Origin of the sequence: Saccharopolyspora sp. ID03-671, assembly GCF_045278815.1 — a bacterium.
Lineage (GTDB): Bacteria > Actinomycetota > Actinomycetes > Mycobacteriales > Pseudonocardiaceae > Saccharopolyspora > Saccharopolyspora ipomoeae.
The window spans coordinates 6,815,194-6,928,467 of the sequence record NZ_CP134054.1 but is presented as its reverse complement, the minus strand read 5'-3'; the positions used below and the strand labels follow the sequence as shown (position 1 = coordinate 6,928,467).

Sequence of the window (113,274 nt, the reverse complement as noted above, 5' to 3'; positions counted from 1 at the left end):
GGCTGCCCAAGTCCTGGGCCGAGGCGCTGTTGCCCGCGTCGCCGACGGCGGCGTGCAGCATCCCGTCCGGGCCGAACGCGATCCGCCCGCCGTCGTGGTAGCTCGCCGAGGGCAGCCGGTCCAGGATCGTGCGCTCGGGGCCGAGCCGGAACGAGCCGGGTTGGCCGAGCAGCGGGTAGCGCTGGATGCGGTTGCCGTCCTGGCCGGTGGAGTAGGCGTAGAGGTTCCCGTCGCGCAGCGCCAGCCCGAGCAGGCCGCTCTCCCCCGACGCCACCACGCCGGGGATCACGCCGACCTCGCGGGCGCGCCCGGCCGGGTCGATCTCGACGATCCGGCCGGTGTCGCGCTCGCTGATGATCGGCGTGTCGCCCGCGAACACCACCGACCACGGCGTGGTCAGCCCTTCGACCGCCGCGGGCTCGACGGCGTCCGCCGGGCGCGACTCACCCGCGCAGGCGGTCGTCGTGATCAGCAGCGCGAGAACCGCTGCCGCGAGCCGTGATCGCATCGCCGCTCCCCCGTCCCAATTCTCCTGTTCCTCACGGTAGTGCCTGAGCCGTGAGGTCGGTGTGGGTTCGGGTGTCGCGGAGTTCGGCGAGGCGCTGCCGGTAGCGCTGCACGGAGTCGAGCTTGATCTGCTCGTAGCCGCGGATCATGTCGGGCAGCTCGGCGAGCTCCACCACCCCGGGCAGAGTCGTGCCGGTGAGGCTCGGCAGGCCCTCCTCGACCGCCCGGCGGTATTCGCCGATGAGCTCGCGCTCGACCTTGCGGACGTGGGCGCGGCCGAACGGGTCGAACGGGGTTCCCCGCAACCCGCGCATGCCCCGAAGCACGCGGAACACCGGCCGGAACCACGGGCCGAGCGCGATCTTGCGCCGCATGCCCAGCGCCCGCAGCACCGGCGGGTGCAGCCGGTAGCTGACCCGCGCGCCCGCGCCCCACTGCTCGCGCACCCCGGCCAGCACCTCCGGGTCCAGCGACAGGCGCGCCACCTCGTACTCGTCCTTGTAGGCCATGAGCTTAAACAGGTTCCGGGCCACCGCCTCGGTCAGCTCCTCGGTCCCGGTGGCCGCGTGCTCGCGGTCGCGAACGTGGTGCACGAAGCGGCGGTAGTCCTCGGCGTAGCGGGCGTTCTGGTAGGCGGTGAGCTCGGCGGTGCGGTCCGCGATGAGCTCGTCGAGCCCGCGCGGGACGGTCTCGGTCTCCACCGGTCCCGCCACGGCGTTGCGGCCGTGGGCGAAGGCCGCGAGGTTCTCCTCGACGCGAACGCCGTTGAGGCGGATCGCCCGCTCCACCGCCTCCGCCGACAGCGGCAGCGCCCCGGCCTGGAACGCGGCGCCGACCAGCAGCATGTTGGCGAACTGCTCGTCGCCGAAGAGCTCCAGCGCCAGGCGGTCGGCGTCGACGTGGTGAGCGCGGCGGACGTGCTCGTCGACGGCCGAGCGGATCCGGTCCTGCTCGGGAACGTGACCGACGGGTCGACGACCATGTGCCCGGTGGGGACCTCCGCGGTGGACACCACGGCGATCGTGCGGTCGGGGTCGGTGGCCTTGAGCTGGGTGGGGTCGGTGGCCACCAGCGAGTCGCAGCCCAGGTAGAGGTCGCACTCGCCGTCGGCGAGCTTGGCGGCGCGGGCGATCGGGCCGTCGCTGATCTTGACGTCGGAGACCACCGCACCGCCCTTCTGCGCCAGCCCGGTCTGGTCCAACGCCCGGACGTGCCGGCCGTCCAGGGACGCCGCGGTGGCCAACACCTGCGCCACCGTCACCACCCCGGTACCACCAACCCCGGTAATCCGCACCGTGAAGTCCTTCTCCGAAACCTCCGGCACGGGGCTCGGTGTTGTGGGTAGGTGACAGTTTTCATGAAAACTGTCCTCCCCCGGAGACCGGGAAGTTTTCATGAAAACTTCCCCGCTCGTGGGGACGCGCGACCTCGTGGAGGTGTCTCGTGGAGCTGGAAGGGGACGGTTTTCATGAAAACTGTCATCACCTACGGAACGTCGGTTCCCGGGGAATTGCCCCCCTGAGACCGCGCAGTTCTCATGAAAACCGTCCCGACCCCTGGAGTTGTCCCCCGGGACGACGGTGAGGAACGACGGGCAGTCGCCGTCGAGGCAGGAGTAGTCGAGGTTGCAGGAGGACTGGTGGATCCGGGTCTTGCGGCCGAACTCGGTGTCGACCGGGCGCACCGACAGGCAGTTGGACTTCTTCCCGCAATCGCCGCAGCCCTCGCAGACCCGCTCGTTGATCACGACCTTGGTCTCCGGCGTGGGGAGGGTGCCGCGCTTGCGCTTGCGGCGCTTCTCCGCCGCGCACTCCTGGTCGTGCACCAGCACGGTCACGCCCCGCTCACCGGCGAGCTCGGTCTGGACGGCGACGAGGTCGTCCCGGTCGCGCACGTCGACCCGGATTCCCTCGCGGCGCAACGCCTTCCGGATGCGGCCGGGCTGGTCGCCGGTCACGACCACGCGGGTGACGCCCTCGGCGAGCACCGTGCGCACCAGCTGCGCGAGCCCGCCGCCGCCGACCGCGTCCTGGCCGCCGGTCATCGCGACGGTCGAGTTGAACAGGACCTTGAACGTCATCGACACCCCGGCCGCCACAGCGGCGCGGATGGCGAGGCTGCCGGAGTGGGCGAAGGTGCCGTCGCCGAGGTTCTGCAGGTAGTGGGTGTGGCGGACGAACGGCGCCATGCCGATCCAGTGCGCGCCCTCCCCGCCCATCTGGCTGAGCCCGGTGACCGAGCCGACCTGCTCCTCCGGCATGAGCAGCACCATCGCGTGGCAGCCGATGCCGCCACCGACCAGCGCGCCCTCCGGTGGCGCGGTCGAGGAGTTGTGCGGGCAGCCGGAGCAGAAGTACGGGGTGCGGGCGGCGAGCGGCAGCGCGATCCGCTCCGCCCGCTTGCCGACCTGCTTGAGGCCGTCGAACCCGTTGTCCTGCAACCGCTTCCGGAGACCGGTCGCCACCGCGATCGGATCGAGCTCGCCGACGTCGCTGAACAGCCGCACGCCCTCCGGGTCGCGCTTGCCGGTGACGCGCGGGGCGTCGGGCGTCCCGTAGAGCACGTCCTTGACCGCGACCTCCAGGAACGCGCGTTTGTCCTCGACCACCACGATCTCGTCGAGGCCGCGCGCGAACTCGCGCACCACCCCCGGTTCCACCGGCACGATCGCGCCGAGCTTGAGCAGCCGGATTCCCGCGCTCTCCCAGTCGGATTCGGTCAACCCCAGCGAGTCCAGGGCTTGGCGGACGTCGAGGTAGGTCTTGCCCGCGGCGACGATGCCGACCCGCGCCGCGCCGCGCGCGCCCAGCACGCGGTTGACGCCGCTGCGCCGCAGGTACTCCAGCGCGATCGGCAGCCTGACCTGCTGGAAGCTGCGCTCCAGCCCGGCCAGGTCGGCGCCGAGCAGCCGCGCGTGCGGGACGTGGGAGTAGGCGCGCAGCCCGCCGGGCAAGCCGTCCATCCCGGGCGGCGCCCAGTGCGGGTCGAGAAGGGCGGTGGAGGCGCCGTCAGCGACGTTGGTGGCGATCTTCATGGCCGTCCACAACCCGGAGGCGCGGGAGAGCTCGACGGCGTGCAGGCCGTGCTCCAGGACCTCCTGCGAGTCGGCCGGGTAGAAGGTCGGCAGCTGCAGGTCCGCCAGCGCCGGCTCCGACGAGCAGGGGACGCTGGAGGACTTCGCGCTCGGGTCGTCGCCGACGAGCGCGACCGCGCCGCCGGTCGGTGCGGTACCGGTCATCGCCGCGTGCCGGATCGCGTCGGTGGCCCGGTCCAGCCCGGGCGCCTTGCCGTACCAGAAGCCGGTGACGCCGTCGGTGCTCGGCTCGGCGACCTGCCCGGCCAGCTGCGTCCCGGCGAGCGCGGTGGCGGCGAGCTCCTCGTTGAGGGCGGGCGCGTGCACGATCCCGTGCTCGTCCATGAGCCGGGAGCGGCGCTGGATCTCCAGGTCGTAGCCCGCCAGCGGCGAGCCCTCGTAGCCGCTGACGTACAGCGCGCCGTCGTGTCCGCATCTCCGGTCGTGGCGGCTGCGGTCGAGCAGCACGCGCACCAGCGCCTGCACCCCGGTCAGGTACACCGCGCCGTCCTCGGCCAGGTAGCGGGAGTCGAGCGAGACCGGTTCGCGGGTGGGCGTGCTCATGGCCGGCACTCCTTCGTGCGCGTCGTGGACGAGACGCCGGTCACGTTAAGCAGGGTTTCCCGATTGCTCAACAGTTCGGTGAAAAACTCGGCCAGTGGTGCGGAGTCTCGCCGAATACACCGCCAGCACCTGGGCCATCGGCCACCTCGGATGTACTTCTGGTGCACAACCGGCAGTCGAGCGCTGATCGTCTGGTCATCTGGCACCCGCTGGCCACCTCGAACCGTGATCGACTGAACACCTGGCCCATAATCCGCCGCCGGTATTTACGCACTGGACACCGCCGGTTACGTTTCCGCACCGCAGCGGCCCACCCGAAGCCGTCCCGACAACGACGTCCACTCGCTCAACGCCGAGCGCCACCACGGGATGTACCGCACATGACAGACACGCTGATCCTGCTCAACACCGCGTTCGCGATCCTCGCCGCGGTCCTGATGATCATCCGATTCCGGGTCAATCCCGTGATCGCCCTGCTGCTCAGCGCCTCCTACCTGGGCATGACCTCCGGCCTCGGGGTCGACGGCACGATCGAGGCCATCACCAAGGGCTTCGGCGACCTGATGGCCGAGATCGGCCTGCTCATCGCCTTCGGCGTGCTCGCGGGTTCGCTCCTGCAGCGCTCCGGGGCCATCGAGCGGCTCATCGAGGTGCTGCTGCACCGAATCGGCCCGAAGCGCATGCCCTACGCGCTGTCGGTCAGCCTCGCCACCATCCTGCAGTCGATCTTCCTGGACGTGCTGGTGGTCATCGTCGCGCCGCTGGCGCGCGGACTCGGCGCGCGGATCGGCAAGGCGGGCACGCCCCGGATGATCTCGGCCATGGCCATCGGCATGGAGGTCGGCGTCGTCATGGTGGTACCGGGCATCGCCACCCTGGCCCTGGCCGGGGTGCTCGGCGTGCCGCTGGGCACGATGCTGCTGCTCGGCCTGCTCGTCGCCGTGCCCACCACCGTCATCTCGGTGGCGATCATGCAGTTCGTGTTCCGCCGCGGCTGGTGGGACGAGACCAAGGACGAGCAGCCCGCACCCGTCGACACCGAACCGTCGGAGACCGGTGGCGGCGCCGGGACCGCGACGAAGGTCCGCACCGGCCGGCCCGCGCTGATCCTGCTGTTCGCGCCGGTCCTGGTGGCTCTCGCGCTCATCGCGACCGGCGCGATCCTGGACATCGCCGAGGTGGAGATCGCGCCGCTGTCGTTCGTCTGCGAACCCGTCATCGCCCTGCTGGTGGGCCTGATCGGCACGATCCTGGTGACCCGCCGGGCCGTGGGCAAGACCGCGATGGACGAGGCGCTGCGCACCGGTTTCCGGGAGAGCGGGCAGATCCTCATCCTCAACGGCGTCGGCGGTTCGCTGGCGCTGACCATCAAGAACATCGGCCTCGGCGAGATCCTCGGCCAGCACTTCTCGGCCAGCACCGCATTCCCGCTGCTGATGGTGTGGGTGGTGGCGGCGATCCTGCACGTCGCGGTCGGCTCGGTGTCGATCTCGGCGATCACCGCGGCCGGCATCCTCGCGCCGCTCGCGCCGGTGATCGGGCTGGACACGGTGTGGATCGCGCTGGCGGCAGGCGCGGGATCGCTGTTCGCCATCCACGTCACCAGCAACACGTTCTGGCTGCTGCAGTCGCTGACCGGGCTGACCACGCGCGGCACGCTCAAGACCTTCTCCGGATCGGTGTCGGTGGCCTCGGTCGTGGCGATCGCGGTGATCATCCCGCTGTCGATGGTGCTGGGATGAGCCGTTCAGCGCCCGAGCTCGTCGTGCATCTTGCGGATCAGCGGCGAGATCCGCGGCATGATCCGCCTGCCTGCTGCACCACCTCGGTGGAGATCCGCTCGACGCCGTCCACGGCGATGATCTGCTGCAGGACCTCCTCCAGGCCCGCGTTGTCCTTGGCGACCACCCGGCACAGCAGGTCCGAATCACCGGCCACGGCGTTGGCCTCGATGAGCTCGGGGATGCCGCGCAGCCCGTCGAGGGCGTCGTCGAGCTTGCCCTGCTTGAGGTTGACCCGCACGTAGGCCAGGCCCGAGTAGCCCATCGCGGCCGGGTCGAACTGCGGGCGCCAGCTGATCAGCACGCCGAGCCGCTGCAGCTTGTCCACCCGGGACTGCGCGGTCGCCCGCGCCACGCCGAGGCGGCGGGCGTACTCGCGCACACCGGCGCGGGGTTCCTCAGCGATGAGCCGGAGCACCGCCATGTCCAGCGGCTCGAACAGGGATGCCATGCGCACTCCTCGGGGTCGCGATCGCCATCGTTGTACCAGATGTCCACCCGCGAGGTCGCCCGATGAACCAACAGCACGAGGAGGGGGCCGTGGCCCGCACGCTGGCCGAGAAGGTCTGGGACGCGCACGTGGTGCGCTCCGACGGGGCGCAGGACCTGCTGTACGTGGACCTGCACCTGCTGCACGAGATCAACACGCCGATCGCCTTCGACGGGCTGCGCGCCGCCGGGCGCACCGTCCGCCGCCCGGACCTGACGCTGGGCACCGAGGACCACCTGGTGCCCACGCAGGACCTGTTCAAGCGCATCGAGGAACCCGCGATGCGGCGGCAGGCGGCGCTGCTGGCCGAGAACTGCGCGGAGTTCGGCATCGAGGTCTACCGGCGCGGCGATCCCGAGCGCGGCATCGCCCACGTCATCGGCCCCGAGCTCGGACTGGTGCACCCGGGCATGACCGTCGTGTGCTGCGACTCGCACACGACCACGATGGGCGCGTTCGGCGCGCTGGCGATGGGCATCGGGACCTCGCAGGTCGAGCACGTGCTGGCGACCCAGACGTTGCCGCTGACCAGGCCGAAGACGATGCGCGTCACCGTCACCGGACGTCTGGGCGAGGGAGTCACCGGCAAGGACCTGATCCTCGCGCTCATCGCGAAGATCGGGACCCTGGGAGCCCAGGGGCACGTCGTGGAGTACCAGGGCACGGCGATCGAGGCGCTGTCGATGGAGGCCCGGATGACGGTGTGCAACATGACCGTCGAGGCCGGATCCCGGGCGGGCATGATCGCGCCCGACGACACCACGATCGCCTACCTGCGCGACCGCCCGCACGCCCCCACCGGCCCGGACTGGGACGCCGAGGTGGCCCACTGGCGGTCGCTGCGCTCCGACGACGACGCCGTCTTCGACTCCGAGGTGGCGCTCGACGGGGACGCGATCCGCCCGTTCGTCACCTGGGGCACCAACCCCGCGCAGGGCGTGCCGATCGACGCGACCGTGCCCGACCCGTCATCGTTCGCCGACCCGCAGGAGCGGGCGGCGGCCGAGAAGGCGCTGGCCTACATGGATCTGAGCCCGGGCACTCCGCTGCGCGAGGTCGCCATCGACGCGGCGTTCATCGGCTCGTGCACCAACGGCCGCATCGAGGACCTGCGCGCCGCCGCCCAGGTGCTGCGCGGGCGCACCGTCGCGCCCGGCGTCGAGGTCTACCTCGTGCCGGGCTCGGACAAGGTGCGGCAGCAGGCCGTGGCCGAGGGGCTCGACGAGGTGTTCACCGCCGCCGGGGTGCAGCTGCGGACCTCCGGGTGCTCGCTGTGCGCGGCGGTCAACGAGGACCGGCTGCGGCCCGGGCAGCGGGCCGCCTCCACCAACAACCGCAACTTCGAGGGCCGCCAGGGCAAGGGCGCGCGCACCCACGTCGTCTCCCCCGCCGTGGCCGCGGCCAGCGCCGTCACCGGTCGACTCACCGCACCGACGGATCTGGAGCACTGATGGAGAAGTTCACCGTCCACACCGGACAGGCCGCGCCGCTGCGCGCGGGCGACGTCGACACCGACCAGATCATCCCGGTGCGGTTCCTGACCCGGCTGACCAAGTCCGGTTACGGCCGGGACCTGTTCGCCGACTGGCGCGAGGACCCGGAGTTCGTCCTCAACGTCGAGCCGTACTCGGCGGCCACGATCCTGGTCGCGGGCCCGAACTTCGGCACCGGATCGTCCCGCGAGGGCGCGGTCTACGCGCTCACCGACTACGGCTTCCGCGCCGTCATCGCTCCCCGCTTCGGCGACATCTTCGCCGGCAACGCCCACCAGAACGGCCTGCTGCCGGTGGTCGTCCCGATCCAGGTCGTCGAGCGCCTGTGGCACCTCCTGGAATCCGACCCCGCGGCCCCGATCACGGTCGACCTCGTCGAGCAACGGGTCCGCGCCGAGGGAGTGGACGAACCCTTCCCCGTCGACCCCGACGTCCGCCACCGCCTCCTCGAAGGTCTCGACGACATCGGCCTCACCCTCCAGCACACCGACGACATCGCCACCTACGAAACCACCCGCCGCCCAGCCCTCCCCGCCACCACTCGCCGCTGATCGCCCCTCCAGGGGTTGCGGAGGGTGTCAGCGCTGCGGAGGGGACGGTTTTTCCTCGAATCACCCATGATCAAAGTCCGTTTTGTCCGGTCAATTCGAGGAAAAACTGTCCCCTGGTGACGCCCGCGCTCCTCGCAACGGAGGAACCAGGTGCTGGAGATGGCGATGGGCGCCGCGGAGGCGGCGCCCATCGGGTCGGCGGGGTGGTTGTTCCGGGATTGGCGGGGTTCGGTCAGGGGGTTGTTGTTGCGACGGGGCTGGGGGTTTCGGCAGTGCGGCGGTGGGCTTCTGCGCGTTCGGGCTTGCCCCAGGTCTCGCGGGTGAGGAGGGCTGCCACGAGGCCGAGGAGGGCGTAGGCGCCGAAGAGGAGCGCAGGGCCCATCCAGCCGAGCCAGAGGAACAGCAGCGTCGTGGTGAACGGGGTGAGGCCGGAGATCATGGCCGAGATCTGGTAGGCCAGGGAGGCACCCGACGAGCGGGTCTTGGCCTGGAAGAGCTCCGGGAACCATGCGCCCTGGGAACCCGCCAGGGCGTTCTGGCAGATGACGTACGAGATCACGATCGTGATGATCACCGCGATCAGGGTGCCGGTGTTGACCAGCAGGAACATCGGGATCGCCCACAGCGCGCTGAACAGCGTGACCCAGACGTAGACCGAGCGGCGACCGACGTGGTCGGTGAGCCACCCCCACGCGATGGTGGCCGCGATGCCGATGCCGGACGCGATGCACAGGGCGAGGATCGTCTCACCGCTGGTCGCCAGCTCCTCCTCCTTGAGGTAGGAGATCATGTAGGTGATGGCCACGGCGTAGCCCGCGGTCTCGGCGACGCGAAGACCGATGCCGCGCAGCAGGTTCCGCCAGTCGTTCCGGATGACCTCGACGATCGGCGCCTCGGCGATCTCACCGCGCTCCTTGACGTCCTCGAACACCGGCGACTCCGGCACCTTGGAGCGCACGATCAGGCCGATGATCACCAGCAGCAGGCTCGCCAGGAACGGCACCCGCCACGCCCAGTCGCCCGGCAGCGCCACCGACCCCAGGAACACCAGGTTCGCCAGCAGCAGACCGATCGGGAACCCGGACTGCACGACTCCGGTGAACGCGCCCTTGCGCAGCAGCGGGGCGTGCTCGTAGGTCATGAGGATCGCCCCGCCCCACTCCGCGCCGTAGGCGATGCCCTGGATGATCCGCACCGTCACCAGCAGCGCGGGCGCGAGCAACCCGGCCTGGGCGTAGGTGGGCAGCAAGCCGATGGCGAAGGTCGCCAGCCCCATCACGATGAGCGAGGCCACCAGCACCGGCTTGCGGCCGATCCGGTCACCGAGGTGACCGCCCACGACGCCGCCGAGCGGCCGGGCGATGAACCCGACGCCGAGCGTGGCGAACGCCGACAGGGTCCCGACGATCGGTGAGGCGTTGGGGAAGAACGCGTCGCCGAAGTACAGGGCCGCGGCGGTGCCGAACCCGATGAAGTCGTAGCTCTCGATGACGGCGCCGGCCGTCGATCCCCACGCCACCCGATGTCTGTCCGGGGTGCCGTGCACCGGGTCGCCCGCGCGCTGGGGTTCCGCGCTCATCACTCACCTCTTCGTTGGGGTAGTCGAACGATGGGGACACCGGCCTCCCGGTGTCAACACAACCGGAGATATTCGGCTTGATCGCCCTCATTGTCAACATCCATATGGCAGCGAACTTGCGCCTATAACCGGGGATTATCCGCCCACTTGCCACTTGGGGCTTGCCTGTCGACATCTCGCTGTTAACATCTCCGGCGACCGTCGCTTCGAGGAGGAAGTCGTGACCGACCGGTGGCCGGGATGTTCGTCCATCAGCTTTCGCCACCTCGGCCTGGCCGAGGCCCTGGCCGTCATCGCCGAGTGCGGCTTCACCGAGATCGACCTCGGGGCGCTGCCGGGCGTGTGCGACCACGTGCCCTACGAGCTGACCGAGACCGCCGTGACCGAGGTGGTCGCGACCGTGCGCGCGAGCGGCCTGGCGGTTCGCTCGGTCAACGGCGACGTCGGTGACCTCAACCGGGTCCTCGACGAGCACGAGACCGAGCAGCGCGCCGCGCACCTGGACCGGCTGCTCGACCTCACCGCGGGCTGCGACGCCCGGGCGCTGGTGCTGCCCTGCGGCGCGCAGTCACCCGACCCCGTCACCGACCTGGAGGACGACCTGGACCGGGTCGCCGCCGAACTCGCCCGCGCCGCCGAGCGAGCGCGCGAGCACGACCTGGAGATCTGGGTGGAAGCACCGCACTTCTTCCGGCTGTGCGGTGACGTGGAGCGGGCCGCGCGGCTCGTCGAGCGGCTCGACCCGGCGATCGGGCTCGTGCTCGACACCAGCCACATCGCCGCGTCCGGCTCCTCCCCCGCCGCGTTCGCCCGGCGGTTCGCCGACCGGATCACCCACGTCCACCTCCGCGACGCCACGCCCGGCGGCATCAACCACAGCATCGGCAACGGGATCGTCGACTTCCCCGCGACCTTCGCGGCGCTGCGCGAGATCGGCTACCGCGGCGGGTGCGCCCTCGAACTCGAAACCCGCGACGTCACCGACACCGAGCGGCCCGCCGCCGCCGTCGAGGCCGCGCACTACATCGCCTCCCTCCGCTGACACCCGAGGACCTGGAGAACCCCATGAGCAGCATTCAGCGCACCGCCGTCGTGACCGGAGCCGGAGCTCCGCGCGGCATCGGCAAGGCCACCGCGCTCCGCTACGCCCGGCAGGGCTGGGCGGTGGCGGTGCTCGACCTCGACGAGCAGGCCGCCAAGCAGGCCGCCGAGGACATCGCGTCCCAGACCGGCGCCCCGGTGTTCGCCCACCGCGTGGACGTCGCCGACGAGGAGTCGGTGCGCCTGGCCCACGAGGCCGTGGCCGCCGAGGTCGCCGCGGGCCGGTTGCCGGTGGTCGGGGCGCTGGCCAACATCGCCGGCATCACCTCCCCGGTGCCGTTCCTGGAGACCACGCTGGAGCTGTGGAACAAGGTGATGGCCGTCAACGCCACCGGCACCTACCTGGTGACCAAGGCGTTCCTGCCGGATCTCATCGAGTCCGGCTGGGGCCGCATCGTGAACATGTCCTCGGTGTCGGCCCAGCAGGGCGGCGGCGTGTTCGGCAAGACGCCCTACTGCGCGGCGAAGGCCGCGATCCTCGGCTTCACCAAGTCGCTGGCCAAGGAGCTCGGCGCCGCCGGGATCACGGTCAACGCCGTGGCACCGGGCGCGGTCGAGACCGACATCCGCGCCGAGGCCACCAGCCCCGAGCTCGAAGAGGCCATCACCAGCGGGATCCCGATCGGCAGGCAGGCCACCACCGAGGACGTGGCGGCCGTGATCACCTGGCTGTCCACTGAGGACGCCGGTTACCTGCAGGGCACCACGATCGACATCAACGGCGGCGCGTTCCTCCACTGAGGACGGTTGGGATGACATGACCTACCTGTGGGACGACCCGGCGGACTTCGCCGACGACGCGCTGACCGGCTTCTGCGAGCTGCACGCCGACCTGGTGCGCCAGGTTCCCGGCGGAGCGGTCCGACGCGGCAGGCCCGAGCGGCCGAAGGTCGCGGTGCTGCCCGGCGGCGGATCCGGCCACTACCCCGCCTTCTACGGCGTGATCGGGCCCGGCCTGGCCGACGGCGCGGTCAGCGGCAACCTGTTCACCTCCCCGTCCGCCCAGGACGCGTGCTCGGTGGCCCGGGCCGCGCACTCCGGCGCCGGGGTGGTGTTCAGCTACGGCAACTACGCCGGTGACGTGATGAACTTCGGCCTGGCCGCCGACCGGCTGCGCTCCGAGGGCGTCGAGGTCGAGCACGTCGTGGTCACCGACGACATCGCCAGCGCCCCGGCCGAGGAGTCCGAGCGGCGGCGCGGCATCGCGGGCGACTTCACCGTGTTCAAGCTGATGGGCGCGGCCGCCGAGGAGGGCGCGGAGCTGGCCGAGGTGGTGCGGATCGGGCGGAAGACCAACGACCGCACCCGCACCATCGGCACCGCCTTCGCGGGCTGCTCGTTCCCCGGCGCGGCCGAGCCGCTGTTCCAGGTGCCGGACGGGCACATGGGCCTGGGGCTGGGCATCCACGGCGAACCGGGTTTGCGCGACGTGCCGCTGCCTTCGGCGGCCGAGCTGGCCGAGGACTTCGTGACCCGGGTGCTGGCCGAGAAGCCCGCCGGCGCCGGGGACCGGGTGGCGGTGCTGCTCAACGGTCTCGGCGCGGTCAAGCACGAGGAGCTGCTGGTGCTCTGGCGGCACGTGGCCGGGCGGCTGCGCGACTCGGGGCACGTACCGGTGCTGCCGGAGGTCGGCGAGCTCGTGACCAGCCTCGACATGGCCGGGGTGTCGCTCACCCTGACCTGGCTGGACGACGAGCTCGAACGCCTCTGGACCGCACCGGCCTGGACCCCGGCGTTCCGGCGCGGGCACATCACCGAGGTCCGCGGTGAGGAGACCGTCGACGAACCGGAGGCCGAGACCGTCGGCTACGCACCGGCCGCGGATTCCTCGCGGCGGCTGGCCGAGCACGTCGTGGCCGCGCTGCGCCGGGTCGAGACCGCGGTGCGCGACGCCGAGGACGAGCTGGGCGCGATCGACACCGTCGCGGGCGACGGCGACCACGGCCGGGGCATGGTGCGCGGCGTCTCCGCCGCCGTCGAGGCGGCCGAGCGCGCGCAGCTCGCCGGGGCCGGGGCGGGCGACTGCCTGGCCGCAGCCGGGGACGGCTGGGCCGACCGCGCGGGCGGCACCTCCGGCGTGCTGTGGGGCGCCGGGCTGCGCGCGGCGGGCGAGGTGCTCGGCGAGCACGCCGGGGACGCCGAGATCGCCGCCAAGGCCGTCGACGCGCTGGCCGCCCGGATCCGCGAGCTGGGCGGTGCCGAGGTCGGCGACAAGACCCTCGTCGACGCGCTCGAACCGTTCCGCGCGGCGCTGCTCTCGGCGACCACGTCCTCGCTGGTCGAGGCCTGGGGCGAGGCGGCGACCGCCGCCGACCGGGCCGCTCGGGACAGCGCGCGGCTGGTGCCCCGCAAGGGCCGGGCGCGGCCGCTGGCCGAGCGCAGCGTCGGAACCCCCGACCCGGGGGCGGTGTCCTTCGCGCTGATCACGAAGGTGATCGGCGACTACCTGACTGGAGCGAACACATGACCTACCGGATCGTGGTCGGCTGCGACGACGCCGGACTCGACTACAAGGAGCGCATCGCCGAGGACCTGCGCGCCGACCCCCGGGTCGGCGAGGTCATCGACCTCGGCGTGCACCGGGGCTCCGACGACGTGCACCGCCCCTACCCGGAGATCGGGCTCGCGGCGGGCGAGGCGATCCGCGACGGGCGCGCCGACCGGGCGGTGCTGATCTGCGGCACCGGCATCGGCATGGCGCTGTCGGCCAACAAGGTCGCCGGGGTGCGGGCCACCACCGCCCACGACTCCTACTCCGCGGAGCGCTCGGTGCTGTCCAACAACTGCCAGGTCGTGACGTTCGGCCAGCGCGTCGTCGGTCTCGAACTCGCACGCCGCCTGGTGGCCGAATGGCTCGGTTTCGAGTTCGACCACCAGTCCGCCAGCGCGGCGAAGGTAGAGTTGATTGCCGAGTACGAGCGGTGCTGACACCCGCCGAGGGCGGGCGACCGAGGAGGACGCGCGTGGCGAGCCGTGGTAGCAAGGACGGTCGCAATCTGCGGCAGCAGGCCGTGGACTCGCTGCGCAAGGCCATCACCACCGGCACGTTCCCTCCCGGCACCCACCTCGGCGAGGTCCAGGTGTCCGAGCAGCTCGGCATCAGCCGCGGCACGCTGCGCGAGGCGCTGCGCGAGCTCCAGCAGGAGGGCCTCGTCGAGTACGGCGAGCGGGGGCGCGTCGCGGTCCGCGACATCGACGAGAAGGACATCATCAACACCTTCACCGTCCGCGCCGCGCTCGAAGGCGTCGCGGGCGAGACGCTGGCCGCGAGCCACTACCGCGACCAGCACTGCGCGAGCCTGCGGGCCGCCGTCGACGAGATGGCGGCGGCCGCGCGGGTCTCGCTGGAGGCCCAGATCGAGGCCGACCTGGGCTTCCACGAGATGCTGTGCGAGCTCACCGGCAACGACGCGCTGCTGCGCTCGTGGAAGCTCCTGGAGGGCCCGATGCGGATGTGCATCATGTACCGGGGCCAGGAGCGGGCGGTGTCGAACATGAGCGCCGAACGGCACCTGGAGATCGTCACCGCGATCGAGTCCGGCGACCCGGTCAAGACGCAGACGATCATCCAGGACCACATGGTCGGCGCGGCCCAGGCGCTGCTGTTCGGACCCGTCCGGGCCCGCAAGCCCATCGACATCCTCGAAGGCCGCGATCTCCCCGGTGAGGGCTGATTCTTGCCCATGCGGCGGAGCCGCATTCTCTTCCACCACCTGAGGCACTGGCACCGCCGCGGGTTCTGAGCGCCTTCGTGGCGAGTACGCCGGGACGCCGCGTATCGAATGCTCAAGGAGCGGCGCACGGAGTCCACGAAGGCGCTCAGGTTCCGCTACCCGCACCGCCATGCAAAGTGAGCGGAAACCGTTCTCAACCGCGCATCAGGAGGGTTTCCGCGCGGAGGGCGAGCTCCATGTCCAGGCGGTCGTCGGGGTCGTTGAGGCGGTCTCCGAAGAGCTGCTCCAGCTTGTTCATGCGGTAGCGGACGGTTTGCGGGTGGATGCCGAGGCGTTCGGCGAGTTCCCGGGCGCTGCCGCGGGATTGCAGCCAGACCAGCAGGGTTTCGCTGAGGCGGGCGCGCTGCTTGACGGTGAGCTCGTCGAGCGGAGCGAGGCAGCGGGCGCCGATCTGGGTGACCAGGAACTCGTCGCTGAGCAGCCAGAGCGTGGTGAGGTGGTCGGCGCAGCGGGTCAGCGCGCGGTTCGGGAGCACGCCGCGCTGCACCAGGTCGATCGCGTGCCGCGCCCAGCGCAGCGACCGGGCGGCGTCACCGATCCGGACCTTGGGTGCCATCGCCGCGCGCCGGCCGCCGAGCTCGGCGACCAGGCCCGCCGGGTCGCGCGGCTCGTCGGGGATCAGCAGGCAGGGCCTCGCGCCTTCGAGGTTGACCAGCACGTCGTCGTCCAGGCGCGGGTCGTCGGGGTCGTCGGAGACCGGTTCCAGCGCGACCAGGGTGACCCACTCCGGCACGTCCCACCGGGCGCTGTCGGCGAGGTCGCCGACGGACTGCGGTGAGGCGGGTGGTTCGGCCAGCAGCAGTTCGAGCAGCCGCCGCCTGCGCCGGGCCAGGGTGCCCACGGCGCGTTCCTGGGCGGTGGAGTAGCCCTCGAACGACAGCTTCGAGAGGTCGTCCACGTAGGCGAAGATCGCCTCGGCGCACAGGCACATCAGGTCCACCTGCACGTCGAGCTTCTTGCCGAACTCGGCGAAGTGCCGCCAGGCGACGCGCCCGCCCACCCGATAGGCGGTCTGCAGGCTCTGCAGACCGCGACCGGCGGCGAACTCCAGCTTGCCCATCAGGCGGAAGTACTCCGACCAGTCGTCGGCGCCGTCCTCCTCTTCCCGGATGTTGTTGAGCGGCTGGAGGATCGCCTGCTCGATGCCCCGGGTGAAGTACACGCCGAACGCGGTGTCCAACGGTTGCGCGTACTCCGGGACCACACCCTGGATCTCGCGCACGATCGCCTTGGCCAGCGGGGTGACGTAGGGGCGGAACCCGTCGGCGATCTCCTTGGGCAGCGCGGTGAACAACTGCCTGGCGCAGCCCTTCTCGACCTGGGGAGCGCTCCTCTCGTTGTGCGGGGCGGAGATCCGGCGTCGGGGATCGGTCCGCCGGCCGACTCCGAACCGGGTTCCTTCGCGCGGCCCTCCTTCGCGGACGGATCCGGATCCGACGTCGATCGCCATCTCTCCCCCAGTCGCAGCAATTTCGGGGCGGTGAATCATTCAGCAACACGCGTGCAATCACGAAAACATATGGACGGCAGCGGGAACTGTCAAACGCACCCCACTCCGACTTTGCGGAAGCAACCGGCGCTTTCGGCTATTCGAGTGGTGACTCTTCCGGCGGATGCTAATTTTGCGATTCGCGGTTGTGCCGCGATGACAAAAACCCGTTCCGGCACGCGCCGCTCACCCCTCCGCGCACCCAGTGAACCACCATGACCTGGGAATTGCGAAGAAGCTTCACATCACCATCTTTCCCAGATTTCCCCTCTCGGCGCGAGAAAAACCATTCGACGCGACGAACCCGGACACATCGTCGGTTTTTTCCACGAGGTCGACCCGATTCCCGCTAGGCGCCGGATTTGCCGGGTTCCAACCCGAGCGCTGCCGAAAGGACCGGCCACGCCGCGCGCAGTTCCCGATGCCAGTAGGGCCAATCGTGCGTTCCGCCGGCGTAGAAGTGCGCGGTCACCGCAATTCCCCGCTCCGCGAGCCGGTCGGTGAAGCTCTTCGAACTCGCCAGCGACGCCGGTTCCAACGGGTCCACCGCACCCGGCCGGTCCAGCGGCCCGGTGAGCCCGTTGCCCGCCGAGACGTACAGTCCGACGCCGCGCAGCCGGTCCACGTGGTCGAACGGGTTGTGCGCCGACCAGATCCGGTGGTCGAGCACCTCGTCCCCCCACAGCGCGTACGGGTTGTGCCCCTCGCGCACCAGCAGACCCTTGATCACCGCCGGAGCACCCGGGAACAGCGTGTTCGGGATACCGCTGAACGACGCGGCCGCACCGAACGTCCCCGGGTTCCGGTAGGCGTAGGCCAGGGCGCCGTAGCCGCCCATCGACACGCCCGCCACCGCCCGGGAGCTCCCGGCCCGGTAGCCGCGTTCCAAGATCTGGCGCAGCTCGGTGACGTGGAACCGCTCCCAGTCCGGCGCCCCGCGCGCGCCGAAGTTCCACCACGGCGAGTACATCCCGGCCGGTCCCCCGCTGGGCATCACCACCAGCACGTCCTCGTCGGCGGTGAACTCCTCGACGTCGGTGAACCAGGTCCAGCCCTGGTAGTCGGCCGTCTCGCAGCAGCCGTGCAGCAGGTACAGCACCGGCCAGGTCCGGTCCGGCCGCTCCACCCAGCGGGTGGGCAGCAGCAGCCGGACCACCGCGGTCCCGCCCAGCGCCGGGGAGGCGATCTCCAGGTCCACCTCGCGTTCGTCCACTCTGGACTCCCGGATCACCCGGGCGCCGTCGTCGGCCGCCGGTCCCGGCACCGCCGAGGCCGGAGCGGCCGCCACCGCCAGCAGCAGCGCGATCATCGCCGCGAGGACGCGGACTCCCCCGCTCACAGCGGGATGTTCCCGTGCTTCTTGGCCGGCAGGGTCCTGCGCTTGGTGCGCAGCACCCGCAGCGCCCGCGCGATCTGGTGGCGGGTGCGGGACGGCTGCACGACCATGTCCACGTGGCCGCGCTCGGCCGCCCGGTAGGGGGTGGCGAATGCCTCGGCGTACTCGGCGGTGAGCCGCGCGTGCAAGGCGGCGCGCTGCGGCTCGTCGGTCTCGGACAGGCGCTTGCGGTGCAGGATCGCCGCCGCGCCCGGCGCTCCCATCACCGCGATCTCCGCGGTCGGCCAGGCGATGTTCACGTCCGCCCCGAGGTGCTTGGAGCCCATCACCGCGTAGCCGCCGCCGTAGGCCTTGCGCACCACCACGGTCACCTTCGGCACCGTGGCCTCCGCGTAGGCGTAGATGAGCTTCGCGCCGCGCCGGATGATGCCGCCGCGCTCCTGCGCCACGCTGGGCAGGTACCCCGGCACGTCGGCCAGGGTCAGCAGCGGGACGTTGAAGGCGTCGCAGAACCGCACGAACCGCGCGGCCTTCTCCGAGGCGTCGATGTCGATCACCCCGGCGAGGTGCTGCGGCTGGTTGGCCACCACGCCGACGGTGCGCCCCTCGATCCGGGCGAACGCGCAGATCATGTTGGGCGCGAACCGGTCGTGGACCTCCAGGAACTCGCCCCCGTCCACCAGGCGCTCGATCACCTCGTACATGTCGTAGCCCTGGTTCTCCGAGTCGGGCACGATCTCGTCGAGCTCCTCCTGCCGCGCGAGCGGTTCCTCCGGCTCGTAGACCGGTGGTTGCTCCAGGTTGTTGGCGGGCAGGTAGCCGAGCAGGGCGCGCACCCAGGAGAACGCGTCCTGCTCGTCGGGGGCCACGTAGTGGGCGTTGCCCGACACGGCACCGTTGGTTGCGGGCCCGCCCAGCTCGGCGACGTCCGGCCGCTCGCCGGAGACGGCCTGGACGACGTCGGGCCCGGTGACGAACATGTGCGAGGTGCCCTCCACCATGACGGTGAAGTCGGTGATGGCCGGGGAGTACACCGCTCCTCCCGCGCACGGGCCGGTGATCATGGACAGCTGCGGGATCACGCCCGAGGCGTGGGTGTTGAGCCTGCCCAGCTCGGCGTAGTAGGCCAGCGACTCCACGCCCTCCTGGATGCGGGCACCACCGGAGTCGTTGATGCCCACGACCGGGCAGCCGATGTCCATCGCCAGCTCCATCACCTTGAGCACCTTGCGCCCGAAGGTCTCCCCCATGCTGCCGCCGAACACGGTGAAGTCCTGCGAGAACACGCACACCGGCCGGCCGTCGACGGTGCCGTGCCCGGTGACCACGCCGTCGCCGTAGGGCCGGTGGCGGTCCATCCCGAAGTCGGTGCAGCGGTGCCGGGCGAACTCGTCGAGCTCGACGAACGAGTCGGCGTCGAGCAGCTCCTCGATGCGCTCGCGCGCGGTGAGCTTGCCCTTGGCGTGCTGACGGTCCCGCGCGCGCTTCTCGGCGACCCTGGTGACCTCCTCGTGGCGGGCGTTGAGGTCGCCTAGCCGATCCGCGGTGGTCGTGCGATCGAGCATGCCAGTTCTCCTTCCAGGTGGTCGGCGATCACCGAGACGTGCGGCGGGTCGATCATTGAGACGTGGTCGCCGGGCACCCGCACGATCCGCAGGTCGGAGCAGAACTCGTCCCAGCCCAGCGAGTCGTCGGTGCGCAGGTAGCGGGGGTCCAGCGAGGTCGTCAGCGGGTGCGGTTCGCTGGAGCGGAACAGCAGCACGCGGCCCGGGTAGGGGCGCGGCCGGTACCGCTCGGCGATGCGAGCGTCGACGTAGGAGGTGTACTGGTGGTGCAGCACCGCCTCGCCCATGTCCGGAACCCGGTCGGCGATGCGGTCCATGACGAAGCGGATCTGCTCGTCCTCCGGCAACCCGGCCAGGTCCTCGACGCCGATGCCCAGGCTGGTGCCGTAGGTCTGCTCGACGTAGTCGAGGAACCGGCCGTAGCGGTTCAGCAGCAGGTCCTGCTGCGCGGATTCCGGTGCGGGCAGCGGTAGGATCGAGTCGATCATGGCCACGAGGTCGACCTGCTCGCCGAGCTCGGTGAGCTGCCGGGCGACCTCGTAGGCCAGGCAACCGCCGAACGACCAGCCGGCCAGCCGGTACGGCCCGCTGCCCTGGATCTCGCGCAGCGTGGCGATGTAGCGGGCCGCGCTGTCCTCGACCGACCGCGCGTCGTCGAGCCGCTCGAAGCCGTGGCAGGGCTGGTCGTCGGAGAGCAGCTCCACCAGCGGCCGGTAGACGCCCGTCGAGCCGCCCGCCGGGTGGAACAGGAACAGCGGTGCCCGCTCGCCGGTCTCGCGCAGCGCGAGGACCGGTTCGGCCGCGGCGTCGAACCAGCGTCGGACCAGGTCGGCCATCTCGGCGATGGTGGGCCGGGCGAACAGCCTCGCCCGCTCGGGCGCGTCCGGGAAGCGGTCGACGACCCGGGCCCGCACCCGCTCGGCCAGGGCGTCGTCGCCGCCGAGGGCGAAGAAGTCGTCGTGCACGTCGAGGACTTCGACGTCGAGGACCTCCCGCCACAGCGCGGCGATCCAGCGCTCGACCTGCTCGCGCGGTTCCAGCACCGGCCGTGCGGCGCCGGGCTCGACGGGGTGCAAGCCGAGCTCGGCGGCGACGTGGGCGGCGACCTCCTCCAGACTGGCGCCCCGGAGCAGCATCGGGATCGGCACGGTCATGCCGAAGTCGCGCTCGAAGGCCGTGCGGGCCCGCATCGCCATCAGCGAGTCCAGTCCGAGCCGGGTCAGCGGCGCCGTCACGTCGAGGGCGCCGGGGTCCAGGCCGGCGAGGCCGCTGATGCGGGACACCAGCGCGTCCAGGATCGCCTGGTGGGCCTGCGCGGGTTCCGCCGAGCGCAGCGCCTCGACGTCGGGCCCGCCGACCTCCGGTTCGGTCGGCTCGGTTTCGGCGGCCAGGGCCGCGAACATCGGGCGGCGCGCCAGTTCCGGGAACAGCTCCAGGGTTCCCGTCACGTCCAGGCGGGTCACGCCGGTGGCGGTGCGCCCGGAGGCCAGCACGGCTTCGAGGGCTTCCAGCCCTTCGCCCGGGGTGAGCGGCCGCAGCACCGCGTTGTCGCGGCCGACGGCGCCGCCTAGCTCGTCCCACGGTCCCCACTCGATCGTCGCCGCAGGCAGACCGCCGCTGCGGCGCCACCGCACGAACGCGTCGAGCCAGGCGTTGGCGGTGGCGTAGGCGGTCTGGCCGGGTGAGCCGAACAGCGCGGAGGCCGAGGAGAACACCAGCCACCAGTCCAGGTCGAGCCCGGCGGTGGCCTCGTGCAGCCTGCGGGCGCCGACAACCTTCGGCCGCCACACCCGCGCGACGTCGGCTTCGGTCAGGGTGCTGACCGTGGCGTCGGCGAGGACACCGGCCGCGTGCAGCACACCCCGCACCGGGACGTCGTCGGCGCCCGCCTCGCGGATCAGCTGCTCGGCGGTGCCGTCCTCGGCGATGTCGCCCAGCACGACCCGCACGTCGGCGCCGTGCCCGCGCAGCTCGTCGAGCACCTGCGACGCCGGGCCGGACGGAGCGCTGCGCCCGTACAGCACGATCCGGGTCGCGCCGCGCTCGGCGAGCCACCGCGCGACCAGCAGACCGAGCCCGCCGAGACCGCCGGTGAGGACGTAGGCGCCGTCGCGCACCGCGGGGAGCACCGGGCGTTCGGGGACCTCGACGCGCTCCAGGCGCGCGGCGAACCGGGTGCCGTCGCGCCAGGCGACCTCGTCGTCGGCCGCCGCCCCCGCCAGCTCCGAGACCAGAGCGCCGGGGCTGCGCTCGTCGAGGTCGAGGTGGGTGACCCGCAGCTCGGGGTGCTCGAAGGCCAGCACCCGCACCAGGCCGCGCAGGAACGCGAGACCGGGAGCACCGGGTTCGTCACCGATCGCGACCGAGTCGCGGGTGACCAGCCACAACCGGCCGTCGGTGAGCTCGTTGGCGGCTGCGGCGGCGGTCAGCAGCAGCCGCCGGGCCTCGTCGGGTTCCTCGTAGCGCTCGGGTGCGCCCGCGACGAGGAGAACGCCGTCGCAGCCCGCTTTCCGGCTCCCCAGCCGGTCGATGTCCGATGTGGACAGGGACGCGGACTCGTCGCCGGCTCCGGCGAGGTCGGCGGAGGCCCGGGCGATCTCCGGACCGGTCGGGTCGTCGGCGAGCAGCAACCACCGCCGCCGCGGGCGCTCGACCGGTTCGCGGTCCGCGCGGGCCCAGCGGAGTTCGAAGGTCTTGTCCGCCAGCGGAACCGGCATCGGCGTGCGCAGGCGGCGCAGGTAGACCTCGGCCATCTCGACGAGGACGCGGCCCGAGCCGTCGACGAGCTGCACCGTGCCGACCAGGCCGTCGCCGTGCTCGTCGGCGGGGTCGAGCACCGCGTCGCAGCGGACCCCGTCGCCCGGGTCGCCGAACACCCGCACCGAGCCCAGCGACATCGGCAGGTACAGGCCCGGATCCTCGGCGACCCGGTCGGCCGCGGCGGCCAGGGCGTGCAGGCAGGAGTCGGCGAGCGCCGGGTGCAGCACGTGGTGCCGGCTCTGCGGGGCGGCCGCGGGCAGGGAGATGCCCGCCGAGGCCCGGCCTCGCCCGGCCCGCGCGGTGCGCAGACCGCGGAACGCCGGGCCGTAGTGCTGCCCGAGCTCGGCGAGCTCCCGGTAGACGTCGACGGGGCGTCCGTCCGGGAGCTCGCCCAGCGGCTCGGGTCCGGGTCGGTCGGGGGACTCGACCCGGACCGTCGCCACCGCGTGCCGCACCCAGCGTCCGGTGGCGGAGCGGGCGTGCACGGCGACCTGGGCGGTGTCGGTGCCGGTCGTGCGCAGCGAGGTGTGCACCGTGGTGCCGGTGGTCAGCGGAAGGGGTTGGCGCAGTTCGAGATCCCGCACCCGCACCGGCCGGTCCGGCCCGAACGCGACCGCAGCGGCCGACAGCGCCGCGTCGAGGTAGCCGGTGGCGGGCAGCACCGGCACGTCGTGCACGACGTGGTCGGCCAGCCACGGCTGCGCGTCGGTGCCCACCTCCCCGCGCCAGACGTGCAGGTCGGCGTCCGGGACCTCGACGTGCGTGCCCAGCAGCGGGTGCTCGCCGGAGGCCGTGCGGCGGCGGGGTCGCGTCCAGTGCCGCTGGTGCTCCCAGACCGGGCCGGGCAGGTCGACGACCGGGCCGCGCGGGTAGCGGGTGCGCAGCGCGGTCTCGTGGCCGGCGACGTGCAGCGCGGCCATCGCCCCGAGCAGGCTCCGCTGGTCGTCGGCGTCGCGGACCAGCGTCGGCAGCGCGGCGACCCGCGCTGCTCCGGCGGTGCCCTCGACGGCGAAGCGGGCGATCGGGTGCGGGGAGATCTCCAGGAAGGTGCGGTGGCCGTCGGCCATCGCCGCCGCCAGGGCTTGGGTGAAGCAGACGGGTCGGCGCAGGTTCGCGGCCCAGTAGTGCTCGTCGAACTCCGGAACCCGCGTCGGGTCGTCGAGAACGCTGCTGTAGCAGCGGATCTCGGGCTCGGTCGGCTTCAGCTCGCCGAGGCGGGAGCGGAACTCGTCGAGGATCGGGTCCACCGCCGGGGAGTGCCCCGCCCCGCCCACGTCCAGCGAGCGGGCCATCCGGCCGCGCGCCTCGACCCGGGCCACCAGGGCCTCGACCTGCGCGGCGTCGCCGGTGACGGTGCACTGGGTCGGCGAGGTGTGCACGGCGACGGACACGTCGGGGTGATCGGCGGCGAGCTCGGCGAACTCGGCGGCGGAGAGCTCGACCGCGGCCATCCGCCCGGCACCTCCGGCGTCGAGGTTCGCCAGCAGGCGGGAGCGGGTGACCATCACCCGCAGCCCGTCGGCGAACGGCATCGCACCGGCCACCACGGCGGCCGCGACCTCCCCCATCGAGTGCCCGACGATCGCGTCGGGTTCGACGCCGTGCGCCCGCCACACCGCCGCGAGCGCGACCTGGACGCCGAACAGGACCTGCTGCCGCGCGGCCAGATCCGGCTCGGTCAGGTCGCCGCGCAGCACGTCGCGGAGCGAGAAACCGGTCTCCTGTGCGAACAGCGGTTCCAGATCGTCCACTGCAGACCGGAACGACGGTTCGGTCTCCAGCAGCCGCCGACCCATCCCCTCCCACTGCGACCCGTAGCCGGAGAACACGAAAACCAGTCCGTTTCCGACCGTTTCACCGACGTGAACGCCGTCTCCGGCCAGGCTGCGCAGCTTCTCGGCCAGCTCGTCGCGGTCGGCGGCGACCACGGCGGCGCGGTGCGCGAGGTGGTCGCGGCGGGTGAGCAGCGCGGCGGCCACGTCGCCCAGCGGGGCGCCGTCCAGGCCCTCGGCGAGGTCGGCGGCGCGGCGCCGCAGCGCCGACTCGGTGCGGGCCGACAGCGCGAACGCGTGCGGGACCGCGTCGTCCGGCTCGGGTTCGGGGTCGGGCTCCGGCCACTCCTCCAGGACGACGTGGGCGTTGGTGCCGCCGAAGCCGAACGCGGACACACCCGCGCGGGCGATCCCGGAGTAGCGCGGCCACGCCGCGCCCGTGTCGGCGACCCGCAGGCGGGTGGCGTCGAAGTCGATGTGCCGGCTGGTCTCGGTCGCGTGCAGGCTCGGCGGGATGCGCCCGCGCGTCATCGCCAGGACCACCTTGATCAACCCGACCAGCCCGGCCGCGCCCTCCAGGTGCCCGAGGTTGCTCTTCACCGAGCCCAGCAGCAGCGGTCGCCGCGAGGCGCGCGACGCCCCCAGCACCTCGCCGAGCGCCTCCGCCTCGATCGGATCGCCCAGCGGCGTGCCGGTGCCGTGCGCCTCGACGTAGTCCACCACCGCCGGGTCGAGGTCGGCGGCGGCGTAGGCGTCGCGCAGCAGAGCGCGCTGCGCGTCGGGGTTCGGGGCCACGATGCCGTTGGAGCGCCCGTCGGAGTTGATGGCGGTGCCGCGCACCAGCGACAGCACCCGGTCGCCGTCGCGCCGGGCGTCGGAGAGCCGCTTGAGCAGCACCACGCCGCAGCCCTCGCCGCGCACGATGCCGTCGGCGGAGGCGGCGAAGGGCTTGCAGCGGCCCTCGGCCGAGAGCACGCCCGCCCGGTGGAAGTTCGCGGTGATGCCGGGAGAGAGCATCAGGTTCACCCCGCCGACCACGGCCAGGTCCGACTCGCCGCCGCGCAGGCTCGCGGCCGCCTGGTGCACCGCGACCAGCGACGACGAGCACGCCGAATCGGTGGTGAGGCTCGGGCCGCGCAGGTCCAGCAGGTAGGACAGCCGGTTCGCGGCGATCGCGGCGGCCGCCCCAGTGCCGGTCCAGGCGTCGACGGTGTCGAGCTCGCCCATCGTCAGCGACCCGTACTCGGTGGACGACATCCCGACGAACACGCCGGTGCGGCTGCCGCGCAGCTCCCTCGGCGGGATGCCGGCGTGCTCCAGCGCCTGCCAGGTCACCTCCAGCAGCAGCCGCTGCTGCGGGTCCATCGCGGCGGCCTCCACCGGGGCGATGCCGAAGAACGCGGCGTCGAAACCCGCGACGTCGTCGAGGAATCCGCCGCGCGCGGGCAGATCGCGCCAGTCCTCGGCCGGGGCGAAGTCGGCCCACCTGCCCTCGGGCAGGTCCCGGATCGCCTCGTCGCCGCGGTCGAGCAGCTCCCAGAACCGCTCCGGCGAGTTCACCCCGCCCGGAAGGCGGCAGCCCAGGCCGATGACGGCGATCGGCTCGTCCCCGCGGGCGCGGGGTCGCGGGATGTCGATCTCCTCGCCGCCGGAGAGCCGTGCCGCCAGCGCGGCGATCGTCGGGTTCTGCCAGACCAGCGTCGGCGAGAGCCGCCTGCCCAGCCGCTCCCCCAGCTCGGCTGCCAGTGCCACCGCGTCCCGGGAGGACAGGCCGAACTCGTGCAGCGGCCGCTCGACGTCGACCCGGTCGAGTCCGGTGGTCTCGGCGATCCGCTCGGTCAGCCACCGCCGGATCTCGTTGTCGCCCGAGGTGTTCGGGTCGCCCATCACGCGCTCCCTCGCAGAGTTCCGGTCAGGTAGTGCTGTCGCGCCGCGGAGCGCGAGATCTTGCCGCTGGAGGTGCGGGGCACCTCGCCGGGGCCGAGCACCACCAGCTCGTGCACGGCGAGCCCGTGCCGCCCGGCGACGGCGGCGCGCACCGCCTGGCCGAGCGCGTCGAGGTCCACCTCGTGCTCGGCGAGGCGGCTGGCCCGCTCCACGGCCACCACCGCGGCCTCGCCGTCGTCGGTGGGGACGGCGAACGCGGCCGCCGAGTGCTTGCGCACGGCCGGGTGCGCCTGCTCGACGGTCTCCTCCACGTCCTGCGGGTAGTGGTTGCGGCCGTCGACGATGATCAGGTCCTTGATCCGGCCGGTCACGTACAGCTCGCCGCCGTGGATCACGCCGAGGTCGCCGGTGCGCAGCCAGTGCCCGGCCGCGTCCGGGACGAACGTGCACGCCGACTCCTGGGGCTTGCGCCAGTAGCCGTGCGCCACGTTCTCGCCGCGCACCCAGATCTCGCCGACCTGGTCCGGCGGGAGGTCCTGCTCGGTGTGCTGGTCGACGATGCGCACCAGCTGGTCCACCGGGTGCCCGGCCGAGACCAGCGTGCTCACGTCACCGTCGGCGGGTTCCGCCCGTCCGGCGGCCAGGGCTTCGCGGTCGAGCTCGACGCGGCGCGGCGGCGACCCGGCCGGGCTCGCCGAGACCAGCACCGTCGCCTCGGCCAGGCCGTAGGAGCTGCGGTGCGCCTTGCGGCGCAGGCCGCACCCGGCGAAGGCGTCGTGGAAGCGGTCGATCGCGGCCGGCTGCACGGGTTCGCTGCCGTCGATGAGGGCGCGCACGTGGTCCAGCCGCAACCGCGCCTTGTCCTCCTCGGCGACGCGCGCGGCGCAGAACGCGTAGGCGAAGTTCGGCGCGGCGGTGATCGCGCCCGGGTTCGCCGACAGGGCTTCCAGCCAGCGCACGGGTCGTTCGAGGAAGGCGACGGGGTCGATGAGCACCGACCGGGTCCCGGCGACCAGGGGCGCGGCCAGCGCCAGCATCAGCCCCATGTCGTGGAACAGCGGCAGCCAGCTCACCGTCGGGGTGCGGCCGCCGACCGCCTCGTAGGCCGACATCGCCTGCGCCGCGTTGGCGACCACGTTGCGGTGGCTGATCATCACGCCGGCGGGGGCCTTCGTCGAACCCGAGGTGTACTGCAGGTACGCGACCTCGTCGGGGTCGTGCGCCACCGGATCGCACTCGGCGTCGGGCACCTCGTCGACGGCGAGCACCTCGACGCCGACGATCCCGCGCTCGCGCAGGAAGTCCCGGACGACGCCGAGCTTGTCGGCGACGGTGAGCACGACGCTCGGCGCGCAGTCGGCGAGCACTCCGGCGAGCCGGTCGGCGTGGCCGGGCAGGTCCGGGGCGAACAGCGGCACCGCGACCAGCCCGGCGCGGCAGGCTCCGTGGAACGCCACGAGGTAGTCCGCCCGCTGCGGCACCAGGATCGCCGCCCGGTCCCCGCGCAGGGCGGACCGGCGCAGCGCGCTCGCCACCGAGCTCGCCCTGCGGTCCAGCTCGGACCAGGTCAGCGACGCGGCCAACCCCTCCGGGCTCTCGGTGAAGTCGAGGTGGGTGACCGCCAGTCGGTCCCCGCTGCGCTGCGCGCACCGCGTCAGCAGCGCGGACAGCGATTCCCCTTCGACATCGGGCAGCCACGAACCCGCGGCGTTGGACATGTCGGCGGCAGTCGCTCGCATGGTTCTCCCAACAATCGTGCGGAACGCGATTCCGGGCGCGTTCGGTCCCGGTTCCCATTCAGCGGCGGCGAAATGCGATTCCAGTGGCGGGAATTCCCGCGATTCTCAGTCGGCGGCGGATTCCGGGGTGCGCGATCGGAAGCAGCGGAAGGTCACCGCCGCCGCCAGCAGTTCCACCACCGCGGCGGTGATCAGACCGGCGGTGAACCCGGACGCCAGCGCTTCCGGAGCGGGCGCGCCCCCGGCCAGTTCGGCGTTCTGGCGGACGGTGAGCACGAGCCCGATCAGCGCGACGCCGAGCGCGCTGGACAGCTCGCGGGAGGCGGTGAGCACGCCCGAGGCGATGCCGGCGTCGCGGGTGGCGACGACCTCCAGCGAGAACGACGTGAGCGGCGTGGTGAACGCCGAGCCCGCGCCGATGAGCAGCAGGCCCGGGATGCGGGGCGGCACCTCCGGGACGTGGTTGACGACCGCGATGGCCACCAGCCCCGCGCTGACCAGGAGCAGCCCGACCAGCACGGTGTAGCGGGGTCCCCACCGCTCGACGGCGGGGGCGACCAGCGGGGTCGCGTCGACGATGGCGACGGCGACCAGCACCAGCGGCAGCCCGGCCTCGGTGGGGGTCAGCGCCAGCGACTCCTGGTGCAGCAGCGGCGTGAAGAAGAAGACGCCGCTGACCCCCAGTCCCCAGAGCAGCTGCACCGACACCCCACCGAGGAACGCCCGCTCGGCCACCAGCGCCCGGGGCAGCAGCGGGTGCGCCGAACGGCGTTCCACCAGCACGAATCCGACCAGCGCGAGCACGCCGAGCCCGGCCGGGACGACCCGGCCCGCGAGGTCCGGGGCGTGCTCGCCGGTGCCGACCAGCGCCATCAGGAACAGCAGCATCGAGGCGGTCACCAGCAGCATCCCCCGCACGTCCACCCGTCCCGGGGCGGAGCGCTCGGTGGTGACGGCGGCAGCGGGCGCCAGGGCGGCCGCGGCGACCGCGAAGGGCACGTTGCTGAAGAAGATCCAGCTCCAGTGCAGGTGCTCGCTGAGCAGGCCGCCGGTGGCGGGGCCGACCGCGATCGCCACGGCCAGCGCCGCGGTCCAGATGCCCGCCCCGATCGCCCGTCCCCGGACGTCGAGGTTGGTGCGCAGCAGGCTCAGCGTCGCCGGGACCAGGACGGCGGCGGCGCAGCCCTGCACCACCCGGGCCGCGATGAGCGTGGCCGCGTCGCGGGCGAAACCCCCTGCCAGCGCGGCGGTTCCGAACACGAGCAGGCCCAGCAGCAGCGCGCGGCGCTGTCCCCACCGGTCCACCAGGTTGCCCGCGACCAGCAGCAGTCCGGCGAAGGGCAGGATGTAGCCGAGGCTGATCCACTGCAGCTCGGTGAGCCCCAGCGCCAGCTCGCGGCCGATCGAGGGAACCGCCGCGGCGACGATGTTGTTGTCCAGCGTCGTGACGAACGCGACCAGGGCGATGATCACCAGGGTCGGCAGGGCCGCGCCTCGGGGCTGCGCGACGCCGACCGGGCCGGTGATCCTTCCGGGCAGCACGCTCATCCCCCCTCGTTCTCGTGCTCGGCCAGCGCCGCCTCGTCCTCGGCGCCGAACTGGTCCTCCAGGCGGTCCGGGCTGTAGTCGACGTCGATGGCGGCGAGTTCCGCGCCGCGCGCGGCCTCGATCGAGCTGAGCCTGCGCGCGGCCCGGTCGGTGGCGTAGCCGAACACATCGCCCAGGTCGAAGCCGAACGGGTCGTCGTCGAGCTGGTCCAGCGAGTGCTGGATCTGGGTCATGACGTGCGGCAGCAGCGCGTCCATCTGGTCCTGCACGACCGCCCAGTTCGCGTCGTCTGCGGCCACGTGGCGCCGGCAGGTGAAGGTGCCCCAGGCCATGTGCCTGCGCTCGTCGTCGCCGATGCGGCGGATGAGCTGCTGCATCCCGGGCAGGATCCCGGCGTGCTTGCAGGCCTTGTTCCACACGAAGTAGCCGGTCAGCGCCAGCACCCCTTCGACGATGTGGTTGTAGGTCACCGACGCGCGGATCTGGTTCTCCGGGCTCGGGTCGTCGTGCAGCCGGCACAGGGCGGTGGGCAGCGCGTCGTAGAAGATGGCGCGGTAGCCGGGGTTGTCGGCGACGTGGTGGTGCAGGTCGTCGGTGAGCCCGACCGCGTCCAGCCACAGCCGGAACACCTGGGCGTGCTTGGCCTCCTCGAAGCAGAACTGGGTCAGGTACATCTCGTCGGCGATGCGCCCCTCGGCGCGCATCGCGGCGAGGAACGGCTGGATCTCCTGGGCCACGGCCTCCTCGCCGCCGAGGAACTGGGCGCAGAGCATGGTCCCGGCGAAGCGCTGCTGCTCGTCGAGCGACGCCCAGTCCTCGGCGTCCTGGCTGAAGTCGAGCTCGGCGGGGTTCCAGAACCGCGCGTTGCCCTTGTCGAACAGCCGCAGCGGCAGCGAATCCCAGTTCAGCCCGCCCTCGCGCAGCGAGTGGAAGCCCTCGCGCGGACGAGCGTCGATCACGTGTCCGGTCATCGTGCTGACTCCTCTCCACGTCGTACCGGTACGTCCACGCGGGACGGATCGGCCTCCGGCGAGGTGAGCACCACCTGTCCCCCGCCGGAGTTCCAGTCGATGAACAGCGGGTCCGCGGTGTCGATCACCAGCGCCAGCCTGCCGTCGGCGGGGATGTCGTAGGCCGTCGGCGAGAACCGCAGGTCCACCGGCATCTCCGCGCCGGGGATCGCGTCGGTCCAGCTCAGCGGCAGGTAGTTGATCAGCCGCCCGGTGCCGGTGGAGTCCACGTCGTAGAGGTAGGCGACGATCGTGCCCGTCTCCCCGGGCGGGATCACCGTCAGGTGGAGGTGGACGGAGCCGCGCACCCGGAGCCCGTCCGGGAACTCCGGGCTGGTCCACACCGCGCCGTGCTCCCGGTCGATCCCGGGCAGCCACGCCCTCGGCGGTTCACCCGTGAGAGCTTCGAAGCTGTAGGTCGCCAGCGGAACACCACCGGTGGCGATCGTGTCGCGGCTCGCGTCGATCTCGACCCGCCAGCCGGGCCGGGGCGCGTCGCCGATCACCCCGTCGTCCGGCCCGGGACCCAGGAACAGGTGCTGCGGCTCGCCTTCGGCGGCTCGCCAGTCCGGGTAGGTCTCGGGGTCGTGGGTGCCCGGCCGGGCCCGCAGCACGACCGGGTCCTCGCCGAGGATCGAGGTGTCGGTGCCCGCGACGGTGGCGTCGAACCAGCGCAGCGCGGTGTCCCACGTCTCGCTGGGAAGTCCCAGCAGGCCACCGGATTCGGCCGAGGCGTGCTCGCCGGGGATGAGGTCGATGCGCTTGGGGCCGGTGTAGTCCTCGTAGAGCTCGACCATCTGGTCCGGCGGGAACACCGTCTCGCTCCAGGTGTGCCCGATGAGCAGCGCGGGCCGGTTCTCGTTGAGCCGGTCGAGGTACCGGCTGGGCGAGCGGACCCGCGCCCACTCGTTGATGACCTCCCGGTCCACCGGGTCCGGTGTGGGGTCGAAGTAGGTGCGCAGCATCCAGTCGGTCTCCGGGCTGAGCCTGCCGTGGCCCCACCCGGAGGTGTAGAGCACCAGGGCGACGAGCCCGCGCCGGGTCTGGTTGCCGTACAGCGAGTGCACCAGGTCGAACCAGCCGCTCAGCGACACCACCGAGCGGATCCGGTTGTCGAAAGCGGCTGCGATCACCCCGATCCCGGCCCCGTAGGACACCCCGGCGACGCCGATCCGCTCGGGATCGGTGGCGGTGTTGGCGGTGGTCCAGTCGAGCACCGTCGTCACGTCGGCGACGTCCTTCGGCCCGGCGGTGTCGACCTCACCCCCGGATTCGCCGAAACCCCGTGCGCCGTAGGCGACCACGACGTAGCCGCGGGCCGCGAGGTCGCGCGCCGGCATCACGTTCTGGGTGCACCCGCCGCCCCACGCGCTGATCAGCACGGCGGCCGGGTGCGGGCCCGGGGTCCTCGGCTCCATCACCATCGCCTTGAGCTTCACGCCGTCGGCGGCGGTGATGTCGACGAAGCGCGTGGTGAAGCCCGTTTCCGCGTGCGCGGCGGGTGCGGCCGCCGCCAAGCAGGCCAGCGCCGACATCGAGACAAACGTCCTGCGGCTGTGCATTGCGTCCGCCTTTCGTTGTTCGCCATTCGCGACTCCCGGCGACGGGGCGGAACCATAAGCACGGGATTCCGCGCCGGGCAAGGACTCGAATTTCCTTTCCAGGCACGGTGACAACGCGTCTTCTCGTTTTTGTCATGCGCCCTACAACTAATCGGTCAAGGACACGACGAAGCGGCGAGTTCGGCTAATCTCCGCCCATCGCACCAGGTCTCACAACGGAGGTGGGCTCGTGCCCGAATTCGCACATCGCACCAGATTCGTGGCGCTGGTGGTGGCGGCGCTCGGCGTCACCGCAGCCACGGCGCCCGTCGCCGTCGGCGAGCGCCCTGCCGGCGTGGTCACCGCGCAGCAGCAGCCGGGTCCGTTCGACGATTCCTTCTACGTGCCACCGCGAACGCTGCCCGAGGGCGAGCCGGGCGACGTCATCCGGTGGCGCCCGGCCTTACCCGCGCTCAACGCGGCCAACGCCGACGCGTGGCAGGTCATGTACCTGTCGACGAACGCGCTCGGCGAACGCAGCGCCGTCACCGCAACGGTTCTCGTGCCCAGGGGCGCCGATCCGGCGAAGGCCCCGGTCGTCGGCTACGCGCCCGGCACGCAGGGACCGGCGTTCAAGTGCACGGCGTCGAAGGCGATCGAGCGCGGCACGCTCTACGACCAGCCCGCCGTCAACGACCTGATCAGCCGGGGCTACGCGGTCGCGGTCACCGACTACGAGGGCTACTCGCCCGAGACCACCCCGACCTACATCACCGGGCGCTCGGAGGGACCGGCGCTGATCGACGCGGTCCGCGCGGCGCAGCGCTTCCCGCAGGCGAAGCTCTCGCCGGACGCGAAGGTCGCGTTCCAGGGCTACTCGCAGGGCGGCGGCGCGGCGATGTGGGCCGGTGAGCAGCAACCGGACTACGCGCCCGAGCTCGACCTGGTCGGTGTCGCGGGCGGCGGCGTTCCCGCCGACCTCAACGAGGTCGCCGCAGGGCTCAACGGCTACGTCGGCTTCGGCTTCCTGGCCTTCGCCGCGGTGGGTCTGGACGCGGCCTACCCGGAGCTGGACCTCGACTCCTACCTCAACGACACCGGCAGGCAGGCCATCGCCGAGGCCAAGCAGCAGGACTGCGTCGTCGAGCTGCTGGCGAAGTACCCGGGCAAGAAGATCAGCGACTACACCGACCGCGACCCGCTGCCCACCCCGCAGTGGCAGGCCCGCATCGAGGAGAACGAGCTGGGCACCAGGCCGATCCGGGTCCCGGTGTTCCAGTACCACGGCACCGTGGACGAGATCGTCAACACGCCGCAGGCCGAGGCGCTGCACCGCCGCTACTGCGACCAGGGCGTCCCGGTGACCTGGAAGACCTACCCGGTCGACCACCTCGCCGGCATCTTCGCGGGCAACGCCGACGCGGGCCGGTTCCTCGCCGACCGCTTCGAGGGCAAACCGGCCGAACCGAACTGCTGATCGCGGCCGCGCCGCCCCGGTTCGCCCGGGGCGGCGCGCCTATCCTGAGCGGATGGCCGGGAACGACGACTCCACCTCGATGAGCGCGCGGGCGAGGGAAGCCGTGCGCGAGCGCATCATCGACCGCCGCTACCCGCAGGGAGTTCGGCTCGTCGAGCGCGAGGTGGCCGAGGAGCTGGGCATGTCGCGGGTGCCCGTCCGCGAGGCGCTGCGGTCGCTGGTCGCCGACGGGCTGCTGGAGCTGCTGCCGAACAGCGGCGTGCGGGTCCGCACGATCACCCGCGACGACGTGCACCACCTCTACGAGGTGTGGGAACCGCTGGCCGTGCAGGCGTCCCGGCTGGCAGCGCGCGCCACCGCCGACGACCCCGAGCGGGCGGCGGACCTGGAGCAGGCCCTGGACGACGCCGAGCGCGCGGCCGCGGCCGGTGCGGGCGCCCGCGAGGTGACCGCGCACGCCGCGTTCCACGAGCGCGTCGTGGATCTGGCGGGCAACCCGCTGCTCACCCGCACGATGGAGCAGCTCAACGGGCTGCTGCGGCTGCTGTTCGGGATGCGGGAGGAACCCGCGCACATGCGGGCTCAGCACGCGGAGATGTTCCGGCGGATCGCGGCGGGCGACGAGGAGGCCGCGGCCGCCGCGACCCTCCTGCACGTGCGCGACAGCAGGTCGCTGGCCCTGCGCTCCCTCTTCGGGGACGACTGACGAGCGGTATACCAAGCGGCAGATCCAGCCGGCTCAGCCGCGACCGTTTTGGGATGCCAACGGCATTTTCCGGAGCGGGATTGCAGCGTCGACGTGCTTTGGTATACAAACACGTCGTCCTACCTCCCTGCTTCCGAAGGAGCCCGCATGTGCCTCGACCACGTGCCACCGCCGTCGAACCAGCTGAGCCGCCGAGGCGTGCTCGCGGGTGCGGCGATGCTCGCCGGCGTGGGCGGCGCGGCTCTCGCGACCCCGGCCGCGGCAGCGCAGCGCCCGGGCCCCTCGCGCGGCGGTGACCTGGTCCTCCGAGGCGGCACGCTGCTCGACCCGCAGACCGGGGAGGTCACCGAGAACGCGACCGTCGTCATCACCGGCGGCGCGGTCCGCGCGGCCGGGGCCGACGTCCGGGTTCCCGAGGGCGCGCAGGTGCTCGACGTGCCCGGCAAGTGGGTCCTGCCGGGCCTGGTCGACGCGCACATGCACCTGACCACCCTCGACGAGGCCGGTGCCGCGCTGCGCGCCGGAGTCACGACGGTCCGCAGCGGCTCGACCAGCTTCTACCAGGACATCGCCCTCCGGGAGCTCGCCGAGCAGGCGCCCGAGCTCACCCCGCGCCTGAAGGCGGCGGGCGTGTTCGTCACCCCGGATCTCGCCGAGACCGTCCTGGCCGATCCGGACCTCGCGCCGCTGGCCCGCCTGCACGACGGGGTGCGCTCGCCCGAGGCGCTCCGCAAGGTCGTCGAGGTCAACCTCCGGCGGGGCGCCGACGTGATCAAGACCCGGGTCAACGAGCGCGCGGGCAAGCCCGACCAGGACCCGCTCACCCAGGTCTACTCCCACGAGCAGCTGGCCGAGATCGTCGCCGCAGCCCGGCGCGGCGGCAGGGGCGTGCTCTGCCACAGCTACAGCGAGCAGGGCTGCCACGACGCCGTCACGGCCGGGATCCGCTCGCTGGAGCACGGCGTGTTCGTCGGCGAGCGCACCCTGCACGAGATGCGCAGGCGCGACACGTACTTCACGCCGACGCTGACCGCGATCGCCGGGATGATCGACTCCCCCGACCCCGTGCTCGCCGAGCGAGGCCGCACCTACCTGCCGGTCCTCGAGCAGGCGGTGCTCGCGGCCCACGCGACCGGGGTGCCGCTCGCCGCCGGCACGGACTCCTCGGGCGGGACCGTCGACCCCGTCGGCCGCGAGGTCGAGCTGATGCGCGAAGCCGGGCTGCCCGCGCTCGACGCGATCCGCACCGCCACGACCGCCAAGCCCGCCTGCTCGGCCTGGAGAAGCAGGTCGGCCGCCTCCGCCCCGGCTACGCCGGTGACGCGATCGTCCTCGACGCCGACCCGCTCGCCGACGTGTCCGCGCTGAAGACGCCGTCGCTCGTCGTGCGCACGGGCGTGGCGATCTGACGCCGGAACGGAGGAACCCGATGCACTCCCTCGTCGTCCGCAACGTCCGCCCCTCCGACGCGGACTCGCCCACGGACCTCGCCGTCGTCGACGGCCGGTTCACCGACGGCCCCGTTCCCGCCGATGCCGAGGTCGTCGACGCCGACGGCCGGATCGCGCTCCCGGCGCTGGTCAACGCCCACATCCACCCCGACAAGACCACCTGGGGCGGGCCGTGGGTGTCGCGCAGGCCCGCCGAGGGCATCGCCGACCACTGCGAGCAGGACGCGGAGCTCTTCCGCAGCCAGCCCCGCGCGGTCGCCGAGCGGTCCCTCGGCCTGATGACCCACGCCGTCGCACGAGGCACCCGCGCGATGCGGGCGCACGCCGACGTGGCACCGGCCTACGACCTGGCCTGCCTCGACGGCGTCGCGCAGGCCCGCGACCGGCTGCGGCACGCGCTCGACGTCGAGATCGTGGCGTTCCCCCAGCACGGCGTCCTGCGCGCTCCCGGCACCCGGGAACTGCTGGAGGAAGCCGCGCGCACGGGTGCGATCGACATGGTCGGCGGCATCGACCCGGTCGGCTTCGACCACGCCCTCGACGAGCAGCTGGACCTCGTCTTCGACCTCGCCGATCGGCACGCGGTGGGCGTCGACCTGCACCTGCACGATCGCGGGGAGGCCGGGACGACGACGCTGCGCGCCGTCATCGACCGCACCCGCGCACTGGCGTTGCGGGGCAAGGTCACCGTCAGCCACGTCTTCGGCCTGCCCGGGCTCCCGGACCGCGAGTTCGACGAGATCGCCTCCGCGATGGGCGATCTCGACATCTCGCTGACGACGGTGGCGCCCTCCAAGACGCGGGTGCTGCCGGTCGCCCGGCTGCGCGAGCACGGCGTGCGGGTGGGCCTGGGCACCGACGGGGTCCGCGACGCGTGGAGCCCGTTCGGCGACGCCGACATGCTCCACCGGGTCCACCAGCTGGGCTGGATCACCGGCGCCCGCACCGACGAGGAGCTGGCCGACTGCTACCGCGTGGCGGCCGACGACAGCGCGGACGTCATGAACCTGCCCCGCGTCGACTTCACACCGGGTTCGCCGGCCGATTTCCTGCTGGTGCGCGGCGAATGCCTCCCGCAGATCGTGGTGGACACGCCTCGTCCGGACGTGGTCGTGCACGCCGGCCGCGTCGTGGCCCGCGACGGCGAGGTGCGCTGAATCAGCCCGCGTCGCCGAGGACGTCGTTGATGCCGTCCCCGGATCGCCACTCGCGCAGGAGCCGCTGGAACGCGGCCGGCCCCGCGGCGAAGGTGATCCGGGGGCGAGCCGATCCCTCGTTGTTGTAGTAGCCGGGGGTGCACTCGGCGTCGAACCAGGCTCGATCCGGGGAGGACGCCGTGATCGTCTCCACCCATTCGATCTCGGCGTCAGCGGTGGGTTCCACCGTCTTCACGCCGCGCCTGCGGGCTTCGGCGACGACCTCGGCGACGTGGATCGCCTGCTCGTCGAGGACGTGCGCGTAGTTCACCGACGGCGCGTTCTGCAGCGGCCCCAGGTGGAACAGGTTCGGGAACCCGTTGCTGGTGAACCCGTGCAGCGTGCGGACGCCGCGGTCGCGCCAGACGTCGAGCAGCCGCGTGCCGTCGCGGCCGTGAACCGGCAGCCGGCCGGTCATGACGTCGGACTTGCCGACCTCGAAGCCGGTCGCGAAGATCACGCAGTCCACTTCGTACTCCCGGCCGCCGACGACCAGGCCGGTCTCGGTGAACCGTTCCACGCCACCGGAATCGGCGGTGTCGACGAGGGTGACGGTGTCCCGGTTGAACGCCGTCAGGTACTCGTCGCTGAAGGTGGGCCGCTTGCAGCCGTAGCGGTACCAGGGCTTGAGCAGCTCGGCGGTGGCCGGATCGTCCACGACCTGCTCGACGCGAGCGCGCAGCCGGTTCATCTTGGCGAAGTCCAGCAGCTCCTCGGCCCGCTCCCACTCGTCGGCGTCCCGGTCGGCGCGGGCGTCGGTCGAGATGATCTTGCCGAGCACGGGGGCACTGGCCGTCCACGCGTCGTCGACCAGGTCGTCCTCCACCGGCTGCCCGGTCACCGCGGCCTGGAAGTTCTCCCGCCGCCGCGCGTGCCAGCCGGGCTGCAGCGAGGCGGCCCACTCCGGATCGGTCGGGCGGTTGTCGCGGACGTCCACGGAGGACGGCGTGCGCTGGAACACCAGGAGTTCCCGGGCATCTCGCGCGACGTGCGGCACGACCTGGATCGCCGTGGCCCCGGTGCCGATGATCGCGACCCGCTTGTCGGCCAGCCCGGTCAGACCGCCGTCCGGTCCTCCCCCGGTGTAGCCGTAGTCCCACCGGCCGGTGTGAACGTGTGCCCCCGGAAGGTCTCGATCCCGGGAATCCCGGGCAGTTTCGGGTGGTCCAGGGTGCCGTTGGAGACCACCACGTAGGTCGCCCGCATCGCGTCGCCGCGGTCGGTGCGCACGACCCACTCGCCGTCGTCCCAGCGGAGCTCGGTGACGCCGGTCTGGAAGCAGGCGTCGCGGTAGAGGTCGAAGGTGCGCCCGATCGCCCTCGCGTGCTGCCGGATCTCCTCGCCCGGCGAGTACTTCCACCGCGGCACGTACCCGACCTCCTCCAGCAGCGGGAGGTACACGTAGGACTCGATGTCGCAGTGGATGCCCGGGTAGCGGTTCCAGTACCAGGTACCGCCGAAATCGCCGCCCTTCTCGACGATCCGGATCCGCTCGACTCCGCGCTGGCGCAGCCGCGCCGCCGCGCACAGGCCGCCGAACCCGCCGCCGAGCACGATCGCGTCGACCCGGTCGTCGAGCGGTTCCCGGGTGATCTCCTCCGCGTACGGGTCCTCGGCGTAGTAGCCGAAGCCGCCCTCCGCCCGCCGGTACTGCGCGGCGCCGTCGGGCCGGACGCGGCGCTCGCGCTCCGCGCGGTAGCGCTCGCGCAGCTCGGCGACCTCGGCGTCGGAGAACTCGGGGATCGGAGGAGTCGACATCGCGGCCTTTCTCGCTGCGCGCCCACCCCGGGGCAGCGCGTCGCCTTGGATTTAAGTCATGTGACTTAGTCCAAGTTAGCACGTCGCGCAGCGGCCCCGGCTCCAGACCCGACGAACCGGGCGCGCGTCAGCGGCGTTCGCGCAGGCCGTGGGCGCGCCGGGTCAGCCAGTGGTTCAGCCCCAGCAGGCCGAAAGCGCACACGGCCAGACCGAACTGGCACCACTCCATCATGGGAACCTCCCGTTCTCCTGATCGGGCAGCGGGATTCGCTCTAGGGCGTACTCCCGGGCGATCCGCAGCAGCATCTCCTTCTCCACGCGCAGCAACCGGTTCTCCTTGCGCAACCGGTCGAGTTCACCGCGCTCGGACTCCGACAGCCCGCCCGTCATCGCAGGGGGTTGAAAGGCAGCAGCGCCGAGGGGCGCTCGCCGGTGACGATCTGCTCGGACAGCAACCGCCCGGTGATCGGCCCGAGCGTGAGCCCCCACATGCCGTGACCTCCGGCGACGTGCACGCCCGGCATCGCCGAGGCACCGATCAGCGGCAGCCCGTCGACCGTGACCGGCCGGGGCCCGACCCACTCGTCGCGCCGGTTCTCCCAGTCGACGCCGCGCAGCATCGAGCTCGCCGAGCGCACGATCGCCTCGATCCGCGCGCGGTCCAGCGCGGCGTCCGGGGGGCGGAACTCCATCGTGCCCGCCACCCGCAGCGCCCCCTGGTAGGGAGTGCAGGCCACGCGCGCGGCGGGCAGGTAGATCGGGCACGGCACGGCTTCCTCGGTCGGGACCGTGAACGAGTACCCGCGCCCCGCGCGGACGTCCCGCCGCACGCCGACCGAGGCCGCGAGCTCCGGCAGCCACGCCCCGGTGGCCAGCACGACGACCGACCCCGAGACCTGGTCGCCCCGGTCGGAGCGCACCAGCACCCGGCCGCCGTCGCGGACCACGTCCCGGGCGGTGAACCCGGTGTGGATCTTCCCGCCGCGCTCCTCCACGGCCGCCGCCAGCGCGCGGGTGAACTCGCCGGGGTCGACGTGGCGCTGGTCCTCGATGCGCAGCACCGTGCGCACCCGGGACGACAGCTGCGGCACCTCGCTGCGGTCGGATTCCAGGTACCGGGTCCCCTGGCCGGTGCGTTCGAACTCGTCGCGCAGCCCGCCGGACTGGGCGGGGTCCTCGAACGCCGCCACGACCGGGGCTTCCCGTGTCCGGACGTCCACGCCGCCCCGGGCCAGCTCGTCGAAGGCGTCCAGGCAGTCGGCGTTGAGCCGGACCAGCGCCCGCATCGACCGCTGCCACCGACCGCGCGTGCACCGGCGCGCGAAACCCACCAGGAACCGCCACAGCCCGGGGTCGACGGTCTTGGGCACGAACAGCGGCGCGGCGGGGTCGAACAGCGAGCGCAGGCCGTAGCGCAGCACCTCCGGTTCGGGCAGCGGGACGCAGAACGCCGGGGCCAGGTAGCCCGCGTTGCCCCACGACGCCCCGGCCGCGACCCCGCGCCGGTCCACCACCGTCACCTCGACGCCGCGTTCCTGCAGGAACCAGGCCGTCGACAGCCCGACCACGCCCGCACCCACCACCACGGCCGTGCGCGGCGCGCCCGCTGCAGCACCCATGCTCACTCCTGTTCGTCGCCTCGAAGCATGCGCGACGACGACGCCCGGAGCGCTGTGGATTCGGCACAACCGAGTCGAACACGGTTGTGCCGAACCCACTACGGCTCGGCGGCCAGGGCGATGATCAGCGCGAGCCGGGTGTCCGGTTCGTCGAGGTCCAGCGCACCGACCTCGGCGACCTTGCGCATCCGGTTGCGGACGGTGTTGGGGTGGATCTCCAGGCGCGCGGCGGCGGCGCCGAGGTCTCCCTGCACCTCCAGCCAGGCCCGCAGCGTCGCGACCAGCCTGCTGCCTTGCTCCCGGTCGTGCTCCCGCAGCCGCGCCACCGGACCGCGCTCGGGTGCGCGGCCGCTCGCGGCGACGTGCTGGAGGCGGCGCAGCAGGATCTCGTGCCAGGACTCGTCGTAGACGACCGCCGCCGAGCCGGCCGGTTTCGCGGCGTGCACCGCCAGGCTCTCGTCGGCCTCGCGGCGGCTGTCGACGAGCCCGTCGGGCCCGGCCGGGCCGCCGATCCCGGCGAAGACCTCGACCCCGCCGGGCATCTCGCGCGCCAGCGAGCGCACCCACTCGCGCGCCGCGTCACCGTCGTCGTGCGGCAGGATCGTGTAGACGGTGTTGGCGAACAGGGCGCTGCGTCCCGGCCGCGACCAGCCGAAACCCACCGTGGCCAGTTCGAAGACCAGCAGCGCCGCCGAGTCGTGCTCGCCCCGGTTGTGCGCCTGCACGGCCACCACGCGGAACGTCTCGCCGCGGAAACCGAGGCGGCTCACCGCGGTCGCGACGTCGGGGTGGCCCTCGACCAGGCCGATCACCAGGTCCGATTCGACCTGCCGCTCCAGGTCGGCGCTCGCGCGGGTGCGCAGCAGGTGCGCCGCCGCCGTGCGGGACGCCTGCACCAGCGCGGCCTCCCGCTCGGCGTCCAGCGGCGCGGAGGTGCCCACCCAGATCGACCCGAGCAGCGCCTTGCCCGCCCGCACCGCCACCACGGCCCGGCCCTGGCGGGCGCCGGCGGGCTCGACGAACAGCGGCTCGTCGGAGGCCGCGAGGTGCCGGAACACGCCGCGCTCGACGAGTTCCCGGCGGATGCCCTCCGGCACGCGCCTGCCCAGAATCGTCTCCAGCCGGGCCTGATCGGCGCTCTCCTGGCGCTGCGAGTAGGCGAGCACGCCGGAGCGGTGGTCCTCGATGGTGACCGGGCCGCCCACCGACTCGGCCAGGGCGTCGGCCAGCGCGAACAGGTCCGTGGGCCCGCGCCCGGCCTCGGTCTCGCGCCCCTCCAGCACGAGCCCGTAGATCACCCCGGCGAGCTGGCCCCACGACACGGCGGGGTCGACCAGCAGCACCGCGACCTCCCGCTCCCGGGCGAGCTCCAGGGCCTCGGCGTCGAGCTCGTCGAGCCGGAACACGACGACGACCGCGCGGGTGCGGGCCAGCAGCCCGGCGGCGTCGCGCCGGTCGAGGCCGACCGCGAGCAGCACCTCGTCGCCGCTCGGCACCTGCTCGCCGGGGTCGTGCAGCGCGACCGCGCGCAGCTCGGTCGACCGGCTGCGCGGCGCGCACACCAGCCGCGCCCCGTAGCCGCCGAGGACGTTGATCAGTCGGTCCAGCTTGACCATGCCGACATCGTCGACCAGACCTCCCGAGGGCCGCGCAGCAGGGGCCACGCGAACGGAGTACCGGTCGGTCCCGGCTGGACAACTTGCACAGCTCGATCTCGGACGCGGCAGGCAGAGCGAACAACCTGAGCAGTCGAGAACGGCACTGTTGCACGAGGCAACTCCTGATGCGCACGCTTCCGCTCATGGACGACGCAGAGTTCCGCGAGCTCTTCCGCCTCATGCTGGTGACGCGGCGCCTCGACGAGGAGGCCATCGCGTTGCAACGCCAGGGCGTGCTGCCCGCCTACGCCCCCGTTCGAGGTCAGGAGGCCGCGCAGGTCGGCAGCGCGGCGGCCCTGGACCTCTCCCGCGACTTCGCCTTCCCCACCTACCGCGAGCTGGGCGCGGCGGTGGCGATGGGCGTCGACCCCGTCGCCTACCTGGCGATGCACCTCAACATCTGGCACGGCGGCCTCTACGACGCGAGCACCTCCCGCCTGTCACCGCCGAACGCCGTGGTCGGCGGTCCCGTGCTGCACGCCGTCGGCTGGGCGATGGGCGCGCAGCTGGACGGCACCGGCGGCGCCGCGCTGACCTACTTCGGCGACGGCGCCAGTTCGCAGGGCGACATCCACGAGGCCATGAACTTCGCCGGGGTGTACCGGCTCCCGGTGGTGTTCTTCTGCCAGAACAACGGCTGGGCGATCTCGCTGCCCACCGCCCGGCAGGTCGCGGGCGGCTCGGTGGCGGCCCGCGCCGCCGGGTACGGCTTCGAGGGCGTGCGGGTCGACGGCAACGACGTCACCGCGGTGTTCGAGGCGACCCGGCAGGCGCTCGACCACGCCCGCTCCGGCGGCGGCCCGACGATCGTCGAGGCGATGACCTACCGCCTCGGCCCGCACTCCACATCGGACGATCCCTCCCGCTACCGCAGCGCCGAGGAGGAGCGCGCCCGCGCCGAGCACGACCCGATCACCACCGGGATGGCGGCGCTGACCGCCGAGGACGTCGCCGACGCCGAGGAGCACGCGGCGAGCGTCGTCACCCGCACCACCGAGGGGCTGCGCGCGCTGAAAACCCCTCCGGGGGACGACATGTTCCGCTTCGTCCACCGGGAACCGACCGCCGCTCTGCTCGCCCAGCACCGCGCTTGGAAGGAGTCGCAGGATGCCTGAGCTGTCGCTGCAGCAAGCGCTCAACACCGCGCTGCGCCACGCGTGCGAGGACGACGACCGGGTGCTGATCTTCGGCGAGGACGTGGGAGAGCTCGGCGGCGTGTTCCGGGTGACCGACGGCCTGCAGGACAAGTTCGGCGCGCAGCGGGTCTTCGACACGCCGCTGGCCGAGTCGGCGATCATGGGCCTGTCGGTGGGCCTGGCGATGGCCGGGTGGCGGCCGGTGCCGGAGATCCAGTTCGACGGGTTCAGCTATCCCGCGATCGACCAGATCGTCAACCAGGTCGCCCGGATGCACTACCGCAGTCGCGGTTCGCTGGGGATGCCGATCACGTTGCGGCTGCCCAGCTTCGGCGGCATCCGGGCGCCGGAGCACCACGGCGAGAGCCTGGAGTCGCTGTTCGCGCACGTGCCGGGCCTCAAGGTCGTCGCCCCGTCGGGGCCGTCGGAGGGCTACCACCTGCTGCGGCAGGCGATCGCCGATCCGGACCCGGTGGTGTTCATGGAACCCAAGTCCCGCTACTGGCAGCGGGAGGACTTCGACCCGGCCGAGCCCGTCGAGCCGCCGCCGATCGGCAGCAGCCGCGTCGTGCGGCGGGGCAGGCACGCGACGCTGGTGGCCTGGGGCGCGATGGTGGCGCGCTGCCGGCAGGTCGCCGAGCTGGCCGCCGAGGACGGCGTCGAGCTGGAGGTGCTGGACCTGCGCTGGCTCAAGCCGATCGACGCCGACGGGCTCGCCGAGTCGGTGTCGCGCACCCGCCGCGCCGTCGTCGTCCACGAAGCGCCGCTGACCGCCGGGCTCGGCGGGGAGGTGTCGTCGCTGATCACCGAGCGCTGCTTCGGCGACCTGCGCGCGCCCGTGCAGCGGGTGGCCGGCTTCGACGTGCCCTACCCGTCGGGGGCGCTGGAGGACGAGTACCTGCCCAGCGTCGACCGGATCCTGACCGCAGTGCAGACCGCATTGGAGTACCGACGTGGCTGAGGTGACCTTCCCGCTGCCGGATCTCGGCGAGGGCCTGATCAGCGCCCGGATCCTGGAATGGCTCGTCGCCGAGGGCGACTGGGTGGAGCGCAACGCGCCGCTGGTGGAGCTGGAGACCACCAAGTCGGCGGTGGAGATCCCGTCTCCGCAGACCGGCCGCGTGTCGCGGCTGCACGTCGGCGAGGACGAGGAGCTCGAAGTCGGCGCGCCGCTGGTGACGTTCACCGTCGCCGACCAGGCCGGCATCGTCGGCACGGTCCCCGAGGAGCGCGCGCCGCAGCGCCGCGTCCGCCTGACCCCGCCGGAGGACTGACCGATGGCGTTCACCGAACGCGACGGCGTCAAGCTCTGGTACGACGCCGTCCTCCCGGTGGAAGGCGTCCCCGGCACGAGCCCGGTGCTGCTCCTGCACGGTTTCGCCTCCGACGCGGAGCTCACGTGGGAGCGCACCGGCTGGCTCCGCGCCGTCGCCGACCGGGGTCACGTCGTCACCGACCTCCGGGGCCACGGCCGCAGCGACCGCCCCGACACCGGCTACACCCCGGAGGACCTCGCCCGGGACGTCCTGGCGGTCCTCGACGCGGCCGAGGTGCGGCAGGCCGACGTGGTCGCCTACTCGATGGGCGGCCTCGTGGCCTGGACCCTCGCCGCCCTGGCACCCGACCGAGTCCGCGCGATGGCCCTCGGCGGCCTCGACGGCCGGCCCGTCGACCGCACCACGATGCTGGAAGTCCAACGAGCCCTCACCGCCGAAGACCTCACCCCCTGCATCGACGCCGTGGCAGGCCACCACCTCACCCCACCAACCCCGGCCCCGGTCCTCTTCGCCTCCGGAGACCAGGACGAAATAGCCCCGGAATCCCGGGCTTTCGCCGAATCCCTGGACGCCCCGCACATCTCCCTGGGCCGCCGGAACCACCTCAACGCAGTCTCCAGCCGCACCTTCAAAACCGCCGCGCTCGACTTCTTCAACACCGGAGCCGTCGGCGGGTGACCGTGTCAACGGTCGTTGGCAGGGGACAGTTTTAGCCATAATTGACCGGACAAAACGGATGTTGATCATTGGTGATTATGGCTAAAACTGCCTCAGGTGAGGCGCTCCTCCAGCCAGGTGGTGTGCACGGGCCCCGCCATGAGCTCCGGGTCCTCCGTGAGGCGGCGGTGGAGGCCCGCCGTGCTCGCCACGCCCTCGACGTGGAACTCCGCGAGAGCCTGGCGCGCCCGGGCGTAGGCCTGGTCGCGGTCCTCGCCCCAGCAGACGAGCTTGGCGATCAGCGAGTCGTAGAACGGGCTGATCCGGTCCCCCTGCGTGATGCCGGTGTCGACCCGCACGCCGGGACCGCCCGGCAGCCGCAGCGCCTCGATCCCGCCCGGAGTCGGGGCGAAGTCGCGCTCCGGGTCCTCGGCGTTGATCCGGAACTCGACCGCCGCACCCCGGCGCTCGATCGAGCCCTGATCCACCGAGAGCGGCGCGCCGCCGGCGATGCGCAGCTGCTCGGCGACGACGTCGACGCCGGTGATCATCTCGGTGATCGGGTGCTCGACCTGGACCCGCGCGTTCATCTCGATGAAGTAGAACTCCCCCGAGCCGTCCACCAGGAACTCCACCGTCCCGGCACCCCGGTAGCCGACGTGCTCGGCCAGCCGCACCGCCGCCGTCGTGATCGCCTGCCGGGTCTCCTCCCGCAGCCCGGGCGCCGGGGCCTCCTCGATGAGCTTCTGCCTGCGCCGCTGCACCGAGCAGTCCCGCTCGAAGAGGTGCACCACGCCGCCGTGGTCGTCGGCGAGGACCTGCACCTCCACGTGCCGGGCCCGCGGGACGGCCTTCTCCAGGTAGATCGCGGGGTCGCCGAACGCCGAACGCGCCTCGGCCTGAGCCGCGGGCAGCGCGTCCCGCAGCTCCTCGATCGAGCCGACCGGCCGGATGCCCCGACCGCCCCCGCCCGCGGCGGCCTTGAGCAGCAGCGGGAATCCGATCTCGTCGGCCAGCCGCGCCACGTCCTCGGGCTCGGCGATCGGGTCGGTGCCGGGCACCACCGGCACCCCGGCGGCGACGGCGGCGCTGCGCGCGGCGGCCTTGTCGCCCATCCGCTCCAGCACCGACGGGCGCGGGCCGATGAACACCAGCCCCGCCTCCTCGATCGACCGCGCGAAACCGCCGTTCTCGGACAGGAACCCGTAGCCCGGGTGCACGGCGTCGGCGTCGGTCGTGCGCGCGGCCTTGAGCAGCGCGTCCGGGTCGAGGTAGGACTTCTGCGCCGCCGACCGCCCGATGTGCGCGGCGTCGTCGGCCAGAGCCACCCACCGCGAGTGCTCGTCGGCGTCGGAGTACACCGCCACCGCTTCGAGGCCCGCCGCGTGGCACGCGCGGATGATCCGGACGGCGATCTCGCCCCGGTTGGCGACCAGGACCCTGCGCAGCCCGCTCATGGCTCGTCGACCTCGAACATCGACTGGCCGATGTCGACCTCGTCGCCGTCGTCGAGCAGGATCTTCGCGACGCGGCACGCCTTGTCGGCCTTGATCTCGTTGAAGGTCTTCATGACCTCGATGAGCCCGATCGTCTGGCCGGGCTGCACGACGCTGCCCGGTTCGATGTAGGGATCGGATTCCGGCGACGGGCGCCGGTAGAACACCCCGGGCATCTGAGCATCCACAGTGGACATCGGCTCTCCCCTCTTAGGCGGTCGCGACCGCCGCCCGCACCTTCTCCAGCCGTGCGCGGCGCTCTTGCCTGGCCGCCACGGCGGTCTCGACGTCGACCTGCTCGAAACCCACCTTGCCGCCCGTCCTGGCCTGGGCCATCCGGTCGCGATCCACCGAGATCACGGTCCCGATGGTGGCGTAGCCGCCACCGGTGACCGCGTCGTTGAGCAGCACGATCGGCTCGTCGCCGCCGGGGATCTGCACCGATCCGATCGGGTAGCCGAGGTCGACGACGTTGGCCTGGTCGCTGCCCGCGCCGAACGGCTGCTCGCGCTCGATGAACTCCAGATCGCCGCCGCGCAGCCGGTACCCGATGCGGTCGGCGTCCTTGGTCACCTTCCACTCGGTGCCCAGGAACGACGCCAGTCCCCGGTCGGTGAGCCGGTAGGCGCAGAGCCCGACGACAAGCCGCAGCGTCGTCGTCGCGGGCAGCTCCGGGCGCAGTTCGTCCGGCACCTCGGTTCCCGAGGCGGGCGCGGGCGGCGCCTCGCCCAGCGGGAGCCGGTCGCCGTCGGCGAGCGCGCGGCCCTCGAAACCGCCGATGCCGGTGAGCATGTACGTCGAGCGGGAACCGAGGTAGAGCGGCACGTCGATCCCGCCGCCGACGGCGACGTAGGGCCGGGCGCCGGTGCGCACCGCCTGCACGGCGAGCATGTCCCCGGCCGCCACCGGCACGGCCTGCCAGGTCGGCACGGGTTCGCCGTTGAGCGCCACGGCGGTGTCGGCGCCGGTGACGGCCACGGTGCGGGAGTCGGTGAACTCCAGTTCGGGACCGACGTAGGTCGCCTCCAGCACCGCCGCGCCGTCCGGGTTGCCGACGAGCATGTTCGCCACCAGGGCCGAGTACTGGTCCATGGCCCCGGAGGGCGGCATGCCGATGGCGTAGCGGCCGTCTCGGCCGGAGTCCTGGACGGTCGTCGACAGCCCGCCCTTGCGCACGATCAGGGTGTTCACCGGTACAGCACCTCCAGCAGCCGCGCGTTGACCGCGTCGGGGTCGGCGAGCAGTTCGGCGGGAACGAGTTCCGCTTCCCGGATCCGGTAGCGGAACGTTCCGGCCTCCACCTCGGCGCGAGTCCGGTCGTACTCGTCGCGATCGATCGCCCGGTAGCGCAGCACGTCGCTGGGGCGCGGGAACGCGATGTCGTCGGCGAAGTCCGGCAGCCGCTGGGCGAGGTCGAACACCGGAGCGGGCGCGATCCCGAACAGCTGGTAGCCGCCGGCTCCGCGCACCGGGTAGACCACCGAGAACGCGCCGCCGTAGCCGAAGGCGCGCTCCGGGGTGTCGGTGCGCGGGCGCACGTACTTGGGCACCTCGATCTGCTTCTCGCGCGGCACCATCTGGTAGCAGAACGGCAGCCCCGGCACGAAACCGAGCATGGTGACCAGGAACGGGGCCGAGGTGATCGCCTCGATCAGCGAGGGGACGTCGGCGAAACCGTTGATCCGCGCGGCGTACTCGAGGTCGGTGACCTCCGGGTCCTGGTGCCGGTCGCGGAACCTGAGCAGCGTCTCGCGCGTCCACGGGTCGTCGAAGAGCACCGGCACGTCGACGATCCGGGTCGGCACGACGTCGTCGGCGCTGAGCTCACCGGCCGTGCGCTCCAGTCGCCGCAGCTCGTCGACGAGCTCGACCGGGTGCAGCCGCTCCGGGTCCAGGCGCACCAGGTAGGAGGCGTTCGACGGGCAGATGTCGACGACGCCCTCGATGTTCTCGCGGCGCAGCGCGCCGGTGATCGCCATCGCCTTGAGATTGGCCTGCAGGCTCATCTCCCGGTCGATCTCGACGAAGACGAACTCGTCGCCGCCGAATTCGTACCGCGCGGGCGGTAGCTGAACCTCCATCACGGTCACGGCGCACCTCCGCAGCCCACCGACGAGTGTTCGTCGAGAATGCGCTGCGGGACGGTTCGACGCAGCGCGTCGGTCACCAATCGACCACCTTCGAGTGAGAGGGTAGGCTGCGTGATCTGCGTGCGCAAACACCGAAAACTATGGTGGACGCCCGATCTGGAGGTGATCCGTGCGCACTCTCGTCGATCTCAACGCCGATGCCGGGGAGAGCTTCGGACGTTGGCAACTGGGTGACGACGCCCGTCTCATCCCGCTCGTGACCTCGGTGAACATCGCGTGCGGCTGGCACGCGGGCGACCCGGCCACGATGAGCCGTTCGGTCGAACTCGCGCGCGACGGGCAGACCGCCGTCGGCGCACACCCGGGTTTCCCCGATCTGACCGGATTCGGCAGGCGCGCCATGTCGTTGAGCCCCGCCGAGGCGGCCCAGGCATGTCTGTACCAGTTCGGGGCGCTGCAGGCGATCGCCGCGCACCAGGGCGCGACGATCGCCCACGTCAAACCGCACGGCGCGTTCTACGGGCTGACGATCCGCGACGAGGCCGTCGCCGAGGCCATCGTGTCGGCCTTCGCGACGGCCTCGCCGGGCGTGCGGGTGGTGCTGCTGGCGGGTCCGGTCTCGGAACGCCTCGCCGAGCGCGGTTTTCCCGTGGTCCGCGAGGCTTTCGCCGATCTCGACTACGACGACAACGGGCACATCATCATCGAGCCGCAACCGCTCCCCAAGCCCCCGGAGACCTGCGCCGATCAGGCCGAGGCGGTGCTGCGCGGCGAGGTGCGCTCGGTGAACGGCGCGCCCGTGCAGGTCGACGCGGACACGATCTGCCTGCACGGGGATCGGCCGAACGCCGTCGAGATCGCGGAGGCGATCCGCTCCCGGTTCGCCTCCGCCGGTGTGCGCCTCGCGCCGATGGCCGAGGTCGCCGATTCCCGGAGGTGAGTGTCACCCGGCCGGCAGCAGCCCGTCGGCAGCGGCGATGCGGGAATCGCTGCGGTGGTCCCCCTCGGGGCTGAACGGGGGAACCGCGCCGGGCAGGCAGTCGCCTAGCAGCAGCGAGTCCACCGCCCGCTCCTCGGGTCCGGCGCTGACCACGGCGGTGCCGTCGGGCGCCCAGATGCCCGAGTTGCCCCGGTACTCCCACTGGCCGCGCTCGGACGTCTCCCAGCCCCGCCGGTTGGCGTAAGCGACGAAGACCCGCCACACGGCGGCCATCGCGGGGATGATGTGCTCGGTCGCGTCGGGGTAGGCCACCAGCGTCGGCTCCCCGCTCTGCAGCGTGAAGTGCCGGTCGGCGGCCGTCGGCCCGACGATGAGCCGCGCTCCCCTGCCGACCAGGTTCTGGTACAGCGGCGGGAACTCGCACTCGTAGCAGTTGAGCAGCCCGACCGGGAACCCGTTGATCTTCACGACCGGCGGGAGGTCGTGCCCGGGCGTGAAGTTCGCGCGCTCGGCGGCGCCGTAGAGGTGGGTCTTGCGGTAGTTGGCGACCAGCTCCCCCTCGGCGACCAGCGCCACCGAGTCGTGCAGCGCCCCGTCGGCGGCGCGTTCCACGTAGGGCAGCACCACGCCGATGTCGTGGCGGCCGGAAAGCTTGCGGGCGAGTTCGACGGTGGTGCCGTCGCTGGGTTCGGCGAGCTGCTCGCACTGCTGGCGGTCGAGCGCGTACCCGGTGTTGAAGCACTCCGGGAACGCGCACAGCTGGCTGCCGTAGCTGGCGGCCAGCGCCAGCACCTGCTCCATCCTGGCGAGGTTCTCGGCGACCGCAGCCGGAGTTCCCGAGGGGTTCTCACCTTGGAAGAGGGCGAGGCGGACCCCGCTCCCCCGCTCCGGGGGCTCTCGGTCGGTCAACCGGCTGACGATGCGGATGGGACGCATGGATGTTGCTCCTCTCGGTTCACTGCACGGATTTCATCGGGTCGATCTCATCGGGCGCCGGCGACGAACTCCTCGACGGTCGTCGCCAGCTCCTCGACCGACGCGGGGGTGAGGTCGCTCCGCACGACCACGCGCATCACCTCGACGTGTTCGAGGTGCGGCGGCAGGGTGTAGACCGGCACCGCCCAGCCGCGTTCGGCCAAGTGCGCGGCCAGCTCCCGCAGCGCCACCGGGGGCCTGGCGGTGACGGCCACGACGGGCAGCTCTCCGCCGTCGCCGAGCAGCCGGAGCCGCCCGGTCGCGCGCATCCGCTCGGCGAGCCGCCGCGCGAGACCGCGGGATCTCGCGTGCACGGCGTGGAACCCGGCGAAGCCGTAGCGCACGAAGTTGTAGTACTGGAGCACCACCGGGGCCGCCGAGCGGGAGAAGGTGAGCTCGTGGTGCGCGTCGTCCCCGCCGAGGTAGTTGACCCGGACCCCCAGGCCCTGGTTCCGGTCGCCCTCGCCGCGCCAGAGCACCCAGCCCAGGCCGGGCGGCACCATGCCCGACTTGTGCCCCGAGGCGTTGATCGACACCACCCGCGGGATGCGGAAGTCCCAGGCCAGGTCGGGATCGAGGAACGGCGCGAGAAAGCCCCCGGAGGCGGCGTCGACGTGCATCGGGATGTCGAGCCCGGTGCGTTCCTGGAGCCGGTCCAAGGCGTCGGCGATCGCGGCGATCGGCTCGTACCGTCCGTCCAGAGTGGACCCCAGGATGCCGACGACGCCGATGGTTCCCCCGTCGCAGAGCTCCTCGACCTCGTCCGGGTCCAGCGACGGGGAGTCGCCGCGCGCGGGAGCCACACGCGCCTCGACGTCCCAGTGGCGGCAGAACTTGGCCCAGCAGGCGTGCGCACCGGCCCCCATCACCAGGTTCGGCCGACGGGTTGCACCTCGCTCCTGCCAGTTGCGCAGCAGCGAGGCCCCGGCCAGCAGCGCCGCCTCGCTGGACCCCGTGGTCGCGCTGCCCGCGACCCGGTGCGGTTCGCCGTGCCACAGCGAACCGATGATGCCGACGCACTCCCGCAGCATCGCGTCGATGGCCGGGTACTGCTCCCGATCGACGAGGTTGTGGTTGAGGTAGGTGCGGTAGAGCCGCTGCGCCTCCGGCTCGATCGACGTGGTGAGGAACGTCGCGAGGTTGCGCTCCGGCGGGCAGCCAAGCCCCAGCCTGCCCGTGACCACGTCGAGCGCCGTGTCCGCGTCCATTCCGAAAAGTGGTATCCCGCCCCGAAGTTGCGTCGAGGGAACCGACCTTGCCTCGCACGCCTCCGGTAAAGCAGCCATCGTCGAGAGCTCCTGTTCTGTTGATGTGCTGAACACGATCAACGCTAGGTCCGCTGTGGACCCGAGCACCATGAACAATTCGCCCTATACCTTCCGCACTAGGTCGTGGGCGAAGCACGGGGACCGCGAAGGCGCTCGGGTTCCGCCACCTGCACCGCCGCGCACGAGGACCACAGCACGTTCCTCCCACTGGTCCACATGGGGTATATCCCGTCCCTACCGGGGGATTCGGCGGCTGGGTCGTAATAAGCGCGAAATGCAGTGGCGAAATGAAGAGTAGGAATCCACGGGTGTCGGGCGGCCCGGAACGAACCGCCCGAGTGGAGGCGCTTCATGGCCCGTTCCTCAGACCGGGCGCTCGATCGGGCGATCACCGCGTTGCTGCACGAGGCCGTCGAGCACTCGCGCGCGATGCGCCAGGTTCTCAACCAGGTCGGCCAGCTCGCGTCGGCGCGCATCAACGCGATCTCGGACGAAGAACGCGAAAACCCTTCCGACGACGCGATCGACGAAGTGCTCTCATCGCTGACCAAGCGCGAGAAGGAGGTCCTCGACCACCTGGCTCGCGGCTGGTCCAACCGCCAGATCGGCCGTGCGCTCGGCATCTCGGAGCGCACGGTCAAGAACCACCTCCGCAACATCTTCACGAAGCTGCACGTGAGCGACCGGACCTCGGCGGTGGTCAAGCTCTTAGGGCACCACGACTAGCGAACGCGGCTCGCGTTGAGCGAGGTCATCGGGCGCGGAACGCTCGCGTCCGGCATGGTCGGTTCGGGGCGGATCGAGGGGAGCGACGATGACTGACCTCAGCAACACGATCGTGGTCGGGATCGACGGATCGGAGCAGGCGCTGAGCGCGGCGGCGTGGGCCGCGTCGGTGGCCTCGGCCCGCAAGCTGTCGCTGTACCTGGTGACCTCGACCGAGCCCTACTTCCGCGGCTTCTACGGGGCCGGGATGCCGGTGCCGCCCGACGCGTTCGCCGAGATCGACCAGCTGGCGCGCACCCAGCTGGGCGACGCCGCCGATCGGGTCAACTCGGTCGCCTCCGGGCTGGAGTTCACCACCGAGTACGTGCAGGAGCAGCCGGTCGCGCTGCTGCTGCGGATGGCCGAGGACGCCCGGATGCTCGCTCTCGGCGCGTCCGGGCGCGGCGGTTTCGGCGGCATGCTGCTGGGATCGACGGCCGCCTCCGCCGCCGCGCACGCGGCCTGCCCGGTGGCGGTGGTGCGCGAACCGGCCGCGCCGGACGGGCCGGTGGTCGCCGGTGTCGACGGCAGCGACAACAGCTCGGAGGCGCTGGCCGCGGCCTTCGCCGAGGCGGCGTGGCGCGGGGTCGGGCTGGTGGCGGTGCACGCCTCCCGCGAGCCCTCGATCCGCGAGGTCGGGCTGGGCCACCTCGAACCGGAGATGGCCACCAGCGAGCGCCTGCTGGCCGAGGCCCTGGCCGGCCTGCAGGAGAAGCACCCGGACGTGCAGGTCGAACGCGTGACCGCCAACGAGCGCCCCCGGGACGCGCTGCTGGACTGGAGCACCCGCGCCCAGCTCGTGGTGGTCGGCAGCCGCGGCCGGGGCGGGTTCCTCGGCATGCTCCTGGGCTCCACCAGCCAAGCGCTGCTGAACCACGCGCGCTGCACGGTCCTCGTCGTCCGCCCGCAGGGCTAGCGCTTCCGCAGCTCGGATTTCTGGATCTTGCCGGAGCCGGTGCGCGGCAGGCTGTCGACGAGGTCGACGTGCACCGGGACCTTGTAGCGGGCGAGCCGGGTGCGCAGGAATTCCCGCAGCTCGGCGCCGGTCGGCGCGCTACCGGTGTGGCAGACGACGAAGGCGCGGCCGACCTCGCCCCAGCGCTCGTCCGGGACGCCGACGACCGCGGCTTCGGCCACGGCCGGGTGCTCGAACAGGGCGTTCTCCACCTCGGCCGGGTACACGTTCTCCCCGCCGGAGATGAACATGTCCTTGACCCGGTCCACCACGTGCAGGTGGCCCTCGTCGTCGAACGACGCCAGGTCGCCGGAGCGGAACCAGCCGTCCTCGAACGCCGCGTCGGTGGCCTGGGGGTTGCGCCAGTAGCCGGGGCTGACGTTGGGGCCCTTGACGAGCACCTCCCCCGGCTCACCCGGGTCGGCGTCGGTGCCGTCGGGCCGGACCACCCGGACTCCGGTGAAGAACACCGGCACCCCGGCCGAGCCGACCTTGCGCACGCTCTCCCCCGCTTCCAGGAACGTGGCGCCCGGCGCGGTCTCGGTCATGCCGTAGCCCTGGCAGAACACCAGACCGCGCTCCTGGTAGGTGCGGATCAGCGCTTCGGGGACGGCCGCGCCGCCGCTCATCACGATCCGCAGCGACGACAGGTCGGCCTCGGCCCAGCGGGGCGAGGCGGCCAGCTCGGCGAACATGGTGGTGACGCCGAACATCCAGGTGATCCCGTTGCGCTCGATGCGGTCGTAGCAGGCGTCGACGTCCCAGCCCGGGGCGATCACCGAGCAGGCGCCCTTGATGAACGTCGGAAGCAGCGTCTGGTCGAGGGCGGCCACGTGGAACAGCGGCGCGGTGATCAGCGCGACGTCGTCGCTGACGACGTCGACGCCGACCAGCAGGTTGACGGTGTTCCACACCAGGTTTCCGTGGGTGAGCATCGCCCCCTTGGGCCGGCCGGTGGTGCCGGAGGTGTAGAGGATCAGCGCGGTCTCGTCGAAGCCCACCCGCTCCTCGATCGGCTCGGGATGGGCTGCGGCGAGCCAGGTTTCGTACTCCTGCTCGCCCGGCTGCGGGTCGGTGAGCGCCACGATCCGGCGCGGGCGGTTCTCCAGGGCCGCGACGGTTCCGGCGCACTCGGGCGCGTAGACCAGCACCTCGGGCTCGGAATCGGCGAGCACGTAGTCGATCTCGGGTGCGGCGAGCCGGAAGTTCAGCGGGACGAACACCGCGCCGAGCCGGTGCGCGGCGAACATCGTCTCGACGAACGCGAGGTGGTTGGGCCCCAGGTAGGCGACCCGGTCGCCGCGGCCCACGCCGTCGGCGCGCAACCGCTGGGCGGCGGTGGCGGTGCGCTCGGCGAACTCGGCGTAGGTCACCGCGTCCTCGCCGAAGACGAACGCGGTGCGGTCCGGTGTCATCAGGGCTCGCCGGGCGGGCCAGCCGCCCAGGCCGAGGTCGTGCATCAGCGGGCTCCTTCCCGTGCGCCGTCGGGGGTGTCGAGGTTCTGCCCGCTGGTCTCGCGCAGCGCGAGCACGCAGGCGACGGTCAGCGCGCAGAACGCGGTGATGGTGCCCGAGATCGCGGTGGTCCCGGCTCCGCTGCTCTGCAGCTGGGCGAACAGCACCGGTGCGAGTCCCCCGCCGAGCCCGGCCAGCTGGTAGCCCAGCGATGCGCCGGTGTAGCGGCTCTCGGTGCTGAACAGCTCCGTGTAGAGCGCGGCCAGCGGCCCGTACATCATCGGGTGGATGACGCCCTGACCGAGCACCAGCGCGACGACGAGCAGCGCGGCGCTGCCGCTGTCGACCATCGGGAACAGCGCGAAGCTGTAGGCGGCCATCGCCAGCGCCCCGACCAGCACGATCGGGCGCCGGCCGAGCCGGTCGGACAGCCCCGACCAGGCGATGATGCCCACCACGGCGGTCACCGAGGACAGCGTGATGGCGTTGAGCACGGTCTGCCTGCTGAACCCCGCCTGCACGCCGTAGGCCAGCACGAACGTGGTCAGCGTGGACTGGGCGACGAACGCGGCGAGCCCGACGCCGACGCCGAGCGCGAGCTGCCGCGGCCGGTTCCGCAGCACCTCCACCAGCGGTGCCCGCGCGCTGCGCCGGGATTCCCGGAACAGGCGGGGTTCGGCGACCTTGAGCCGCACGAACAGCCCGAGGACCAGCAGCGCGACGCTGAGCAGGAACGGGATGCGCCAGCCCCACCCGAGGAACGCCTCCTCGCCGAGAACCGCGGCGGTGCCGGTGAGCACGGCGGTGGACAGCACCATGCCGCAGGGCGCTCCGGCGTTGGTGAAGCTCGCCCACAGCCCGCGCCGCGAACGCGCGTGCTCGGCGGAGATGAGCACCGCCCCGCCCCACTCGCCGCCGACGGCCACGCCTTGGACGACGCGCAGCAGCACCAGTCCCAGCGGCGCCCACGCGCCGATCTGCTCGTAGGTGGGCAGCAGGCCGATCAGCGAGCTGGCGATGCCCATGAGCAGCATCGTGAGCACCAGCATCCGCTTGCGGCCGAGCCGGTCGCCGAAGTGGCCGAACACCAGCCCGCCGAGCGGGCGCGCGAGGTAGCCGGTGGCGAAGGTGCCGAAGCTGGCGACGGTGGCCACCAGCGGGTCGAGGTTGCTGAAGAAGACCTGGCTGAACACCACCGCCGAGGCCGTGGCGTAGAGCAGGAAGTCGTAGTACTCGATGACGCTGCCCAGGAAGCTGGACGCGACCGCGCGTCTGAGCTGCCTCTCGGGTGTGACCGAATCTGTCATGCCGATCGCCCTCGTCGTTGGCGGGTGCGGAACAGGATGACCATCCACATCGGATGGTCCGGATCACTCGGCTAGGTCGTACGGGCGCGGGTAGGGGGAGGGGCGGAAGCGGACGTAGGAGTGATCGCCGCCGGGCTGTTCGACCTCGGCCGCGGCGTTGAGCGCGGCCGGACCGGTGCCCTGCCAACGTCCGGTGTCGAGCCGGGTTTCCACGGCGTGCAGGGCGGCGAGCTGCTCGCCGGGGGTGAAGGTGCAGTGCCCGGGCCGGTCGACGAACGCCTGACGCAGCTCCTCGGTGGTGCCCGCCTCCTCGACGGCATCGCGGTGCGCGCTGGCGACCTGCACGGGCACGAGGCCGTCGCCGGTGGTGTGGATGTCGAGCTGCGGCGCGCTCAACCGACCGGTGAAGGCCACGTTGCGCGTCATGTAGTCCACGGCGCCGGGATCGGCGTCGATGCGCGGCGCCGTGGCCAGCGCGTTCAGGTCGTCGTTCAGCGACAGCCCCGCCGACTCGTACAGGGCGGCGACCTCGGGGGCGAACGGCGAGTCGGCGAGCATCCGGGCGTAGTCGACGCCGGTGTTCCACGACATGTTCCCGCCCGCGCGGGATTCGGCCTCCTGCCGCCACTCCATCGCCGTGGCCGGGAACCGGGCCATCACCTCGTACTGGTTGCGCTGCTGCGCCTCCCAGTCGCGGTCGCCGGGTTCGGGCTGGGCGGGGTCGTTGTGGCCGGGGATGTTGTGCAGGGCTGCGGCCAGGGCGATCCGGGCCCGCCCCTGCGGGGTGGTCTGCGCCCGGTCGACGACGCCGGTCATCTCGGTGGCGGCCGCGGAGGCCTCCTGCTCGTCGGCGAAATCGACCAGCGGGTAGCCGGACCCGGGCGCCAGCAGGGTTTTCACCGCGTAGGCGGGGTCGAGCGTGCTGTTCCAGTTAGCGACGCCGCCGTGCACCAGCCCGCACATCGACAGCGTCGCGTCGACGCGGTCGGCGTGGCGCTCGGCGATGGTCGTGGTGACCAGGCCGCCGTAGGACTGGCCCCAGGCGATCGTGCGGTCTGCCGACCCGAAGCGGGCGGTGAACTCGTCGAGCGTGGCCAGCTGGTCGGGCACGGCCTGCTCGACCGCCCACCCGGTGGCGGCGTAGGAGGATCCGATGAGGGCGTAGCCCTCGCGCAGCGCGATCGCGGCGGCCTCGTCGCTGGGCGCGTTCTCGGCGGGGTTGGGCTGGCCCGCGGCCTGGTAGCCGTGGCTGAACAGCAGGACCGTGCCGTTCCAGTCCTCCGGCACGTCCATCACCCAGGTCGCACCGCTGGCGAGCGCGCCCTCGACGTGGGCGGGCCCCTCGGTCGCGAACGCGGGTGCGGACGCGGCCAGCAGCGCGGCCGCGATCAGGTACGCGAGACGTCCGCTTCTGCGCGCGGTGATCATGCGAAACCTCCCTCGCCTGGGGCTCATCCGAGTCCGAGCAGGCGGACGGCGTTGTCCTTGAGGATCTTCGGGCGCACGTGCGGTTTGATCTCGAGCCTCTCGAAGTCGGACAGCCACCGGTCCGGGGTGATCACCGGGTAGTCGGAGCCGAACAGGACCTTGTCCTGCAGCAAGGAGTTGGCGTAGTGCACCAGCTGCGGCGGGAAGTACTTCGGAGACCAGCCGGACAGGTCGATGTGGACGTGGGGCTTGTGGGTGGCCACGGCCAGCGCCTCGTCCTGCCACGGGAACGACGGGTGCGCCAGGATGATCCGCAGATCGGGGAAGTCCGCGGCGACGTCGTCGACGAGCATCGGGTTGGCGTACTTCAGCCGGATGCCGCCGCCTCCCGGCACGCCGGCGCCGATGCCGGTCTGGCCGGTGTGGAACAGCGCGGGCACGCCGAGCTCTTCGATCGCCTCGTACAGCGGGTAGGCCATCGGGTCGTTCGGCGAGAACGCCTGGATGCTCGGGTGGAACTTGAATCCGCGCACGCCGTGCTCGGCGACCAGCCGCCGCGCCTCCCGCACACCGGCCTTGCCCTTCCACGGATCGATGCTGGCGAACGGGATGAGAACGTCGGCGTGTTCGGCGCAGCTCTGCGCGACCTCCTCGTTGGCGATGCGGGGGTGCCCCGTGGCGTGCTCGGCATCGACGGTGAACACCACCGCCGCCATCCTGCGCTGCCGGTAGTGGTCGGCCATCTCGGCGATGCCGGGCTGCCGGTGGCCTTCGGCCTTGAAGTACTTCTCCGACGCCCCGAACAGCTCCGGACTCAGCGACAGGTGGCCGTCCCGGGAGATCTCCGCGTGGGTGTGCACGTCGATCGCGACCAGTTCGTCCACGTTCTGCATCGAGAGCCCCTCGGTGGGTGAGCGTGCCGACCCGGCAAAACGTACGGCGTCATGGTGACGGCCGTCAACGTTGTGCCCAATATTGGAGCGACTACGCTGGTCATCGTGACCTCCGCCGACGACGCGCTGACCTACTCGGCCCGACCGCAGTCGCTCATGCTGAGCTTCCTGGGGCTGCACGTGCTCGGGCGCGACTCGGCCGCGTACTCGGGCAGCATCATCGACGTCTTCGGCCGGATCGAGATCTCCGAGGAGGCGGTGCGCTCGACGCTGAGCCGGATGGTCCACCGCGGCCTGCTCACCCGCCACCGGCGGGGCCGTCGCGTCTACTTCGGACTCACCGAGCACGCCGAGCAGGTCCTCGAAGACGGCGAGCGGCGGATCTGGGACACCGGCGCGGTCAACCGCGACTGGGACGGGACCTGGACGCTGGTCGCCTTCTCGCTGCCCGACACCCGGCGCAGCGACCGGCACGACCTGCGCTCCCAGCTGATCTGGGCCGGGTTCGGCCTGCTGCAGAACGGGCTGTGGATCGCGCCCGGAGCTCAGGACGTCACCGCGATCGTCGACGAGCTCGGGCTCAACGACAACGTCACCGCGTTCACCGCGCAGCAGAGCAAGCCCACCGAGTCGGCCGACCTCGTCCGCAAGGCCTTCGACCTCGACGCCATCGCCGCCCGCTACCGCGCGTTCCTCACCCGGTGGGACAGCCCCGACCCGCTGCCCTCGGCGCCCGACGACCTCGCCCGCCAGCTCGTGCTGCACACCGACTGGCTGCAGCTGGTCCGCCAGGACCCGCACCTGCCCGCCGACCTGCTCGACGCCGACTGGCCCGCCATCCGCGCCGAGAACCTGTTCCGGCACCTCGCCCACCACTACCACGCCACCACGGCCGACCTGGCGGAACGGACCATCGACCAGATCGAGCTCTGAGCCCGTCGAGGCGCTGTTGCGGCATGCGGCGGAGCCGCATCCTCTTCCACCACCCGAGCAATTGGCACCGGCGCGGGTTCTGAGCGCCTTCGTGGGGACGCCGCGTATTGGCACACTCAAGGAGCGGCGCACGGAGTCCACGGAGGCGCTCAGGTTCCGCCGCCCGCACCGCTGAGCAAGAGGACCGCTCAACAGGCCTTATCGTGCGCAGCGCACAATGGGGGCATGGTCGAGCAGAGCATCTGGATGCAGAAGGTGGCCGCGGATCCGGGACACTCCTCCTGGTACATCAACAGGATGCGCGGCCTGGCCGAGGCGGGCACCGACCTCGCCGGGGAGGCCCGGATGATCGACGCGATGGCCGAGCGCGGGTCCCGCGTCCTCGACGCCGGGTGCGGCCCGGGCCGGGTCGGCGGCTGGCTGGCCTCGGTGGGCCACGACGTCGTCGGCGTCGACGTCGACCCGGCGCTGATCGAGGCGGCGAAGGAGGACCACCCGGGGCCGCGCTGGGTCGTCGGCGACCTCGCCGAACTCGACCTGGCCGCGCACGGCATCACCGAGCCGTTCGACCTGATCGTGTGCGCCGGGAACGTGATGACGTTCCTCGCGCCCAGCACCCGCGGCGCGGTGCTCGAGCGGTTCCGCGAGCACCTGTCCCCCGAGGGCCGGGTGGCGGTCGGCTTCGGCACCGGCCGGGGCTACGAGCCCGACGAGTTCTTCGCCGACGTCGAGAAGGCCGGGCTGCGGACCGACCTGGCGCTGAGCACCTGGGACCTGCGCCCGTTCCGCGAGGACTCCGACTTCATCGTCGCCGTGCTCAGCGCTGGCTGAGCGCACGGGAGTCGAGCAGCCGCTGCACGTCGTCGTCCGGAATCCCGGCCTCCGCCAGCACTTCCCGGGAGTGCTGGCCCAGCAGCGGGGCCGGGCGGGGCGGCGGCGCGGGCTCGCCGAAGTCGACCGGCCTGCGCGCGAGCCGCACCGGGCCCACGCCCGGCTGCTCGACGGTCTGGAAGAAACCGGTGGCGCTCAGGTGCGGGTCGGTGAACAGGTCCTCGACGTCGTGGACGGGGCCGTGCGGGATGTCGGCGCGCTCGAACGCCTCGCTCCACTCCGCCGAGGTGCGGGTGACCATCTCCTCGGCCAGCAGCGCGTAGAGCTCGTCGATGTGGCTGGTGCGCGCACCGATGTCGCGGAACCGCGGGTCCTCGGCCAGCTCCGGGCGGCCGATGAGGTCGAAGAACACCGTCCAGTGCTTGTCGGCGTACATCATCACCGCCAGGTGCCCGTCCTTGGTGGCGTACGGCCTGCGGTGCGGTGAATCGGTCCTCGGGTAGCCGGTGGGACCCGACGGCGGGTCGGTGAGCCACCCGCCCTGGCGGTCCAGGAGCATGAACGAGGCCATCCCCTCGAACATCGGCACCTCCACCGAGCGCCCCCGGCCGTCGGCCTCCTTCGCGCGCAGCGCCGCGCAGGTGGCCGCGGCGCCGTAGAGGCCGAGGATCTTGTCCGAGGCCGCCGAGCGCCAGTACTCGGGTTCACCGCCGGCCGCGCCCTGGGCCGCGGCGATGCCGGAGGCCGCCTGGATCACGTCGTCGTAGGCGGGCCGGTCGGCGTGCGGCCCGTCCTTCCCGTAGCCCCGGAACGCGCACAGCACCAGACCCGGGTTGATCTCGCGCAGCTCATCCCAGGTCAGGCCCAGGCGCGCCGCCGCGGGCGGGCGGATGTTGTGCAGCAGCACGTCGGCGCCGCGCACCAGGGCGCGCAGCACCTCGCGGGTCTCGGGGCTCTTCAGGTCGATCGCCACCGAGCGCTTGCCCCGGTTGGCGTTGACGAAGATCGGGCCGACGCCGTTGCCGGTGACGTCGCCGATGCCGCGCACCTGGTCGCCGCGCAGCGGCTCGACCTTGATCACGTCCGCGCCCCACTCGGCGAGCACCTGCGCGGCGTAGGGGCCCATGAACACCGTGGACAGGTCGAGCACCCGCACTCCGGCGAGCAGGTCGCCGCTCATCGGTGACCTCCCGGGATCGGCGGGTGCTCGGCGGGGGCGCCGAGCACCACGTCCCACAGCGGTCCGCTCCCGCCGAGGAAGCGGTCCCAGTCGCGGGTGGTGCCGAACTCGCCGCGCCAGTCCAGCGCGGGCAGCGTGACCAGCTGCAACGGGTGTTCCCGGGTGGTGCCGATGGCGCCGTGGACCTGGTGGGCGTTGCGCACGACGACCGAGGCGGCGTGCCCGGCGCAGGACCGCGCCGCGGCGACCTTCGTCGCCGACGCCGGACCGGCCAGGTCGGTCTCGGCGGCGTCGAGCACGGCGACGTCCACCGCCGCCCGCGCCAGCGCGGCCTCGGCAGCGGCGTCGGCCACCAGGTGCTGCACCGCCTGGAACTTCGCCAGCGGCCGCCCGAACTGCACCCGGGTCCGCGCGTGCTCCACGCACAGCTCCACGGCCCGGTCCAGCGCCCCCACCACCTGCACGGCCCGGGCCAGAGCCGCCCTGAGAACCAGCCGATCCACCACCTCACCCCCGACGACGGCATCCCCGTCGACAGCTTCCACCTCGAACAGATCCCCACGCGGCACTCCCGAGTGGGTAACCCGACCACTCCCGTTTTCCGGGACCCGATTGCTCCCGTTTTCCGATTCCCGAATACGGGCGTTTTCCGGGACCTGATCGCGGGCGAAATCCGGGGTTCGGACGGACCACGTGCCGTCGGGGCGGGGGATGACGAGGACTGCGGGGACGTGGCCGAGCCAGGGCACGGATCGGGCGGTTCCGTCGGGGTCGACGAGGGCGATGGTGAGCGGGGTCGTCGGGTCCGCGGCCGGGATTCCGGCAGCGCCGAGGAGCCAGTGGGCGAGCAGGTCGCTCTCGGCGAACGGGAGGTGGCGGGCCGCCGCCGCGCTCTCGGTCAGCAGCGCGGCGGCCTCCGGCCACCCGCCGCCGGAACCTCCGCGGTCCTCGGGGGCGGTCAGAGCGGTGAAGCCGAGGTCGCTCAGCTTCGCCCACAGCTCGGCGTCGAACCCGACACCGGTCTCGGCCTGGTCGAGGCGCTCGGTGATCTCGCCCGCGAGGACGTCGCGCAGCACCTCGCGCAGGTCGTGGTCCGTGCTCATCAGCGCATCCCCAATCCGCGTGCGATGACACCGCGCAGGATCTCGTTCGTCCCGCCCCGCAAGGTGAATCCCGGCCGCTGCTGCACGGCCCGCCGGGTCAGTCCGGCGACGTCGTCGGCGGCGCCGGTCGGCATGTCCAGGTCGGCGATGTCGGCGATGTCGCCTTCCAGCGTCGTGCCGAGCACCTTCACCAGCGCGGCGGGCACGTCGGCGCGCTCGCCGCGCTGCAGGGCCGCCGCGACCGACAGCGACATCTGGTGCAACCCGGCGAGCCTGCCGGTGATCCGCCCGGCCTCGGCCGGATCCAGGCTGTTCACCAGCGATTTCGCGAGCTGGTAGGTGGACAGGAACCGCTCCGGCCCGGACCGCTCGAACGACAGCTCCGAGGTGACCTGCTGCCACCCGGCCCCGATCTCGCCGACCACGTGATCGTCGGCGACGAACACGCCGTCGAGGTGCACCTCGTTGAAGTGGTGCGTGCCGTTGGCCGAGATCACCGGCCGGACCGTCAGCCCCGGCGAGTCCAGCCGCACCAGCAGCTGGCTCAGGCCGCCGTGCCGGTCCTCGCCCGGCGGCGAGGTGCGGACCAGGACGATGAAGGCGTCGGCCACGTGCGCGCCGGAGGTCCACAGCTTCGTGCCGCGCACCCGCCACCCGCCGTCGTCCCGCTCGGCGCGGGTGCGGACGCTGGCCAGGTCCGAGCCCGAATCCGGTTCGCTCATCCCGATCGCGAAGAACGCCTCCCCCGCCACGATGCGCGGCAGGTAGGTGCGCTTGAGGTCCTCGCTGCCGAAGCGCAGCAGGTTCGGCGCGACCTGCCGATCGGCGATCCAGTGCGCGGCGACCGGCGCCCCGGCGGCGAGCAGCTCCTCGGTGACCACGAACCGCTCCAGGAACGTCCGGCCGTGCCCGCCGTACTCGACCGGCACCGTCATCCCGAGCCAGCCGCGCCGGGCCAGCGCGCGGGTGAACTCCAGGTCCCAGCCGCTGAGCCAGCTGTCGACGGTCGGCGTGAAGCCGCCCGAGGTGACCTGCTCGGCGAGGAACTCCCGCACCTGCCTGCGCAACGACAGCAGTGCGGCGTCCTCCTGGACCGGTGGCGGCATCAGCGACGGCATCGATCACTCCTGTGCTTCCGACGGTGCCTCCCACGTAACCGGTACGCACGTTCCCGGTCAACGGACCTTCCTGATGACCGGGACGCGTCCGCGCACGTAGGGTGTCGCCGAACCGTGCCCGCACGCTGGGAGGAATGCCACTCATGTCCGATGTGCTGCTGGTCGAGCGCGCCGATCACGTGGAGACCTGGACGATCAACCTGCCCGACCAGCGCAACCCGATCTCCGGCGCGGACGTGATCGAGGCGTTCGAGACCCACGCCCGCCGCGTCCAGCAGGACCTCGACGTGCGGTGCGTGGTGCTCACCGGCGCGGGCAAGGCGTTCTCCGCGGGCGGCAACGTCAACGACATGCGGGAGAAGGCCGGGATGTTCAGCGGCAGCCCGTGGGAGATGCGCAACGGCTACCGCGACGGCATCCAGCGCATCCCGCTGGCCCTGTCCGAGTGCGAGGTCCCGATGGTCGCCGCGGTCAACGGCCCCGCCGTCGGCGCCGGATGCGACCTGGCCATGATGTGCGACCTGCGCGTGGCCTCCACCAACGCCTGGTTCGCCGAGTCCTTCGTCCAGCTCGGCATCATCCCCGGCGACGGCGGCGCCTGGTTCCTCACCCAGGCCATCGGCCCGCAGAAGGCGGCCGAGATGGCCCTCACCGGCGACCGGGTCGACGCCCGGAAGGCCCTGGACTGGGGCATGGTCGCCCACGTCACCGAACCCGAGGACCTCCTTGACGAAGCCCGCGCCCTCGCGGCCCGAGTCGCCAAGAACCCGCCTCACGCCACCCGCATGGCCAAGCGCCTCCTCAAGGAGTCCCGCACCAACGACCTCCGCCACGTCCTCGAACTCTCCGCCACCATGCAGGCCCTCTCCCACCACACCGAGGACCACGCCGAAGCCATGGACGCCGTCCTGAACAAGCGCTCCGCGACCTACCGAGGCCGCTGAAACCCCGGTTTCAGGAGGGGGTTTCCGGGTCCAGGACGCAGCGGGATCCGGTGAAGATGGTGACCATGCAGCGGTTGTTGTGGTTGCAGAGGGAGCGGGTCGAGGAGTCGGCGGCGATGCGGTTGATGAGGTCCGGTTCTCGGAGGAGAGCTCGGGCCATCGCCACGAACTCGAAGCCCTCGTGCATGGCCGTCTCCATGACCTGCCGGTTCGTGACCCCGCCGAGGAGGATCATGGGGAGGTCGACCGCGGCGCGGATCTGGCGGGCGTCGTCGAGGAGATAGCCGTCCTGGTAGGGGTATTCGCGGAGGAACCTGCTGCCGACGAGTTTGACGCCGGTGCGGATCGGTTCGCGCATCACCTGGGCGAACTCGCGGACCGGGGCGTCGCCCTTGAACAGGTACATCGGGTTGAGCAGGGAACTGCCGGCGGTCATCTCCAGCGCGTCTACCGTGCCCTCGGCCTCCAGCCACTGCGCGACGGTGATCGCCTCGTCGAGCCAGAACCCGCCCGGCACACCGTCATCCATGTTGAGCTTGGCCAGGATCGCGATCCGGTCCCCCACGGCCTCCCGGACCGCGCGCATGACCCGCAGCGCGAGCCGGGCGCGGTTGGCGAGGTCACCGCCGTAGTCGTCGGTGCGCTTGTTGAGCTTCGGGCTCAGGAACGAGCTGGTGAGGTAGTTGTGCCCCAAGTGGACTTCCACCGCGTCGAAACCCGTTGCCACCGCCATCTTCGCGGCCTCGCCGTGCGCGCGCACGACCCGGTCGATGTCGGCGAGGGTGGCCGGTTTGACCTGCCGCAGCGACTGCAGGCTCAGCGACCGGCTCGGGCCGAGCGCGCGCAGCTTGGTCTTGGTCGAGTCCGCGACCGGACCGGCGTGGCCGACCTGCGCGGAGATCGCCGCGCCCTCGGCGTGCACGGCCTCGGTCAGCCGCCGCAGCCCCGGGACCGCCTCGTCGCGCCACACGATCTGATGGCCGTCGGTGCGCCCCTCGGGCGCCACGGCGCAGTAGGCGACGGTGGTCATGCCGACTCCCCCGGCGGCGTGCCGGACGTGGAAGTCGATGAGCTCGTCGGTGACCAGGCCCCGCCGCGCGCGCTTCTCGTAGGTCGCGGCCTTGAGGATCCGGTTGCGCAGCCGCACCGGGCCGAGCTTCGCAGGGGCGAGGACGTCGGGAACGGCCTTGTCGCGCATCGCATTCTCCTCCCGCGGCGTTGCGCGGGCTGACGCTACCAGAGTTTTGGCGCACTTAGCCAAAATTCCTCGGCCAGTGCGGTTGACCAGCACCGGGATCGACTAGGCTCGGGCGCGTGACCCACAGCGACGCCCCCGCGCCGCAGCGCGGGCGCCCGACCGTGCTCGACCGCGCCGCCATCGCCACCGCCACGTTCCAGCTCTGGAGCCGACGCGGCTACGCCGCCGTCGGGTGGAAGGAGATCTCCGAGGCCACCGGCGTCAGCGTCCGCACGCTGGTCCGCCACTTCGCGCGCAAGTCCGACATCGCCTGGGTCGGCGTGCCGACCGCCACCCGACGACTGCGCGAAGCGCTGGCGGAGATGCCCCAGGACGTGCCGGTCGACGAGGCCGTCCGCCGCGGGGTCGTCGCGTCCATGTCGGACGATCCGATGTCCCCGGCCGGCCCGGACTGGATCCGCCTGGTGTGCTCCGAACCCGAGCTCGCCGGCACCGCCCCCACCGCCTACCGGCCGTGGATCGACGAACTCGCCGACTTCATCGCCCGCCGCGTCCCGGGCATCACCCCGGCCGCGGCTACGGCCCTGGCCAGCGGCTACCAGGCCGCGACCTTCGCGGCCCTCGTCGCCTGGAGCGAGACCGCCTCCCACGACCGCGCCGCCACGGCGGCCGAGGAGGCCCTCGGCTGGCTGTCCATCCGGGGTGCGTGACCATCTCGCGGGAATCGCCGAATCGCGGTGTCGAGCACCGTAAAATCACAATTCAAAATGATTTCACCGCACGATCCAAATCATTTGAATGAACCGACCCCGCTTTCTGCTATACTACTGATGTACCAGAATTCGATGCGCCAGAACTGCGTTCTGTTGAGGTCGAGGCGATGATGACTGCGAGCGAGGAGCACCCGGCCCCGTCCATGGCCGAGAAGGCCTACCTGGCGATCCGGGACCGGCTGATCATGCTGGACATCCCACCGATGACCGCCATCGACGACGCGGCGCTGGCCCGCTCGCTCGACATCGGCCGCACGCCCGTGCGCGAGGCGCTCAAGCGGCTGGAGATCGACCGGCTGGTCGTGTCCTACCCGCGTCGCGGCACGTTCGCCACGGCCGTGGACATCACCGACCTCGCCTACATCTCCGACATCCGGATGAACCTGGAGCCGCTGGCCGCGCGACGGGCCGCCGAGGTCGCCGGTGAAGCGGAGCTGGAGGAGATCGGCGAGCTCGTCGACCACCTCGACGGCCTGGACTTCCGGTCGATGGAGCGCGACGAGATCATGCGCTGGGACCTGCACGTGCACCGCACGATCTACCACGCGGCGGGCAACCCGCACCTCGAGGACACCCTGATCCGCTACGACAACCTCGCCACCCGGATCTTCTGCGTCTTCCTCGACCGCATGCAGGACTTCGACAGCCACGTCATGGAGCACTCGGCCCTGCTGCGCGCCATCGCCTCGGAGAAGCCCGACAAGGCGGAGCAGCTGGCCAGGGAGCACGTCCTCAACTTCGACAAGGCGATGCGCTCCCTGGTCTGAGAGCTGTCGGAGCACCACAGCGCCTCGGGGGTGCGGGCCGAGTCCCACGCCTGAAGCAGCGGCTACCGCCGCACCCCCGGCGACCTCCTACAAGCGCTTCGCCAGCTTGCGGCGCCATTGTCCGAAGGGGCGGGCCCGATCCACCGCGAGGACGCCGACGGGCTCTTCGGCGGCGTCGAGGTAGAGGGCCAGGAAGTCGCCGGACTCCGGGTCGCCCTCCTCGATCTGGACCGTGCAGTCGTCGGTGCGGTGACCGGCGAACTGGATCTTGTGCCCGTACTGATCGGACCAGAAGTAGGGCACCGCGTGGTGCGCGGGCGCGGAGTGCTCCCGGCCGAGCAGCGCCGCGGCCGCCGCAGCGGGTTGCTGCAAGGCGTTGGTCCAGTGCTCCAGCCGCATCGGGCGCGCGGTGTAGTCGCGGTAGGAGTGGGCGCAGTCGCCCGCCGCCACGACCTCCGGCAGCGCGGTCCGGCCGTCGGCGTCGGTGCGCACGCCGTGGTCGACGTCGAGCCCCGACCCGGCCAGCCACTCGGTGTTGGGTTCCGCGCCGATGCCGACCACGACGACGTCGGCGGGCAGCTCGCGCCCGTCGGTGAGCTTCACGCCGCTCACCCGCGACTCGCCGATCAGCTCGGCGATGCCCGCCAGCGGGTGCACCCGGACGCCGTTGCGGGCGTGCAGGCGTCCGCAGATCTCGCCCATCTCGGGACCGAGCGCGCGCCGCAGCGGCACCGGCCCGTTGTCGACGACGTCGACCTCGCAGCCGAGACCGACGGCGGTCGAGGCGACCTCGGCCCCGATGAAGCCGGCGCCGACGATCACCACGCGCGCCCCGGGAACCAGCTCGGCGCGCAGCGCGAGCGCGTCGTCGAGGCTGCGCAGCACGTGCACCCCGGCCAGGTCGCCGCCGGGCAGGGAGCGCGCCCGCGCGCCGGTGGCCAGCACGACGCCGTCGGTGCCGATGCGGGTGCCGTCGGACAGCACGACGGCGCGATCGGTGGTGTCCAGCGCGCTCGCGAGGTGCCCGAGCCGCCAGTCCACCTCCAGCGCGTCGTCGTCGGAGTCGGTGAGCCGGATGTCGTCCTCGCTCGCGGTCCCGGCGAGGAACTCCTTGGACAGCGGCGGGCGGTCGTAGGGTGCGTGCACCTCGTCGCCGACGGCCGTGATCCGGCCGTCGAAGCCCTGCTCGCGCAGCGCGCGGATCGCCGACAGACCGGCCAGCGAGGCGCCGACCACGGTGATGTGCCGCATCAGACGACCTCCTCCGCGGGCGCCCCCTGGGCGGGAGCCTCGACGCGCGTGGTCTCGTGGACGTAGATGACGCCGTCCTCGACGGTCACCGCGTGCGTGCGGACGGGCTTCTTGGCGGGCGGACCGCTGGGCATACCGGTCTTGAGGTCGAAACAGGCCGCGTGCAGCGGACATTCGACGGCGCAGCCTTCGAGCCAGCCGTCGGACAACGACGCGTCCTGGTGCGAGCAGGTGTCGTCGATGGCGTAGAGCTCGCCGTCGACGTTGAACACCGCGATCGCCACGTCGCCGTGCACGCGAACCGACTCCCCCGGCGGCAGGTCGACCAGCTCACCAACCAAGATCATGACGCCTCCTGTTGCAGATAGCGGAACACCGCGTGCTATGCGCAACAACAGGATGGGGGTCCGCGGCCCGCTCGTCAATGGGGAAATCCGGACGGAAACATGCGGTTTTCCCAGGTGGAAGCCGATGGGCACACCTCATCGCGGGACCGCGGACAACAGCGTCGCGACCCCGGGGACGGACCAGCGGAGGGGTTGAGGCCTTGATTCGGCGATGCCGAGGGTTTACCTTCTCGCCAACAGATATATCAGTAGTCGATCGCGGTCACAACCGCGACGCCGCCACGAGGACTCGCGGCCCCCAGCGCTGCGTCGCACCCGGGAGAGCCCCATGACCGATCGCCCCAGACGGCCTCGGCGAGGCCTGAGACCGCCTGTCGTGCAAGAGGAACGCACGGTCCACCGGGCGGTCGCAGCGGCCTCCGTGGGCAACGTCGCCGAGTGGTACGACTTCGGCATCTACTCCTACCTGGCGGCCGGCGTGCTCGACCAGGTGTTCTTCCCCGCCTTCGGCCCGTGGTCCGCGGTCTACACGCTCGGCGCCTTCGCCGCCGCGTTCGTGATGCGCCCGCTCGGCGGGTTCGTCTTCGGACGCCTCGGCGACCGCTACGGGCGCACCAAGGTGCTCTCGGCGACCGTGCTCATGATGGCCGGCGCCACCGTGCTGCTCGGCCTCGTCCCCGGCCACGGCGCCATCGGGCTGCTGGCCCCGCTGCTGGTGCTGCTCGTGCGGATGCTGCAGGGCTTCTCCGCCGGCGGCGAGTACACCGGCGCGCTGACGCTCATCGCCGAGTACGCGCCGGACCGGCGGCGCGGGTTCTTCGGCAGCTGGCTGGAGTTCAGCACGCTCACCGGCTACGCCCTCGGCGCGGGCACCTGCGGCGCCGTCATCGCGCTGCTGCCCACCTCCGACCTCCTCGCCTGGGGCTGGCGGATCCCGTTCATGCTGGCCCTGCCGCTGGGGATCGTGGGGCTCTACCTGCGGATCCGGCTGGAGGACACCCCGGCGTTCCGGCAGCTCATGGAGCGCTCCCCCGTGCTGGCCACGATGTCGGCGCGACGCGCCGTGCAGATCGTGCGCCGCCACTACCGCACGCCCGCGCTGGTCGCGGCCGGGATCGTCGTGGCCTGGAACGTCACCAACTACGTGCTCACCAACTACGCGCCGACCTACCTGACCAGCACCCTGCAGCGGCACGGCGAGGTCGCCACGTCCGGCGCCGTGGCCACCGGGATGCAGGTCGCGGTCATGCTGGTGATGCTGTGCGCCATCGTCGGCGTGGGCAGGCTCAGCGACCGCATCGGCCGCAAACCCGTGCTCATGACCGGCAGCGTCGGACTGGTGCTGCTGGGACTGCCCGCGGTGTGGCTGCTGCGCGAGGGCGCGGCGGGCCAGCTGCTGGGGCTGCTCATCATCGGTCTGTGCCTGATGTGCTTCGCGGCCGTCTCGCCGTCCACGCTGCCCGCGCTGTTCCCGACGATGATCCGCTACAGCAGCCTCGCGGTGATCTTCAACCTCTCGGTGTCCCTGTTCGCCGGTACCGCGCCGACCATCATCGAGGCCGCGGTGACGGCGACCGGCAACCTGGACTGGCCCGGCTACTACCTCATCGGCGCCGGGGTCATCGGCATCGCCGCCACGCACTTCCTGCGCGAGCACGCCGGCAAGCCCCTGGACGGGGCCGCCCCGCTGACCTCCAGCGCCGAGCTGCCGCCTCCCCCGCTGTCCGACGACGGCGTGCCGCTGGAACTCCCCCGCTGAGCACGAGAACGAGGGCCCCGCACCTGGATCAGGTGCGGGGCCCTCGTCGTGGGTGCGGTCAGCCGGTGCGCTCGCGGACCCAGTCGTGGAACTCGGCGATGTGGTGCTCGCTGGGCACCAGCACGCCGCCGGAGGCGTAGGAGCGGGAGTCCATCGCCAGCTGGCAGCGCTCGCAGGCGTCGAAGTCCTGCTGGTTGACGCGGTGGAACAGCTCCACCGAGCGGTCGATGTCGGCGCCCGAATCGACCACCTCCGGCAGGTACAGCCAGTCGCAGCGCACCAGCGTCCGGTCGGGGGCGAGCGGGAACATGCGGTGGAACACCACGTGGTCGGGAACCAGGTTGATGAACACCTGCGGGCGGACCGTGATCGCGTAGTACCGGCGGTCCTGCTCCTCGCTCACGCCCGGCAGCTTGGCCAGACCGGCCGAGCCGTCGACGGTGAAGCCCTCGACGTCCTCGCCGAACTCGGCGCCGTGCCCGACGAAGTACTGCGCGGCCAGCCCGTCGGCGAACTCCGGCAGCACCTCGGTGAGCTCCGGGTGGATCGTCGCGCAGTGGTAGCACTCCATGAAGTTCTCGACGATCTGCTTCCAGTTCGCCTTCACGTCGTACTCGATGCGCCTGCCCAGCTTCAGGTCCGCGACCTGGTAGCCCACGATCGCGTCCGGGGTGCCGAGCCGCTCGGTGACGTCGCCGATGACGGTGTCCTCGAACGACGGCGGTTCCTCGGCCAGGCACAGCCACACGTAGCCGAGCCATTCGCGCACGTGGACGCGGTGCAGGCCGTACTGGGTGCGGTCCACGTCGTCCATCGCGTTGAGGTTCGGCGCGGCGATCAGGTCGCCGTCGAAGGAGTAGGTCCAGGCGTGGTACGGGCACTGGAAGGAGCGGCGCGCCTCGCCGGACTCCTCGGTGCACAGCCGCGCGCCGCGATGCCGGCACACGTTGAGGTGCGCGCGGATCTCGCCGGAGCGGTTGCGGGTGACCAGCACGCTCTCGCGGCCGATCTGGACGGTCTCGAACTTGCCGGGCTTGTCGAGGTCGGCGCTGAGAACCGCGCAGAACCAGCCGGTCTCGAAGATCGTCGCCTGCTCCAGGCGGAAGATCCCCTCGTCGGTGTAGTAGTGCCCGGGCAGCGTTTCGCGCAGGCTCTCGGGCAGGGCGTTCCGGGTCAGCTCGGGCTCGGACAGGTCGGTGGTCGGGAGCTCACCGGTGGTCATCGTTTCTCCTCGGCGCAGGGGTTCAGGGGCGCAGGAAGCGGTTTCAGGGGAAGACGACGGTGCTGGTGCCGTTGAGCAGCACGCGGTGCTCGCAGTACCAGCGCACCGCCCGCGACAGGGCGAGCGCTTCAGCGTCGCGACCGACGGTCTGCAGGGCCTTGGGGTCGTGGGTGTGGTCGATCCGGATGACCTCCTGCTCGATGATCGGCCCCTCGTCCAGGTCGGGGGTGACGTAGTGGGCGGTGGCGCCGACGAGCTTGACGCCCCGGTCGTAGGCCTGGTGGTAGGGCTTGGCGCCCTTGAAACCGGGCAGGAACGAGTGGTGGATGTTGATCGCCCGGCCGTGCAGCGCCTTGCAGGTCTGGTCGGAGAGCACCTGCATGTAGCGGGCGAGCACGACCAGGTCCGCGGCGTGGTCGTCGACCAGCCGCAGCAGCTGCGCCTCGGCCTCCGGCTTGGTCTCCGCGGTGACCGGCACGTGGTGGAACGGCAGGCCCGCGGCCTCGGCCATCGGCCGTAGGTCCTCGTGGTTGGAGACCACGGCGACGATCTCGGCGCCCAGCGCGCCCGCCCGCCAGCGGTAGATCAGGTCGTTGAGGCAGTGGCCGAGCTTGGAGACCATCACCAGCACGCGCGCGGGGCGGTCCGGGTGGAAGGCGTAGTCCATCTCGAAATCGGTTGCCACCGAGGCGAACTCGCGAGACAGGTGGTCGGTGTCCTCGCCGGTGGCCTGCACCCGCAGGAACAGGCGGCCGCGCACCGGGTCGTCGAACTGCCGGTACTCACCGATGTCGCAGCCGTGGGTGAACAGGAACGAGCTGACGGCCTGGACGATGCCGGTGCGGTTGGGGCAGCTCAGGGTGAGGGTGAACGTCACGGGATTCTCCTCAGCATTCCACGATGTTGAGCGCGAGTCCGCCGCGCGCGGTCTCCTTGTACTTGTCCTTCATGTCGGCGCCGGTCTCGCGCATCGTCTTGATGGCCTTGTCCAGCGACACGTGGTGCTCGCCGTCGCCGCGCAGCGCCATCCGGGCGGCGGTGATGGCCTTGATCGCGGCGACCGCGTTGCGCTCGATGCACGGGATCTGCACCAGCCCGCCGACGGGGTCGCAGGTCAGCCCCAGGTTGTGCTCGATGCCGATCTCGGCGGCGTTCTCCACCTGCTCGGGGGTGCCGCCGAGGAGTTCGGCGAGCCCGGCGGCGGCCATCGAGCAGGCCGAGCCGACCTCGCCCTGGCAACCGACCTCGGCGCCGGAGATGGAGGCGTTCTCCTTGAACAGCACGCCCACCGCACCGGCGGTGAGCAGGAAGCGGACCGCGTGGTCGTCGTCGAAGCCGGGCAGGAACCGGTGGGCGTAGTGCAGGACCGCGGGCACGATCCCGGCCGCGCCGTTGGTCGGGGCGGTGACGACCCGGCCTCCCGCGGCGTTCTCCTCGTTGACGGCCAGGGCGTAGAGGGTCACCCACTCCATCGGATCGGCGTGCTCGTCGAGGCTCGCGCGCAGGTCGCGGGCCCGGCGGCGGACCTTGAGCCCGCCGGGCAGCACTCCCCCGGTGCGCACGCCCTGCTCGACGCACTCGCGCATCACCTGCCAGATATGCAGCAGGTGCGCGCGAGTCTCGGCCTCGGGCCGCCAGGACGCCTCGTTGGCCAGCACGACGTCGCTGATCCGTCCGCCGAGGCCGGCGGCCTGGGTGAGCAGCTCGGCCCCGGTGCTGAACGGGTGGGCGACGGGGGTGGCGTCCTCGACGAGCACCGGGCGTCCGGTGTCGTCCTCGTCGAGCACGAAACCACCCCCGACGGAGTAGTACTCGCGGTGGACCAGGCGGGCGCCGTCGTCGTCGAGGGCTTCGAAGGTCATGCCGTTGCTGTGGAAGTCGAGCCGCTTGCGGCGGTGCAGCACGACGTCGTGGTCGAGGTCGAAGGAGATCTTGTGCTCGCCGCCGAGGCTGATCCGGCGCTCCTCCCGCACCGCGTCGACGTGCGGTTCGACGGCGACGGGATCGACCAGGTGCGGTTGCTCGCCGGTCAGCCCGAGCACCACGGCCTTGACGCTGCCGTGCCCGTGCCCGGTGGCGCCGAGCGAGCCGAACAGCTCGCACCGCACCCGCCGGACCCGGGGCATCGTCCCGGTGGCGCGCAGGTGCTCGACGAACAGGTACGCCGCTCGCATCGGCCCGACGGTGTGCGAGCTGGACGGCCCGATGCCGACCTTGAAGAGGTCGAAGACGGACAGAGACATGGGTGCTCCCGGGGGTAGGTGGGGGCAGGGGACAGTTTTTCCTCGAATTAACCGGACAAATGCGACATTGATAATGGGTGATTCGAGGAAAAACTGCCCCGCTCCCGGAACTCAGCGGCGGATGCGGTGCATCTCGGGGTCCACCAGGGGCTCGGCCGCGACGGTCGCGGCGATCATGCGGTCGAAGTACTTGATCTCGACCCGGGTTCCGGGCCCCGCCGAGGCGGGCAGCCACGCGTAGGCGATCGGCGTGCCCAGGGTGTGCGAGAAGGCCGCCGAGGTGACGTAGCCGGCGGGTTCCTCGTCGACGAACACCGGCTCGGCGCCGAGCACCACGCTGCGCCCGTCGTCGACGGTCAGGCACCTCAGCCGCCGCTCGACCGCGTCCGGGTCGATCTCGGCCAGCGCGTCGCGGCCGACGAAGTCGCCCTTGTTCATCCGCACGGCGAAGCCGACCCCGGCCTCGTACGGGTCGTGCTCGGTGGTCATGTCCGCACCCCACGCGCGGTAGCCCTTCTCCAGCCGGAGGCTGTTGAACGCCGCGCGCCCGGCCGCCACGACCCCGAGGTCGCGACCGGCCTCGAACAGCACGTCCCACAGCCGCTGCCCGTACTCGGCGCTGGTGTAGAGCTCCCAGCCGAGCTCGCCCACGTAGGACACGCGCATGGCCGTCACCGGGATCCCGGCGATGCGGATCTGCTTGCAGCGGAAGAACTTCAGCCCTTCGTGCGACAGGTCGGCGTCGGTCAGCGGCTGCACCAGGTCGCGGGCCAGCGGGCCCCACGCGCCGATGCAGCAGGTGCCGCCGGTGATGTCGCGGACCGTCACGCTGCCGTCGTCGGGCAGGTTGCGCCGCAGGTACTCGTGGTCGATGTTGCCGTTGGCGCCGATCTGGAACAGCTGCTCGCCCAGCCGCGCGACGGTGAGATCGCTGCGCACGCCGCCGGCCTCGTCGAGCATGAGCGTGTAGGTCACCGACCCGACCGACTTGTCGACCTTGTTGGTGGTCATCCGGTCCAGGAACGCCAGCGCCCCGGGGCCGCTGACCTCCAGGCGCTTGAGCGAGGTCATGTCGTAGAGCGCGACGGCGGTGCGGGTCTTCCACGCCTCCACCGCGGCGACGGGGCTGTGGTACATCGCCGACCAGGAGTCCCGCGACGGCGGCTGCCACTCCATCGGCAGGTCCTTGACCAGCGGTGCGTTGGCCTCGAACCAGTGCGGGCGCTCCCAGCCGTGGGCTTCCAGGAACACCGCGCCGAGCTCCTTCTGCCGGGCGTGGAAGGGGCTCACGCGCAGGTCGCGCGGCGAGAACTTCGGCTGCAGCGGGTGCTTGACGTCGTAGATCTCGACGAAGTTGCGGGAGGAGGTCTCCTCGACGTAGTCGGGCGTCGTCTCGATCTCGTCGAACCGGTGCACGTCGCAGCCGTGCAGCTCGATCTCGCTGCGGCCGTCGACGAGCAGCTGCGCCACCGAGCGCGCGACACCGGCCGAGTGCGTCACCCACACGGCTTCGGCGATCCAGAACCCCTGCACGTCGGGCGATTCGCCGACCAGCGGGCCGCCGTCGGGGGTGAAGGAGAAGACGCCGTTGAACCCGGTCTCGATCTCGGCGGTCTCCAGCGCGGGCAGCAGGCGCTTGCTGTGCTCCCAGGACGGCGCGAAGTCCTCCTCGGTGAACTCCAGCATCGACGGCATGGCCCGCTCGGAGGTCTCGCCGTCCTGCGGTAGGTCGCTCAGGCGCACCGGGATCGGCCGGTGGGCGTAGGTGCCGATGCCGAGGCGGTCGACGTGCTCGCGGTAGTAGAGGTCGCGGTCCTGGTGGCGCAGGATCGGGAGGTTGGCCTCGGTGCGCTCGTCGTTGCGGCCGGCGAGCTCGGGCAGCGGCGCGGTCTTCGCGTACTGGTGGGCCATCGGCAGCAGCGGCACGGTCATGCCGACCATCTCGCCGATGGCCTGGCCCCAGAAACCGGCGCAGGACACGACGATGTCGGCGGGGATCTCGCCGTGGTCGGTCTCGACCCCGGTCACCCGGCCGTTGCTGTGGTTGATGCCGGTGACGGTCACCGCGCCCCGGAACCGCGCCCCGCGCGAGACCGCCCGCCGGGCCAGCGCGACCACGGCCCGCGCGGCCTTGGCCAGGCCGTCGGTGGGCGTGTGGAACCCGCCGAGGACCTTGTCGGCGTCGAGCAGCGGGTGCAGCTTGGCGCACTCGTCGGGCCCGATGACCTCGCCGGGAACTCCCCAGGAGGTGGCCCAGCCCTGCTTGCGGTGCAGATCGGCGAGCCGTTCGGGGGTGGTGGCGATCTCCAGGCCGCCGACCTGGTTGAAGCAGCGGTCGCCGTCGTCGTCGAGCTCCAGGAACTTCTCGACGGTGTAGGTGGCGAACTGGGTCATCGTCTTGGACGGACCCGTCTGGTAGACGAGCCCGGGCGCGTGCGAGGTCGAGCCGCCGGTGAGCGGCAGCGGGCCCTGGTCGACGACGGTCACCTGGTTCCACCCGCGGCTGGTGAGCTCATCGGCCAGGTTCGCACCGACGATCCCGGCTCCGATGATGACGACGCGAGGACTCGTGCTCATGCTGATCTCCTAACGGAGCGGCGGAGTCTGAAGCTGGATGTTCCGCCTCCGGTGAGGCGGGGAAGCGTTGCAGGAGAAGGAGTTCCGCCGGACGGCGGAACGAGGCGAAGGCGATCAGCGACCCCTGACAGAGGACTGATATATCAACTGCGCATCAAGGTAAGCGCCCACATCCCCGCGGTCAACACGTGACCCGAAAATTCCCCCGCGCCCGCCACCGAACGCCCCGACCCGCCGAAAACCGCAACATTCATCGGCACGAAAACCGGGGTTTTCGACCGGATGGGCGTGAGGGCTTGACCGGGCGGCGCTGGCTGTTACCTTGGTGTCCATCTGATATGTCAGTTGGCTTTCAGCGCCTCTCCCCCTGTTGAGCACTCGCTCCACCGCATCTCGAACGGAGGGCTCTCATGCCTCGAACGCCCGGTGCCGATCTGCCCGAGCACCCGGACTGGCTCTGGGGTTCGGCCGATCCGAAACCGTCCTACGACGTGGTGATCGTCGGCGGTGGGGGTCACGGCCTGGCCACCGCGTACTACCTGGCGGTCAACCACGGCATCACCAACATGGCGGTGCTGGAGAGCGGGTGGCTCGCGGGCGGGAACATGGCCCGCAACACCACGATCATCCGCTCCAACTACCTCTGGGACGAGAGCGCCGGGCTCTACGAGCACGCGCTCAAGCTCTGGGAGGGCCTGGAGGAGGAGCTCGACTACCCGCTGCTGTTCTCCCAGCGCGGCGTGCTCAACCTCGCCCACTCCCTGCAGGAGGTCCGCGACAGCGTCCGCCGCGTCGGCGCCAACCGGCTCAACGGCGTCGACGCCGAGTGGCTCGACCCCCAGCAAGTCGCCGAGATCTGCCCGATCCTCAACACCTCCCCCGACCTGCGCTACCCCGTCATGGGCGCCACCTGGCAGCCCCGGGCCGGCATCGCCAAGCACGACCACGTCGCCTGGGGATTCGCCCGCGCGCTGGACCGGATGGGCGTCGACCTGGTGCAGAACTGCCAGGTCACCGGCTTCGACCGGGTCGGCGACCGGATCGTCGGAGTGAAGACCACGCGCGGCGACATCGCCACCGGCAAGGTCGCCCTCGCCGCCGCCGGGCACACCTCGGTGCTGGCCGACGAGCTCGGGCTGCGGCTACCGCTGCAGAGCCACCCGCTGCAGGCGCTGGTGTCCGAACTGCTCGAACCCGTGCACCCCACGGTGGTCATGTCCAACGCCGTGCACGTCTACGTCTCCCAGGCGCACAAGGGAGAACTCGTCCTCGGCGCCGGCATCGACTCCTACAACTCCTACGGCCAGCGCGGCTCGTTCCACACCATCGAGCGCGAGCTGACCGCCGCCGTGGAGCTGTTCCCGATGTTCGCCCGCGCCCACGTGCTGCGCACCTGGGCCGGTGTCGTGGACGTGACCCCGGACGCCTCGGCGATCATGGGCCTCACCCCGTTCGAGGGCCTCTACATCAACTGCGGTTGGGGCACAGGCGGTTTCAAGGCCACCCCGGGCGTCGGCTGGTGCTACGCCCACACCATCGCCCACGACGAACCCCACCCGCTCAACGCCCCGTTCGGCTTGGACCGGTTCACCACCGGCGCCCTCGTCGACGAGCACGGCGCCGCCGGCGTGGCGCACTGACCACTCTTTCCACGCCCATCTTGCTCGGCGGTGCAAGTAGCGGAACCTCACCGGCCCTCCGGGTCCGGGCGCCACTCCTGATGCATGCCAGTACACGGCGTCGCGGCGTCCTCCCCGGAGAACCGCTGAGAACCCGCGGCGGTGCCGGCTGAGTCCCACACCTGAAACAGCGGCTACCGCCGCATTTCGACAGCTCCTAGAAGGAGACCGTCATGATGTTGATCCCCTGCCCGTGGTGCGGGCCGCGCAACGAGACCGAGTTCCACTACGGCGGTCAGGCCGACGTGTCCTACCCCGCCGAACCGCACGCCACGTCCGATGTGGACTGGGCGGAGTTCCTGTTCTTCCGCGCCAACCCCAAGGGCGTGTTCGCCGAGCGCTGGAACCACCAGGCGGGCTGCCGCCGCTGGTTCAGCATCCGCCGGGACACCCGGACCAACGAGATCCTCCACGACGACAGGGCGGTGACGAGGTGAGCGACGACTTCAGGCTCCCCGAGGGCGGCCGGATCGACCGGGACCGCGTGCTGCGCTTCCGCTTCGACGGGCGCGACTACACCGGCTACCAGGGCGACACGCTGGCCTCCGCGCTGCTGGCCAACGGCGTCCACCAGGTCACCACCAGCATCAAGCACGGGCGTCCGCGCGGGATCGTGGCGGCGGGGCCGGAAGAGCCCAACGCGCTGGTGCAGATCGACGAGCCGTTCCCCGAGCCGATGCAGACGGCCACGACCGTCGAGCTGCGCGACGGCCTGGCCGCCACCGGCCTTCCCGGGCAGGGGCGGCTGGCCACCGAACCGGACCCGGCCCACTACGACGCGACCCACGCGCACTGCGACGTGCTGGTCGTCGGCGGCGGCCCGGCCGGGCTGGCCGCGGCGCTCAGCGCGGCCCGCAGCGGCGCTCGGGTGATCGTCGCCGACTCCGGCACCGAGTTCGGCGGCAGCCTGCTCGGTTCCGGCGAGGAGCTCTCCGGGCGTCCGGCCGAGCACTGGATCTCCCGCGTCGTGGCCGAGCTGACCGAGGCCCCGGAGGTCACGGTCCTCCCGCGCACCACCGTGTTCGGCCACTACGACCACAACTACCTCGTCGCCGTCGAGCACAAGGGCGAGGACTCCCCGATCCGGCAGCGCACCTGGCACATCCGGTCCCGCGAGGTCGTGCTGGCCACCGGCGCGCACGAGCGGCCGCTGGTGTTCCCCGGCAACGACCGGCCCGGCACCATGCTCGCCGGGTCCGCCCGCACCTACCTGCACCGCTACGGCGTGCTGCCGGGCCGCCGCGCGGTCGTGTTCACCACCAACGACAGCGCCTACGCCGCGGCGATCGACCTGCACGACGCCGGTGTCGAGATCGCCGCGATCGTCGACGTCCGCCCGGTCGTGTCGACGGTGTGGGCGGCGCGCTGCGTCGAACGCGGCATCCCCATCCACCACCGGTGCGGGGTCATCGGCACCTCCGGCGACGCCCGCGTCACCGGCGCCACCCTGCAGCGCGTCGACGACGGCACCACCAGCGAGCTCGACTGCGACGTCCTGCTGGTCTCCGGCGGCTGGAACCCGGCCGTCCACCTGCACAGCCAGTCGCGCGGCACCCTGCGCTACAGCGCGGAGATCGCCGCGTTCGTGCCCGACCGCAGCGCCGACGGGGTGCGCTCGATCGGCGCCGCCGCAGGCGTTCTCGGCACCTACGACTGCCTGCGCACCGGCTCGGAGGCCGGCAGCGACGCGGCCCGCGACGCCGGGTTCGACGCCGACTTCGCCGAGGTGCCCTCCGCCGCGGCTCCCCCGGTCGTCCCGCCGCAGCCCACCTGGCTGGTGACCGGGGTCGACGAGGCCGAGCAGTACGTGGACCTCGCCCGCGACGCCACCGTCACCGACGTCCGCAAGGCCGTCGGGGCCGGGATGGACTCGGTCGAGCACATCAAGCGGTTCACCACCATCGGCACCGCCCACGACCAGGGCAAGACCTCCGGCATCCTGTCCTCGGGCGTCATCGCCCACCTGCTGGGCGTGGACCTCGCCGAGGTCGGGGCCACCACGTTCCGCGCGCCCTACACGCCGGTCGCGTTCGCGGCGCTGGCCGGGCGCGACCGCGGCGACCTCTACGACCCGATCCGGGTCACCGCCATGCACGACTGGCACGTCGAGCAGGGGTCGCCGTTCGAGAACGTCGGCCAGTGGAAGCGGCCCTGGTACTACCCGCGGCCCGGCGAGGACATGGAAGCCGCGGTGCTGCGCGAGTGCGAGGCCGTGCGCACCGGGGTCGGCATGCAGGACGTGTCCACGCTCGGCAAGATCGACGTGCAGGGCCCGGACGCCGCCGAGTTCCTGGATCTCGTCTACACCAACAAGATGAGCACGCTCAAGGTCGGCCGCATCCGCTACGGGCTGATGTGCACCTCCGACGGGATGGTCTTCGACGACGGCACGGTGATCCGCACCGGCGAACACCGCTACCTCATCTCCACCACCTCCGGTGGCGCGGCCGGCGTGCTGGAGTGGCTGGAGGACTGGCTGCAGACCGAGTGGCCGCACCTGCGGGTGCACCTCACCTCGGTCACCGAGCAGTGGGCCACCATCGCGCTGGCCGGGCCGCGCTCCCGCGAGGTGCTCGCGCAGGTGACCTCCGGCATCGCGCTGGACAACGAGTCGCTGCCGTTCATGGCCTGGGAGGACGGCATCGTCGCGGGCAGGCGCGCGCGGGTGTGCCGGATCAGCTTCTCCGGCGAGCTCGCCTTCGAGATCAACGTGCCCCGCTGGTACGGCCGCGAGGTGTGGGAAGCCCTGCACGACGCCGGAACCCCGTACGGCATCACGCCTTACGGCACCGAGACGATGCACGTGCTGCGCGCCGAGAAGGGCTTCCCGATCGTCGGGCAGGACACCGACGGCACCGTCACCCCGCACGACCTGGGGATGAGCTGGGCGGTGTCGAAGAAGAAGGACGACTTCCTCGGGATGCGCTCGTTCACCCGGGCCGACACCGCCCGCTCCGACCGCAAGCACCTGGTGGGCCTGCTGCCGCCGGCCGACGAGGCCGTCGTGCCGGAGGGCTCGCAGCTGGTGGAGACCGAGCTGCTGCCGGAACCGCCGGTGCCGATGCTCGGCCACGTCACCTCCAGCTACCGCAGCGCCGCGCTCGGTCGCCCCTTCGCCCTGGCCCTGGTCAAGAGCGGGCGCGACCGCATCGGGCAGACGATCTACAGCCACGTCGGGGACCGCCTGGTGCCCGTGGAGATCACCGAACCGGTCTTCTACGACAAGGAAGGAGCCCGCCGCGATGGCTGAGCCCTACGGCGAATCCCCGCTGGCCGCCCGCGCCGAGGCGCTGGCCGACGCCTCCGCACTCGGCGCCGTGCGCCTGTCCGAAGTGGCCTTCACCACTCAGGTCACCCTCCGAGTCGACCCGAAGAGCCCCGCCGCCGAGCGGATCGGCACCGCCCTCGGCGTGATGCTGCCCAACCAGGCCGGGCAGGTGGCCCGCACCGAGCGGCTGATGGTGGCCTGGCTCGGACCCGACGAGTGGCTGCTGGTGGCCCCCGAGGGCGAGACCGAGCAGATCGAGACCACCCTCACCGACGCCCTCGGCGAGGAGCACGGCGCGGTCGTGGACGTCTCCGCGCACCGCACGATCCTGCAGGTCTCCGGGCCGAAAGCCCCTGAGCTGCTGGCGAAGGGCTGCGCGCTGGACCTGCACCGGCGCAGCTTCGGCCCGGACTCGTGCGCCCAGACGCTGCTGGCCCGGGCGGGCGTGCTGCTGCTCAGCCGCGACGTCGAACCGCCGTCGTACTGGATCTTCGTGCGCGCCTCGTTCGCCCGCTACCTCGCCGACTGGCTCTGCGACGCCGCGGCCGAGTACCGGGAGCCCTGAGGTGACGGCCCGGGTCGGGGCCCGCGTGCCCGCGCTTAGGATGGCCGCGAAGCGGTCTTCGACGAGCCGGACCGCGGTGCAGCTGCGTTCGGTGGTGACGTTTCGATGAGCATCCGCATCGACCACGCCGTCGTCGACGGGAAGTTCTCCCTCGACGGCGAGGTCCACGAGGTGGAGAACAACCTGTGGGTCGTCGGTGATGACCACCAGTGCCTGGTGATCGACGCACCGCACGACGTCGAAGCGATCCGCGAGCTCGTCGCCGACCGCGAGGTGGTGGCGGTGCTCCTCACCCACGCCCACGACGATCACGTGCGGGTGGCCCCGGACCTGGCCGAGGCCGTGGCCGCGCCGATCCACCTGCACCCGGCCGACCGGCCGGTGTGGGAGCTCACGCACCCGGTCCGGCAGCCCGACGCGCGGCTGGTGGACCGCCAGACGTTCCACATCGGACGGTTGAGCGTGCAGGTCATGCACACGCCCGGTCACACCCCCGGCTCGGTGTGCCTGTACAGCCCGGACCTGGCGACCGTGTTCACCGGCGACACCCTGTTCGCCGGTGGACCCGGTGCCACCGGGCGCTCGTTCTCCGACCGGGACGCGATCATCGACTCGATCCGGGACCGGCTGCTGCCGCTGCCGGCCCGCACCCGGGTCCACCCCGGTCACGGCCCCGCACCACGATCGGCGAGGTCGTGGCGCAGTTCGACGAGTGGGTGTCGCGGTGAGCGCGGCGCTGGCGGCCGCGCTGCGCAACGCCTCCTACGAGGTGCTGCCGTTCCGCAGCACCGAGGAGAAGGTGCTCGCGCACGTGCCCTGCGACGTGCCGCTGACCATCACCACCACCGAGGCCCGTGGCCTGGAACCGACGCTGGACCTGGCGGTGCGGCTCAGCAAGAACGGCTACACCGCCGCCCCGCACCTGGCGGCCCGCCTGGTGCGCGACCGCGCGGAGCTCGACGACATCGCCGCCCGGCTTCTGGAATCGGGTGTGCGGCGGCTGTTCGTCGTCGGCGGGGACGCCGCCGAGCCCGCCGGGGAGTTCCCCGACGCCGAGAGCCTGCTGCTCGCCTTGGCCGAGGCCGGGCACGACTTCGGGCACCTCGGCATCGCCGGCTACCCGGAGGGCCACGGCACGATCCCGGACGCGGTGATCTCGGAAGCGTTGCGGCGCAAGGCCGATCACGCCCACGAGATCGTCACGCAGCTCTGCTTCACCCCGTCCACGACCGTCGACTGGGCCACCCGCCTGCACGCCGACGGCATCCCGACACCGGTCCGGGTGGGCATCCCGGGCAGCGTCAACCGGCAGAAGCTGATCCGCGTCTCCGCGGGGCTGGGGCTGGGCCAGTCGGCCCGGTTCCTGGCCAAGCAGTCGGCCATGTTCTGGCGGTTCTTCCTGCCCAGCGGCTACCGCCCGGACAAGCTCGTCCACGCCCTGTCCGATCAGATCCTCCGACCCGCCAACGCGATCACCGGCTTCCACGTCTTCACCTTCAACGACGTCGAAGGCACGGAACGCTGGCGACAGAAGCAACTCGCCCGGCTCTAGCACCTTCGTGCCGATGCACGCCGTGACGCCGTGCATCGGCCATGCATCAGGAGCGGCGCACGGAGACCACGGAGTCGCTCGGGTTCCGCCACCCGCACCGCCACTAAAAGCGAGTCCTCGACGGTTCGTCAGTGCACCTGTTCGCTGCGGCGCTGCTCCTCGCGGTAGCCGTAGGCGGCCTGGCGGACGGCGCGGTCTGATTCCAGGCTGGATCCCAACGCACCCGCGATCACGCCCATCGTGGTGAAACCCCACGCCAGGGCGAGGTAGCGGGTGAAGTCGGCGGGATGGCCGAGGCTGCTGGCCAGCAGGTTCGGCGGGACGATGAACAGCGCCACGGCGAGGTTGATCGCGAACAGCCCGACGTACATCACGCCGACCCCGATGGTCAGCGTGGCGACCGTGGAGGTGTTGTACAGCAGCACCTGCTCGCGGTCGCCACCGCTGCGCCGCTTCTCCCACAACCCGTGCGCGGTGATCAACCACAGCACCAGCAGCACCACCGACAAGAACCCGGCGATGACCTGCCGGAACACCCCCAGCTGGTCGCCGATCTGCCAGATGGTGCTCGACGACAGCCCGAAGGCGCTGGTGGCCACGGCCGCCGCCAGCGCGCTGCGCAGCCCGAACACCAGCTGGGCTGGCTGGTTCGAGCGCACCATGCCGCTGAGCAGCCGCAGCCGCCCGCGCCTGCGGGTGGTGCTGTAGCGGACGTCGACCTCCTGCTCGCCGCCGAGCTCCTGGCGCACCACCGGCGCCAGGAGCCGGGACACCGCGTTGTCCAGCCCGTAGCGGTTCGCGCCACCGCCGCTGCGGCCGGTGAGCTCGTCGACGATCTGCAGCACGACCTGCCGGGCCCGCCGGTAGACGCCGGTACCGCCGAGGGCGGGCAGCGACACCACGGCCACACCGCCCTCCAGGTCGGTCTCGGCGACCACCGGACGTCCGTCGGCGCGCACCGGCAGGTCGGTCAGGCAGATGGCGTGGTCCCAGTCGTGCTCGCCCATCCGCTCGCGCGTGGAGGCCAGGATGTCGCGGGTGCTGTGCCTGCCCGCGGTCACCGGGTCGACGTCGACCTCGACCGCCCACGAGTGCTGTTCGCTGAGCAGTTCGGGAAGATCGTCGGCCAGGCGGCGGGTGACCTGCTCGGGCATGTCCGGATCGGCGATCAGCCCGAGCCGCCGGTCCGGGGTGCCGGACTCGGGCTCTCCGCGCTCGGCGAGCCGCTCGCCCTCCTGCGACTCCTCGCCGCCCTGTTCCGTTTCGAACGCTTCGGCGTCCTCGTGCTCGGAGTCGGCGTCCTGCTCGCCCATGTTCCTCCTCTCGACGGTCTCCCCAGGATGACTCATCGGGCGGGCGTCTCCTGACGGGCCGCGTAGCTGAAGCGGCCGGTGAGATCCAGCAGCCGCAGCAGCCGGTCGACGACGCCGGACGAGACCAGCACCAGCTCGGTGCGCCGCTGCTGGGCGACGCGGTGCGCCTCGACCAGCGCGGCGACGCCGTCGGAGTTGATGAAGGTGACGCGGGAGAGGTCGAGCACCAGCACGGTCACCGCGCTCGCCAGCTGCTCGGCGAGGGGGCCGGTGAGCAGGTCGCGGGCGGCGAGGTCAAGCTCGCCGTCGACCTGCACGACCGCTACGCCCTCGCCGGGCTCGAACACGCGAACCCGCAACGCCCCGGACACCGGTCCCGTCGCAGACGAGGAGCCGCCCCGCTGCGGCGGCACCGGTCCCGGAAGGTCGGCGTTGGCCACCACTACCCCCTCGATGCCGGATCTACAGGCGCGTTCGCCCGCGCCCCGGAGGAACAGGAGTTCGTTCCGCGCGCACCCAGGAGGCGGGCACCGGTGGGGAGACCGGCCTCCGGCCCGCGTTCCCGCAGCGGAACGACAGCGGTTGTGAGCTCAACCGACGGTGAACGCGAGAGTACCTATCGTCCTGAAAGGTCGCACACCGCACAAACCCGACCAATCCGATCATGGACGGGTTTTCGCCGCGCTCGCCCTCATCACCGAAACGTGTCGGTGGCTTTCGCGACGGCTTCGGCGAGAGCACCTGCGGCGCGGTGTCCGGCGTCGACGATCTCCAGTTCGGCGTTCGGCAGCACCGAGGCCAGCTGCCAGGGAGTGCCCAGCAGGTTGCCCAGGTCGAGTCTTCCCTGGATCAGTTTGACGGGAATTCCGGCCAGCGTCCCGGCTCCGCGCAGCAGCTGTTCGTCCTGCAGCCAGGAGCCGTGTCGCCAGAAGTGGGTGACGATTCGCGCGAATCCCAGGGCGAAGGCCGGGTCGTCGAACCTCGGGTTCGGCGGTGCTTCCGGGACGAGGGCGTCCTCCCACCCGCACCAGTCGCGGGCCGCCTTGTGGTGCACCGTCGGGTCCGGGTGCATCAGCAGGCGGTGGTAGGCGTCGGCGAGGTCGCCATCGCGGTCGGATTCCGGGACGCCATCGCGGAAGCGCGCCCAGGCGTCGGGGAGGAGCGCGCCGAGATCTCGGGTGAGCAGGTCGGTTTCGGCTCTCCGGCCGGTCGCCAGAGCGCAGAGGACCATCTCCGAGACCCTTTCGGGATGGCGCTGGGCGTAGGCCAGGGCGAGCACGCAACCCCAGGAGCCGCCCTCCACGAGCCACCGCTCGACGCCGAGGTGGACTCGGAGCCGCTCCACATCGGCGATCAGGTGGTCGGTGGTGTTGGTGGACAGGTCGGCGCCGGGCTCGGAGGCGTGCGGGGTGCTGCGGCCGCACATCCGCTGGTCGAACTGCACGATCCGGTAGGCGGCCGGGTCGAAGAACCGTCGCGTTCCGGCCGTGCTGCCGGAGCCGGGACCGCCGTGCAGGACCACGGCGGGTTTGCCCTCGGGGTTCCCGCAGACCTCCCAGTACAGCCGGTGCCCCTCGCCCACTTCCAGCGTTCCGGACTCGTACGGCTCGATCTCCGGGTGCACGTGGGTGGTCCCTTCGGGGTTGAGCGTTCGGCTGGGGGCGGTTCTTCCTCGAATCACCCGGCCTCGTCGTCCCATTTGTCCGGATGGTTCGAGGAAGGACCGTCGTCCTCCAGGTGCCGGGCGAGGTTGAGGACGCCCATGCGGTCGACGGCGTCCGGAGTCGGGTCGATGCAGGATTCGAGACGGGCGCGGAGGTTCGAGGGGTCGAGGTCGGTGCCGATGAGGACGAGGCTGGTCGAGCGGGGGCCCTTCCAGCGGGTCGTCTCGAAGGCGGCGTAGACGCCGACCGCGTGGAACCGGAAGCAGCGGCCCTCGCCCGAGGCGCCGAAGTCGATCGGGCCCTTGATGCGGTAGACGCCCCGGCTGCGCTCCTTGAGGAAGGCCAGGAACGCCGTCGGGTTCAGCGGCCGGTCGGTGGTGAACTCCATCGACTCGTAGACGGCGTGCATGTGGTGGCCGTGGTCGTCGTCGTGGTCGTCCAGGTCCGCGAACGACAGCTGCCGGGCGCCGCCGGCGTCGCGGATCGCGGGGTCGTCGAACAGGATTCCCGGCGAGATCCGGCCGCGCTCGGTGGCCAGCACGGCACCCTCGGCGAGCTCGCGGACCTCCCCGATCACCCGGTCCCGCTCGGCCTCGTCCACCCGGTCGATCTTGTTGACCACTACCAGGTCGGCGAGCCGCACGTGGTCGTCGAGCTCGGGATGCCGGGCGCGGCTGTCGTCGAACTCGGCGGCGTCGACGACCTCCACCAGCCCGCCGAACTCGATGCCCGGGTTCTGCGAGGACAGCACCATCCGGACCAGCTGGGCGGGCTCGGCGATGCCGCTGGCCTCGATGACGATCGCGTCCAGCGGCGCGCCCGGGTGGGCCAGCTTCTCCAGCATCCGGTCCACGCCCTCGGCGTCGACCGCGCAGCACAGGCAGCCGTTCTCCAGCGACACCGTCGCGTCGACCTGCCCGGCGACGTTCATCGCGTCGACGTTGATGCTGCCGAAGTCGTTGACCAGCACACCGATGCGCCGCCCGTCGTCGTTCCGCAGCAGGTGGTTGAGCAGGGTCGTCTTGCCCGAGCCCAAGTAGCCCGCCAGCACGACCACCGGAATCCGCGCCGTCACCGTCTCCCCCAGATCGACACCTCGCTCACCTGCGCCATCCTCGCACGCGCCGCCCGACCGGCCGATTGACCTGGCCCGCACCGGACCTCTAGCTTCATCCGCGACCTCAATCGGACATTGTTCGAAATCCCGTACATCCGGACACCGCTGTCTCGGAGGTGGATTCGTGGGTGGACCAGGGCTGAGCCGCAGAACGCTGCTGGCAGGGGCCGCACTGGGGTGCGCCGGGCTGGCCGGCGGGTGCGGGGTGCCGCGCGGGGAGCGCGAACTGCGGTACTGGAACCTCTTCGCCGGGGGCGACGGGGACACGATGAAGGCGATGCTGGCCCGCTACCGGGCCGCGCATCCCGACGTCGGGCTCCGGGACGTCACGCTGGAGTGGGGCGACCGGTACTACACCAAGCTCGCGATGGCCGGGGCGGCCGAGCGGGCCCCCGACCTGGCGATCCTGCACCTGGGCCGGTTGCCGGCGTTCGCGCCGGGCGGGCTGATCGACGAGCTGCGCCCGGACCTGCTGCGGGAGAAGGGGATCGAGCCCGATCACTTCCCGGCCGGGCTCTGGAACCGGTCGCACCACGGCGGCAGGCTCTTCGCCGTCCCGCTCGACACCCACCCGGTGGTGCAGTACCACAACACCGACGTCTGCCGGGAGGCCGGACTGCTCGACGAGGACGGCCGGTTCCGCCCGCTGCGCGGGCCCGAGGCCGCGCGGGACGCGCTGCGCAGGGCCAAGCAGGTCACCGGGGACAGCGGGCTGCTGCTGGAGACGACCGGCGACGGCGTCGGCCCCTGGCGGTTGTTCTGGAGCCTCTACCGGCAGCTCGGCGGCGACCTGATCACCCCCGACGGCACCCGGTCGGCCGTCGACGACCGCAAGGTCGCCACCGTCCTCGACTTCGTCCAGGGCCTGCACGCCGACGGCCTGGCCACCGGCGGCCTGGACGGCGACGGCGCGATCGCGCTGTTCAGCAGCGGGCGGGCGGGATTCTTCTGGTACGGCGAGTGGGAGGTGCAGACGTTCCTCGAATCCGGGATGCCCTTCAGCATGACCCGGTTCCCGGCGGTGGTCGGCCGCGCGCTCGCCGAGGCCGACTCGCACGCCTTCGTCCTGCCGCACCGGGACCGCACCGACGAGGACCACCTGCGGGTCTACGACCTCGTCGCCGCGCTGCTGCGCGACAGCCTCGCGTGGGCCGAGGGCGGCCACATCCCGGCCTACCTCCCGGTCAACCGCAGCCCGGCCTACGCCGACATGCAACCGCAGTCCGAGTACCGGTCGGTCATCGACGACGTGCAGCTGGACCCGGACGTGTGGTTCGCCGGTTCCGGCTCGCGACTGTGGACCGAGATGAACTCCGTGCTCGGCCCGGCGATGGACGGCCGGCTCGCCGTGCCGCGCGCGGTGTCGCAGATCCGGCAGGTCGTCGACGACCTGCTCGCCACCCCGAACCCCACGGCCTGAACGGAGGTTCCCGCACATGGCCAGGCACAACCTCGGTGGTTCGGGGCTCGCGTTCGTGATGCCCTTCCTCACCGCCTACTTGCTGTTCCTCGTCATCCCGCTCGGGATGGGTCTGATCACCGCTCTCACCGACGCCGCCCTGACCTCCAGCGACGCCGACTTCGTCGGCCTGGCGAACTTCGCCGAGGCGCTCACCGATCCGGCGATGTGGCGGTCGTTTGGCGTGACGGTCGGTTTCACCGCCGCCGGCACTCCCCCGCTGATCCTGGTCGGGCTGGTGATGGCGCTGCTGACGCACCACCTGGCACCGGCCCGCTGGTTGTGGCGGCTGGCGTTCTTCGCGCCCTACGTGCTGCCGTCGTCGGCGATCGCGCTGATCTTCGTGTGGATCTACCAGCCGGAGTTCGGGCTGGCCGACTCGATGCTGTCCTGGTTCGGGATCGGGCCGATGGGCTGGCTGTCGCACCCGGTCGCGGCGATGCTCGGCGTCGTGGTGGCCACGGTGTGGTGGACCGTGGGCTTCAACTTCCTGCTGTACCTGGCGGCGCTGCAGACGATCCCGGACGACCTCTACGAGTCCTCGTCGCTCGACGGGGCCGGGGCGTGGCGGCAGCTGTGGCACATCACGCTGCCGATGCTGCGGCCCACGACGGGACTGATCGCGGTGTTGCAGGTCCTGGCCTCGCTGAAGGTCTTCGACCAATTTTACCTGATCACCAACGGCGGGCCGCAGCACAGCACGCGCCCGATCCTGCAGTACATCTACGAATCCGGGTTCACCCACTACCGAACCGGCTACGCCTCGGCGATCTCCTACGTGTTCTTCGCCGCGATCCTGCTGGTCACCCTCGCGCACTTCAGCGTCCAGCGCCGCCGAGCCGCGGGAGGCACCCATGTCTGACCGGTTCCGCTGGGGCACAGCGGTTCTCGCGCTGGTGACGGTGGCGCTCGCCGCGTTGTGGGCGCTGCCGTTCGCCTGGACGCTGCTGACCTCGCTCAAACCCGAGTCGGAGACCACCGAGGTCCCGCTGCGCTGGTTGCCGAGCGAGTTCACCGTCGAGGCCTACCGCAGCGTGCTGTCGACGCCCGACATCTGGATCTGGTTGCTCAACAGCGTGTTCACCGCCGGGACGGTGACCGTGCTGGTGGTGCTGCTGGCGAGCACCGCCGCCTACGGGTTCTCCCGCACCGATTTCCGGGGCCGCAGAGCGCTTCTCGCGTTCGTCGTCGCGGGCGTGCTGGTCCCGGCAGAGGTGCTGATCGTGCCGCTGTTCGACGAGATGGTGTTCCTGGGCCTGGTCGACACCCCGTGGGGCGTGATCCTGCCGCAGGTGGTGCTGCCCGCGATGGTCTACATCCTCAAGGTGTTCTTCGACGGCGTGCCGCGCGAGCTGGAGGAGGCCGCGATCGTCGACGGGGCGAGCCGGTGGCGGATCTACTGGCGGATCGTGCTGCCGCTGTCGCGCCCGGTGCTGGCCGCCGTCGCGATTTTCACGTTCATCACGACGTGGAACAACTTCCTGTGGCCGTTCATCGTCACCGCCGACCCGGCCACGATGACGCTGCCCGTGGGACTGGCCACGGTCCAGGGCAGCTACGGCGTCCGCTACGCCGAGGTGATGGCGACCGTGGTCATCGCGGGCCTGCCGTTGCTGCTGCTGTTCGTGCTGTTCCAGCGCCAGATCGTGCGCGGCATCGCGCACACCGGTCTGGCGGGACGATAGGGAGGGGAAACAGTGACCCACGGCGAGACCGCGCGGGCGAGCCTGACGATCGACCCGGCCTTCGAGATCGGCGAGGTGCACCCGAGGTTGTTCGGCTCGTTCGTCGAGCACCTCGGCCGCTGCGTGCACACCGGCCTCCACGAGCCCGGCCACCCCGCGGCGCGCGAGGACGGGCTGCGGCAGGACGTGCTGGACCTGATCGGCGAGCTCGGGGTGACGCTGGTGCGCTACCCGGGCGGCAACTTCGTCTCCGGCTACCGCTGGGAGGACGGCGTCGGCCCGGTCGCCGAGCGGCCGCGCCGGCTGGACCCCGCGTGGCGGTCGGTGGAGACCAACGAGTTCGGGCTCAACGAGTTCATGCGGTTCACCGAGGTCGCCGGGGTGGAGCCGATGATGGCGCTGAACCTGGGCACCCGCGGGCCGATGGAGGCCCGGGAGCTGCTGGAGTACTGCAACCACCCCGGCGGCACCGCGTGGTCGGATCTGCGGCGTGCGCACGGTCACGAGCGGCCGCACGGGATCGGGCTGTGGTGCTTGGGCAACGAGCTCGACGGGCCGTGGCAGATGGGGCACAAGACCGCCGACGAGTACGGCCGCGTCGCCGCCGAGACGGCGCGGATGATGCGGATGGTCGATCCCGGGGTGCGGCTGGTCGCCTGCGGCAGCTCGAACTCGGCGATGCCCACGTTCGCGGCGTGGGAGCGCACCGTGCTGGAGCACACCTACGAGCACGTCGACCACATCTCCTGCCACGCCTACTACGAGGAGTCCGACGGCGACGTCGACAGCTTCCTGGCCTCGGCGCAGGACATGGAGCACTTCATCGACTCCGTCGTGGCCACCTGCGACCACGTGCGCGCCCGGTTGCGCAGCCCGAAGCGGCTGGAGGTGTCCTTCGACGAGTGGAACGTCTGGTACCGCGGGCTGCGCGATCCCGCGACCGAACCGGAGTGGGAGGTGGCGCCGCGACTGTTGGAGGACAACTACACGCTCACCGACGCGGTCGTGGTGGGGAGCCTGCTGGTGACGTTGCTGCGGCACTGCGACCGGGTCACCGCGGCGTGCCTGGCGCAGCTGGTCAACGCGATCGCACCGATCATGACCGAGCCGGGCGGTCCGGCGTGGCGGCAGACAACGTTCTTCCCGTTCGCCGACGCCGCGCGGCACGGGCGCGGCCGGGTGCTGCGCGTGGAGCCGCGCTCGACGCGCCACGACACCGCCCGGTACGGGGAGGTGGACCTGCTGCACGCAACCGCGGTTCAGCAGGACGAGGACACCGTGGCGGTGTTCGCGGTCAACCGCGCCACCGACCGGCCGCTGCAGCTGACCGCCGACGTCCGCGCGACGGGCAGCACGCGGGTGATCGAGCACCGGGTGCTGGCCGACCCCGACCGGCACGCGCGCAACACGCCGGCCGAGCCCGAGCGGGTGCGGCCGCGCGGTGTCGAAGGCGCGGCGATCGACGGCGGGACGCTGAGCGCTGTGCTGCCGCCGCTGTCGTGGAACGTGCTGCTGCTGCGGTGAATCAGGCGAAGGTGGTGCCGTGGGTGCGCAGGACTTCGGCGTTGCTGGTGAGCAGGACGAAGGGGTCCAGGCGGGTGGTGTCGATCTCCGCGACGTGCCAAGGGGCTTCGCGGGCGGCGTCGAGGACTTCGACGACGTCGAGGGCGCCCGTGCCCAGCGGGGTTTGCGGGGTGTCCCGGGTGGCCGGGCCGTCCTTGAGGTGCACGGCGATCGCGCGTTCGCCCAGCGAGCGCAGCACCTCGGCGGGGTTCGCGCCCGCGGCCTGGGCCCAGTAGGCGTCGAGCTCGGCGCGCAGGTCGGAGTGGGTGCGCTGCCAGAATCGGTCGTAGGCCGGACCTCCGGGCAGCGGGGCCCACTCGAACCAGTGGTTGTGGTAGCCGAGGGTCAGGCCGGGCGGGGCGTCGGCGGCGGCCTGGCCGAGGGTGTCGGCGAACGCGTCGAGGCTCGCGGTGTCGCCGAAGGTCTCCTCGCCGAAACCGGGGACCTGGCGCGGGTGCGGGATGAACGCGGTGTCGGCGCCGAGTTCGGCGCACTCCTCGGCGAGTTCGGCGACGCTCGGCAGGGCGGCGTGGGTCGCCGAAACCGCCAGCCCCGCGGCGTCGAGGTCGGCGCGCAGCTCGCGGGCTGCGGCCAACCGCTCGTCCTGGCTGCGGGTCAGCGAGCCCAGGCCGAACGGTTCGACGTGGCGGAAGCCGATCTCGGCGAGGCGGGACAGGGTTCCGGGCTGGTCGGCGGCCAGCTCGTCGCGGACGCTGTAGAGCTGGACGGACAGTGTCGGCACAGGATCTCGTTCCTCTCCGGGAAGGGATCAACCCACGATCAACGGCCGGAGGGTGCGCTGGGCGATGCGCAGTCCCCGGGTGATGCGTTCGTCGTCACCGCCCCAGACGGGGTCCTCGTGCTCGACCGACAGGGTGCCGGTGAAGCCGTGCTCGTAGAGCCGGTCGACGACCTTCGGCCAGTCGACCTGGCCGAGCCCGGGCACCCGGTAGCGCCACCAGCCCATGTCGAACGGGTTGTCGCCCTTGTCGATCTTCCCGAAGAACCCGTAGCGGTTGCGCGCCACCGGATCGAGCTCGACGTCCTTGGCCTGGGCGTGCACGATCCGGTCGATGTGGGGCGCGATGGTCTCGACCGGGTCGATGCCGATCCAGGTCAGGTGCGAGGGATCCCAGTTGAGGTAGAAGCCCAGCGAGAACATCCACTCCCACAACTCCGGCGAGTACGCGAGGTTGCCGGGGTAGCCGTCGGGGTGCCAGCCCTCCATCACGCAGTTCTCGACGATGAGCTTCACGCCGCGCTCACCGGCGTAGTCGACGAGCTCGGGCAGCACCCGCTGCCCCTCGGCGAGGTTGTCGGCCACGGATTTCGTCCAGTCGCGGCCGATGAAGGTGCCGACGTGGGGCACGCCGAGCGCTTGGGCGGCGTCGACGGCGTGCTTGAGGTGGGCGCGGATCTCCTCGCGGCGCTGCGGGTCGGGGTGCAGGTTGTTCTCGTAGTAGGCGAACGCCGACAGCTCCAGGCCGTGGCGCTCGAAGAGCGCCTTGGTCTCGTCGACCTGCTGCGGGCCGAAGTCGGCGACCGGCAGGTGGGCGGCCTCGAAGTCGCGGCCGCCGGTGCCGGGCCAGACCGCGACCTCCAGCGCCTCGTAGCCGTTGGTCTTCGCCCAGTCGGCGATCTGATCGAGGCTCCACTGCGGGAGGCACGCGGTGAGCATTCCGAGTCGCATCGTCACACCTTCGTCCAGTCGCGGTTGCCGGCGGCGCGCACGACCGCGTCGATCAGGCGGGCCGAGCGCAGTCCGTCGCTGAAAGTGGGGAGTCCTTCGGGGTTCTCGCCGTCGATGGCCGCGTAGGTGTCGGCGACGAAGGCGTCGAAGCAGTCGGCGTAGCCCTGCGCGTGCCCGGCGGGCAACGTCGAGAGCCGTTGCTGCTCGGCGGATCCGGTGCCGATGTCGCGGACCAGCTCGCGGTTGCCCTCGGCGCCGCCGAGCCAGACCCGCTCGGGGTTCTCCTGGTCGAACACCGCACTGCCGCGCGAGCCGTCGAGCTCGAACCACAACCGGTTCTTCCGACCCGCCGCGACCTGCGAGATCGTCGCCGAGCCGAGCACGCCGGTGGCGGTGCGCAGCAGCAGCGCGGCGGTGTCCTCGGTGCGCACCTCGACGCGTTCGCCCGCATTACCGGTGGGGCCGGTGAAGCTGGCGCCGCCGGCGGCCGGGCGGGTGGGCACGGCGATGGAGAACTCGGCGAGCACGTCGGTGAAGGTCTCCCCCGACACCCACTGCACGAGGTCGCACCAGTGCGAGCCGATGTCGGCGAAAGCCCGTGACGCCCCGCCCTTCTCGGGGTCGACGCGCCAACCGGAGGCGTCCGGGTCGAGCATCCAGTCCTGCAGGTAGCTGCCGTGCAGCAGGTGCCAGTCGCCGAACTCCCCGGCCTGCCTGCGGGCGCGGAGCTCGCGCACCAGCGGGTGGTAGCGGTACACGAACGGCACCGCGGCCACCAGTCCGCTGCTCTCGGCCGCGGCGGCCATCCGCTCGGCCTCGTCCAGCGTCATCCCCAGGGGTTTTTCGCAGATGACGTGTTTGCCCGCGGCCAGCGCCGCTTCGGCGAAGGGCGCGTGGGTGGCGTTGGGGGTGCAGATGTGCACCACGTCGACGCGGTCGTCGGCCAGCACCTCGTCGAAGGAGGCGTAGGCGCCGACCCGCCACTCCCCCGCCTTCTCCAGCGAGCGCTGCGGGCTGGAGGCCAGCACGCCGACGACCTCGGCCCCGGCCAGCAGCGCCGAGCGCCGGTGCACGGCGCCGATCATCCCGGCGCCCACGATCGCCGCACCGCGCCTGGTCGTGCCAGGGCTCACGCGCACTCCTCCCCCGTGATCGATGGGATCCGTGATCGATGGAACTGCGGACAACGGCGGGTGTCTCACGCCCGTTCTCGTCCTCACTCACGCTAGGACCCGCTTTTTCCGCCGACAAGAGCTATTATTTATTTTCTTTTCGGTCATAAATCAGCGTTAAATCGCCGGGAAGGGGTTTCGGCATGGGATGGGATCCGGTCCGGCTGACCGTGCCGCGCACGTCCGGACGAGCCGACGGGAACCTGGTGCTCAGCGGCCTGACCAGGCTCATCGCCTCCGGCACCGCCGAGAGCAGGGCCGAGCTGGTCAAGCGCACCGGACTGGCCCGCTCCACCGTCAACAGCCACCTCGAAGCGCTGCTGGCCGCCGGGGTCGTCGTCGAGAAGGGCGCGATCGGCGGCGGTGGCCGGGGCCGTCCGGCGCACCGGCTGGGCCTCGCCCCGCGCGCCGGGGTCGTGCTGGCCGCCGACGTCGGCGCGCACTCCACCCGCCTGGCCGTGGCCGACCTCGGGCAGGAGCTGCTGGCCGAACGGCACGTGGCGCTGGACCTCTCGGTCGGCCCGGAGCGATCGCTGGACGTGCTCACCGAGCACCTGCGCTCGCTCGTCGGCGGCGCCGGAGTCGCCACCGATCAGGTCAAAGCGCTGGTCATGGGCCTGCCCGGACCGGTGGACTCGCGCATGGGGATGCCGGTGCGGCCGCCGATCATGCCGGGCTGGGACGGGTTCCCGGTCGGCGACACGATGGCCGGCCGGTTCGACTGCGCGGCCTCGGTGGACAACGACGTGAACCTGATGGCCCTGGGCGAGGCGCGGGCGCTGCCCGCCGACGAGTCGCCGCTGCTGTTCCTGAAGGTCGGCACCGGCATCGGCGGCGGCATCGTCTCGGCCAACGGCGAGCTGCACCGGGGTTCCGACGGCGCGGCCGGCGACATCGGGCACATCCGGGTGCCGGGGGCCGACGACGTGATCTGCCAGTGCGGCAACGTCGGCTGCGTCGAAGCGGTGGCCTCGGCCGCGGCGGTGCTGCGCGGGCTGCGCACCGAGTCCGGCGGGCCGGGGACCATAGACGACCTGGCCCGGCTGCTGCGCGACGGCGACCCCCTGGCCGTCCGGGCGATCCGCGCCGCGGCGGCCACCATCGGCGAGGTGGTGGCGATGCTGGTGCACTTCTACAACCCGAAGCGGATCGTCCTGGGTGGACTGATCACCTCGGTCGGCGACGACCTGCTCGCCGGGATCCGCAGCGTGGTCTACCGCCGCGCGCTGCCGCTGGCGACCCGGAACCTGTCGCTGGCCAACAGCGCGCTCGGGCGTTCCGCTGGCATGGCGGGTGCGGTGGTGGCCGGCATCGAGAACGTGCTCTCACCGGAGGGAATCCGGGGCCTGGTGCGCGAAATCCCTTGACACGGGCGCGTCCGCGCGGCAACGATGCGATCTGTCTCACGCCGCCGCACCGACCGCTCGGTCGCGCGGCTTCGAGACGTCTGAGGGAGATCCTTCATGAGTGACCCCACGTTCCGGGTCCCCACCTTCCGGGTCGGAGTCATCGGTGCGGGCTGGGCGGGCCAGCAGCACCTCGCCGCCTACGACGCCCTGCCGAACGTCGAGATCGCGGCGATCGCCGGGCAGGAGACCGACGTGGTCACCTCGCTGGGCGAGCGCTACGGCGTTCCGCACCTGTTCGACAGCTGGGAGCAGCTCGTCGAGCTGCCGGACCTGGACGCCGTGAGCGTCGCGGTCCCCAACTTCCTGCACGCGCCGATCGGCGTCGCCGCGCTCAAGCGCGGGCTCCACGTGCTCAGCGAGAAACCCCTGGCGCGCAACGGTGTCGAGGGCCGGCAGATGGTCGAGGCAGCACGCGCGGCGGGCCGGGTGCTCGACGTGGCGTTCAACCACCGGCTGCGCGGCGACGTGCAGGCCCTCGGCCGGATCATCGGCAGCGGCGAGCTGGGGCGGCCCTACTACGCCAAGGCCTCGTGGATGCGGCGGCGCGGCATCCCCACCATCGGCAGCTGGTTCACCAGCCGCGAGATGGCCGGCGGCGGGCCGCTGGCCGACATCGGCGTGCACGTCCTGGACTACGCGCTGTTCCTGCTCGGCGAGCCGAAGGTGGAGTCGGTCAGCGCCGTCACCTCCGGTGAGCTGGGCAGTCGCGGCGTCGGCGGCATGAACTGGGAAACGGCCCGCGTCCGGGGCGGTTTCGAGGTCGAGGACTTCGCCTCGGCGTTCCTGCGCCTGGAAGGCGGCGGGGCGCTGGCGCTGGAGACCTCGTGGGCGGCGTTCCGCGACCCGACCGATCTGCTGGACTTCCACGTGCTGGGCACCGAGGGCGGCGCGGAGCTGCGCGCGGTGGGCGCGGCCAAGAAGGCGGTCGGCGACCTGCGGATCTTCCGCGACGTCGACGGCGAGATCGCCGACTACCAGCCCGCCGCCGAGCCGGGCCGCGCGCACGCCGCGGTGGTGGAGAACTTCATCCGCCTGCTGGCCGCACCGCAGGAGTGGGCCGCCAACGACGGCTCCCAGGCCCTGCGCCGCGCCGAGATCATCGACGCCTGCTACCGCTCGGCCACCGAGCACCGCGAAGTCCCGGTGGCGTGAGCCTCACCCGGCGTTGGCCGGGAAGTAGTGCTTCGGGTCGCCGCGCTTGTCCACCGGCGGGTAGTTGCGGGGCGGGGTTTCGACCAGGGGCGCGTCGATCGGGCGGCGCCCCTGGGCGCGCTGCCAGGCCGCGCGGGCGCGCGGGTGGTAGCGGAAGCGGAACGGCACCAGCTTCCACAGAGCGCCGAAGGCCCGGCCGCCGACGCGGAGCAGGAGTTCGTCGCGGCGGGTCCAGCGCAGGCCGAGCTTCTCCCGGACCGGCGGGTCGTAGCAGCCGGTGGTGAGCCAGAGCATCAGGCGCACCGTCGGCGGGCGCAGCAGCCGCCACAGCGGGTCCGGCAGCCAGCGCACCAGCGGCGGTTTGCCGATGCGGGAGACGTCGCGGACGTCGAGGGTGGCCTGGTTGACCTCCAGCTCCTCGCGGCACATGCGGTCCCAGTAGCGCTGGAAGCTCGGCCAGTCCTCCGGCACCGGGCGCATGCTCATGCCGTAGAGCCGGTACCACTGCACGCCCTCGGCGTAGACCTGCGCCTTCTCCGCCTCGCTCAGCGGCGTGCCGAGGCGTTCGTTGATCAGGATCGGCATCACCAGGAACGTCGCGTGCGCCCAGAAGAACGTCTCCGGGTTGAGCGCGTGGTAGGGCCTGCCGCGCTTGTCGACGCCCTTGATGCCGTTGTGGAAGCCGCGCACCAGCTTGGCGGTCTCGGCCGCGCGCGGACCGTCGTAGACCACGCCGCCGATCGGGTACAGCGACCGGTAGAGCCGCTCCCACCGCTCGTCGAAGAACTCCGAGTGCTCCTCCACCCCCGCCCCCAGCTGCGGGTGCATGTTCTGCATCGACCCGGCCCACAGCGCGAGCAGCAGCCCGCGCCAGTCGCCGAAGTAGCGCCACATCAACGAGTCCGGACCCAGCGGTTCGGGCATGCCCACGCTCCGATCGATGTGAGGACAGCTGTCATCAAAAGTAGGCAGGCGAACACGCAGCGTCAATGCCGCACGCCCGGACGGACGCCGCCGCCCCGGCACCTAGACTCGGACACCGGAGGTGGGGTCATGAGCAAGAACCAACTGGGCGTGCTGCTGATCCGCACGCTGCTGTTCTTCGTCGTGGCCGTGGTGCTGGGCGTGATGAACGGCTGGCCGACGTACGCGATCATCGCGGTCGCGCTCACCGGCGGCGCCGCGCTCGTGCAGTTCGGCGGCTGGCTGTGGATGCGCCGCACCGAGCAGGACGCACCCGCCGAGAGGCCCGCGGTGCGCGGCGAGTTCCTCTGACTTTCCCGAGTTACCCCCCTGGGGTATAAAGGTGGTGGGCCCACCGGTCCAGGGGAGGGAAATCGATGCACGGCTACGCCCACAACAAGGACGACTACGCCAAGCGACTGCGTCGCATCGAAGGTCAGGTGCGCGGCTTGGCGCGCATGATCGACGACGACGAGTACTGCATCGACGTGCTCACCCAGGTCTCGGCCACCACCAAGGCGCTCCAGGCCGTGGCGCTGGGGCTGCTCGACGAGCACCTCAAGCACTGCGTGTCGGAGGCGATGTCCGAGGGCGGCGAGCAGGCCGACGCCAAGATCCGCGAGGCCAGCGACGCGATCGCGCGCCTGGTCAAGTCCTGACGGATCGCCTCGTGCGCCCGACCGCGCTGCGCTGGGTCCTGCTGCTCGCCCTGGCACTGGGCGTGGTGCTGATGCACCACGTGCCCGCCCAGCACGACTCGCACCACTCCCAGCACACCGCGACCGCGCAGGTCCAGGTCGCCGCATCCGAGCACGACGACGGCTCCCACGAGCACGACCTGCTGCACCTGTGCCTGGCGGTGGCCGCGTCCTTCCTCGCGCTGCTGGCCCCGCGCCTGCGCGCCGACCTCGGCGTGATCGCCGAGATGCCCCCGCCTCGCTTCCGGCGCACCCTGGAGCGGGCGCGACCACCGGATCCCTTACCTCGGCGGCTCGCCGCACTCTGCGTACTCCGGCGCTGATCGGCACCGGACCGGCACGACCGGTCACGTCGATCCAGCCCCAGCGAACACGAGGTATTCCCAGCGATGAAGCACGCCCGCACGGGTGTCGCCGCGTTCGGCGCCGCCCTGTCCCTGTCCTTGCTGGCCGGCTGCGGCCAGCCCGACGACGCCGCCCCGGCGGCTCCCCCTGCGCACACCGCGCACGGCGACCACGCACCGGAGCAGCCCGCACCCGAGCAGCCCGCCGCGCCCGAGCACAACGACGTCGACGTGATGTTCGCCCAGGGCATGGTGCCGCACCACCAGCAGGCGCTCGACATGTCCCGGATGGCCGCCACCAACGCCGAGTCCCAGCAGGTCAAGGACCTGGCCGCGCGGATCGAGGCGGCGCAGGGCCCGGAGATCGCCAAGCTCAACGGCTGGTTGCGCGACTGGAACGCGACCGGCCACGGCGATCACGGCGGTCACGCCATGACCGGCATGATGTCCAGCGACGAGATGGCGGCCCTGGGCCAGGCCAAGGGCGCCGAGTTCGATCAGAAGTTCCTGATGCTGATGATCAAGCACCACGAGGGCGCGGTGGCGATGGCCCGCACCGAGGTCGACAAGGGCCGCTTCCCCGACACCCAGCAGATGGCCCGCGAGATCATGATCAGCCAGCAGTCCGAGATCGACTCGATGCGCACGATGCTCACCCAGCACTGATCCGGGAGCGTCGCCAAGGGACGGTTTTTCCTCTAATCAACCCGACCAAACGAACTTTGATCATGGGTGATTCGAGGAAAAACTGTCCCCTCCCGCACGACCACACCCGACCGAGGCGATCTGGTGACCCCGGTGGCGTGGGTCGCCCGTGGTGGCGGTGGTACGGGTTGGCAACTGAACCGTGGCCGGTGCTTGACCTCGACTCGGGTCCGCGGGGTATTAGCATCACGGCTGGGCGGGACCTCCGCCCGGCCGTGAGGGGGTAGTGCGATGTCCGAGCCCGACGAGGTCGACGTGGCCAGGCCGAACGCTGCGCGCGTCTACGACTACTACCTCGGAGGCAGCCACAACTTCGCCGTCGACCGCGAGATGGGCGACGAGGCGATCGCGATGTGGCCGGAGCTGCCGCAGATCATGCAGGCCAACCGCGCGTTCCTGCGCCGGGCCGTGCACTTCTGCGTCGAGCGGGGAATCCGCCAGTTCCTCGACCTCGGCTCGGGGATCCCGACCGTGGGCAACGTGCACGAGGTGGCTCAGCTGGCCGCGCCCGGCACGCGGGTGGTCTACGTCGACACCGATCCGGTCGCCGTGGCCTACAGCAAGAAGCTGCTGGCCGACAACCCCGACGCCGACATCGTGCGCGCCGACGCGCGGGAACCGGACGAGGTGCTGAACTCGGACGAGGTCGCCGCGCTGCTGGACCTCGACGAGCCGGTGGCGGTGATGATGGTGGCGCTGCTGCACTTCGTCGGCGACGAGGACGACCCGCGGGAGATGATCGCCCGCTACCGCGCGGCGATGGCGCCGGGCAGCTACCTGGCGATCTCGCACGCCACCGCCGAGGGACGCCCCGACATGGCGGACGAACACGCCGACCTCTACAAGAAGCGGACCGCCACTCCCATGACGTTCCGCTCGCGAGTCGAGGTCGGCGAGTTCTTCGAGGGTTTCGAGCTGGTCGAACCGGGGCTGGTGTTCCTGCCCCAGTGGCGGCCGGTCTCGCCCTCCGAGGTCGGTGACAACCCGGAGCGCTTCACCGCGCTGGCCGGTGTCGGCCGCAGGTCATGAGCGGATGCGGCGCTTGCGACCCGTGATCTGGTTGTAGATGACGAGCACGATCACGGCACCGATGACGGAGCCGATCCAGCCCGCCGGCTGAAAACCGCGCAGGCCCACCGTGAGCAGGCCGAAGAGGAAACCGCCCACCGCGGAACCGGCGACACCGAGGACGATCGTCATCAGCAGGCCGATGTCGTCCTTGCCGGGCACGATGGCCCGGGCGATGAAGCCGGCGATCAGACCGAAGACGATCCAACCGAGAATTGTCAGGAACACCGAGCTCACCCGTTTCGCTCGCGGACACTTGCGAATCCCCAGGCTACTCCGATCTTGCGAGCCGGGTCGCGGTGATCGTCTTCACCCGGGTTTCACCGCGGTCACGAATCGGCTGATGTCGAGCATCGGGCCGACGGCGCGCCCCGGGTCGCGGCCGAGCCGGATGGCCGCGTCCTCGCTGGACTCGGCTTCGGCGCGCCAGCCGAGCTCGTCGAGCACCTCGGTGACGGGAACCCCTCCGGCGTGGAGGAGTTCGTCGAGGTCCATGCCCTGCTTGCGCCCGTACTCGGCGATCTTCGGGTCGTCGCGGATCCGCGCGGTGTCGCCGAACTCCTCGACCGCCACCCGGCTCGACGGCGCGGACAGCTCGGTGATCGTCGCCAGCAACCGGCGTTCGGCCTCGGCCGGCAGGTACGGCAGCAGCCCCTCCGCCAGCCACGCCGCGGGTTCCGCGGTGTCGAAACCCGCTCCGATCAGCGCGGCTGGCCAGTCCTCGCGCAGATCGACGCCGATCGGCCGGTAGCCGCAGGGGAGTTCGACGTCGGCGAGGGTTTCTCGTTTGAACTGCAGCACTTTCGGCTGGTCGAGCTCGAACACGACGGTGCCGCCGGGCCAGTCGAGCCGGTAGGGGCGGGCGTCGAGACCGGCCGCCAGGACCACGAACTGCCGCACGCCGGAACGCGCGGCGGCGAGCAGGAAGTCGTCGAAGACGCGGGACCGGACGCCGACGTAGTGGTCGATGCGCTCGGCCCAGCCGCGCTCGTCGTCGGGGATGGCCGCCAGCGCCTCCGGCGTCGTCGGGAACGCCATCCCCTGGTCGGCCGCGCGCACCAGGACCTCGGCGTGGGGGTCGTCGATGAGCCGGTCGGCGCGGTGGGTCTCGATGGCGCGCACGGCCGCCACCGCCAGCGCGGTGCGGCCGACGCCGCTGATGATGTCCCAGTCCTGTTCCGCCACGACCCGATCGTAGGCGCGGCCGGAGACGCCTGCCGGTTTCCCCGAAAGAGCCCGACCAGCAGACCCTTTCGGGGAGAGCACCGGGCTCACTCGGGCTTGTGGGACTCCACGAAGCGGCTGGCGTGGGTCATCTGCCCGAACAGGCCCGTCAGGTCCCGGCCGTAGCGGGCCGCCTTGGCCTCGGCGCCCTCGACCTCGGTCTTCCAGCCGAACCCGCGCAGCACGTCGGGCGCCTCGGGGCGGTCGTCGGAGTGCAGCAGGTCGCGCATGTCCAGGCCCCACTCCTTGCCGAACTCCGCGAGGCTCTCGTCCTCGAAGATCTGCCCGACGTTGGCGAAGTCCTCCACCGCGAGCCGGCTGCCGGGCGCGGAAAGCCGGTCGATGGTCTCCAGCAGCTGCTGCTCGGCCTCCTCGGGCAGGTACGGGAGCAGGCCCTCGGCGAGCCAGGCGGTGGGTTGCGACGGGTCGAAGCCGGCCTCGGTCAGCGCGGCCGACCAGTTCTCGCGCAGGTCGATCGCCACGGGGCGGTGCGCGCAGTTCGGCGCGGCGTCGAGCCCGTCGAGGACGGTCTGCTTGAACTCCAGGACCTTGGGCTGGTCGATCTCGAACACGGTGGTGCCCTCGGCCCAGTCCAGGCGCTGGGCGCGCGCGTCGAGCCCGGACGCGAGGATCACGGCCTGCCGGACTCCCGCCTCGCCCGCCGCGGCGAAGAAGTCGTCGAAGCAGCGGGACCGCACGCCCATGTAGTCCTCCATCTTGGCCTGCGCCCAGACGGAGTCGGCCGGCAGTTCCGCGACCTCGGCCGGGGAGGTCGGCATGGGGGCCGGTGCGTCGGCGGCCTTGACGAAGGCGGCCGCGTACGGGTCGGAGATCAGCCGGTCCTCGCGGTGGGTCTCCAGCGCCCGAGCGGCGGCCACGCCCAGCGCGGTCAGCCCGACGCTGGTCACGATGTCCCATTGCTGGTCAGTTGTCACGCTGCGCCCCTTCCAGCCCCGTGCCACCCCGGGGCCTCATTCGTTCCGGTCACTCGCGCGGAACGCGCTGAGCAGAAATCGGTACTAAGAGTGACCGTAACAAGTTAGTTGTATGACGCAACTAAGTGTGCGCCAGGGCACACGCAGATCGGACGAACCACCGAAAGCCGCCTACCCAGGCGAAATGCGCACGAGAGCCGTTCGACGCCGAGCGTTCACCCGACGGTATTCGCGGTGACCGGCAGCGAACACTTTCCGGGTGAGAATTCGGAAGAGGAAGCAGAGAAAGACGGGTACTTTTCAGCACTCCGTTGCACCGGATCAACGAGATCCACCCATGTGGGTGATCATCGGCGGAGAAAATTGTGCTGTTCAGCGCATAGACTCCCGGCCCGTGACTGCACTACCGCACAGCTCGACCGAGGCGGCCCTGCGCGACGCGGTGGACACAGCCCTCATCGACCTGCTGACGAAGCCGAACAACCCGGCGGACCGCGCCCGTCAGGAACTCACCCGCGCCGTCGGGCTGCTCGACGAGCACCCGCAGATCGAGGTCTCGGCGGACGCGGTGACCGCGGTGCGCTCCGCCGCCGAGCACCTCGCTCAAGGCGAGCGCGCCGACGCTCGCACCGCGCTGGTCAGCGCCCGCGGCCGGCTCTCCGCGCCGGGCTCGCGGCAAGCCGCTCGGCACAGCTGACACCACGACGTCCCTCGTGGACGAGGTGCTCACCTCGCGTTGGTGGGTGGACAGTTTTCATGAAAACCGTCCACCCCTGGAGACCGGGAAGTTTTCATGAAAACTTCCCCGCTCGTGGGGACGGGAGACCTCGTGGGGGTGTCTCGTGGACGTGGAGGGGGACAGTTCTCATGAAAACTGTCCCCCTCCCACAACCACATCACCCGGAGTTCAGAACCACATCACCGGAGTTCGCCGAGTCGTTCCCGGTACTCCTCGCCGGTGAGCTCGCCTCGGGCGTAGCGCTCGGCGAGGATCGTGCGGGCGCTCTCGGTCGCCGAGGGACGCCGGGTCTTGCGCAGCAGCGCGTAGATCACCGTGCCGATCAGGGCGGCGATGAGCACCATCCACACCAGCCCGAAGATCCAGAACGGGCCTCCGCCGTGCCCGCCGGGTCCGGGACCACCGGGTCCCCACTGCATCAGGAGTTCGGTCACCATCTCTGCTCACCTTCTTCGTCGGTGAGACCAGCATCGGCGCGTTGGCCGCTCGCGTCGTCGGCCCAGGAGCGACAACCGCCCTACCGAATGCGACGTACCGGTCGTGCGGAGTTCACCGCCGGTTGCCGCCCGGTTCCTTGCGATCATCAGCGCCCTCGGGGTTGGGTGAAGCGTGCGGGCCCACCGCACCCCTAGCCGAGGAGATGCCAGTTGGACGCTGCCGAGATCACCGGACCCAAACCCGTACTGGCCGGGCGCAGGCCCTGGGGCCCGCAGCTGTCGGTGTACGTGTTCATCCTCGGGCCGTTCCTGGCGCTGCTGGCGGCCGTGCCGCTGGCGTGGGGCTGGGGCCTGCGCTGGTGGGACGTCGCCCTGGCGGCGGGCTGGTACGTCCTGACGATCCTGGGCGTCACGGTCGGCTACCACCGCTACTTCACCCACGGCGCCTTCCGCGCGAAGCGCTGGTTGCGGATCACCCTCGCGGTCGTGGCGAGCATGGCGGTCCAGGGGCCGATCCTGCACTGGGTCTCCGACCACCGCCGCCACCACGCCTTCGCCGACCGGGAGGGCGACCCGCACTCCCCCTGGGCCTTCGGGACCTCACCGGCTGCGCTGGTGCGCGGCTTCTGGCACGCGCACATGGGCTGGGTGTTCGAGCGCGACCTGACCAACCAGGAGCGCTTCGTCCCGGACCTGCTGGCCGACTCCGATATGCGCCTGGTGCACAAGCTCTTCGGGCCGCTGACCGTGGCGACGTTCCTGCTGCCGGGCCTGATGGGCTGGCTGATCACCGGCACCACCTGGGGCGCGCTGACCGCGTTCTTCTGGGCCGGTCTGGTGCGGGTGGCGTTCCTGCACCACGTGACCTGGTCGGTGAACTCCATCTGCCACCTGGTGGGCGAACGCCCGTTCAAGAGCCGCGACAAGGCGGCGAACTTCTGGCCGCTGGCGATCCTGAGCATGGGCGAGTCCTGGCACAACCTGCACCACGCCGACCCCACCTGCGCCCGGCACGGCGTGCAGCGGGGTCAGATCGACATCTCGGCGCGGGTCATCTGGCTGTTCGAGAAGGCCGGGTGGGTCCACCACGTCCGCTGGCCCACGCCCACGCGGCTGTCCCGGCTGGCAGTCGGCGAGGACTGACGCCCACCGGGTTGGTCCTCAACCGGGAGCCCGCTGTCGGGGGCCGCACCTACGCTCGCGACGTGTACGCGATCGACTTCGTTGAGTTCCCATCGAGTGCGGCTTCCAGCTCGGGCCGGTTCTTCGCACGGGCTTTCGGCTGGACCACGACGCCCTACGGGCCGGACTACGCCGACGTGGCCGGTGCCGGTATCGCCCTCGGCTTCCAGTCCGATCCCGACGAGCGGCCTCCGGCGCCCCTGGTGACGATCCGCGCGGACGACCTCGACCAGGCGCGGCGCGACGTGGAGAGCGCGGGTGGCGTCATCACGGTCGAGCCGTTCGAGTTCCCCGGTGGCCGGCGTTTCCACTTCCGGGAGCCCGGTGGCTGCGAACTGGCGGTCTGGCGCCCGACCTGAGCGCACGAGCGGGGTCGTTCGCGGCCCGCGCCCGCTGCGGGAGGTCAGTGCCGCGCCGAGGTGCAGCGGATGCACAGGGTGGCCGCGGGCAGGGCTTCGAGGCGTTCCTTGCTGATGCGCTTGCCGCAGCGCCGGCACTGGCCGTAGGTGCCGGTCTCGATGCGGTGAGCGGCCTGGTCGAGCTCGTCGAGCTCGGCCTTGGCGTCGGCCAGCAGGCCCTGGGTCTGGGCGCGCTCGTAGGCGATGGTCACGCCCTCGGGGTCGTGCTCGTCGTCGTTGGTGGTCCAGGTGGCCTGCTCGACGATGGACGCGAGGTGCCGCTGCAGCGACTCGATGCGGTGCTGCACCTCGTCCCGGTGCTCGGCCAGGATCCGCTCCGGCGATTTGCGCGCCATGCCCGGACAACGCCGGGCGGCGCGCTTTATTCCGCCTCGGCCCCGGTCGTCACCGGTTCAGGTGCCGGTTGGTCCTGGCGCTTGGTGCGCGACCGGGCGAGGCTGGCGACCGTGGTGATGGCCAGGGTGAGCACGATGAAGCCCAGCGAGGCGGCGATGCCGATGTCGGGCACCGCGAAGTGGATCTCCTCGACGTGCGAGCCGTGCAGCGCTTCGATGATCAGCTTCAGCCCGATGAAGCCGAGGATGACCGCCAGCCCGTAGCTGAGGTAGATGAGCCGGTCGAGCAGCCCGCCGATGACGAAGTACAGCTGCCGCAGCCCCATCAGCGCGAAGGCGTTCGCGGTGAAGATGATGAAGCCGTCCTTGGTGAGCCCGAAGATGGCCGGCATCGAGTCGAGCGCGAAGATCACGTTGGCGAGCCCGAGCGCGGCCACGACCAGCAGCAGCGGGGTGAACATCCGCTTGCCGTCGACGCGGGTGACCATCTTGCCGCCGTCGTAGGTGTCGGTGGTGGGCACGAACCGCTGCAGCGCGCGGATCATGCCGCTGCCGTCGTCGTCCTCCGAGTCGTCGCCGGCGTCGCGGGCGACCTTGATCGCGGTGTAGATCAGGAACGCGCCGAACAGGTAGAACACCCAGTTGAACGCGGCGAGCACCGCGACGCCCGCGGCGATGCAGATTGCGCGCAGCACCAGCGAGATCAGGATGCCGATGTAGAGGACCCGGTGCTGGTGCTCGCGGGGCACCGCGAACCGGGACATGATGATCACGAAGACGAACAGGTTGTCCACCGACAGGCTGTACTCGGTAACGTACCCGGCGAAGAACTCCGCGCCGCTGGTCGACCCGGCGAAGGCGAACAGCAGTCCGCCGAAGATCGCCGCGAGCGCGACGTAGAAGGCCACCCACAAGCCGGCTTCCTTGACGCCGACGGCGTGCGGCCGCCGGCCCACGATCAGCAGGTCGGCCGCGATCAGGCCGAGCAGCGCGACCAGCGTCACCGCCCACACCCACACCGGGAAGTTCATCCGCGTCCCCTCACACCGACTGCTGCGCCACTCGCCCGGACACCCGGACGAGTGAATGCAGAATACTGTATGGAAAACCGGGCCCAACGAGACCAGAGCGACAAACCCGAGCAATTCGGGCGGAAAATCACGCCATTCGGAGCAAAATCACAGCCGGACAGGAGCCTTTGGCGCGCTAAGTCCGATTCATCCTCGCCGGTACCGTTTTTCCGATCGTCCACACTGGACTTATTGTCCCATGCGGGCGGGAATCCTGGTTCTCCGGTCGCCGCGAGTCAAGACGTGCTGCGCAGCTCCGCGAACCAGCGCCCGCCGACCGCGATCACGCGCGGGACGAACCCCGGAGCCAGGCCCGCGATGGCCTCGGCACCCACCCGGGCCCAGCCGAAGCTGCGGCCCGGCCCGGCGGCGTCGACGACGGCGGTACCGCACCAGATCCCGGTCCCGGGCGGCTCGACCTCCACCCACGCCGCTCCCCCGGGTCGCAGCAACCGGCGGACCCGCCCCAGCAAGGCTCGGGGGTCGCCGCCGATGCCGATGTTGCCGTCGATGAGCAGCGCCTCGCCCCAGCCGCCCTCACCGGGCAGCGGGCCGAAGACGTCGCGGCGCAGCGCCATCGCCCCGCGCCGCACGGTCATCGCGACGGCCAGCGGCGAGCTGTCGATGCCCAGGCACGGCACTCCTGCGCTGGTCAGGGCCTCGGTGAGCCTGCCGGGTCCGCAGCCGATGTCGAGCACGGGGCCGGTGCAGGACGCCAGCACGTGCCGGTCGGCGGCCTCGGGAGCGGCGCTCCAGCGCCGTCCCGGCAGCGGACGGCTCGCGCCGTCGCTGGTGCGCAGGGTGGCGGTGGCGCCGCGCAGGGCGGCGTCGAACTCGCCGCTCACCGCGGGCACCCGGCCAGGGCCTCGGCGAAGCGGCTCCCCGGGATCCCGGCGGCGACGGCGCGGGCGTCGGGCATGGTGTCGACGTCGGTGAGCTCGGGCAGCGCCGCGACCCGCAGCCCGGCCTCGCGCAGGGCGAGCAGGGTGCGGCGCCCGGTGTCGGCGCGGGAGGTCGGGATCCCGGCCAGCAGCGCGGCGGCGCGGGGATCGCGGAAGCCGATGGCCCACCAGCCGCCGTCGGCGGCCGGGCCGAGCACGGCGTCGGCGCCGCGCAGCCGGTCGCGGGCCTCGGCGAGCAGTCCGGCGGTGACCTGCGGGGTGTCCATGCCGATCTGCAGCACCGGCAGTCCCAGGCGCGCCGTGTCGGCGTGGGCGGCGGCCAGGCGCTGCGGGAAGTCCGCGCCGCGCTGGGCCAGCAGGGTCGTGGTGCGCAGCCGCGAGCGGAGTTCGGCGGCTCGGGCCGCGCGGTCGAGCTCGCCGGTGAGCGCGACGACCGGGTGCGTCGCCGGGGTGGCGTGCACGGCGTCGAGGGTGTCGAGCAGGCCGGCGGCGGCGAGCTCGGCGGCCTGCTCCGGCGTGGCCGGCGGGCACAGGCGCGTCTTGGCCAGGCCGGGCACGGGTGCTTTGGCGACGACGAGCAGCGCGGTCATCGCAGCACCCGGGCCATGTCGCGGGTGGCGCGCAGGGTGCCGCGCAGCGACCCGGAGACCTTCGAGCGGGTGCCCGCGGCCCGGGGCCGGTAGTCGACGTCGATCTCGGCGATGCGCCACCCGGCCCGCCCGGCCAGCCGCAGCAGTTCCAGCGGGTAGCCGAAGGCGCGGTCGGCCACCCCGAGCGCGAGGAGGTCGGCGCGGCGGGCGGCGCGGACCGGGGCGATGTCGTGGACCGGCACGCCGTCGCGCCGCAGCAGGGCCGCGATGAGCGCGTTGCCCGCGCGGGCGTGCCACGGCCACGCGCCCGGGGTGGTCGGGACGCGGCGGCCCACCGCCATCTCGGCTCCGGCGCGCACCCGGGCGACGAGCTCGGGCAGCACCGCCGGGTCCAGGGAGCCGTCGCAGTCGGCGAAGCACACGATCTCGGTGCGGGCGGCCAGCAGGCCGGTGTGCACGGCGGCGCCGTAGCCGCGGCGGGGTTCGGCGACCACGGTCGCGCCGAGCTCGGCGGCCACCGCCGCGGATCGGTCGCGGGAGCCGTTGTCCACCACGAGAGCGCGGTACCCGGGTGGCAGGGCGGCGAGCACTCCGGGCAGCGCGGCGGCTTCGTCCAGGCAGGGCAGCACGACGTCGACTTCGTTCACAACACCCATGCAAGCGCAGAGTGGACGGCCCGAAAACCGCTGCAGCGCTTACCGAATCCTTACGCCGGGGAAGTTCTTACGAGGTTCTGACGGATCGCTCCCGCGCGTGGGAAACCACCCCCGCCCACGACTAGGTTCGCAGCCGTGCCCCGCCGTGCCGACCTGCTCGCCCTGACCGCCGCCGTCCTGGTGGTCGCCGCCACGGCGATCGCCGGTGCGCTGCTCAACCGCATCGGTGTTCCCCTCTTCGCCGACGCCGCGCCGCTGTTCGGCTTCTGGGCACCGCACGTCGGCCCGGGAACGCCCCTGGCGGTGGCGGTCGCCGCGGTCGTGATCGTCTGGGGCCCGGCGGTGTCCGCGCGGCTGCCCTGGCGCGGGCTGCTGGCGGCGAGCTACGCGGCCGCGCTGGCGTGGACGGTGTCGCTGGCGCTGGTCGGCGGGTGGCGCGGCGGCATCACCGAACGGCTCACCGACTGGACCGAGTACCTGCACGACGTGCCCCGGGTGCACGACATCGGCGTCGTGCTCGCCGAGTTCACCAGGCACGTCCTGGCAGGTCAGCCCGGGTCGTGGACGGTGCACGTGTCGGGTCATCCGCCCGGGGTGCTGCTGGTGTACACCTGGCTGGACCGGCTCGGGCTCGGCGGCGGCACCTGGGCATCGGTCGTGACGCTGCTGGTCGGGGCCCTGGCCGTGGTCGCGGTCCCGGCGACGGTCAAGGCGCTGCGCGACGAGCCCGCGGCCCGCGCGGTGATCCCGTTCGTGGTGCTGTTCCCGGGCGCGGTGTGGATGGGCGTCTCCGCCGACGGTCTGTTCACCGGGGTCACCACCGTCGGCATCGCCCTGCTGGCGCGACGTCGCGCGCTGCCGGCCGGGCTGCTGCTGGGCTTCTCGCTCTACCTCAGCTACGGCCTCACCCTCGTGACCGTGCTCGCGCTCGCCGTCGTCGCGCTCGACCGCTCCTGGCGCTCGCTGCTGATCGCCGCCCTGGGGGCATCGCTGGTCGTCGCGGCGTTCACCGCGGCCGGGTTCTGGTGGCTCGACGGCTACCACCTGGTCGTCCAGCGCTACCACCAGGGCGATTTCGCGCAGCGCCCCTACGCCTACTGGGTCTTCGGCAACCTCGGCGCGTTCCTGCTCTCCGCCGGTCCCCTCGCGGCGGCCGCGTCCTTCCGGAGCTCCTCCCCGACCCGGTGGCTGGTGGTCGCCGCGGGGGCGGCCGTGGTGGTGGCGGACCTGTCCGGGTTGAGCAAGGCTGAGGTCGAGCGGATCTGGTTGCCGTTCGCGGTGTGGTTCGCTGTGGCCGGTGCGCTGCTGCCCGCCGCCTCCCGGCGCTGGTGGCTGGGCGCGCAGGCGGTGACGGCGCTGGGCGTCGAACACCTGATCGCGACGGGCTGGTGATGGGGATGCGGGTGCTGGTGGTCGACGACGACCACGCGGTGCGCGACGTCGTGCGCCGCTACCTGGAACGCGCCGGTTACGAGGTGTTCCTCGCCGGTGACGGCGAGGAGGCCCTGCGCACCCACGCCGAGCGCAGGCCCGACCTGATCGTGCTCGACCTGATGCTGCCCGGCCTCGGCGGTCTGGAGGTCTGCCGCCGGGTCCGCGAGCACGGCTCGGTGCCGGTGGTGATGCTGACCGCGCTCGGCGAGGAGTCCGACCGGGTCGCGGGCCTGGAGCTGGGCGCCGACGACTACGTCGTCAAGCCGTTCAGCCCCCGCGAGCTCGTGCTGCGGGTGACCTCGGTGCTGCGCCGCGCCTCCCACGCGCCCCCGGCCGCGCAGGAGTCCATCGCGGACGGTTCGCTGGTGCTGGACCCGGGTGCGCGCCGCTGCACCCTCGACGGGGTCGAGCTGTCGCTGACCATCCGCGAGTTCGACCTGCTCGCGCACCTGATGCGCAACCCCCGCCGCGCGTTCACCCGGGCCGAGCTGCTGGAATCGGTGTGGGGCTGGAACTTCGGCGACCAGTCGACCGTGACCGTCCACATGCGGCGGTTGCGGGAGAAGATCGAACCGCGACCCGACCGCCCCGACCGGATCAGCACCGTGTGGGGCGTGGGCTACCGCTACGACCCCGAGGTGGGCTGATGGACCTGCTCACCGAGCTCACCCACGTCGCGCCGTACGCGATCGGCCTGTCCCTGCCGGTCGCGCTGATCGGCGCCGGGCTGCTGTACCTGCTGCGGCACCGCTCGCTGGCCACGACGCTGACCGTGCTGGTGGTCGTGCCGCTGGCGGCGACGCTGGCCGGAGTTCTCGGCGTCACCGGATTCATGTTCGGCCCGCTGCTGACCACCGTGGTCGTCATCTGCACCGCCGTCGGCGTGATCACCGCGCCGATCGCGGTCGTGCTGGGCCGCACCATCGCCCGCCGCAGCGTGTGGGAGCGCGAGGCCCGCGCCCGCGAGCGCGCCGCCGAGGCCTCGCGGCGCGAGCTGGTCGCCTGGATCAGCCACGACCTGCGCACCCCGCTGGCGGGCGTCCGCGCGATGGCCGAGGCGCTGGCCGACGGGGTCGTGGACGAGCGCGGCGAGGTCTGCTCCTACGCCGACCGCATCCGCGGCGAGACCGAACGCCTGTCGCGGATGGTGGACGACCTCTTCGAGCTCTCCCGCATCACCGCGGGCGCCCTGCACCTCGAACTCGGCGCGGTCCCGCTGCACGACGTCGTCAGCGAAGCCGTGGCCGCCGAGAACCCCCGCGCGCAGCGGCGCGGGGTGCGCCTGGCGACCGAGACCGAGCACTGGCCGGTGGTGGCCGGCAGCGACGCGGAACTGGCGCGGGTGGTGCGCAACCTGCTGTCCAACGCCATCCGGCACACCCCGCCGCACGGCTCGGTGGTGCTCTCGGCGGGCCGCGAGGGCGAGCAGGCGTGGCTGCGGGTCGACGACGCGTGCGGCGGCATCGCCGAAACCGAGCTGGATCGGGTCTTCGAGGTCGCCTACCGGGGCGATCAGGCACGGGGCGACGGCGAGCACGGCGCCGGGCTGGGGCTGGCCATCGCGCGCGGACTGGTCCAGGCCCACCGCGGTGAGATCCGGGCCCGCAACCACGGTCCCGGCTGCCGCTTCGAGGTCCGGCTACCCCTGGCCGACGGCGTCGCGTAGCGGCGCCCCGGCGAACTCGCGCACCCCGTCGGCGAAGTCGACGCGCGCCTGGAACCCCAGCACCCGGCGGGCTTTGGCGGGATCGGCGGCGACGTGCCGGACGTCGTTGGGCCGCACCCCGCCCACCACCTGCGGAGCGGGTCCGCCGCAGGCCGAAGCGAGCGATTCGGCGAGTTCGCCGATGGTGTGCGGGGTTCCGGAGCAGACGTTGACCGCGTCCAGTTCCCCCTGCGGCGCAGGGGTTTCCACCGCCGCGAGGTTGGCGGCGGCCACGTCGCGGACGTGCACGAAGTCGCGTCGCTGCCGCCCGTCCTCCAGAACCTTCGGAGCCTCACCCCGGTGCAGCG

Annotated in this window: 102 protein-coding genes and 3 pseudogenes (2 of these 105 cut by a window edge); 48 read left to right on the top strand and 57 right to left on the bottom strand. The window is 71.9% G+C overall.

The window, feature by feature from the left end; translation table 11 throughout:
* The 4 genes and pseudogenes from REH65_RS32220 to REH65_RS32205 all read right to left on the bottom strand — a co-directional run.
* Positions 1-508, bottom strand: the 5' end (the start) of a protein-coding gene (locus tag REH65_RS32220) for a PQQ-dependent sugar dehydrogenase (RefSeq protein WP_406690495.1). The gene continues 521 nt to the left of window position 1, outside the view; only the first 508 of its 1,029 coding nucleotides appear in the window; it begins with the start codon at positions 506-508; its stop codon lies off the left edge, out of view.
* Positions 509-539: 31 nt separating this feature from the next.
* Complete coding sequence (locus REH65_RS32215) at positions 540-1,208, bottom strand: DUF6537 domain-containing protein (RefSeq protein ID WP_406693278.1); 669 nt, start codon at positions 1,206-1,208, stop codon at positions 540-542.
* 78 nt (positions 1,209-1,286) lie between these two features.
* A pseudogene (locus REH65_RS32210) lies at positions 1,287-1,607 on the bottom strand (hypothetical protein); the annotation flags it as partial.
* A pseudogene (locus tag REH65_RS32205) lies at positions 1,550-4,144 on the bottom strand (indolepyruvate ferredoxin oxidoreductase family protein); the annotation flags it as partial. The pseudogenes REH65_RS32210 and REH65_RS32205, both read right to left, overlap by 58 nt.
* Positions 4,145-4,524: 380 nt before the next feature.
* Between REH65_RS32205 and REH65_RS32200 the strand changes: the two are divergent.
* Positions 4,525-5,886: a GntP family permease gene (locus tag REH65_RS32200; RefSeq protein WP_406690494.1), complete on the top strand. Its 1,362-nt coding sequence runs from the start codon at positions 4,525-4,527 to the stop codon at positions 5,884-5,886.
* A 37-nt stretch (positions 5,887-5,923) separates the two neighbouring features.
* Here REH65_RS32200 and REH65_RS32195 read toward each other — a convergent pair whose 3' ends face one another.
* Entirely contained in the window at positions 5,924-6,376 is a 453-nt protein-coding gene (locus REH65_RS32195; protein WP_406690493.1) for an Lrp/AsnC family transcriptional regulator, read from the bottom strand.
* Between the two features lie 62 nt (positions 6,377-6,438).
* On the opposite strand from REH65_RS32195, the gene leuC reads away from it, so the two are divergent.
* Both leuC and leuD read left to right on the top strand, forming a co-directional pair.
* The gene (gene leuC / locus REH65_RS32190; protein WP_406690492.1) at positions 6,439-7,866 is read left to right on the top strand and encodes a 3-isopropylmalate dehydratase large subunit; all 1,428 of its coding nucleotides are present in this window, start codon (positions 6,439-6,441) and stop codon (positions 7,864-7,866) included.
* The gene (leuD, locus tag REH65_RS32185) at positions 7,866-8,459 is read left to right on the top strand and encodes a 3-isopropylmalate dehydratase small subunit (RefSeq protein WP_406690491.1); all 594 of its coding nucleotides are present in this window, start codon (positions 7,866-7,868) and stop codon (positions 8,457-8,459) included. The genes leuC and leuD overlap by 1 nt, the downstream gene beginning before the upstream one ends.
* A 232-nt stretch (positions 8,460-8,691) precedes the next feature.
* Here the strand turns inward: leuD and REH65_RS32180 are convergent, their stop codons facing one another.
* A complete protein-coding gene (locus REH65_RS32180; protein ID WP_406690490.1) occupies positions 8,692-10,038 on the bottom strand; it encodes an MFS transporter in 1,347 nt (448 codons plus the stop codon).
* Positions 10,039-10,258: 220 nt separating this feature from the next.
* Between REH65_RS32180 and REH65_RS32175 the strand changes: the two genes are divergently transcribed.
* From REH65_RS32175 to REH65_RS32155, 5 genes are read left to right on the top strand one after another with little or no spacing between them, the layout of a single operon-like run.
* Entirely contained in the window at positions 10,259-11,080 is an 822-nt protein-coding gene (locus REH65_RS32175; protein ID WP_406690489.1) for a sugar phosphate isomerase/epimerase family protein, read from the top strand.
* Positions 11,081-11,103: 23 nt separating this feature from the next.
* Positions 11,104-11,880 carry an SDR family NAD(P)-dependent oxidoreductase gene (locus tag REH65_RS32170; protein WP_406690488.1) on the top strand — a complete coding sequence of 259 codons (777 nt, stop codon included), beginning with the start codon at positions 11,104-11,106 and terminating at the stop codon, positions 11,878-11,880.
* Between the two features lie 16 nt (positions 11,881-11,896).
* Positions 11,897-13,606 carry a dihydroxyacetone kinase family protein gene (locus tag REH65_RS32165; RefSeq protein WP_406690487.1) on the top strand — a complete coding sequence of 570 codons (1,710 nt, stop codon included), beginning with the start codon at positions 11,897-11,899 and terminating at the stop codon, positions 13,604-13,606.
* On the top strand, positions 13,603-14,067 hold the full coding sequence (locus REH65_RS32160) for a ribose-5-phosphate isomerase (protein ID WP_406690486.1): 465 nt from the start codon (positions 13,603-13,605) through the stop codon (positions 14,065-14,067). Before REH65_RS32165 ends, REH65_RS32160 begins: the two co-directional genes overlap by 4 nt.
* 35 nt (positions 14,068-14,102) lie before the next feature.
* On the top strand, positions 14,103-14,813 hold the full coding sequence (locus REH65_RS32155; protein WP_406690485.1) for a GntR family transcriptional regulator: 711 nt from the start codon (positions 14,103-14,105) through the stop codon (positions 14,811-14,813).
* Positions 14,814-15,006: 193 nt separating this feature from the next.
* Here the strand turns inward: REH65_RS32155 and REH65_RS32150 are convergent, their stop codons facing one another.
* The 8 genes from REH65_RS32150 to REH65_RS32115 form a co-directional block, all read right to left on the bottom strand.
* Positions 15,007-16,323 (bottom strand): helix-turn-helix domain-containing protein, encoded by a 1,317-nt coding sequence (locus tag REH65_RS32150; protein WP_406690484.1) that lies wholly within the window; start codon positions 16,321-16,323, stop codon positions 15,007-15,009.
* A gap of 388 nt (positions 16,324-16,711) precedes the next feature.
* Positions 16,712-17,671, bottom strand: a complete 960-nt coding sequence (locus tag REH65_RS32145; RefSeq protein ID WP_406693277.1) for an alpha/beta hydrolase — start codon at positions 17,669-17,671, stop codon at positions 16,712-16,714.
* 26 nt (positions 17,672-17,697) lie between these two features.
* Positions 17,698-19,263, bottom strand: a complete 1,566-nt coding sequence (locus tag REH65_RS32140) for an acyl-CoA carboxylase subunit beta (RefSeq protein ID WP_406690483.1) — start codon at positions 19,261-19,263, stop codon at positions 17,698-17,700.
* Entirely contained in the window at positions 19,230-25,682 is a 6,453-nt protein-coding gene (locus REH65_RS32135; RefSeq protein ID WP_406690482.1) for an SDR family NAD(P)-dependent oxidoreductase, read from the bottom strand. Before REH65_RS32135 ends, REH65_RS32140 begins: the two co-directional genes overlap by 34 nt.
* Positions 25,682-27,421 carry a fatty acyl-AMP ligase gene (locus tag REH65_RS32130; RefSeq protein ID WP_406690481.1) on the bottom strand — a complete coding sequence of 580 codons (1,740 nt, stop codon included), beginning with the start codon at positions 27,419-27,421 and terminating at the stop codon, positions 25,682-25,684. Before REH65_RS32130 ends, REH65_RS32135 begins: the two co-directional genes overlap by 1 nt.
* A gap of 105 nt (positions 27,422-27,526) precedes the next feature.
* Entirely contained in the window at positions 27,527-28,969 is a 1,443-nt protein-coding gene (locus tag REH65_RS32125) for an MFS transporter (RefSeq protein ID WP_406690480.1), read from the bottom strand.
* Positions 28,966-29,940 carry a R2-like ligand-binding oxidase gene (locus tag REH65_RS32120; protein WP_406690479.1) on the bottom strand — a complete coding sequence of 325 codons (975 nt, stop codon included), beginning with the start codon at positions 29,938-29,940 and terminating at the stop codon, positions 28,966-28,968. The genes REH65_RS32125 and REH65_RS32120 overlap by 4 nt, the downstream gene beginning before the upstream one ends.
* Complete coding sequence (locus REH65_RS32115; RefSeq protein WP_406690478.1) at positions 29,937-31,541, bottom strand: alpha/beta fold hydrolase; 1,605 nt, start codon at positions 31,539-31,541, stop codon at positions 29,937-29,939. The genes REH65_RS32120 and REH65_RS32115 overlap by 4 nt, the downstream gene beginning before the upstream one ends.
* A gap of 229 nt (positions 31,542-31,770) precedes the next feature.
* Here REH65_RS32115 and REH65_RS32110 point away from each other — a divergent pair, with 229 nt between their 5' ends.
* The 4 genes from REH65_RS32110 (at position 31,771) to REH65_RS32095 (ending at position 36,311) form a co-directional block, all read left to right on the top strand.
* Positions 31,771-32,997, top strand: coding sequence for a lipase family protein (locus REH65_RS32110; protein WP_406690477.1), 1,227 nt, complete (start codon positions 31,771-31,773; stop codon positions 32,995-32,997).
* Between the two features lie 52 nt (positions 32,998-33,049).
* Positions 33,050-33,703 (top strand): GntR family transcriptional regulator, encoded by a 654-nt coding sequence (locus REH65_RS32105; protein WP_406690476.1) that lies wholly within the window; start codon positions 33,050-33,052, stop codon positions 33,701-33,703.
* 147 nt (positions 33,704-33,850) lie between these two features.
* Entirely contained in the window at positions 33,851-35,071 is a 1,221-nt protein-coding gene (locus REH65_RS32100) for an amidohydrolase family protein (protein ID WP_406690475.1), read from the top strand.
* A 61-nt stretch (positions 35,072-35,132) separates the two neighbouring features.
* On the top strand, positions 35,133-36,311 hold the full coding sequence (locus tag REH65_RS32095; protein ID WP_406690474.1) for an amidohydrolase: 1,179 nt from the start codon (positions 35,133-35,135) through the stop codon (positions 36,309-36,311).
* A gap of 1 nt (position 36,312) precedes the next feature.
* On the opposite strand, the gene REH65_RS32090 is transcribed toward REH65_RS32095, so the two are convergent.
* From REH65_RS32090 to REH65_RS32070, 5 genes are all read right to left on the bottom strand, one after another.
* Positions 36,313-37,347, bottom strand: a complete 1,035-nt coding sequence (locus tag REH65_RS32090) for a hypothetical protein (protein WP_406690473.1) — start codon at positions 37,345-37,347, stop codon at positions 36,313-36,315.
* A 59-nt stretch (positions 37,348-37,406) separates the two neighbouring features.
* Entirely contained in the window at positions 37,407-38,108 is a 702-nt protein-coding gene (locus REH65_RS32085; RefSeq protein WP_406690472.1) for a flavin-containing monooxygenase, read from the bottom strand.
* Positions 38,109-38,336: 228 nt separating this feature from the next.
* Positions 38,337-38,498, bottom strand: a complete 162-nt coding sequence (locus REH65_RS32080; protein ID WP_281456434.1) for a hypothetical protein — start codon at positions 38,496-38,498, stop codon at positions 38,337-38,339.
* A complete protein-coding gene (locus REH65_RS32075; RefSeq protein ID WP_406690471.1) occupies positions 38,495-39,727 on the bottom strand; it encodes an NAD(P)/FAD-dependent oxidoreductase in 1,233 nt (410 codons plus the stop codon). The genes REH65_RS32080 and REH65_RS32075 overlap by 4 nt, the downstream gene beginning before the upstream one ends.
* 98 nt (positions 39,728-39,825) lie before the next feature.
* On the bottom strand, positions 39,826-41,343 hold the full coding sequence (locus REH65_RS32070; RefSeq protein WP_406690470.1) for a PucR family transcriptional regulator: 1,518 nt from the start codon (positions 41,341-41,343) through the stop codon (positions 39,826-39,828).
* Between the two features lie 185 nt (positions 41,344-41,528).
* On the opposite strand from REH65_RS32070, the gene REH65_RS32065 reads away from it, so the two are divergent.
* Genes REH65_RS32065 through REH65_RS32050 form a run of 4 tightly spaced genes read left to right on the top strand, consistent with a single transcriptional unit; the run spans position 41,529 to position 44,476 of the window.
* Positions 41,529-42,500, top strand: a complete 972-nt coding sequence (locus REH65_RS32065) for a thiamine pyrophosphate-dependent enzyme (RefSeq protein ID WP_406690469.1) — start codon at positions 41,529-41,531, stop codon at positions 42,498-42,500.
* Positions 42,493-43,482, top strand: coding sequence for an alpha-ketoacid dehydrogenase subunit beta (locus REH65_RS32060; RefSeq protein ID WP_281456430.1), 990 nt, complete (start codon positions 42,493-42,495; stop codon positions 43,480-43,482). The genes REH65_RS32065 and REH65_RS32060 overlap by 8 nt, the downstream gene beginning before the upstream one ends.
* Entirely contained in the window at positions 43,475-43,795 is a 321-nt protein-coding gene (locus REH65_RS32055) for a biotin/lipoyl-containing protein (protein ID WP_281456429.1), read from the top strand. The genes REH65_RS32060 and REH65_RS32055 overlap by 8 nt, the downstream gene beginning before the upstream one ends.
* A gap of 3 nt (positions 43,796-43,798) precedes the next feature.
* Positions 43,799-44,476: an alpha/beta fold hydrolase gene (locus tag REH65_RS32050; protein ID WP_406690468.1), complete on the top strand. Its 678-nt coding sequence runs from the start codon at positions 43,799-43,801 to the stop codon at positions 44,474-44,476.
* Between the two features lie 92 nt (positions 44,477-44,568).
* Here REH65_RS32050 and REH65_RS32045 read toward each other — a convergent pair whose 3' ends face one another.
* From REH65_RS32045 to REH65_RS32030, 4 genes are read right to left on the bottom strand one after another with little or no spacing between them, the layout of a single operon-like run.
* Positions 44,569-45,912: an acetyl/propionyl/methylcrotonyl-CoA carboxylase subunit alpha gene (locus REH65_RS32045; RefSeq protein WP_406690467.1), complete on the bottom strand. Its 1,344-nt coding sequence runs from the start codon at positions 45,910-45,912 to the stop codon at positions 44,569-44,571.
* Positions 45,909-46,148 carry an acetyl-CoA carboxylase gene (locus REH65_RS32040; protein ID WP_406690466.1) on the bottom strand — a complete coding sequence of 80 codons (240 nt, stop codon included), beginning with the start codon at positions 46,146-46,148 and terminating at the stop codon, positions 45,909-45,911. The genes REH65_RS32045 and REH65_RS32040 overlap by 4 nt, the downstream gene beginning before the upstream one ends.
* 13 nt (positions 46,149-46,161) lie before the next feature.
* Entirely contained in the window at positions 46,162-47,142 is a 981-nt protein-coding gene (locus tag REH65_RS32035) for a biotin-dependent carboxyltransferase family protein (protein ID WP_406690465.1), read from the bottom strand.
* Complete coding sequence (locus REH65_RS32030) at positions 47,139-48,032, bottom strand: allophanate hydrolase subunit 1 (RefSeq protein WP_406693276.1); 894 nt, start codon at positions 48,030-48,032, stop codon at positions 47,139-47,141. The genes REH65_RS32035 and REH65_RS32030 overlap by 4 nt, the downstream gene beginning before the upstream one ends.
* Positions 48,033-48,210: 178 nt before the next feature.
* Between REH65_RS32030 and REH65_RS32025 the strand changes: the two genes are divergently transcribed.
* Positions 48,211-48,981 carry a 5-oxoprolinase subunit PxpA gene (locus REH65_RS32025; RefSeq protein ID WP_281456424.1) on the top strand — a complete coding sequence of 257 codons (771 nt, stop codon included), beginning with the start codon at positions 48,211-48,213 and terminating at the stop codon, positions 48,979-48,981.
* A gap of 3 nt (positions 48,982-48,984) precedes the next feature.
* Here REH65_RS32025 and REH65_RS32020 read toward each other — a convergent pair whose 3' ends face one another.
* Positions 48,985-49,917 carry a nitrilase-related carbon-nitrogen hydrolase gene (locus tag REH65_RS32020; RefSeq protein WP_406690464.1) on the bottom strand — a complete coding sequence of 311 codons (933 nt, stop codon included), beginning with the start codon at positions 49,915-49,917 and terminating at the stop codon, positions 48,985-48,987.
* 47 nt (positions 49,918-49,964) lie between these two features.
* Entirely contained in the window at positions 49,965-51,242 is a 1,278-nt protein-coding gene (locus REH65_RS32015) for a glutamate decarboxylase (protein WP_281456422.1), read from the bottom strand.
* Positions 51,243-51,575: 333 nt separating this feature from the next.
* Here REH65_RS32015 and REH65_RS32010 point away from each other — a divergent pair, with 333 nt between their 5' ends.
* Both REH65_RS32010 and REH65_RS32005 read left to right on the top strand, forming a co-directional pair.
* Positions 51,576-51,950: a response regulator transcription factor gene (locus REH65_RS32010; RefSeq protein WP_406690463.1), complete on the top strand. Its 375-nt coding sequence runs from the start codon at positions 51,576-51,578 to the stop codon at positions 51,948-51,950.
* Positions 51,951-52,038: 88 nt separating this feature from the next.
* Positions 52,039-52,905 carry a universal stress protein gene (locus tag REH65_RS32005; protein WP_406690462.1) on the top strand — a complete coding sequence of 289 codons (867 nt, stop codon included), beginning with the start codon at positions 52,039-52,041 and terminating at the stop codon, positions 52,903-52,905.
* Here REH65_RS32005 and REH65_RS32000 read toward each other — a convergent pair.
* The 4 genes from REH65_RS32000 to REH65_RS31985 all read right to left on the bottom strand — a co-directional run bounded on the left by REH65_RS32000 (position 52,902) and on the right by REH65_RS31985 (position 58,026).
* Complete coding sequence (locus REH65_RS32000) at positions 52,902-54,404, bottom strand: acyl-CoA synthetase (RefSeq protein ID WP_406690461.1); 1,503 nt, start codon at positions 54,402-54,404, stop codon at positions 52,902-52,904. The genes REH65_RS32005 and REH65_RS32000 overlap by 4 nt on opposite strands.
* Entirely contained in the window at positions 54,404-55,705 is a 1,302-nt protein-coding gene (locus REH65_RS31995; protein WP_406690460.1) for an MFS transporter, read from the bottom strand. The genes REH65_RS32000 and REH65_RS31995 overlap by 1 nt, the downstream gene beginning before the upstream one ends.
* 63 nt (positions 55,706-55,768) lie before the next feature.
* Positions 55,769-57,133: an alpha/beta hydrolase family protein gene (locus REH65_RS31990; RefSeq protein ID WP_406690459.1), complete on the bottom strand. Its 1,365-nt coding sequence runs from the start codon at positions 57,131-57,133 to the stop codon at positions 55,769-55,771.
* Between the two features lie 23 nt (positions 57,134-57,156).
* Positions 57,157-58,026 carry an amidohydrolase family protein gene (locus REH65_RS31985; protein WP_406690458.1) on the bottom strand — a complete coding sequence of 290 codons (870 nt, stop codon included), beginning with the start codon at positions 58,024-58,026 and terminating at the stop codon, positions 57,157-57,159.
* Between the two features lie 105 nt (positions 58,027-58,131).
* Between REH65_RS31985 and REH65_RS31980 the strand changes: the two genes are divergently transcribed.
* Positions 58,132-58,959, top strand: a complete 828-nt coding sequence (locus REH65_RS31980) for a PaaX family transcriptional regulator C-terminal domain-containing protein (protein ID WP_406690457.1) — start codon at positions 58,132-58,134, stop codon at positions 58,957-58,959.
* 225 nt (positions 58,960-59,184) lie between these two features.
* Positions 59,185-59,790, top strand: coding sequence for a class I SAM-dependent methyltransferase (locus REH65_RS31975; RefSeq protein WP_406690456.1), 606 nt, complete (start codon positions 59,185-59,187; stop codon positions 59,788-59,790).
* On the opposite strand, the gene REH65_RS31970 is transcribed toward REH65_RS31975, so the two are convergent.
* The 3 genes from REH65_RS31970 to REH65_RS31960 are packed head-to-tail and all read right to left on the bottom strand — an operon-like array spanning position 59,777 to position 63,191.
* Positions 59,777-60,970 (bottom strand): CaiB/BaiF CoA transferase family protein, encoded by a 1,194-nt coding sequence (locus tag REH65_RS31970; protein ID WP_406690455.1) that lies wholly within the window; start codon positions 60,968-60,970, stop codon positions 59,777-59,779. The two genes, REH65_RS31975 and REH65_RS31970, sit on opposite strands and share 14 nt — an antisense overlap.
* On the bottom strand, positions 60,967-62,073 hold the full coding sequence (locus tag REH65_RS31965) for an acyl-CoA dehydrogenase family protein (RefSeq protein ID WP_406690454.1): 1,107 nt from the start codon (positions 62,071-62,073) through the stop codon (positions 60,967-60,969). Before REH65_RS31965 ends, REH65_RS31970 begins: the two co-directional genes overlap by 4 nt.
* On the bottom strand, positions 62,073-63,191 hold the full coding sequence (locus REH65_RS31960) for an acyl-CoA dehydrogenase family protein (RefSeq protein WP_406690453.1): 1,119 nt from the start codon (positions 63,189-63,191) through the stop codon (positions 62,073-62,075). Before REH65_RS31960 ends, REH65_RS31965 begins: the two co-directional genes overlap by 1 nt.
* 143 nt (positions 63,192-63,334) lie before the next feature.
* On the opposite strand from REH65_RS31960, the gene REH65_RS31955 reads away from it, so the two are divergent.
* Positions 63,335-64,135 (top strand): crotonase/enoyl-CoA hydratase family protein, encoded by an 801-nt coding sequence (locus REH65_RS31955; protein ID WP_406690452.1) that lies wholly within the window; start codon positions 63,335-63,337, stop codon positions 64,133-64,135.
* A 10-nt stretch (positions 64,136-64,145) separates the two neighbouring features.
* On the opposite strand, the gene REH65_RS31950 is transcribed toward REH65_RS31955, so the two are convergent.
* A complete protein-coding gene (locus REH65_RS31950) occupies positions 64,146-65,333 on the bottom strand; it encodes an NADH:flavin oxidoreductase (RefSeq protein ID WP_406690451.1) in 1,188 nt (395 codons plus the stop codon).
* A 116-nt stretch (positions 65,334-65,449) separates the two neighbouring features.
* Between REH65_RS31950 and REH65_RS31945 the strand changes: the two genes are divergently transcribed.
* Both REH65_RS31945 and REH65_RS31940 read left to right on the top strand, forming a co-directional pair.
* Positions 65,450-66,043 carry a TetR/AcrR family transcriptional regulator gene (locus REH65_RS31945; protein ID WP_406690450.1) on the top strand — a complete coding sequence of 198 codons (594 nt, stop codon included), beginning with the start codon at positions 65,450-65,452 and terminating at the stop codon, positions 66,041-66,043.
* A 173-nt stretch (positions 66,044-66,216) separates the two neighbouring features.
* Positions 66,217-66,873: a GntR family transcriptional regulator gene (locus REH65_RS31940; protein ID WP_406693275.1), complete on the top strand. Its 657-nt coding sequence runs from the start codon at positions 66,217-66,219 to the stop codon at positions 66,871-66,873.
* A gap of 87 nt (positions 66,874-66,960) precedes the next feature.
* Here the strand turns inward: REH65_RS31940 and REH65_RS31935 are convergent, their stop codons facing one another.
* Positions 66,961-68,124, bottom strand: coding sequence for an NAD(P)/FAD-dependent oxidoreductase (locus REH65_RS31935; RefSeq protein WP_406690449.1), 1,164 nt, complete (start codon positions 68,122-68,124; stop codon positions 66,961-66,963).
* The gene (locus tag REH65_RS31930; protein WP_281456407.1) at positions 68,124-68,471 is read right to left on the bottom strand and encodes a bifunctional 3-phenylpropionate/cinnamic acid dioxygenase ferredoxin subunit; all 348 of its coding nucleotides are present in this window, start codon (positions 68,469-68,471) and stop codon (positions 68,124-68,126) included. Before REH65_RS31930 ends, REH65_RS31935 begins: the two co-directional genes overlap by 1 nt.
* Before the next feature lie 376 nt (positions 68,472-68,847).
* Here REH65_RS31930 and REH65_RS31925 point away from each other — a divergent pair, with 376 nt between their 5' ends.
* Complete coding sequence (locus REH65_RS31925) at positions 68,848-70,230, top strand: MFS transporter (RefSeq protein WP_406690448.1); 1,383 nt, start codon at positions 68,848-68,850, stop codon at positions 70,228-70,230.
* Between the two features lie 58 nt (positions 70,231-70,288).
* On the opposite strand, the gene REH65_RS31920 is transcribed toward REH65_RS31925, so the two are convergent.
* The 4 genes from REH65_RS31920 to REH65_RS31905 all read right to left on the bottom strand — a co-directional run bounded on the left by REH65_RS31920 (position 70,289) and on the right by REH65_RS31905 (position 76,272).
* Positions 70,289-71,452, bottom strand: a complete 1,164-nt coding sequence (locus tag REH65_RS31920; protein ID WP_406690447.1) for an aromatic ring-hydroxylating dioxygenase subunit alpha — start codon at positions 71,450-71,452, stop codon at positions 70,289-70,291.
* Between the two features lie 43 nt (positions 71,453-71,495).
* Positions 71,496-72,329: a formyltetrahydrofolate deformylase gene (gene purU / locus REH65_RS31915; protein ID WP_281456404.1), complete on the bottom strand. Its 834-nt coding sequence runs from the start codon at positions 72,327-72,329 to the stop codon at positions 71,496-71,498.
* A 10-nt stretch (positions 72,330-72,339) separates the two neighbouring features.
* Positions 72,340-73,695 (bottom strand): L-serine ammonia-lyase, encoded by a 1,356-nt coding sequence (locus REH65_RS31910; RefSeq protein ID WP_406690446.1) that lies wholly within the window; start codon positions 73,693-73,695, stop codon positions 72,340-72,342.
* A 111-nt stretch (positions 73,696-73,806) separates the two neighbouring features.
* Positions 73,807-76,272: an FAD-dependent oxidoreductase gene (locus tag REH65_RS31905; protein ID WP_406690445.1), complete on the bottom strand. Its 2,466-nt coding sequence runs from the start codon at positions 76,270-76,272 to the stop codon at positions 73,807-73,809.
* Positions 76,273-76,682: 410 nt separating this feature from the next.
* Between REH65_RS31905 and REH65_RS31900 the strand changes: the two genes are divergently transcribed.
* From REH65_RS31900 to REH65_RS31875, 6 genes and pseudogenes are all read left to right on the top strand, one after another.
* Positions 76,683-77,912 (top strand): sarcosine oxidase subunit beta family protein, encoded by a 1,230-nt coding sequence (locus tag REH65_RS31900; protein ID WP_281456401.1) that lies wholly within the window; start codon positions 76,683-76,685, stop codon positions 77,910-77,912.
* Positions 77,913-78,124: 212 nt separating this feature from the next.
* Positions 78,125-78,388: a sarcosine oxidase subunit delta gene (locus REH65_RS31895; protein WP_281458110.1), complete on the top strand. Its 264-nt coding sequence runs from the start codon at positions 78,125-78,127 to the stop codon at positions 78,386-78,388.
* Positions 78,385-81,201, top strand: a complete 2,817-nt coding sequence (locus REH65_RS31890) for a sarcosine oxidase subunit alpha family protein (protein ID WP_406690444.1) — start codon at positions 78,385-78,387, stop codon at positions 81,199-81,201. The genes REH65_RS31895 and REH65_RS31890 overlap by 4 nt, the downstream gene beginning before the upstream one ends.
* Complete coding sequence (locus REH65_RS31885; protein ID WP_406690443.1) at positions 81,194-81,784, top strand: sarcosine oxidase subunit gamma; 591 nt, start codon at positions 81,194-81,196, stop codon at positions 81,782-81,784. Before REH65_RS31890 ends, REH65_RS31885 begins: the two co-directional genes overlap by 8 nt.
* 105 nt (positions 81,785-81,889) lie before the next feature.
* A pseudogene (locus REH65_RS31880) lies at positions 81,890-82,393 on the top strand (MBL fold metallo-hydrolase); the annotation flags it as partial.
* A 115-nt stretch (positions 82,394-82,508) separates the two neighbouring features.
* The gene (locus REH65_RS31875) at positions 82,509-83,336 is read left to right on the top strand and encodes a methylenetetrahydrofolate reductase (protein ID WP_406690442.1); all 828 of its coding nucleotides are present in this window, start codon (positions 82,509-82,511) and stop codon (positions 83,334-83,336) included.
* A 128-nt stretch (positions 83,337-83,464) separates the two neighbouring features.
* On the opposite strand, the gene REH65_RS31870 is transcribed toward REH65_RS31875, so the two are convergent.
* From REH65_RS31870 to REH65_RS31855, 4 genes are all read right to left on the bottom strand, one after another.
* Positions 83,465-84,685, bottom strand: a complete 1,221-nt coding sequence (locus REH65_RS31870) for a hypothetical protein (RefSeq protein WP_406690441.1) — start codon at positions 84,683-84,685, stop codon at positions 83,465-83,467.
* Positions 84,682-85,089, bottom strand: coding sequence for an STAS domain-containing protein (locus tag REH65_RS31865; RefSeq protein WP_406690440.1), 408 nt, complete (start codon positions 85,087-85,089; stop codon positions 84,682-84,684). The genes REH65_RS31870 and REH65_RS31865 overlap by 4 nt, the downstream gene beginning before the upstream one ends.
* A gap of 254 nt (positions 85,090-85,343) precedes the next feature.
* Positions 85,344-86,273: a prolyl aminopeptidase gene (pip, locus tag REH65_RS31860; protein WP_406690439.1), complete on the bottom strand. Its 930-nt coding sequence runs from the start codon at positions 86,271-86,273 to the stop codon at positions 85,344-85,346.
* 53 nt (positions 86,274-86,326) lie between these two features.
* Positions 86,327-87,388, bottom strand: a complete 1,062-nt coding sequence (locus tag REH65_RS31855) for a CobW family GTP-binding protein (protein WP_406690438.1) — start codon at positions 87,386-87,388, stop codon at positions 86,327-86,329.
* Positions 87,389-87,554: 166 nt separating this feature from the next.
* Here REH65_RS31855 and REH65_RS31850 point away from each other — a divergent pair, with 166 nt between their 5' ends.
* Genes REH65_RS31850 through REH65_RS31835 form a run of 4 tightly spaced genes read left to right on the top strand, consistent with a single transcriptional unit; the run spans position 87,555 to position 92,098 of the window.
* Entirely contained in the window at positions 87,555-88,850 is a 1,296-nt protein-coding gene (locus REH65_RS31850) for an extracellular solute-binding protein (protein ID WP_406690437.1), read from the top strand.
* Between the two features lie 16 nt (positions 88,851-88,866).
* On the top strand, positions 88,867-89,751 hold the full coding sequence (locus tag REH65_RS31845) for a carbohydrate ABC transporter permease (RefSeq protein WP_406690436.1): 885 nt from the start codon (positions 88,867-88,869) through the stop codon (positions 89,749-89,751).
* Positions 89,744-90,574 carry a carbohydrate ABC transporter permease gene (locus REH65_RS31840; RefSeq protein ID WP_406690435.1) on the top strand — a complete coding sequence of 277 codons (831 nt, stop codon included), beginning with the start codon at positions 89,744-89,746 and terminating at the stop codon, positions 90,572-90,574. Before REH65_RS31845 ends, REH65_RS31840 begins: the two co-directional genes overlap by 8 nt.
* Positions 90,575-90,586: 12 nt before the next feature.
* Positions 90,587-92,098 carry an alpha-N-arabinofuranosidase gene (locus tag REH65_RS31835; RefSeq protein ID WP_406690434.1) on the top strand — a complete coding sequence of 504 codons (1,512 nt, stop codon included), beginning with the start codon at positions 90,587-90,589 and terminating at the stop codon, positions 92,096-92,098.
* Between the two features lies 1 nt (position 92,099).
* On the opposite strand, the gene REH65_RS31830 is transcribed toward REH65_RS31835, so the two are convergent.
* From REH65_RS31830 to REH65_RS31820, 3 genes are read right to left on the bottom strand one after another with little or no spacing between them, the layout of a single operon-like run.
* Positions 92,100-92,879, bottom strand: coding sequence for a sugar phosphate isomerase/epimerase family protein (locus REH65_RS31830; protein ID WP_406690433.1), 780 nt, complete (start codon positions 92,877-92,879; stop codon positions 92,100-92,102).
* A 27-nt stretch (positions 92,880-92,906) separates the two neighbouring features.
* Complete coding sequence (locus REH65_RS31825) at positions 92,907-93,827, bottom strand: sugar phosphate isomerase/epimerase family protein (RefSeq protein ID WP_406690432.1); 921 nt, start codon at positions 93,825-93,827, stop codon at positions 92,907-92,909.
* Positions 93,828-93,829: 2 nt separating this feature from the next.
* A complete protein-coding gene (locus tag REH65_RS31820) occupies positions 93,830-94,960 on the bottom strand; it encodes a Gfo/Idh/MocA family protein (RefSeq protein ID WP_406690431.1) in 1,131 nt (376 codons plus the stop codon).
* Between the two features lie 182 nt (positions 94,961-95,142).
* On the opposite strand from REH65_RS31820, the gene REH65_RS31815 reads away from it, so the two are divergent.
* Entirely contained in the window at positions 95,143-96,366 is a 1,224-nt protein-coding gene (locus REH65_RS31815; protein ID WP_406690430.1) for an ROK family protein, read from the top strand.
* A 96-nt stretch (positions 96,367-96,462) separates the two neighbouring features.
* On the top strand, positions 96,463-97,560 hold the full coding sequence (locus tag REH65_RS31810) for a Gfo/Idh/MocA family protein (RefSeq protein ID WP_406690429.1): 1,098 nt from the start codon (positions 96,463-96,465) through the stop codon (positions 97,558-97,560).
* A gap of 3 nt (positions 97,561-97,563) precedes the next feature.
* Here REH65_RS31810 and REH65_RS31805 read toward each other — a convergent pair whose 3' ends face one another.
* Positions 97,564-98,484 (bottom strand): oxygenase MpaB family protein, encoded by a 921-nt coding sequence (locus REH65_RS31805; RefSeq protein WP_281458093.1) that lies wholly within the window; start codon positions 98,482-98,484, stop codon positions 97,564-97,566.
* A 129-nt stretch (positions 98,485-98,613) separates the two neighbouring features.
* Between REH65_RS31805 and REH65_RS31800 the strand changes: the two genes are divergently transcribed.
* The 5 genes from REH65_RS31800 to REH65_RS31780 all read left to right on the top strand — a co-directional run bounded on the left by REH65_RS31800 (position 98,614) and on the right by REH65_RS31780 (position 101,299).
* The gene (locus REH65_RS31800; RefSeq protein ID WP_406690428.1) at positions 98,614-98,835 is read left to right on the top strand and encodes a hypothetical protein; all 222 of its coding nucleotides are present in this window, start codon (positions 98,614-98,616) and stop codon (positions 98,833-98,835) included.
* Positions 98,836-98,900: 65 nt separating this feature from the next.
* Positions 98,901-99,182, top strand: coding sequence for a metal-sensitive transcriptional regulator (locus REH65_RS31795; RefSeq protein WP_093420260.1), 282 nt, complete (start codon positions 98,901-98,903; stop codon positions 99,180-99,182).
* 11 nt (positions 99,183-99,193) lie between these two features.
* A complete protein-coding gene (locus REH65_RS31790) occupies positions 99,194-99,544 on the top strand; it encodes a hypothetical protein (RefSeq protein WP_406690427.1) in 351 nt (116 codons plus the stop codon).
* 66 nt (positions 99,545-99,610) lie between these two features.
* Positions 99,611-100,231, top strand: coding sequence for a DUF305 domain-containing protein (locus tag REH65_RS31785; RefSeq protein ID WP_406690426.1), 621 nt, complete (start codon positions 99,611-99,613; stop codon positions 100,229-100,231).
* Between the two features lie 270 nt (positions 100,232-100,501).
* Positions 100,502-101,299, top strand: a complete 798-nt coding sequence (locus tag REH65_RS31780; protein WP_406690425.1) for an SAM-dependent methyltransferase — start codon at positions 100,502-100,504, stop codon at positions 101,297-101,299.
* Here the strand turns inward: REH65_RS31780 and REH65_RS31775 are convergent.
* The 3 genes from REH65_RS31775 to REH65_RS31765 all read right to left on the bottom strand — a co-directional run bounded on the left by REH65_RS31775 (position 101,294) and on the right by REH65_RS31765 (position 103,497).
* Entirely contained in the window at positions 101,294-101,566 is a 273-nt protein-coding gene (locus REH65_RS31775) for a GlsB/YeaQ/YmgE family stress response membrane protein (protein ID WP_406690424.1), read from the bottom strand. The two genes, REH65_RS31780 and REH65_RS31775, sit on opposite strands and share 6 nt — an antisense overlap.
* 81 nt (positions 101,567-101,647) lie before the next feature.
* On the bottom strand, positions 101,648-102,523 hold the full coding sequence (locus REH65_RS31770) for an SAM-dependent methyltransferase (protein ID WP_406690423.1): 876 nt from the start codon (positions 102,521-102,523) through the stop codon (positions 101,648-101,650).
* Positions 102,524-102,609: 86 nt separating this feature from the next.
* Positions 102,610-103,497 (bottom strand): class I SAM-dependent methyltransferase, encoded by an 888-nt coding sequence (locus tag REH65_RS31765; RefSeq protein ID WP_406690422.1) that lies wholly within the window; start codon positions 103,495-103,497, stop codon positions 102,610-102,612.
* A 394-nt stretch (positions 103,498-103,891) separates the two neighbouring features.
* On the opposite strand from REH65_RS31765, the gene REH65_RS31760 reads away from it, so the two are divergent.
* Complete coding sequence (locus REH65_RS31760; RefSeq protein ID WP_406690421.1) at positions 103,892-104,194, top strand: hypothetical protein; 303 nt, start codon at positions 103,892-103,894, stop codon at positions 104,192-104,194.
* A gap of 221 nt (positions 104,195-104,415) precedes the next feature.
* Here REH65_RS31760 and REH65_RS31755 read toward each other — a convergent pair whose 3' ends face one another.
* A complete protein-coding gene (locus REH65_RS31755; protein WP_281458084.1) occupies positions 104,416-104,673 on the bottom strand; it encodes an SHOCT domain-containing protein in 258 nt (85 codons plus the stop codon).
* Positions 104,674-104,883: 210 nt separating this feature from the next.
* Between REH65_RS31755 and REH65_RS31750 the strand changes: the two genes are divergently transcribed.
* Both REH65_RS31750 and REH65_RS31745 read left to right on the top strand, forming a co-directional pair.
* The gene (locus REH65_RS31750) at positions 104,884-105,816 is read left to right on the top strand and encodes an acyl-CoA desaturase (protein WP_406690420.1); all 933 of its coding nucleotides are present in this window, start codon (positions 104,884-104,886) and stop codon (positions 105,814-105,816) included.
* A gap of 62 nt (positions 105,817-105,878) precedes the next feature.
* Entirely contained in the window at positions 105,879-106,214 is a 336-nt protein-coding gene (locus tag REH65_RS31745; protein WP_406690419.1) for a VOC family protein, read from the top strand.
* A gap of 44 nt (positions 106,215-106,258) precedes the next feature.
* Here the strand turns inward: REH65_RS31745 and REH65_RS31740 are convergent, their stop codons facing one another.
* From REH65_RS31740 to REH65_RS31720, 5 genes are all read right to left on the bottom strand, one after another.
* The gene (locus REH65_RS31740) at positions 106,259-106,609 is read right to left on the bottom strand and encodes a TraR/DksA family transcriptional regulator (protein ID WP_406690418.1); all 351 of its coding nucleotides are present in this window, start codon (positions 106,607-106,609) and stop codon (positions 106,259-106,261) included.
* Between the two features lie 26 nt (positions 106,610-106,635).
* Complete coding sequence (locus REH65_RS31735; RefSeq protein WP_406690417.1) at positions 106,636-107,640, bottom strand: TerC/Alx family metal homeostasis membrane protein; 1,005 nt, start codon at positions 107,638-107,640, stop codon at positions 106,636-106,638.
* Between the two features lie 275 nt (positions 107,641-107,915).
* The gene (locus REH65_RS31730) at positions 107,916-108,524 is read right to left on the bottom strand and encodes a methyltransferase domain-containing protein (RefSeq protein ID WP_406690416.1); all 609 of its coding nucleotides are present in this window, start codon (positions 108,522-108,524) and stop codon (positions 107,916-107,918) included.
* Complete coding sequence (locus REH65_RS31725) at positions 108,521-109,171, bottom strand: DUF2064 domain-containing protein (protein ID WP_406690415.1); 651 nt, start codon at positions 109,169-109,171, stop codon at positions 108,521-108,523. The genes REH65_RS31730 and REH65_RS31725 overlap by 4 nt, the downstream gene beginning before the upstream one ends.
* Complete coding sequence (locus tag REH65_RS31720) at positions 109,168-109,827, bottom strand: glycosyltransferase family 2 protein (protein ID WP_281458077.1); 660 nt, start codon at positions 109,825-109,827, stop codon at positions 109,168-109,170. Before REH65_RS31720 ends, REH65_RS31725 begins: the two co-directional genes overlap by 4 nt.
* Positions 109,828-109,962: 135 nt before the next feature.
* Between REH65_RS31720 and REH65_RS31715 the strand changes: the two genes are divergently transcribed.
* From REH65_RS31715 to REH65_RS31705, 3 genes are read left to right on the top strand one after another with little or no spacing between them, the layout of a single operon-like run.
* Positions 109,963-111,219, top strand: coding sequence for a hypothetical protein (locus REH65_RS31715; protein ID WP_406690414.1), 1,257 nt, complete (start codon positions 109,963-109,965; stop codon positions 111,217-111,219).
* 5 nt (positions 111,220-111,224) lie between these two features.
* Positions 111,225-111,908, top strand: a complete 684-nt coding sequence (locus REH65_RS31710) for a response regulator transcription factor (protein ID WP_406690413.1) — start codon at positions 111,225-111,227, stop codon at positions 111,906-111,908.
* Positions 111,908-112,927, top strand: a complete 1,020-nt coding sequence (locus REH65_RS31705) for a sensor histidine kinase (RefSeq protein WP_406690412.1) — start codon at positions 111,908-111,910, stop codon at positions 112,925-112,927. Before REH65_RS31710 ends, REH65_RS31705 begins: the two co-directional genes overlap by 1 nt.
* Here REH65_RS31705 and REH65_RS31700 read toward each other — a convergent pair.
* Positions 112,901-113,274, bottom strand: the final stretch of a protein-coding gene (locus REH65_RS31700) for an NAD-dependent epimerase/dehydratase family protein (RefSeq protein ID WP_406690411.1). It continues 679 nt past the right edge of the window; only the last 374 of its 1,053 coding nucleotides appear in the window; its start codon lies beyond the right edge, outside the window; it ends in the stop codon at positions 112,901-112,903. The genes REH65_RS31705 and REH65_RS31700 overlap by 27 nt on opposite strands.

Coding starts and splice junctions, on each gene's coding strand:
- REH65_RS32200 (WP_406690494.1), top strand. CDS start 4,525: ATGACAGACACGCTGATCCTGCTCAACACCGCGTTCGCGATCCTCGCC.
- REH65_RS32195 (WP_406690493.1), bottom strand. CDS start 6,376: ATGGCATCCCTGTTCGAGCCGCTGGACATGGCGGTGCTCCGGCTCATC.
- leuC (WP_406690492.1), top strand. CDS start 6,439: ATGAACCAACAGCACGAGGAGGGGGCCGTGGCCCGCACGCTGGCCGAG.
- leuD (WP_406690491.1), top strand. CDS start 7,866: ATGGAGAAGTTCACCGTCCACACCGGACAGGCCGCGCCGCTGCGCGCG.
- REH65_RS32180 (WP_406690490.1), bottom strand. CDS start 10,038: ATGAGCGCGGAACCCCAGCGCGCGGGCGACCCGGTGCACGGCACCCCG.
- REH65_RS32170 (WP_406690488.1), top strand. CDS start 11,104: ATGAGCAGCATTCAGCGCACCGCCGTCGTGACCGGAGCCGGAGCTCCG.
- REH65_RS32165 (WP_406690487.1), top strand. CDS start 11,897: ATGACCTACCTGTGGGACGACCCGGCGGACTTCGCCGACGACGCGCTG.
- REH65_RS32160 (WP_406690486.1), top strand. CDS start 13,603: ATGACCTACCGGATCGTGGTCGGCTGCGACGACGCCGGACTCGACTAC.
- REH65_RS32150 (WP_406690484.1), bottom strand. CDS start 16,323: ATGGCGATCGACGTCGGATCCGGATCCGTCCGCGAAGGAGGGCCGCGC.
- REH65_RS32145 (WP_406693277.1), bottom strand. CDS start 17,671: ATGATCGCGCTGCTGCTGGCGGTGGCGGCCGCTCCGGCCTCGGCGGTG.
- REH65_RS32140 (WP_406690483.1), bottom strand. CDS start 19,263: ATGCTCGATCGCACGACCACCGCGGATCGGCTAGGCGACCTCAACGCC.
- REH65_RS32135 (WP_406690482.1), bottom strand. CDS start 25,682: ATGGGCGACCCGAACACCTCGGGCGACAACGAGATCCGGCGGTGGCTG.
- REH65_RS32130 (WP_406690481.1), bottom strand. CDS start 27,421: ATGCGAGCGACTGCCGCCGACATGTCCAACGCCGCGGGTTCGTGGCTG.
- REH65_RS32125 (WP_406690480.1), bottom strand. CDS start 28,969: ATGAGCGTGCTGCCCGGAAGGATCACCGGCCCGGTCGGCGTCGCGCAG.
- REH65_RS32120 (WP_406690479.1), bottom strand. CDS start 29,940: ATGACCGGACACGTGATCGACGCTCGTCCGCGCGAGGGCTTCCACTCG.
- REH65_RS32115 (WP_406690478.1), bottom strand. CDS start 31,541: ATGCACAGCCGCAGGACGTTTGTCTCGATGTCGGCGCTGGCCTGCTTG.
- REH65_RS32105 (WP_406690476.1), top strand. CDS start 33,050: ATGGCCGGGAACGACGACTCCACCTCGATGAGCGCGCGGGCGAGGGAA.
- REH65_RS32100 (WP_406690475.1), top strand. CDS start 33,851: ATGTGCCTCGACCACGTGCCACCGCCGTCGAACCAGCTGAGCCGCCGA.
- REH65_RS32095 (WP_406690474.1), top strand. CDS start 35,133: ATGCACTCCCTCGTCGTCCGCAACGTCCGCCCCTCCGACGCGGACTCG.
- REH65_RS32085 (WP_406690472.1), bottom strand. CDS start 38,108: ATGTCGACTCCTCCGATCCCCGAGTTCTCCGACGCCGAGGTCGCCGAG.
- REH65_RS32080 (WP_281456434.1), bottom strand. CDS start 38,498: ATGACGGGCGGGCTGTCGGAGTCCGAGCGCGGTGAACTCGACCGGTTG.
- REH65_RS32075 (WP_406690471.1), bottom strand. CDS start 39,727: ATGGGTGCTGCAGCGGGCGCGCCGCGCACGGCCGTGGTGGTGGGTGCG.
- REH65_RS32070 (WP_406690470.1), bottom strand. CDS start 41,343: ATGGTCAAGCTGGACCGACTGATCAACGTCCTCGGCGGCTACGGGGCG.
- REH65_RS32065 (WP_406690469.1), top strand. CDS start 41,529: ATGGACGACGCAGAGTTCCGCGAGCTCTTCCGCCTCATGCTGGTGACG.
- REH65_RS32060 (WP_281456430.1), top strand. CDS start 42,493: ATGCCTGAGCTGTCGCTGCAGCAAGCGCTCAACACCGCGCTGCGCCAC.
- REH65_RS32050 (WP_406690468.1), top strand. CDS start 43,799: ATGGCGTTCACCGAACGCGACGGCGTCAAGCTCTGGTACGACGCCGTC.
- REH65_RS32045 (WP_406690467.1), bottom strand. CDS start 45,912: ATGAGCGGGCTGCGCAGGGTCCTGGTCGCCAACCGGGGCGAGATCGCC.
- REH65_RS32040 (WP_406690466.1), bottom strand. CDS start 46,148: ATGTCCACTGTGGATGCTCAGATGCCCGGGGTGTTCTACCGGCGCCCG.
- REH65_RS32030 (WP_406693276.1), bottom strand. CDS start 48,032: ATGGAGGTTCAGCTACCGCCCGCGCGGTACGAATTCGGCGGCGACGAG.
- REH65_RS32020 (WP_406690464.1), bottom strand. CDS start 49,917: ATGCGTCCCATCCGCATCGTCAGCCGGTTGACCGACCGAGAGCCCCCG.
- REH65_RS32015 (WP_281456422.1), bottom strand. CDS start 51,242: ATGGCTGCTTTACCGGAGGCGTGCGAGGCAAGGTCGGTTCCCTCGACG.
- REH65_RS32010 (WP_406690463.1), top strand. CDS start 51,576: ATGGCCCGTTCCTCAGACCGGGCGCTCGATCGGGCGATCACCGCGTTG.
- REH65_RS32005 (WP_406690462.1), top strand. CDS start 52,039: ATGACTGACCTCAGCAACACGATCGTGGTCGGGATCGACGGATCGGAG.
- REH65_RS32000 (WP_406690461.1), bottom strand. CDS start 54,404: ATGCACGACCTCGGCCTGGGCGGCTGGCCCGCCCGGCGAGCCCTGATG.
- REH65_RS31995 (WP_406690460.1), bottom strand. CDS start 55,705: ATGACAGATTCGGTCACACCCGAGAGGCAGCTCAGACGCGCGGTCGCG.
- REH65_RS31990 (WP_406690459.1), bottom strand. CDS start 57,133: ATGATCACCGCGCGCAGAAGCGGACGTCTCGCGTACCTGATCGCGGCC.
- REH65_RS31985 (WP_406690458.1), bottom strand. CDS start 58,026: ATGCAGAACGTGGACGAACTGGTCGCGATCGACGTGCACACCCACGCG.
- REH65_RS31975 (WP_406690456.1), top strand. CDS start 59,185: ATGGTCGAGCAGAGCATCTGGATGCAGAAGGTGGCCGCGGATCCGGGA.
- REH65_RS31970 (WP_406690455.1), bottom strand. CDS start 60,970: ATGAGCGGCGACCTGCTCGCCGGAGTGCGGGTGCTCGACCTGTCCACG.
- REH65_RS31965 (WP_406690454.1), bottom strand. CDS start 62,073: ATGAGCACGGACCACGACCTGCGCGAGGTGCTGCGCGACGTCCTCGCG.
- REH65_RS31960 (WP_406690453.1), bottom strand. CDS start 63,191: ATGCCGTCGCTGATGCCGCCACCGGTCCAGGAGGACGCCGCACTGCTG.
- REH65_RS31955 (WP_406690452.1), top strand. CDS start 63,335: ATGTCCGATGTGCTGCTGGTCGAGCGCGCCGATCACGTGGAGACCTGG.
- REH65_RS31950 (WP_406690451.1), bottom strand. CDS start 65,333: ATGCGCGACAAGGCCGTTCCCGACGTCCTCGCCCCTGCGAAGCTCGGC.
- REH65_RS31940 (WP_406693275.1), top strand. CDS start 66,217: ATGACTGCGAGCGAGGAGCACCCGGCCCCGTCCATGGCCGAGAAGGCC.
- REH65_RS31935 (WP_406690449.1), bottom strand. CDS start 68,124: ATGCGGCACATCACCGTGGTCGGCGCCTCGCTGGCCGGTCTGTCGGCG.
- REH65_RS31930 (WP_281456407.1), bottom strand. CDS start 68,471: ATGATCTTGGTTGGTGAGCTGGTCGACCTGCCGCCGGGGGAGTCGGTT.
- REH65_RS31920 (WP_406690447.1), bottom strand. CDS start 71,452: ATGACCACCGGTGAGCTCCCGACCACCGACCTGTCCGAGCCCGAGCTG.
- REH65_RS31910 (WP_406690446.1), bottom strand. CDS start 73,695: ATGTCTCTGTCCGTCTTCGACCTCTTCAAGGTCGGCATCGGGCCGTCC.
- REH65_RS31905 (WP_406690445.1), bottom strand. CDS start 76,272: ATGAGCACGAGTCCTCGCGTCGTCATCATCGGAGCCGGGATCGTCGGT.
- REH65_RS31900 (WP_281456401.1), top strand. CDS start 76,683: ATGCCTCGAACGCCCGGTGCCGATCTGCCCGAGCACCCGGACTGGCTC.
- REH65_RS31895 (WP_281458110.1), top strand. CDS start 78,125: ATGATGTTGATCCCCTGCCCGTGGTGCGGGCCGCGCAACGAGACCGAG.
- REH65_RS31885 (WP_406690443.1), top strand. CDS start 81,194: ATGGCTGAGCCCTACGGCGAATCCCCGCTGGCCGCCCGCGCCGAGGCG.
- REH65_RS31870 (WP_406690441.1), bottom strand. CDS start 84,685: ATGAGTCATCCTGGGGAGACCGTCGAGAGGAGGAACATGGGCGAGCAG.
- REH65_RS31845 (WP_406690436.1), top strand. CDS start 88,867: ATGGCCAGGCACAACCTCGGTGGTTCGGGGCTCGCGTTCGTGATGCCC.
- REH65_RS31840 (WP_406690435.1), top strand. CDS start 89,744: ATGTCTGACCGGTTCCGCTGGGGCACAGCGGTTCTCGCGCTGGTGACG.
- REH65_RS31825 (WP_406690432.1), bottom strand. CDS start 93,827: ATGCGACTCGGAATGCTCACCGCGTGCCTCCCGCAGTGGAGCCTCGAT.
- REH65_RS31815 (WP_406690430.1), top strand. CDS start 95,143: ATGGGATGGGATCCGGTCCGGCTGACCGTGCCGCGCACGTCCGGACGA.
- REH65_RS31810 (WP_406690429.1), top strand. CDS start 96,463: ATGAGTGACCCCACGTTCCGGGTCCCCACCTTCCGGGTCGGAGTCATC.
- REH65_RS31805 (WP_281458093.1), bottom strand. CDS start 98,484: ATGCCCGAACCGCTGGGTCCGGACTCGTTGATGTGGCGCTACTTCGGC.
- REH65_RS31800 (WP_406690428.1), top strand. CDS start 98,614: ATGAGCAAGAACCAACTGGGCGTGCTGCTGATCCGCACGCTGCTGTTC.
- REH65_RS31795 (WP_093420260.1), top strand. CDS start 98,901: ATGCACGGCTACGCCCACAACAAGGACGACTACGCCAAGCGACTGCGT.
- REH65_RS31785 (WP_406690426.1), top strand. CDS start 99,611: ATGAAGCACGCCCGCACGGGTGTCGCCGCGTTCGGCGCCGCCCTGTCC.
- REH65_RS31780 (WP_406690425.1), top strand. CDS start 100,502: ATGTCCGAGCCCGACGAGGTCGACGTGGCCAGGCCGAACGCTGCGCGC.
- REH65_RS31755 (WP_281458084.1), bottom strand. CDS start 104,673: ATGGTGACCGAACTCCTGATGCAGTGGGGACCCGGTGGTCCCGGACCC.
- REH65_RS31740 (WP_406690418.1), bottom strand. CDS start 106,609: ATGGCGCGCAAATCGCCGGAGCGGATCCTGGCCGAGCACCGGGACGAG.
- REH65_RS31735 (WP_406690417.1), bottom strand. CDS start 107,640: ATGAACTTCCCGGTGTGGGTGTGGGCGGTGACGCTGGTCGCGCTGCTC.
- REH65_RS31725 (WP_406690415.1), bottom strand. CDS start 109,171: ATGACCGCGCTGCTCGTCGTCGCCAAAGCACCCGTGCCCGGCCTGGCC.
- REH65_RS31720 (WP_281458077.1), bottom strand. CDS start 109,827: ATGGGTGTTGTGAACGAAGTCGACGTCGTGCTGCCCTGCCTGGACGAA.
- REH65_RS31710 (WP_406690413.1), top strand. CDS start 111,225: ATGCGGGTGCTGGTGGTCGACGACGACCACGCGGTGCGCGACGTCGTG.
- REH65_RS31705 (WP_406690412.1), top strand. CDS start 111,908: ATGGACCTGCTCACCGAGCTCACCCACGTCGCGCCGTACGCGATCGGC.